Source organism: Litoreibacter halocynthiae (genome assembly GCF_004365635.1).
GTDB classification, from domain to species: domain Bacteria; phylum Pseudomonadota; class Alphaproteobacteria; order Rhodobacterales; family Rhodobacteraceae; genus Litoreibacter; species Litoreibacter halocynthiae.
Window position 1 is genome coordinate 674527 of sequence record NZ_SOBH01000002.1, and the last position, 110704, is coordinate 785230.

A 110704-nucleotide genomic window follows, 5' to 3' on the forward strand; every position below is an offset into this window, starting at 1 on the left:
GGCGGCCTTGCGAGACCTCAGCTAGCGGGCTATCCAAGGCGGCATGGATATTCGCTCCCTCTTCGTGACCCGCCTCTATCAAGCCCGCCTTTCCGATCATGGCAATCCCATTGATCCGGAGGAGTTGGAGGATGAATGCCTTGGCACCGCCGAGGATGACGAGGCCGGTCAGGACTGGTGCGAAGAGAACGCGTTCGCGGGCTATACCAGCTACGCGTCGCTGACGGACCTGCCGTGGCGGTCCCCCATCTTCAAGGAAGTGGTGGAGGCGCTGGATAAACACGTGGCCGAGTTCGCCAAGGATCTTGAGCTCGATCTGGACGGGCGCGAGTTGAAGCTGGAGGACATCTGGATCAACATCCTGCCCCAAGGCGGCATCCACACGTCGCACATCCACCCGCATTCGGTGATTTCCGGCACCACCTATGTGGCCATGCCCGAAGGCGCGTCGGCGTTGAAGTTGGAGGACCCACGGTCCCAAATGATGATGGCCGCCCCTACCCGTCTGAAAGATGCGCGCGAGGAGATGCGGCAGTTCATTTATGTGGCGCCTAAGGTTGGTGACGTGCTGCTATGGGAGAGTTTTCTGAGGCACGAGGTGCCGATGAATATGAGCGAGGAAGATAGGATATCGGTTAGCTTTAATTATGCTTGGGGATGAGTTCTGTTCACCTACCAGTCCATACATCAAACAGCTTCAATCACAGTTAACTCGCACGGAACTTGGATAAAATCATGTCAGATTGGATGAAACATCTAGACCGCTTACCTAAGATATTAGACGCAATACTAGACGAAAGCGAACGAGGGGCTGTCCTTCTCTCCTGCCACATCATTGATGATTTTTTGATGGAAATGATCAAGACACACAAAGCCGAGGGCGTTAGCCAAAAAGTACTCGCCGACACTACCGGCTACGGAGGCGCCTTTGGGAGCCTGTCCATGAAGTCTAAAGCTCTATTTGTACTTGGAATTCTTACTGAGCAATCTTTTTCAGCTATTGAGAAACTGCGAGGTATCCGGAACAAGGCTGCTCATTCGTCACAAGTGTTCCGTATTTCTGACCATCAAGAAAGATTTGACTTAGCAATTAAGTCATTCGGGGATGGGGGCGTCAATAACGTCGCATTGAATATGGCCATGCACAACTTTCTAGAAAAAATGCTCGCCATGGGTCCCGATCTAGAATCGAAAATGGGCAGGAACCCATTTCCAGACCAACAATCTTGCGTGGACTACCTTGCTGGAAACGATGACCTTACCTCCAAGCTGCAAGAGCAAATGCCCAAGTGGCAAGTCGCGATTCTCACGCACCTGATAATCGAGACCATCGCTCTGAATTTCGAAAATTACTACAAATCTCCAAACGCATAGCATTCAGATAGATAGATAAAGCCCCCGCCGATTTCTCAGCGGGGGCTTTTTTATGTCTACCGGGGCGGAACGCGCATTTGCGAGCAAATACGCTGCCTCCGCCTACGTCGCGCTAAAGCGCGACGGGATTACCAGTCCTCGCGGACAACAACCCGTGTTTTGATAGGCAGCTTCATCGCAGCAAGGCGTAGGGCCTCACGGGCGATTGGCTCGGCCACACCGTCGATTTCGAACATCATACGGCCGGGTTTGACCTTACATGCCCAAAAGTCCACGGACCCTTTACCCTTACCCATACGAACTTCGATAGGTTTGGAAGTCACTGGCAGGTCCGGGAAAATACGGATCCAGACACGGCCTTGACGTTTCATGTGACGCGTCATTGCACGACGGGCAGCTTCGATCTGGCGTGCAGTGATACGCTCAGGTTCAGTTGCCTTAAGACCGTAGGTGCCAAAGTTCAGGTCTGTCCCGCCCTTTGCTTCACCGTGGATGCGGCCTTTGTGCATCTTGCGGAATTTAGTACGCTTTGGTTGTAGCATTGTTCACGCCCCCCTTAGCGACGACCGCCAGCACCGCGAGGTGTTGGGCCGTCTTGGAGTTCCTGTTGCTTACGGTCACGCGCTTGTGGATCGTGTTCCATGATCTCGCCTTTGAAGATCCAGGTTTTGATCCCGATGATGCCATAAGCAGTCATCGCTTCAACGTGTGCGTAATCGATGTCGGCACGCAGGGTGTGCAAAGGCACGCGGCCTTCACGGTACCATTCGGTCCGGGCGATCTCGGCGCCACCAAGGCGGCCAGCGAGGTTCACACGAATGCCTAGGGCACCCATACGCATTGCGTTCTGTACCGAGCGCTTCATAGCACGACGGAAAGACACACGACGTTCCAGCTGCTGGGCGATGGACTCGCCAACCAGTGCTGCGTCCAGTTCGGGCTTGCGGACCTCAAGGATGTTGAGGTGCAGCTCGCTGTCGGTGAACGCGGACAGCTTCTTGCGCAGACCTTCAATATCGGCGCCTTTTTTGCCGATGATGACGCCCGGGCGTGCTGTGTGGATCGTAACGCGGCACTTCTTGTGCGGACGCTCGATGATCACACGGCTGATGCCGGCTTGCTTGCACTCGGTCTTGATGAATTCGCGCATCCGGAGGTCTTCCAGAAGCAGATCACCAAAGTCTTTGCTTTCAGCGTACCAGCGGCTGTCCCAGGTGCGGTTGACCTGAAGACGCATGCCGATAGGATTTACTTTGTTACCCATTATGCTTGCTCCTCAACTTGGCGCACCTTGATGGTCAGCTCCGAGAATGGCTTGACGATTTTACCGAACCGGCCACGGGCCCGAGGGCGACCGCGCTTCATGGTCAGGTTCTTGCCGACATAGGCCTCGGCCACGATCAGATCATCCACGTCGAGGTTGTGGTTGTTCTCTGCGTTCGCGATGGCGGATTGCAGGCACTTTTTCACGTCGTCAGAGATACGCTTCTTGGAGAAGGTGAGGTCGGCCAGAGCCTTGTCCACTTTCTTGCCACGGATCAGCTGAGCCACGAGGTTCAGTTTTTGCGGGGAAGTCCGGAGCATGCGCAGTTTTGCCATTGCTTCGTTATCTGCCACGCGGCGGGGGTTCTTATCCTTACCCATGGCTTACTTCCTTTTCGCTTTTTTATCAGCGGCGTGACCGTAATAGGTCCGGGTTGGCGAATACTCACCAAACTTCTGACCGATCATGTCTTCGGTGACGTTCACTGGGATGTGCTTCTTGCCGTTGTAGACACCAAAGGTGAGGCCAACGAACTGAGGCAGAATGGTGGAGCGGCGGGACCAGATCTTGATCACGTCGTTGCGGCTGCTTTCTTTCGCAGCTTCGGCTTTCTTCAACACATAAGCGTCGACGAAGGGGCCTTTCCATACAGAGCGAGACATATTCTAACGTCCCTTCTTCTTGGCGTGACGCGAGCGGATGATCAGCTTTTGCGACGCTTTGTTCTTGTTGCGAGTACGCGCACCCTTGGTTGGCTTGCCCCATGGGGAAACCGGGTGACGACCACCAGAGGTCCGGCCTTCACCACCACCATGCGGGTGGTCGATCGGGTTCATCACGACACCACGAACAGACGGGCGAACGCCCTTGTGGCGCATACGACCGGCTTTACCGTAGTTCTGGTTCGAGTTGTCGGGGTTCGACACGGCACCCACGGTGCACATGCATTCCTGACGGACGAGGCGAAGCTCGCCGGAGCTCAGACGGATCTGAGCGTATCCACCGTCACGACCCACGAACTGAGCGTAGGTACCTGCAGCACGGGCGATCTGGCCGCCTTTGCCTGGCTTCAACTCGATGTTGTGGATGATTGTGCCGATTGGCAGACCGGAGAACGGCATTGCGTTGCCCGGTTTCACGTCGGCCTTGGCCGATGCGATGACGGTGTCACCAACGCCAAGGCGTTGCGGAGCGAGGATATAGGCCTGCTCGCCGTCGGCGTATTTCACCAGTGCGATAAACGCAGTCCGGTTCGGGTCATATTCGATCCGTTCAACCGTAGCAGCGACGTCAAATTTCGTCCGCTTGAAGTCAACGATCCGGTAAAGACGCTTGGCGCCCCCACCCTTGCGACGCATCGTGATCCGTCCGGTGTTGTTCCGTCCGCCATTCTTGGTCAGACCCTCAGTGAGGGCTTTGACCGGGCGGCCTTTCCAGAGTTCCGAACGGTCGATCAGAACCAACCCACGTTGGCCTGGCGTCGTCGGCTTATACGACTTAAGTGCCATGCTTTCTGTCTTCCGTTGTTGCAGCAAACGGGTCGCCCCGCCGCTTGTGTTTATAGGGCCCCGAAGGTCCCCGATTAGATGTCCCATTTGGCATCTGCTAGGCAGAGCCATGAACAACAGCAAAGCCCCAGACGAATCTGGGGCTTGCCGATGTGGGTGTTTAGGAGTGAGGGGGGATGGGGTCAAGGGGGTAGTGACGGCTTGAAGCATGAATGGCGGCTATGCGGACGAAGCGGACATCGGCCCAACGTCCTATATTGAGGATTTGTTATTTAGGTATTTGAGGCCATCCATAATCAACTTGGAATACTCTGACGGGAGCGCCTGATAACTTTTCAAAAATCGTTGGCTGGATCGCGCTTCCATATGGTCGCGCCCACCATCTTCGATATCGTCTAGAAGAAGAAATAAGGTTGCCACTGCAAAAGACTTGTTATCGCCGTTGTCTGGGACAAAAGCTCTTAGCTCGACTGCCTCCATTGGATACCAGTAATGTTTTGACCAGTCTGCTCTGCAATTGTGCCTGCCAATCAAGTCTTTCAGGCCTTTGAAGTGCAACTCTAACGCTTCCTCGTATGTGACGCCGCCGCCGCCATGATTGTCGTATCGCGAAATGTCGCGTAGGACTTCATCGTCAGTAGAAGCAATGAGTGCTGTGATTGACGATGCAATTGAATGCGTTTTTGGGTTTTCAGGCATATTGGTTTTCCAACTTCGTCACTCTTCTGCCCGTGTTTTCACGCCGCTTCGCAGTGTGCTAGACAGATAGGACCTAATTCCAACGGTTTATGCAAGCACGTCATAATCGGCATAGCGGTCCTTCACAGCACCCTGACAAATGAACAGAGTGGGCTCGAAGCAGACATTCAGTCAAACAACCGAGCAGCGCTGGACCGGGGGATGGCGATCCGACCTCCTTGGACACCACTTTATAGCAGCCAAGCACGTCCTCCTTCTCAAGGTAATACCAAAAGGCCACCCAAATCGCCAGCCCGTGGGACGGTCCGGCGATGCACGGCGCCTGCGGCTTGATTCCGAGCGAGAAAAGAAAAAGCCCCAAATACACAAACGGGTTTCTTTGAATTTGATAGGACGGTGGGTTAACACCCTACCATACAAAAAAGTGGACACGCCTATTGTGTTATCTTCCTCTAAGGGAACACACGCCTTCTATGCGTCCTCACAGCGAACGGCTGGCGTGAGATTGTATGGACTTATCTTTTGTGCAACAGTGGCGCTAAACATCCGCGACAATTTCGCCCTTCATCTCGCCAGTCATTCGGGTCTTGTCCTCTGTATGAACTGATCTGCGCACCTCGTCGATTTTCAACTCGGCGGCGTCCCTCGTGGCCTTGTCTGGCCATACGGTTATGGCAGCACTGGTTCGCTCGCTGGTGCGGATTACCGTTATACGGCTCGCCCCAAAACCTTTCAAAGCGGGTAGGCGTTTCTCTTCGATCGCACGCAAGGATATATGGTAATCCACGCCATCTGCGATTTCCCAAGTTGTTATTGTAACGTAGCTCATATTCCCCTCCATCATTTGTTGTTCCATTCTACCACAAAAACAGCCCATTTCTTAGCGCGCTGTCAGGACCTGTAGCGGGAACCAGTCACAGAGGGGCTTTAGCGGGCGTTTAGTGACGCAGAACAAGCGAACGGACGAAGGAATAGAAAAAGCCCCACTTTTCCAAGCGGGGCTTCTTCAATTCTATGCGTCGGGCAGGGATCACCCTGCCGACTATTTACAGACCAGTAGAGACGTCGATTGTGTTACCTTCTTCGAGGGTAACATACGCCTTCTTCACGTCTTTGCGGCGACCAGGCTGGCCCCGGAAGCGCTTGACCTTACCTTTGGTGATGGTGGTGTTAACCGCCTTCACCTTGACGCCGAAGAGTGTTTCCACTGCTTCTTTGATCATCGGCTTGTTGGCGTCGATAGCGACCTCAAACACAACTGCATTCGCCTCGGAGGCCATAGTGGCCTTCTCGGTGATCAGTGGCTTGCGGATCACGTCATAGTGCTCAGACTTCGTGCTCATGACAGGCGAGCCTCCAGTGCTTCGAGACCAGCTTTGGTGATAACCAAAGTGTCACGTTTCAGGATGTCGAAGACGTTGGCGCCCATTGTAGGCAGAACGTCCAGACCAGCGATGTTGCGGGCAGCTTGAACGAAGTCAGCGTTCACGTCGGCACCATCAATGATCAAAGCGCGTTTCCAACCCAGTTCCTTGATCTGTGCGGCCAAGGTCTTGGTTTTCACATCTTTGATGTTGATGCTGTCGATGATGACCAGCTCGCCTGCGACCGCTTTGGCGGACAGGGCGTGCATCAGACCCAGCTTACGAACCTTCTTGGGAAGGTCGTGGCCGTGGCTGCGAGGTGTTGGGCCTTTGTAGACACCACCACCGCGGAAGATCGGAGCCGAGCGAGCGCCGTGGCGAGCGCCACCGGTGCCTTTTTGGCGGTAGATCTTCTTGGTCGAGTAGTTAACTTCCGAACGGGTCTTCACCTTGTGGGTGCCGGCCTGTGCGTTGTTACGCTGCCAGCGAACCACACGGTGCAGGATGTCCGCACGTGGCTCGAGGCCGAAGATGGCGTCAGACAGCTCTACCGAGCCAGCCTTCTTGCCGTCCAGATTGATGGCATCAGCTTTCATCGGACTTGTCTCCTTCAGGTGCATCGCCTTCGGCTTTATCAGCGTCAATGGATGCTTCTGCTTCTTTCATTGCGGCTTCTTCAGCGGCGGCGGCTTCTGCGGCTGCTGCTTCTGCTGCTGCGGTTGCTTCAGCTTCAGCGGCTGCGGCGGCTTCTTCAGCGGCTTTCATCGCTTCACGGGCAGACGAGGCCAGCGCTGCAGGGAAGATCACGTTTTCAGACAGAGGCTTCTTCACCGCGTCTTTAACGGTGACCCAGCCACCTTTGGAGCCGGGAACGGCACCTTTGATCATGATCAGGCCGCGCTCGTTGTCGGTCTTGATCACTTGCAGGTTTTGCGTGGTCACACGGGCAGCACCCATGTGGCCGGCCATTTTCTTGCCTTTGAAAACCTTGCCAGGATCTTGACACTGACCGGTCGAGCCGTGGGAGCGGTGAGAGATGGACACACCGTGAGTAGCGCGCAGGCCCCCAAAGTTGTGACGCTTCATCGCGCCTTGGAAACCTTTACCGATAGACGTACCGGCAACATCCACGAATTGACCCTCAAAGTAGTGGGCCGCGATGATTTCTTCACCAACGGGGATCAGGTTTTCCTCGGCAACGCGGAACTCAGCGATCTTGCGCTTGGGCTCCACCTTTGCAGCGGCAAAGTGGCCGCGCATGGCTTTGGAGGTCCGTTTGGCTTTGGCAGTGCCAGCACCGAGCTGAACAGCTGTGTAGCCGTCCTTCTCCATGGTGCGGTTGGCAACCACTTCCAGCTTGTCGAGTTGAAGAACGGTCACAGGGATCTGCTTGCCGTCTTCCATGAAGAGGCGGGTCATGCCGACCTTCTTCGCAATTACACCAGAGCGCAACATATCAAGAAGCCCTCCTTAAACCGAGATCTGGACGTCAACGCCGGCAGCCAGGTCGAGCTTCATCAGCGCGTCCACGGTCTGCGGGGTCGGGTCAACGATGTCGAGCAGACGCTTGTGCGTGCGGATCTCGAACTGATCGCGGGATTTTTTGTCCACGTGTGGGCCACGCAGAACGGTGAATTTTTCGATCTTGTTGGGCAGAGGGATCGGGCCACGCACGTCAGCGCCGGTGCGCTTTGCGGTGTTTACGATCTCTTGGGTAGATGCATCCAGAACCCGGTAGTCGAACGCCTTCAGGCGGATGCGAATGTTTTGGCTTGCGGCCATGACATTTCCCCTTGGATTGGGGTCTCAACGGATTGGAGGACAGCGGCTCATCCGGCACCCTCGTCGCGTCGTTATGTGCGGAACATAAAGAGGGGCATGCGTGGCATACCCCTGTTCCTTGGGGAGCGTATAGGGGGAGTCGGTGTGACGCGCAACACCTTTTGCTGTGTTTTTGTGGGGTTTAGAGAGAGTATCGCTAGGGCGTCGGATGGCGATGCTACATTGGTCCGAACCACTTAATGGTGGCCAAACACGTTCTTCATCGAAATGGTGGGTGACCACTCCAAATCGCCAGCCCTTGCGGATGGGTAAAGCGCGTCTCGGAAACGGTCTAGTGGACCGTTTCAGCGCTGAGCGGACGGAGCCCCAGACTGGCGATGAACAGCGCCTACGGCTTGATTTCGGGCAGGGAAATTCTTGCCATCCATTAAACCTGTAGGAGACCAGATGCGATTGAGAGGCCCTGAAGAAAAATTGCAATGGCAGTACTTAACGCGGCCTTCCGGTTTTGATCGGATACTTTGAGAGCCCAGTTGTATACGGGATTATCCCCCGGCCTCTCATTACCAATACTAAATCCAGTTCCCAAATTTGGAGGGGGATTAAGTTTAGCACTTGCATACCAAAAATATGCCGAAAAAAATGCCGCAGTAAGTGCCAGAGCCTGAATAGTTAGTTCAATCATCTCTTTTTACCCAGAATGAAAACCCAAAGTTCAAAAAAGGCCGCCTCCTTTCGGAAGCGGCCTTTTGCATTATCTCTACCGAGTGGGTTCTCATTGCTTTGCTTCACAAAGCAACTGCCACCCACGCGGCGGGAGAACCCGCCGTTACTCGGTGATTTTGGACACAACACCAGCACCAACAGTCCGGCCGCCTTCGCGGATCGCAAAACGCAGGCCTTGCTCCATCGCGATGGGCGCGATCAGCTCGACGTCGAACTTCAGGTTGTCGCCTGGCATAACCATTTCCGTGCCTGCTGGCAGGTTCACGGTGCCGGTCACGTCAGTCGTGCGGAAGTAGAACTGCGGACGGTAGTTCGCGAAGAACGGCGTGTGACGGCCACCCTCTTCTTTGGTGAGGATGTAGGCCTCGGCCTCGAACTTGGTGTGTGGTGTCACCGAACCCGGCTTGACCAGAACCTGACCACGCTCAACGCCGTCACGGTCGATGCCGCGCAGCAGGACGCCGACGTTGTCGCCTGCTTCACCGCGATCCAGCAGCTTGCGGAACATCTCGACACCGGTACAGGTGGTTTTTGTGGTGTCACGGATGCCCACGATGGACAGCTCGTCACCAACGTTAACCACACCGCGCTCGATACGGCCGGTCACAACCGTGCCGCGACCGGAGATCGAGAACACGTCCTCGATTGGCAGCAGGAACGGCTGGTCAACAGCGCGCTCTGGTGTCGGGATGTATTCGTCAACAGCGGCCATCAGCTTGCGGATGGAGTCCTCGCCGATTGCTTCGTCGCGGCCTTCCATAGCGGCCAGAGCCGAGCCCGGGATCACTGGAATGTCGTCGCCAGGGTAGTCGTAGGAGGACAGCAGCTCGCGGATTTCCATTTCAACCAGCTCGAGCAGCTCGTCGTCATCCACTTGGTCAACTTTGTTCATGTAAACGACCATCTTCGGGATACCAACCTGGCGGCCCAGCAGGATGTGCTCGCGGGTTTGTGGCATCGGGCCGTCAGCCGCGTTCACAACCAGGATCGCGCCGTCCATTTGGGCAGCACCGGTGATCATGTTTTTGACGTAGTCGGCGTGGCCGGGGCAGTCAACGTGGGCGTAGTGGCGGTTTTCGGTCTCGTACTCGACGTGAGCGGTCGAGATCGTGATGCCACGGGCTTTTTCTTCGGGCGCGCCGTCGATTTGGTCATACGCTTGGAAGTCACCGAAATACTTGGTGATCGCTGCTGTCAGCGTGGTTTTGCCGTGGTCAACGTGGCCGATTGTGCCGATGTTGACGTGTGGTTTAGAGCGTTCAAACTTTTCCTTAGCCATGATGGCCTCCTGATTTTTTGTGTGTTCAGACGGCGGGTCAGACCCGATGCCTTAGAAGTGGGACGATGCGCGCCCGAGGCGCGCATCGGATTTATGCAAACTTGGCCTGAATTTCTTCAGAGATCGCGTGTGGTACTGGCTCGTAGTGATCGAACTGCATGGTGAAGTTCGCACGACCAGACGACATCGACCGCAGCGTATTGATGTAGCCGAACATGTTCGCCAAAGGCACGGTGGCGTCGATAGCAATCGCGTTGCCGCGTGTATCTTGGCCCTGCACCTGACCACGACGCGATGTCAGGTCACCGATGATGCCGCCGGTATATTCTTCCGGTGTCACAACTTCGACCTTCATCACAGGTTCCAGCAGTTTGGCGCCAGCTTTGCGCATCCCTTCACGCATGCACATACGTGCTGCGATCTCGAATGCCAGAATGCTGGAGTCAACATCGTGGAACTTACCGTCGATCAAGGCCACCTTGAAGTCGATCACGGGGAAGCCAGCCAGCGGGCCGCTATCCATAACGGACAAGATACCTTTTTCAACACCTGGGATGTATTCCTTTGGAATAGCACCACCAACGATCTTGCTTTCGAACGAGTAACCTTCGCCCGGCTCTGTCGGGGAAATGATCATTTTCACTTCGCCGAACTGACCAGAACCACCCGACTGTTTCTTGTGGGTGTAGGTGTGCTCGACTTCGTGACCAATGGTCTCGCGGTAAGCAACCTGAGGCGCACCAATGTTGGCTTCAACTTTGAATTCGCGCTTCAAACGGTCAACCAGAATGTCGAGGTGAAGTTCGCCCATGCCCTTCATGATGGTTTGACCGGACTCGATGTCGGTCTCCACGCGGAAGGATGGATCCTCGGCAGCCAGACGTTGCAGACCCAGAGACATTTTCTCTTGGTCGGCTTTTGTCTTCGGCTCGACGGCAATCTCGATCACTGGATCGGGGAATGTCATCGTTTCCAGTACCACCTGCTCTTTTTCGTCCGACAAAGTGTCGCCCGTGGTGGTGTTTTTTAGACCAGCCAGCGCGATGATGTCACCAGCAAACGCTTCGGTGATCTCTTCTTGCTTGTTCGAGTGCATCATAACCATGCGGCCGATACGCTCTTTGTTGCCCTTGGTGGTGTTCATCAGGTTATCACCCTTGGCGAGCTTGCCAGAGTAGATGCGTGTGAACGTCAACGTCCCCATGTAAGGGTCGTTCATGATTTTGAACGCAAGGCCCGAGAATGGCATGTTGTCATCCGCACGGCGCGGAATATCACGTGTTTCTGTCTCGTCGCCCGGTTTGAAGCCCATGTAGTCGACAACGTCCAATGGTGACGGCAGATAGTCGATTACAGCGTTAAGCAGCGGCTGAACACCTTTGTTCTTGAACGCGGAGCCACCCAGAACCGGAACAAACTTCAGCGCCAAGCAACCTTTGCGCAGCAATGCACGCAGAGACTTCACGTCAGGCTCTGTGCCCTCCATGAGGTATGCTTCCATCGCGTCGTCGTCCATTTCGACGGCGGCTTCGACCATTTTTGCACGCCACTCGTCGGCTTGCGCCTTCAGGCCGTCGCGGATTGGAGCTTTGATCCAGGATGCGCCAAGGTCTTCGCCCTGCCACAGCCACTCTTCCATGGTCACGAGGTCAATGAGACCTTCAAGCTCGGTTTCGGCACCGATTGGGATGCCCACAGGAATAGCAGTTGCACCTGTGCGGTCTTCGATCATGCGAACGCAGTTAAAGAAGTCTGCGCCGATTTTGTCCATTTTGTTAACGAACACAATCCGCGGAACTTTGTAGCGGTCGGCCTGGCGCCAAACAGTTTCGGTTTGCGGCTCAACACCTGCGTTACCGTCAAGAACGGTAACTGCACCATCGAGAACCGCCAAGGAACGCTCTACTTCAATTGTGAAGTCAACGTGGCCCGGAGTGTCGATGATATTCATGCGGTGCTTCAGAGAGTCCGGCTCGGTGCCGTTCTCAGTGCGCTCCCAGAAAGTGGTTGTCGCAGCAGAGGTGATCGTGATGCCACGCTCCTGCTCTTGCTCCATCCAGTCCATGGTCGCTGCGCCATCGTGCACTTCGCCGATGTTGTGGGATTTGCCTGTATAGAACAGGATACGCTCGGAGCATGTGGTTTTACCGGCATCAATGTGCGCAATAATACCGAAGTTCCGGTAGCGTTCGAGGGGATAGTCGCGTGCCATATCAGATGCGCTCCCTTACCAGCGGTAGTGGCTGAACGCTTTGTTCGCGTCGGCCATTTTATGGGTGTCTTCGCGTTTCTTGACGGCGGAACCACGGGAGTTCACGGCATCCATCAATTCGCCTGCAAGACGCTCTTCCATGGTGTGCTCGTTGCGCGAACGCGCAGCTTTGATCAACCAACGGATTGCCAGGGCTTCGCGGCGCTCGGGGCGCACTTCGACAGGAACCTGGTAGGTAGCACCACCAACGCGGCGCGAACGCACTTCGACGGAAGGCTTGATCAGCTCGAGAGCTTCGTGGAACACTTCCACAGGAGCTTTCTTCAGCTTTTCTTCAACGCGGTCAAATGCGTTGTATACGATGCGTTCGGCGGCAGATTTTTTGCCGTCGATCATCAGGTTGTTCATAAATTTGCTCAGAACGCGGTCGCCAAATTTGGCGTCCGGCAGAATCTCGCGTTTTTCAGCGGCGTGACGACGTGACATGTAATCTCTTCCTTACTTCGGACGCTTCGCGCCGTATTTCGAACGACGTTGCTTACGATCTTTAACGCCTTGGGTATCCAACACACCGCGCAGGATGTGGTAACGGACACCCGGAAGGTCTTTTACGCGACCGCCGCGGATCAGAACCACAGAGTGCTCCTGAAGGTTGTGGCTCTCACCACCGATGTACGAGATGACCTCGAAACCGTTTGTCAGACGCACTTTGGCGACCTTCCGCATAGCGGAGTTCGGCTTCTTTGGTGTCGTGGTATAAACACGAGTACAAACGCCACGCTTTTGCGGGCATTGCTCGAGGTGCTGAGACTTGGAAGTCTTGCGTTTTGGCTGGCGCGGTTTGCGGATCAGCTGTTGGATCGTTGGCATGGAGGATCGTCCCCTTGGTTTCAACTTCGTTTGGGACACACGCGCGTGCCCCGCTTAATTCTTGGTTGTATTTACGCGTCCGCAAACACAAAGACCCGCAGCGGGTTACCCTACCTGGGATCCGCGCGGTGGGATTACAGAGGATCGAGACGTCTTAAAGTGTCTGGATCGTGACCACTAAATTTTGATTGCAGGCCGAGCGATCCCCGACCTGATTGCGCGCGTGATATGCGGAGTCGCCAATAGTGTCAACAGGTGCAGGCCGGATAAGGCCTCGAATTCCTGCAGCGTTTCATCTTGGTCTAAGCCCAAAATGCTGACGTTTGGCTGTCAGGCGTTCGCGGTAGAGCGTGAACAGCCCGGTCGCGACAACGATCCCGGAGCCGAGCATGGTCAATCTGTCTGGCCATTCGCCAAACAAGAACAGCCCTAAAATCAAAGCAACAACCAGACTTGTGTACCGGAACGGAGCGACGAACCCGATCTCCCCCGAGCGCATGGCCGAGACGGAAAAGACATAGCCACCGATTACGAAGAAGCTCGCGCCTGCCAGCCACATGATCGACGTCACGCTGACCGGTTGCCAAGGTTGCGTGATGCTACCGACAGCGCCAAGCGACATCACCCCGATCGCCGCAGCAAGAGCGATGGTCATGGACGGCACCGCAGCAGAGATGCGGCGTGCGCACAGGTCGCGAACGGTCACGCAGACCACCGCCAGCAGCACATAAATGGAGTAGATGGAAAACCCGCTTCCCTCCCCGAAAAGGAAGGGCGGGCGCAAGATCAACATGACCCCTGCGAAACCGACCAAAATCGCCATCAGGCGTTTCCAACCAACTGCCTCCCCCAGAAACACTGCCCCGGCGAGCGTTACGGTCAATGGCAGGGCTTGAAGAATTGCTGTGACGTCGGCAATTGGCATGTGGAACAGCGCGGAAATGAAGAAATACGCCGCAGCGATTTCCACAACGGTGCGTAGCGCGATCAGCATTTGGTCTTTGCGACTGATACGCGTCCGGAATGTCCCTGCCCGCCAAGCCATAAAGCCAATAAACGCAATCACTGCAATTGATCGCAGGAGCAAAGCCTGAAACAGCGGCAACTCGCCCGAGAGTGACTTCATGCACGCGTCGTTCAAGGTAAAGGCGGTCATTGAGCCCATCATGAAAAGGGCGCCACGTGTGTTGTCTGAAAGGTCCATGGAATCGCAGTTATCACCGATATGCGGAACTGAACAGGACATGTTTGTCTCTGCGCTGGATGCCCCGAACGAACCATACAATCACGCGGAAAAAAAATGGAACCGGACGATCCATCAGACGTTGTCATCTCATAACAGACGCCAACTTGCGTCGTAGAAAATGAATGGAGACACCATGTTTAAGTCACTTGTGCCCGCAGCGGCAGCCCTTCTGATGAGTTCGTCCGCGTTTGCAGAAACTTCGGTCAGCAGCGTTGATGTCACCGTCGATTTGACGGCGATCAAAAACGAGAGTGCCGCGGCTTACTACACCAGCATTGAGGAAGACCTCGAGACTGCGATTGTAGCCAAACTCACGGACCAACTTTCGGACGACGGAGCAAGCGTTGTAGTGGACATCGACGAATTGTCGCTGGCAAACAGCTTCCAGTCGATCCTCGGCCTTGAGGAATCCGAACTGGCGGGGTCGGTCAGTGTCAACAATCTGAACGATAACTCGCAGCATCAAGCCTACGAACTTACAGTTTCGTACCTGCCAGCTCCGATCGTTTTTGATCCCGGTGAAGATATCGTCATCATCCGTCGGGACACCGCGGACTATTACATCCAGATGGTCGACACCTTTGCCGAGCATTTGACCGAAAAACTGAAATAACGTCGGTTTCAGGATAATGAATGCAAAAGCGCCCGCCGAGTTCTCGGCGGGCGCTTTTATCTATCAACGGTAGACTGTGTCTTACTCGTCGCGGCTTTCAGGTGTTTCCACCACGATCGTCTCCATCGGTTCGTCCATCGCGGACTCTTCCGGTGCAGCCAATGCCAGTGCGGCTTCCGCCTCGGCCTTGCGGGCCTCGATCACGACGTTGTCACGCTCTTGCGCGATACGGCGCATCTTCTGCGTCGCACCACCTGTACCTGCCGGGATCAGGCGACCCACGATGACGTTCTCTTTCAGGCCGATCAGCTTGTCACGTTTGCCCATGGTAGAGGCTTCGGTGAGCACGCGGGTCGTCTCCTGGAAGGACGCGGCAGAGATGAACGAACGCGTTTGCAGCGACGCTTTGGTGATACCCAGCAGGATCGGCTCGCCCGTTGCAGGCTCGCCACCTTTCGAGATCGCCTTTTCGTTGGCGGCGTCGAACTCGGCCTTGTCCACATGCTCGCCTTTCAGAAGCGTGGTCATACCAGAACTCTGGATTTCCCACTTCTGCAGCATTTGACGAACGATAACCTCGATGTGTTTATCGTTAATCTTCACGCCTTGCAGACGATACACGTCTTGGACTTCGTCGATCATGTAGTCGGCCAGAGCCTCCACACCCATGATGGCAAGAATATCATGCGGCGCAGGGTTGCCGTCCATGATGTAGTCGCCCTTCTGGACGAAGTCGCCTTCGGCCACAGGGATGTGTTTGCCTTTTGGCACCATGTATTCGACTTTTACTTCTGCATCATCCGAGGACTCAATCGCAATGCGACGCTTGTTTTTGTAGTCCTTGCCGAAGCGAACGTAGCCGTCGATTTCCGCGATGATGGCGTGGTCTTTGGGGCGACGTGCCTCAAAGAGTTCGGCCACACGTGGCAAACCACCGGTGATGTCCTTGGTTTTGGCACCCTCACGAGGAATACGCGCAACCACGTCACCAGCTTTGATGTCCTGACCGTCTTCGATGGACAGAATGGCATCCACAGACATCGGATAGGTGGCTGGGTTGCCATTCTCCAGACGCACAGGTTCGCCGTCCGCACCTTCGATGATCACCTCGGGCTTCAGCTCGTTGCCTTTTGGTGCAGCACGCCAGTCGACCACAATCTTCTGGGTCATGCCGGTCGCATCATCGGTTTCGTCCTTAACGGCAATACCGGAGATGAGATCGACAAAGCGGGCTTTACCGTCTTTCTCGGCGATGATCGGCAAGGTGTACGGATCCCATTCGAACAGCTTGTCGCCGCGAACAACTTTGGCGCCATCTTTGACGTGGATCTTGGAGCCGTAGCCGATCTTGTGACGCGCACGCTCGGTGCCGTTAGCATCGGTGATGGTCAGTTGCATGTTACGGCCCATGACCACTTTATCACCGGACGCATTCTCGAGAATGGACGCGTTTTCAAACGCGACCTTACCCTCTTGCGAGGCCTCGAGGAACGACTGTTGACCACCTTGTGCAACGCCGCCGATGTGGAACGTCCGCATCGTCAGCTGTGTACCGGGCTCACCGATGGACTGCGCAGCGATGATGCCGACAGCTTCACCGGTGTTCACCAGCGTACCACGGGCCAAGTCGCGGCCATAGCACATGGCGCAAACGCCTTCTTCAGCTTCACAGGTCAGAGGTGAGCGCATACGGGCAGCAGGAATGTCTGCCGCGTCGATCGCGTCAGCCTTACGCTCGTCAATCAGCTCGTCACGGGCAACGATGACTTCGTCCGTGCCAGGCATCAAGATGTCTTCCGCAGCCGTACGGCCCAGAAGGCGCTCGCCGATGGATGCCACAACTTCACCGTCATTCACCGCCGAAGAGGCGTTGATGAAGTTGTCGGTGCCACAATCGTGCATGCGCACGATGCAGTCCTGAGCAACATCCACAAGACGACGTGTCAGGTAACCGGAGTTCGCCGTTTTCAAAGCCGTATCCGACAGACCCTTACGGGCACCGTGGGTGGAGTTGAAGTACTCCAACACGGTCAGACCTTCTTTAAAGTTCGAGATGATCGGCGTCTCGATGATCTCGCCATTCGGCTTGGCCATCAGACCACGCATACCGCCCAGCTGTTTCATCTGCGTAACCGAGCCACGCGCACCGGAGTGGGCCATCATGTAAACCGAGTTCGGCTCGTTTTGCGAACCGTCTTCAGCCCGACCGGAGTCGGAAATGTTGGCCATCATGGCGTCGGTAACTTGGTCGTTACACTTCGACCATGCGTCGATCACTTTGTTGTACTTCTCGCCCTGAGTGATCAGGCCGTCCATGTACTGCTGCTCGAACTCTTTTACCTGCTCGCGTGTTCCATCAACGATGGGCCACTTGCTGTCAGGGATGATCATATCGTCCTTACCGAACGAAATGCCTGCCTTGAACGCTTCGCGGAAGCCCATGGTCATGATCTGGTCACAGAAGATCACAGACTCTTTCTGACCACAGTAGCGGTAGACCGTATCGATGACCTGCTGAACTTCCTTCTTACGTAGAAGGCGGTTCACCAGCGAGAACGGCGCTTTCGCGTTCAGCGGCAGCAGCGCGCCCAGACGGATACGGCCAGGAGTGGTCTCGAAGCGCGTCAGCACCTCGTTACCTTCCTCGTCGATCTGCGGCAGGCGGGCTTGGATCTTGGCGTGCAGATGCACTTCGCCGGAATCCAGCGCGTGCTGAACTTCGTCGACATTAGCGAAGATCTTGCCTTCGCCGTGCATGCCTTCGCGCTCCATGGTGATGTAGTAGAGACCAAGGATCATGTCCTGCGATGGCACGATGATTGGTGCACCGTTCGCAGGGGACAGGACGTTGTTCGTCGACATCATCAGAACACGCGCTTCCAGCTGGGCTTCCAGCGAGAGCGGCACGTGAACAGCCATTTGGTCGCCGTCGAAGTCAGCGTTAAAGGCCGAGCAGACCAGCGGGTGAAGCTGGATAGCCTTACCTTCGATTAACACAGGCTCGAACGCTTGGATGCCAAGACGGTGCAAGGTCGGCGCACGGTTCAGCATCACTGGGTGTTCGCGAATAACCTCGTCGAGAATGTCCCAAACTTCGGGACGCTCTTTTTCGACCAGCTTCTTCGCCTGCTTCACGGTTGAGGACAGACCTTTGGCCTCTAGACGCGAATAGATGAACGGCTTGAACAGCTCCAACGCCATCTTCTTCGGCAGACCACATTGGTGCAGTTTCAGTTCCGGACCCGTCACAATCACTGAGCGGCCAGAGAAGTCGACGCGCTTACCCAAAAGGTTCTGACGGAAGCGACCTTGCTTACCTTTCAGCATGTCGGACAAGGACTTCAACGGACGCTTGTTAGCACCCGTAATGGTCCGGCCACGACGACCGTTGTCGAACAACGCATCCACAGACTCTTGAAGCATACGCTTCTCGTTGCGAACGATGATGTCCGGTGCGCGAAGCTCAATCAGGCGCTTCAGGCGGTTATTCCGGTTGATCACGCGGCGATACAAATCGTTCAGGTCGGAGGTCGCAAAACGGCCACCGTCAAGTGGGACCAGCGGGCGCAGCTCTGGCGGGATCACGGGAACCACGGTCAGAACCATCCATTCAGGACGGTTGCCGGACTCGAGGAAGTTCTCGACCAGTTTCAGACGCTTGATGATCTTCTTCGGCTTCAGCTCGCCAGTAGCGACGGCCAATTCCTCGCGAAGCGTGTCAGCTTCGGCTTCCAGATCAATCGCAGCCAGCATTTCGCGGATCGCTTCGGCGCCAATGTTGGCGGTGAAAGCATCCATGCCATAGGCGTCTTGCGCGTCGAGGAATTCTTCCTCGTTCATCAATTGGCCGTAGGTCAGATCGGTCAGACCGGGCTCGATCACAACGTAGTTCTCGAAGTAGAGAATGCGTTCCAGATCGCGCAAAGTCATATCCAGCATCAGGCCGATCCGGGATGGAAGCGACTTGAGGAACCAGATGTGTGCGACCGGTGCAGCCAGCTCGATGTGGCCCATGCGCTCGCGGCGTACTTTTTGAAGCGTAACTTCAACACCACATTTCTCGCAGACAACGCCGCGATACTTCATGCGCTTATATTTTCCGCACAGACATTCATAGTCTTTGACCGGGCCAAAGATGCGTGCACAGAACAGGCCGTCACGCTCTGGTTTGAACGTACGGTAGTTGATGGTTTCCGGCTTTTTGATCTCGCCGTAAGACCAGCTCAGAATCCGCTCGGGCGAGGCCAAGGATACTTTGATTTCGTCAAAGCTTTTCGGCGGCGCGATCGGGTTGAACGGGTTGGTTGTCAGTTCCTGGTTCATTTTGCGTCCTTACAAATTAGGGGATGGGTTGAGTGGGGCGCGAGCGCCCTACTCCTCCTCCGCATCCAGGAGTTCCATGTTGAGGCCGAGGCCCCGCACTTCTTTCACGAGAACGTTGAACGATTCCGGAATACCGGCCTCGAAATTGTCCTCGCCCTTGACGATCGACTCGTAGACTTTCGTCCGGCCTGCCACGTCGTCCGATTTCACCGTCAGCATTTCCTGCAAGGTGTAAGCGGCGCCGTAAGCTTCCAGAGCCCAGACTTCCATCTCCCCGAAACGCTGACCACCGAACTGGGCTTTACCACCCAGCGGCTGTTGCGTGACGAGCGAGTATGGCCCGGTAGAACGTGCGTGGATTTTGTCGTCCACAAGGTGGTGCAGTTTCAGCAGGTATTTCACACCCACGGTCACTTTGCGCGAGAATTGCTCGCCCGTGCGACCGTCGTACAGTACCGACTGGCCCGATGTATCGAAGCCCGCTTTTGTCAGCGCCTCGTTGATGTCCGCTTCTTTCGCACCATCGAAAACCGGCGTCGCGATCGGGACACCGCGGCGCACGGCCTCGGCGGATTCGATCATGTCGGCTTCGATCATGTTGCCGAAAGCGTCATTGTAGGTCTCGGAACCATACGCATGCTCCAGAGCTTCGCGCACCGGCTGGCTGTCGCCAGAGCGTTTGAACTCGTCCAGAGCATCGTCGATTTTCAGACCCAGACCGCGCGCGGCCCAACCCATGTGAGTTTCCAAAATCTGACCGACGTTCATACGCGAAGGCACGCCCAGCGGGTTCAGACAGAAGTCGACCGGAGTACCGTCCGCAAGGAACGGCATGTCCTCCATTGGAACAACCTTGGAGATAACACCTTTGTTGCCGTGACGACCGGCCATCTTGTCGCCCGGTTGCAGCTTGCGCTTCACCGCCACGAACACTTTGACCATCTTCATCACGCCCGGCGGCAAGTCATCACCACGGCGAACCTTCTCGACCTTGTCTTCGAAACGGGCCTGAAGCGCGTTCTTCTGCGCCTCGTACTGGCCGTTCAAGGCCTCAACGGAAGCCGCTTCGGTCTCTTCAGCCAAAGCCAACTGCCACCACTGGCCACGCGACAGGGTTTCCAGCAGTTCAGGGGTGATTTCCGAGTTCGGCTTCACGCCTTTCGGACCCTTCACGGCCTTCTTGCCAAGGAGCATTCCCTGCAAACGCGCGTAGATGTTGCGGTCAAGGATGCCCATTTCGTCGTCGCGGTCACGGGCAAGGCGTTCGATTTCCTCACGCTCGATTTGCAGCGAGCGCTCGTCCTTCTCGATGCCGTGGCGGTTGAACAGACGAACCTCCACAACTGTCCCGAAGTCACCCGGCTTCACACGCAACGAGGTGTCGCGCACGTCGGACGCTTTCTCACCGAAGATGGCGCGCAGAAGTTTTTCTTCCGGCGTCATCGGGCTTTCGCCCTTCGGTGTGATCTTGCCCACCAGAATGTCGCCCGGCTCCACGTCGGCGCCAATGTAGACGATGCCAGCCTCATCGAGGTTGCGCAGCGCTTCTTCACCGACGTTCGGGATGTCGCGGGTGATCTCTTCCGGCCCAAGCTTGGTGTCACGGGCGGCGACTTCGAATTCCTCGATATGGATCGAGGTGAAGACGTCGTCACGCGCAATGCGCTCGGAGATCAGAATGGAGTCCTCATAGTTGTAGCCGTTCCAAGGCATAAACGCGACGAGCACGTTCTTGCCAAGGGCCAGCTCGCCCATGTCAGTGGACGGACCATCGGCGATAACTTCGCCTTTGGACACAACGCCACCCACTTTCACCAGCGGACGCTGGTTGATGCAGGTGTTCTGGTTGGACCGCTGGAACTTGCGCAGACGGTAGATGTCCACGCCGGGATCGCCCGGCTCCAGATCGTCAGTCACGCGGACAACGATACGTGTCGCGTCGACCTGGTCGATGATACCGCCACGATGCGCCTGAATGGCAGCACCGGAGTCAGTTGCAACCACACCTTCAATACCGGTGCCCACATAAGGAGCATCAGCTTGCAGCAATGGCACAGCCTGACGTTGCATGTTCGAACCCATCAAGGCCCGGTTAGCATCGTCATTTTCAAGGAACGGAATCAGCGAGGCCGCAACCGAGACCAACTGCTTTGGTGACACGTCGATCAGGTCAACATTGTCACGCGATTGCAGCATGTAGTCACCGGACTGACGGGTCGACACCAAATCGTTGGAGAAGCCGCCTTCAGCGGTCAGCTGTGCGTTGGCCTGCGCCACGGTGTGGCGCATTTCTTCAGTGGCGGACATGTATTGCACATCATCCGTCACCTTGCCGTCCACAACCTTGCGGTATGGCGTTTCGATGAAGCCGTATTTGTTCACGCGGGCGAAAGTAGCCAGCGAGTTGATCAGACCGATGTTCGGTCCTTCCGGCGTCTCGATCGGACACATACGACCATAGTGGGTCGGGTGAACGTCGCGCACCTCAAAACCGGCACGCTCACGTGTCAGACCACCTGGCCCAAGCGCCGACAGGCGACGCTTGTGCGTCACTTCGGACAGCGGGTTGGTTTGGTCCATGAACTGCGACAGCTGCGAGGAGCCGAAGAATTCACGCACCGCAGCCGCCGCTGGCTTGGCGTTGATCAGATCTTGCGGCATGACCGTGTCGATTTCGACCGAAGACATACGCTCTTTGATCGCGCGCTCCATGCGCAGCAGGCCAACGCGGTACTGGTTTTCCATCAGCTCGCCAACGGAACGAACACGACGGTTGCCCAAGTGGTCAATATCGTCGATATCGCCACGGCCGTCACGCAGGTCGACCAGCGCCTTGATGCAGGCGATGATGTCTTCCTTGCGCAGCGTGCGCACGGTGTCTTCGGCGTCCAGATCAAGACGCATGTTCATCTTCACCCGGCCCACAGCGGACAGGTCATAGCGCTCGCTATCGAAGAACAGCGTCTCAAACAGGGCAGAGGCGGATTCGACGGTGGGTGGCTCACCCGGACGCATAACGCGGTAGATGTCCATCAGCGCAGTTTCACGGCTGAAGTTCTTGTCAACGGCCACTGTGTTGCGGATGTATGGTCCCACATTGATGTTGTCGATATCCAGCGTCGGGATGGTGGTCACGCCGTTATCAACAAGGGTCTTCAGCGTGCCGCCGATGACCTCTTCACCTTTTTTGTCCAGCTCCCAAGTCAGCTCGTCGCCAGCTTCAACCCAGATTTCGCCGGTTTCTTCGTTGATGATGTCACGCGCGACGAAACGGCCAATGATGCCCTCAAACGGCAGCAGGACGTTTTCGACGTTGCCCTCTTCGATCAGTTTCTTGACCGCGCGCGGTGTGACTTTCTTGCCGGCTTCGGCAATGACTTCACCCGTCTTGGCGTCGATGATATCCGAGGTCGGCTTGGTGCCTTTGATCCGCTCCGGGAAGAACTTGGTGGACCAGCCACCTTTCTTCACGGCTTTGAAGTCAACGGTGTCGTAATAGGCATCCATGATGCCTTCCTGATCTAGCCCCAATGCATAGAGCAGGGTCGTCACCGGCAGTTTGCGACGACGGTCGATGCGCGCAAAGACAACGTCTTTGGCGTCAAACTCGAAGTCGAGCCACGAGCCGCGATATGGGATGATGCGGCAAGCGAACAGCAACTTACCCGACGAGTGGGTTTTGCCCTTGTCGTGGTCGAAGAACACGCCCGGGGAGCGGTGCATCTGGGAAACGATAACACGCTCGGTGCCGTTCACAACGAACGTCCCGTTCGGGGTCATCAAAGGCATGTCGCCCATGAAGACGTCTTGTTCTTTGATGTCTTTAACCGATTTTGCACCGGTATCTTCATCGATATCGAACACGATCAGACGAAGGGTCACCTTCAGCGGGGCGCTGTAGGTCATGTCGCGTTGCTGACATTCCTCGACGTCGTATTTCGGCTTCTCCAGCTCGTATTTTACGAACTCAAGAATTGCCGTCTCGTTGAAGTCTTTAATCGGGAAGACCGACTGGAAGACACCTTTGATACCTTCGCCGTCCATCGGTGCCAGCTGGTCGCCGGACTTCAGGAACAGATCATAGGAGGATTTCTGCACTTCAATGAGGTTCGGCATAGCCAGAACTTCATCAATTTTGCCGAAATATTTGCGGATGCGTTTTTGACCAACGTATGTTTGAGCCATGCTCGTCAAAGCCTTTCAATTTCCTCGGATATGTCACCCCGGGGCCGGGCGGCATACCACTTGGACTAAGGACGTCTGGTTCAATACCCGCGCGCCGTCCCAATGGCGCACTCCCGAACCGTTGCCGCTCCTTAGACAGGGCTTTGCTTGAAAGCACTGTCTGAGACGCGGAAAGCTGGACCCGGAATTAACCCGGATCCAGCCATTTTGAGGTCTACGCAGCGAAGCTGCGCAGCAATTACTTGAGCTCGACTTCTGCGCCAGCTGCTTCCAGCTTGGCTTTGATGTCTTCTGCTTCGGCTTTGTCGACGCCTTCTTTGACAGCTTTGCCGCCAGCTTCGACCAAGTCTTTTGCTTCTTTGAGGCCCAGGCCGGTGATGCCGCGGACTTCTTTGATGACGTTGATTTTTGCTGCACCAGCAGAAACCAGGATCACGTTGAATTCGGTCTGCTCTTCAGCAGCCGCGCCGCCAGCGTCGCCGCCAGCAGCCATCATAACTGCGCCACCGGCTGCAGGTTCGATGCCATACTCGTCTTTGAGGATGGTTTTCAGTTCTTGTGCTTCGAGAAGGGTCAGACCAACAATCTCTTCAGCAAGTTTTTTCAGATCAGCCATTATACTGTTTCCGTTCTATTAAGTTGTGTTCCAACGTGCAGGTTTCAACCCCACGAAGGTATCTGCGAAGATCAAGCGGCTGCTTTTTCCTCGATGGTGCTGAGAATGCTTGCCAAGTTCGAAGCAGGTGCGCCAATCGCGCCGGCAATGTTCGAAGCAGGAGCAGCAATGCAACCCACGATGGAAGCAATAAGCTCCTCGCGGCTTGGCATGGCGGCCACGGCTTTAACACCAGCGACATCCAACGCGTTATCGCCCATAGCACCCCCAAGAATAACGAGCTTGTCGTTGTCCTTGGAATAGTCGTTCACCACTTTTGCGGCGGCAACTGGGTCCTCTGAATAGGCGAGAACGGTCATCCCTGTCAGGTGTGTTGCAATGCTTGCGCATGGCTTACCTTCAAGGGCGATTTTGGCGAGCCTGTTCTTGGCGACGCGTACAGACCCACCAGCTTCGCGCATACGCGCACGCAGGTCTTGCATCTCAGCAACCGTGATACCCTCGTAGTGGCTAACCACTACGACGCCAGAGCTTTCAAAGATTTGGCCGAGCTCGTCGACCAGTTTCTCTTTTTGTGCTCTATCCACAGTTTCACTCCAATTGTGGAAGGTTACCCTTCCGGCTCAGTCTACCGGATTACTCCGGCGGTTGGGTCCATCGTACACGGGACGCCCGAACCGCCTGGAGTTTGCACCCACAGTCAATCTGGTCTGATCCCGTCTCAGGCAGGAATTAAAGGGGTTTAAAGCCCCAACCCGCCATCTCGGACGAAACGCAAAAGAGCGCGTGACGAATCGCGCGCTCTAGAGCATGTGGTCAAGTAGTCCCGTCAGGCGGGAATGCCAACCCCAATGTTCAACTTTTCGTAGGAAATTGCAAAATTTCTGCCGCGCCAGGCCTGCAGAAGGGGCTGGGTGTTTTTAGCATGCCGCGAGACCAGTTCACGCATTTGCTTTCCTTTGGGGATCACCCGCGCTGGATCGCTGGCCGAAAACAGCAATTCCGGGAACAATGCCTCGATTTCGTTGAGCGCCTCAGAGCCAATTGCCTTTCGTGCCATCGGTCCGGTCAAAAGCGACTCTGTCGGCGCCCCTTCTGCAAAAATGATTTCATGGCGATCCAGCAGAACATGGTGATAGGTCACGACAATCATATCGTCCGCATAGGCAATGCCCGGCAGCCCCAAAAGCTTCTTGGCGGGGATCAGTACCTCTTGAGCCCCGGCGACCCGTCGCGCAATAGCTGAGCTTACAAGCATCCTGTGCTGCTGCGACACGATGAGGTCACGGATAGGCAACCCCAAACCCAACGCGCCCGCTTCAATGCGGATTGGTGTGTTCTTCCCAAGTGCTGCTCGCTTTGCCTGACCGACCCAACGCACCCGCTGGAATCCGTGGTCACGGGTAAAAAGCAAATCACCCTCTACAATATCTTCAACGTTAACCGATCCGGTTGGCGTCGTGATCTGCACACCGGTGGTGAAGCAAGTCACAAAGTTAAAGGTTTCGCGTGTCCCCGTCAGGCCCGAGTATGAGTTTCCCACAAGGCTGTCCAAGCTAAGCGACCTGATGGCCCCTGCTTCCAACGCCGCCTGATCCGCGTTAGCGGAAAACTCGGGTGCCATATAAGTGTTACCTGCAGTGTCCTGGAATATCACTGCAGTGATGGTTGCGGTCGTTCCATCGATATATGTAATCGTAGCATTGTAAATCGAGGTGCCGTCAAATGTCTGCGCGGCACCACCATTGATCGAGAAGGTTTCATTCGCAGCGGAGTTGTTCATATCATAGGCGGTCGTATTACCGCCCCCGAACCCACTGCCACTCGGCGAAAAGCTTTGAATATTGTTGACGAGCGAGTTACCAGGCCCGCCGATGGTTTGCCCGACAAGAGACGACGCATTTTCAGCAACCGTATTCCCTTCGGTCGGGTCAATGCTCGCAAAGTTCCCCAGCGATATAACGTTAAACGTTGTAGGCATATGTGATGTACCGCGAAACGGCACCCTTCCAAGATTTACTCGACATTCATCTCGACAAGCCTCGGAACACCGAGTCTCTAAAATCTGAATAAAACTGGAATTTGACCGTGATTGGTTCCCAACCGATCAGCATTACGGCAATTTTGGGATTGGCCCACTAAGAAGACGTGTCTGGGTGTTTTGGCGAAAACACGTAAATCATTATTCGTAAAAAGAAAAAGCGGACCCAAAAGGGCCCGCTTTACTCGCCGAATTGTGGCGTCATTTTAGCAGATTAGTTCCCCGTAGCGCTATCCACGGAGATCGTAACGCCTGGACCCATTGTGGAGCTCAGGGCGATTTTCTGCATGTAGCTGCCTTTTGCGCCAGCTGGTTTAGCCTTGGCAACCGCGTCAATGAAGGCGCGCACGTTCTCGACCAGCTTGTCTTCGCTGAAGGAAGCTTTGCCGATACCAGCGTGAACCACGCCAGCTTTTTCAACCTTGAACTGCACTTCGCCGCCTTTAGCAGCTTCAACAGCCGCTTTGACGTCCATGGTCACTGTACCAACTTTAGGGTTTGGCATCAGGTTACGTGGGCCAAGCACTTTACCCAGACGACCAACGATTGGCATCATGTCCGGGGTTGCAATGCAGCGATCGAACTCGATCTTGCCGGATTGCACGATTTCCATCAGGTCCTCTGCACCCACGATATCTGCTCCAGCCGCTTTGGCTTCTTCAGCTTTCGCGTCGCGTGCGAACACGGCAACACGCATGGTTTTGCCGGTGCCGTTTGGCAGAGCAACCACACCGCGAACCATTTGGTCAGCGTGACGTGGGTCGACGCCCAGGTTCATTGCGATCTCGACAGTTTCGTCGAACTTGGCTTTGGCGTTGTTCTTTACCAGAGCAACTGCCTCATCGACAGTGACGTTGCGCTTGCCAGCGAATTGCTCACGAGCAGCAGTAGTGCGTTTTCCGTACTTAGCCATTACTTCACCTCGATGCCCATAGAACGGGCAGAACCCAGGATGATCAGCATCGCGGACTCGATATCGTTCGCGTTCAGATCTTTCATTTTCGCTTCGGCAATCTCGCGCACTTGCTTCGTGGTCACGTGACCAACAACTTCACGCGAAGGTGTTTTGGCGCCAGACTTCAGCTTGGCCGCTTTCTTCAGGAAGTAGGACGCTGGTGGCGTCTTGATGTCCATCGAGAACGACTTGTCCTGATAGTAGGTGATCACGGTCGGGCAAGGCGCACCTGGCTCCAGATCCTGTGTCTTGGCGTTGAACGCCTTACAGAATTCCATGATGTTAATCCCGCGCTGACCCAATGCTGGGCCTACGGGTGGGGATGGGTTGGCTTGACCTGCAGGAACCTGCAGTTTCATCGTGCCAGCGATCTTCTTGGCCATTGGCCTTCTCCTTTATCAACACCCTCGGGTCGCGACCGTCGGGCTGGTGGTTGCCGTGGTCCGGGTCGCAGCACGCGTGCCGCTCGCCTCCCACGTGATGCACATCAGGTCGTCTTGGTGACCTGTGTGAATTCCAATTCGACCGGCGTCGCGCGGCCAAAGATCGAGACCGTCACCTTCAGGCGCTGGTTCTCGTCGTCTACTTCTTCGACCTGCCCCGAGAAGCCCTCGAACGGGCCGTCGGTTACGTTCACGTTCTCGCCAATGTCGAACACAATGGTCGAGCGTGGTGCTTCTGCACCCTCTTCAACGCGGCCAAGGATGGCTTGCACTTCGGCGTCGCGCATCGGCATTGGCTTGCCTTGCGGACCGAGGAAACCAGTCACGCGGTTGATCGAATTAATCATGTGATAGCCGCGATCGGACATCTCCATGCGGACCAGAACGTAGCCAGGCATGAAGCGGCGCTCTGCGGTGACTTTCTTGTTGCGGCGGATTTCGATGACTTCTTCGGTCGGAACCAAAACTTCGTCGATTTCATCCTGCAGGCCATTTTCTTCGACAGCCGCGCGAATTTGCTCCGCGATCCGCTTCTCGAAGTTGGACAGCACTGATACCGAATACCACCGTTTTGCCATCTTGCCTGCGCCTCTATCTTTTCCGACTCTGCCGGTATGTTCCAATATTTTCAGCGGGTTACACCAGCTTCACCAGTGACATTTGCCGAAACGAAAACAGCGCGCATCTCGAATCGATACGCGCCATGGGTTCGTGTTGAGCGCTGAACTACGCCGCAAGCGCCCAAGATTCAAGGGGTTCTCCCGTGATTTAACGCCCTAGGAACCATTCCTGCACGTCTCAGCTCTGGGCGCGCGTCAGGGCCTGCTCAAGATCATAGATCAGATCATCAGCGTCCTCGATGCCGATCGACAGGCGCAGCAAACGCGGATGCACCGGAAAACCCTCTCCCGATACGGTCTTGCGATGCTCGATCAGGCTCTCGACGCCACCCAGCGACGTCGCAGGGTAAAACACCTCGCAAAATCGCGAAACATCAATTGCCGTTTGTTCGGAGCCATTCACGATGATCGACATCATCCCCCCAAACTGGCCGCCGGTTTGGCGCTTGGCAACGTCGTGTCCGGGATCGGAGGGCAGTCCGGGATACAGGACCTTCTCGATATGCGGGTGGCCTTCGAAATGCTTCGCGACGGCCATCGCATTCTGGCAGGACCGCTCCACCCGCAAGAACAGTGTGCGCATTCCCCGGATCAACAACCACGCATCGAAAGAGTGCAGGACGGTACCTTGCAGCTTGCGCACCATGCAGATGTCTTCCCAGAACTGGCCCGTTTGCCGCACGGACAGCACGCCAGCGGTGACGTCTGAATGACCGTTCAAATACTTGGTGGCGGAGTGGAATGAAATGTCTGCCCCGAACTCCAGTGCCCGCGTCAGGTTGGGTGGCGTGCCTGTACAATCCGTCAGCAGCTTCGCCCCTGCCCCATGCGCAATCTCCGCTGCGGCGGCGATGTCGGTGACCTCCCAGTCGGGGTTGTTGGGCGTCTCCACCCAAACCAACGCCGTTTCGTCCGGGCGCACCGCCTCTGCCAGCTCCTCAAGGTTGCCAGCGGCATAGGACGTCAGCTTGATACGGCCATTTGCCTCATATCTCTGAAGCTGCGCCAGAACGCCGTGATACATAACCTTCGGCGCGACGACATGCGCGCCGGTTGGTAAATGCTCGATAACAGCTGTGCAGGCCGACATGCCGGATGCAAAAAGCAGCGACTCGGCCGCACCCTCCAACTCAGCGATGACAGCTTCTGCCTGCGCGGTGGTTTGGCTGCCGTCACGGCGATACCAATACGGCTTACGAACTTCATAATTCTCGTCCCGCGCGTAAGTCGCCGTAGGCTGTATCGAGGGGATGACGGCACCGGTCTCGGCCTCAACAAAGTGCAGCGCTTGCGCCACGCGGGTCGCAAGGGAGGGCGTTCGGTTGCTTTTATTGGTCATTGTGGGCGTCGCCTCTGATAGAAAACTCAGGGGCAATCTGACGCGAAAACACAAGGCGCTGCCAGCGCTTTCTACAAAATACAGCAGAGGCGGTGGTGAAGGTCTAGAACAGGCCGAAGATAGCGTTCAGGCCGGTACGGATGCCAATATCCACGAACGAAAAGAAGATCGCGGTGATTGTTGCCATAATAAACACCATGACGGTCGTCAGCATTACTTCGCGACGGGTCGGCCAAACGATCTTTGAGACCTCGCCGCGGACCTGCTGGATAAACTGTGCTGGATTCGTGCGTGCCATGATCGGACCCTTGGTTGTGTTCAGTGGGTCAGTTACGTCCACTTGACCCGCTTTGCAAGAGGGCTGCCAGTTTTAGTCATCCTCGCGCAGCCGTGCGAACTGGTCGATCACCATCTGCATATAGGGCGTCCCGTCGGGATGCGTGCCATCTAACACTTCGTCGACCTGAGACACATGACCTTTAACTTTGGTGTCAATCAACGTCAGTGGCGCGCCGACTTGTTCCGCACGTGCAGCACCCAACTGAGCATTGCCGATATTAATAATCCTGTCGTTTGGGCCATGAAACATCAGACAGGGTGGCCCATCCGCCTCCAGTCGCCAAGGTTGAACAACCGCAGAGCTTATAGCGACCACAGCATCCGGGCGTGATACCCGCCGCACCCAGGGCATTGGCGGATAGGCCAAAGCCAAGCCGGCGATTCCACCAGCGGAAATTCCCAACACTCCAAGTTTTCGGGACGCGATACCCAGACGTTCGCCTTCGACCCAAAGGTACTCGATCGCGTTGGACATATCTTCCATCGCAGCGATGAATGCCGCCCCGTAGAGGTTGGGCGACATGTCCAGCCCCACCTTTTCGGATCGGGCCACTTGAGCCTGAATATGCTCCACATCCTCATCGGAGAACGCATCCAGATCAGTTCGCAGGCGATAACTCATGGAGGCCATCGCGAAACCCGCATCCGTCAGTTTTTGGGCGAAGTGGCCCGTTTCGACATGCGCGCGGTGTCCACGGCGAAAGCCTCCCCCGTGCGCGTATATCACACAGGCATCAGCGGTCAGGGTATCAGGAAGGTAGAGGTCAAGCTCGAGCTTATGACGAGGATCGTACACAATGTCGGAGACACATTTCATGGTGGCCGACGTGACCTCTTACTCAAAAAATATCAATGGCAGGGGATGAGAGACTCGAACTCACGACCCTCGGTTTTGGAGACCGATGCTCTACCAACTGAGCTAATCCCCTGCACTTAATGGTGAGGTGTTAATAAAGCAGAGGTGGCTTTGCAAGGGATCATCTGCTCCAAAAAGTTAAAATTGAGTTCCTGCCCACCAAACTCGCGAGCGGTCTGGCAGAAAAGCAACGCCTTACTGACGCGGCAGGCCGGACAGTATGGATACCAATGCATCGAGCTGCGCTTCAGACAACGTCTCCAATCCTGTCTGGACGGATTGGTCGGTGGAATCAGCGATTGCGGGGCCAGCAAGAAGGCCAAGCACCACGCCAAAAGACAGTATTACATTTTTCATTGCTTGCAGTCCTTGCGACGATCACTCGAAGCCCTTCGAGCACGGGTCGAACCACACGGGCTCGACACCGCTCTATTTGGCCATTTGAATCGCATTTAACAGACACGAACCTGTCACCGTCGATCACGCCAGCGTGGTTTAGTTGCAAAAGCTACATAAGTATTTGTTTTACTTATTATATTTGAAATCATTCCAATCCGCACAGCTCCTGTGCAGGAAAGCCCGATCCCGCAGGCGCGCTTGATAATGGTCGCCAAACTGCCCGGCCCCGCTCATGACCACGGCGCCGCAAGCCTCAGGGCATCCAGATCTGCTCCGCAAATGGCGGATTCATGGTCTACAATCCGGTCTATGGGCCAGTCCCACCATGCGACCTTCAGCAATTCTGACACTGTCGGAGCATCAAACCGCATCCGGACCAGTCGCGCAGGATTGCCTGCATAGATCGCATAGTCCGGCACCTCGCCCGCCACGACACTCCCCGCGCCGATAATCGCGCCGGAGCCAATACGCGCGCCCGGCAATATCCGCGCACCCTGCCCGATCCAGACGTCATTCCCGACCACCGTATCCGGCCCGGGCGCAGGCATCGAAGGCCGCCCCTCCCTATCGCCTCCGAACACGGCGAACGGAAAGCTGGAGAACCCGTCATGACGGTGGTTGGCGGACGACGTGATAAACATCACCCCATCCGCGATCTGGCAAAACTTTCCGATCACCAGCTTCTCTGGCGAAAAGTCGTAAAGATACGGCGCAAGATGGGCTGCCCAATCGTCAGGCGGCGTGTGGGCGCTGGCGTAGGTGTAGTCGCCCACCATAAAACGCGGGTGCTCCAATACGGGCTTCAGGAACACCGTTCCCGAATGCGCAGAGCCGTCCGGCAAGACAATCGGAAACGGCGTCGAAGGTGCAGGAAATTTGTCGGACATAAAAACGGCCTTTGTGGGTCTGGATTAAACTTTAAACCAGATCGCAGCTCTGCCCGCCACCCTGCCATACGTTTTGCCGACACTTTGCCGACGCCTTGCAGACCGCTATTTTTCGGCCCCTTCAAGGAAAAAGGCCGCCCCCTTCGGAGCGGCCTTTTCTATTCAGTAACACCCGAGTGGGTGACAGATTAATCTGTAATCTTCGACACAACACCAGCGCCAACAGTCCGGCCACCCTCACGGATAGCGAAGCGGAGGCCTTGCTCCATGGCGATCGGCGCGATCAGCTCGACGTCGAACTTCAGGTTGTCGCCTGGCATAACCATTTCCGTGCCTGCTGGCAGGTTAACAGTGCCCGTGACGTCCGTTGTGCGGAAGTAGAACTGCGGACGGTAGTTCGCGAAGAACGGCGTGTGACGGCCACCCTCTTCTTTGGTGAGGATGTAGGCCTCGGCCTCGAACTTGGTGTGTGGTGTCACCGAGCCCGGCTTGACCAGAACCTGACCACGCTCAACGCCGTCACGGTCGATGCCGCGCAGCAGGACGCCGACGTTGTCGCCAGCTTCACCGCGATCCAGCAGTTTGCGGAACATTTCAACACCGGTACAGGTGGTTTTTGTGGTGTCACGGATGCCCACGATGGACAGCTCGTCACCAACGTTAACCACACCGCGCTCGATACGGCCGGTCACAACCGTGCCGCGACCGGAGATCGAGAACACGTCCTCGATTGGCAGCAGGAACGGCTGGTCAACAGCGCGCTCTGGTGTCGGGATGTATTCGTCAACAGCGGCCATCAGCTTGCGGATGGAATCCTCGCCGATTGCTTCGTCGCGGCCTTCCATAGCGGCCAGAGCCGAGCCCGGGATCACTGGAATATCGTCGCCAGGATAGTCGTAGGAAGACAGCAGCTCGCGGATTTCCATTTCAACCAGCTCGAGCAGCTCGTCGTCATCCACTTGGTCAACTTTGTTCATGTAAACGACCATCTTCGGGATACCAACCTGGCGGCCCAGCAGGATGTGCTCGCGGGTTTGTGGCATCGGGCCGTCAGCCGCGTTCACAACCAGGATCGCGCCGTCCATTTGGGCAGCACCGGTGATCATGTTTTTGACGTAGTCGGCGTGGCCGGGGCAGTCAACGTGGGCGTAGTGGCGGTTTTCGGTCTCGTACTCGACGTGAGCGGTCGAGATCGTGATGCCACGGGCTTTTTCTTCGGGCGCGCCGTCGATTTGGTCATACGCTTGGAAATCGCCGAAATACTTCGTGATTGCGGCTGTCAGCGTGGTTTTGCCGTGGTCAACGTGGCCGATTGTGCCGATGTTGACGTGTGGTTTAGAGCGTTCAAACTTTTCCTTAGCCATAGCGTTAGGCGCCTCAAAATTAGGGGGCCCGCCAGGACCCGTTTCACTTCGCGCGCTACCTATGCAGGATCACAAGAAAAATCAAGCGTCAGTTGGCCGAGGGGTCAACAACTGTTGGCGCTGCGGCATCAGGATCAGCCGCGGCATCGGCTTTCGCCTTCTCAGCCAGCGCCGCAAGGTCGTCTTTGGCTGATGCTTCTTTAGCTTTTGCATCCACGTCTTGGCCGAACAAATCTCCATTCGCGACCAGCCACCGCTCAACGGCTTTAGCAAATTGTGCTGCCAGATTTTGCATCTGCTGTTCGGTTGAGTTGAAGAAACCGGATCCGATAAAAGTCTCGCCATCCAGCTGTTCTAAAACGAGAATTTGCTTGGATCTCTCTTCTAGTCGGGTCTTGGTCGCGCTGTCCCAGATATGAACCGTGGCACTCATCGCTGACCGGGGCGCCAAGGCAAGCCGTCCACCCTTTGTGGCCAGAATATATCCGTCGAGGCTGTAGCTGATATGATAGAGCTTCTCGCCTTCGTACCGCCGAAAACGCTTGTCGATGGCGGCTTCCAGCACTTTCTCCCAGTCTTCGGCAGAGGCCGAACGGGACACACCCATCTTACTGGCCTTGTCGGTTACCGCGACATTCAGGTCCAACTTGAAGTCGCCAAGTGGGGGCTGGTCCTCGGTATCAGGGTTCGGCACCGCACAGGCAGCCAAAACGAATACAGCGGTCAAAGCAGGAAGAATGGCGCGCATGGATCGGGTTTCCTTCAAGTCTTGTTCAGCTTGGATACCTGAGCTGCCCCAAGGGTGCAATCATACGCCGCGTTGCCGTGGCGCGAAGACCGCATATATTGTGAGGTATGAAAGACAACACCAGCACTTATCCGCCCCGCGTGAAGCTTGTCACTGAAAAGTGGGGCATTCTACAATCCCTACGCGCAGCACAACGCAACCTGATCGAAATCATCCCCGAAATCGCGCTGCATCAGCCGATTGTGACGGGCAAGATGGGCAAACCATGGCACATGGTGATGGATCCTGACGCCATTCGCCAGATATTGCGCGACCGGCTTGATGACTACCCCAAATCCGATGTCACCAAAAACATCCTGCGCCCCGCAATTGGCGACAGTCTATTCGTTGCCGAGGGGGCCCATTGGCGCTGGCAGCGACGTGCTGCGGCTCCGGTTTTCTCGCATCGTAACGTCGCCAACCTTGCCCCGATCATGAGTGCTGCGGCGGACCGGTCCTGCGCACGCATTGATGCCCATGTGGGTCGAGCCGCCGATATGTACGCAGAGATGGTGACTTCAACATTCGAAGTGATCTCGGATGTGACGTTCTCTGGTGATGAAGGTTTTGACCGCGCGGCCATCCACAAGGCAATCGACGGATACATTGACAGCACTGCAAAGGTTTCACTGTTTGACGTACTGGGCCTGCCCACATGGGTTCCGCGCCCTGGTCGCTTGATGTCCTCGGGCGGCATGAAGACGATGAAATCCATGGCCGATGGCGTGATCAGCAACCGCAAGGCCAAGCCAGATGGAGAAGTGCCCGACCTTTTGGATTTGCTCATGGCGGGCGAAGATCCTGAGACCAAACGGTCGATGAACACCTCCGAGTTACGCGACAATCTTCTGACATTCATCGTCGCGGGGCACGAAACAACGGCGCTGACCTTGGCTTGGGCGCTTTACCTCTGCGCCTTCGACGAAAGTGTTCAGGATCGGGCGCGGGACGATGCGCAATCAGTTCTGCAAGGGCGCACAGCAACGGAAGGTGACCTTAAAGACCTGCCTTACATACGGCAAATCATAGATGAAACGCTGCGGCTCTACCCGCCCGCTGCCTTCCTGTCTCGCACCGCGCAGGTGCAGGACGAACTGTGCGGGCGGCCAATCGCACCGGGTGATACGGTGATGCTGCCCGTTTATGCACTGCACAGGTCGCGGATGCTTTGGGATGATCCGGATGCCTTTGATCCGGAGCGGTTCGCCAAGGGCAAGAAGGTCGACCGCTTCGCCTATCTGCCATTTGGCGACGGGCCACGCATCTGCATCGGAATGAGCTTTGCGGTACAAGAAGCGGTCATAATACTGGCCACAATCCTGTCGCGGTTCAAATTCACACGGGTGAAGGGCAAAGACCCCTACCCCGTTTTGATTCTGACATTGCGACCTGAAGGCGGGGTATGGCTGAACGTCGAACGTGCCGATTAGGCCGCTGAAATCGCGTCAGTCAAACTTGTAGCTTTTCGGGAACCCGTAAGGGGGGCGCTTGCCGACACCGGCACGCTTGCCAAGCCACTCCGTCATGTCGGGCTCATGGCGAATTTTGCCGCCTCCCATGCCCCATGTCAGCCCATCGTCCCACGCGAAGGTCGTGAGGTCGGACAAACCGCCGTCAAGCTCGAGTGAGCCTTGCTTGCCACGAGCCATGTTGTATTTTTGAAGCCGCACGCCTTTGCCACGGCCCATTTCAGGAAGCTCGGACGTTGGGAAGACCAAAAACTTGCCGTTCTGGCTGACGATGGCGACGTGATCACCGGTTACAGGTCGACAAACGACGGCGTGGGCATCCTTGACATTAAGCACCTGCTTGCCGCTGCGGGTCTGTGCAACAACGTCGTCTTCCGGCACCACAAAGCCATTGCCCTCAGAAGACGCGACCAGCAATTTGCGACCCGGCGCGTGGATGAACATATCGACAATTTCGGCTTCGTTGGGCAAGTCGACCATCAGACGCAACGGCTCGCCCATGCCACGCCCGCCAGGCAGATTGGCAGCGGACACGGTATAAAAACGACCGTTTGATCCGAAGACCAACAGCTTGTCGGTGGTTTCCGCGTGGAAAACAAAACGCCCCTCATCGCCATCCTTGAACTTCAGTTCACGGGTCAGATCGATATGGCCGGTCATTGCGCGGACCCAGCCCATCTTGGAGCAGACCACAGTGATCGGCTCGCGGTCGATCATGGCTTCCAACGGCACGTCTGCGATCTCGGTGGCTTCAGCGAATTGCGTACGCCGCGCGCCACCTTCGCTATCCTTGCCAAACAGCTTGCGCACGTCACGCAATTGCTCGGTGATCTTCTTCCACTGCAAATCGTCGCTATCGAGCAGGTCTTCTAGACCAGCGCGCTCGATCATCAATTCATCACGCTCGCGCTTCAACTCCATCTCTTCGAGACGGCGCAAGCTACGCAGACGCATGTTGAGGATCGCGTCGGCTTGAACTTCGGTCAGCGACGGCTCGCCGGTGCGAGAGCTCGGGCCGACATAATCTTTCTCGTCCATCGCACGCGGATGGTCTTTGCCCCAATCCTCGAACATCAGTCCGGATTTGGGATCATCGTCATAACGGATGATATCAATCACACGATCAAGGTTGAGGAAGGCGAGGATGAAGCCTTCCAAGACCTCTAAACGGTGGTCGATTTTTTCCAACCGGTGCTGCGAGCGGCGCTGCAACACTTCGCGGCGGTGGTCGAGGAAGGCGCGCAGCACCTCTTTCAAAGAACATACCTTGGGCGTGCGCCCGTCGATCAACACGTTCATATTCAGCGAGAACCGCACTTCCAGATCGGAGTTGCGGAACATCATGCCCATCAGAACTTCAGGGTCGACATTCTTGGAGCGCGGTTCCAGCACAACGCGGATATCTTCGGCACTTTCGTCGCGGATATCGGCAAGGATCGGGACCTTCTTGGTCTGGATCACTTCAGCGATTTTCTCGATCAGCTTTGATTTTTGAACCTGATAGGGAATCTCGGTGACCACAATTTGCCAAAGACCACGGCCCAGATCCTCAACCTCCCACTTGGAGCGCAGACGGAAGGAGCCCCGCCCTGTGCGGTAGGCCTCAAGGATATTCTCGCGCGGCTCGACGATCGTGCCACCTGTCGGGAAGTCTGGCCCCGGCACATGTTCCAGCAAAGTCTCATCGCGGGCGTTCGGAGCTTTGATCAGGTGAATACACCCGTTGATCAGCTCATCGATATTGTGGGGCGGAATATTGGTCGCCATGCCCACCGCGATCCCGCTGGAACCATTGGCGAGCAGGTTGGGGAAGGTCGCGGGCAAAACGGCAGGCTCTTCAAGCGTGCCATCGTAGTTGGGGCGATAATCAACCGCATCCTCGTTGAGGCCTTCGAGCAGGGCCTCAGCGGCAGCGGTCATGCGGGCTTCGGTATAGCGGGCTGCAGCGGGGTTATCACCGTCGATATTACCGAAGTTGCCTTGGCCGTCGACCAGCGGGTACCGGACGTTAAATTCCTGCGCCAGGCGGGCCATTGCATCATAAATCGCAGCATCGCCGTGGGGGTGGTAGTTCCCCATCACGTCGCCGGAAATCTTTGCCGATTTACGGAAGCCACCATTGGAGGCGAGTTTGAGTTCACGCATCGCATACAGAATGCGGCGGTGTACCGGCTTCAATCCATCCCGCGCATCGGGCAGCGCGCGGTGCATAATCGTCGACAACGCATAGGTCAGATAGCGGTCGCCAATCGCTTTGAGCAGCGGTTCGGCCAGTTCGGACGGCTCAATCTGGGGGGTGTCGGCATTGTCAGACATAGATGCTGTGTAGCGTCACTGATCGGGAGCGTAAAGCGGCGAGATTTGCAATCAGGGGAGTAATTCTTCCGGTTTCCCCGTGGTCGTTTCGTGATAAGATGACACAAGGGCTCGAATACGCCTTGGGGGATTGTTTTATGTTAAAATGGGTCGTCGGCTTGTGCGCCGCATTGTACTTGGTCTTGATCACGATGGGGGAACCCACGAGTGAGGAGCTGGCATCGCGAAAAGCGCGGGCAGAGCAACAAGTTACCAGAACTGTATCGACCACTTTGGAAGCTCCCGCCATTCAGGTTTCCAACGCTGTGGCGGAACCCGAAACAACCGCCATTCCAGCCGCTTTGACGACACTGGAAGAGATCGAATCCCCCGCGCTTGTGTCCGCATCGACAGAAACGACCACGCCCGCCGCGGCTGAGCCAGTGGCAACGCAACAACTTGCAACCACCCCGGAGGTTGCTACCACGACGATCCGCCGTGTGACCGGCAAACGCGTCAACTTGCGCGCGGGTCCGTCCACCACCGCAAAAATTGTCGGTCGTGCCGTGCGCAACGACAGCGCAGAATTGGTTGAGATGCTGCCCAGCGGTTGGGCCAAGGTCTATATTCTGGAAACCGGCATCGAAGCCTACATTTCTGCTCAGTTTCTATCAGACGCGGGCTAGTCGCCGTAGCACGGTTGCGATAGCGATAGCCACATGACACGCAAATCCATTCTTATCACCGGCTGTTCCTCGGGTATCGGCTACGACGCGGCACATGCGCTGCACAAGCGCGGCTGGAGAGTCTTTGCCACCTGCCGGAAACAAGACGACTGCGACCGGTTGATCCGCGAGGGGCTTGAAAGCTTCGTGCTGGATCAAAGCGACACCGCCTCCATGTCTGCGGCAATTGAAGAGGTGCTGACCCGTACCAGTGGCACTCTAGACGCGCTGTTCAACAACGCGGCCTTTGGCTTTCCGGCGGCGGTGGAAGACGTGCCGACAGACGCATTGCGCTCGATCTTCGAGACCAACCTGTTTGGCTATCACGAGCTAACCCGCCAAGTGATCCCGATCATGCGAGCGCAGGGGCATGGGCGGATATTGAACTGCTCTTCAGTGTTGGGGTTCGTCGCGCTGAAACTGCGCGGGGCGTATAACAGCACCAAGTTCGCCATGGAAGGATTGACGGACACGCTTCGCGTCGAGATGCGTGGCAGCGGGATTGACGTGATCCTGATTCAGCCGGGTCCGATTACGTCAAAATTGCGCCAGAACTCGATCCCGCATTTCGAGAAATGGATCGACTGGCGTTCCTCGGCCCGCAAGGCTGAGTATGAGGAGAAGGTGCTAACACGGCTGTATGAGGATCGCGGTCCAGACACGTTCGAGCTGCCAGCCTCCGCTGTCAGTGACAAGGTGTGGCGGGCGCTGACAGATGCGAACCCTAAGGCCCGTTATAAGATCACCACGCCGACCTATCTGATGGCTTTTCTGAAGCGCCTTCTTCCGACTCGTCTGGTCGATTGGCTAATTGACCGCATGTGATTCAGGTTCGCTTTTTGCATATGCTCCGCTAGATGCAATTCAAACACATGCAACCTACGGGGGCTGAAACATGGCCGACGACCCACTTTTCATTGTAGTCGCAGTCGCGTGCATTGCGGTGCTGATCATCCTTCTGATTGGTATTGGCGGCTTCGCCAAAGGCGGCGATTTCAACCGCAAACACGCCAACCGCATCATGCGCTACCGCATCGCGGCGCAGTTCATAGCGGTAATCCTTATCCTCATCTTTGTCTTTTTCCGGCGCATGGGAGGCGCGTAAGCACATGGTCGTTCTGAATAAAATCTATACGAAAACCGGCGATGCTGGTGAAACGGCATTGGGCAACGGATCGCGCGTGGCCAAGCATTCATCCCGCGTAAATGCCTACGGCACTGTGGACGAGACGAACGCAACCGTAGGACTGGCACGCCAGCACGCGAGCGGCGAAATAGACGCGCAACTGGCGATGATCCAGAACGATCTGTTCGATCTTGGCGCGGATCTGTGCCGCCCAGATATGGAGAAAGACGCGGATGCCGAGTACCAGCCTCTGCGTGTGGCGGCGGCGCAAGTGTCACGTCTGGAAAACGAGATCGACGCGATGAATGCGGCACTGGAGCCGCTGCGGTCCTTCATCCTGCCCGGTGGCTCGGCACTGGCAGCGCAACTGCATCTATGCCGCACGGTATCGCGTCGCGCGGAGCGACTGACCGTGGAACTGGCGGCAATGGAATCAGTGAACGCGGACGCGGTGAAATATCTCAATCGTCTGTCGGACTGGTTCTTCGTGGCGTCCCGTATTGCCAATAATGACGGCAAAGACGACGTACTTTGGGTTCCGGGCGCCAATCGCTAGCGCAAACATCTTGCGTTTGTGAAATTTTTCGTCATTTTTTCACAAACGCGGCGTCACAGACCAGTGTGGCGTCGATTTTAACCTGTTTTCCGCAGACTGCCTCCGGTATCTCGGAAAGTGGAATTATAATGTGTCCACTCCGGATGCTGAACTAGGGAGATACCGCAGATGAAGGTCCTCGTACCCGTCAAACGCGTGATCGACTATAACGTGAAAGTCCGTGTCAAAGCGGACGGGAGCGGCGTCGATCTTGCTAACGTCAAAATGTCCATGAACCCGTTCGACGAAATTGCTGTCGAACAGGCCATCCGCCTGAAAGAGGCCGGAAAGGTCGATGAGGTTGTGGCAGTTTCCATTGGTGTGAAGCAAAGCCAGGAAACTTTGCGCACGGCGCTGGCAATGGGTGCGGACCGCGCGATCCTGATCGTGGCAGCTGATGACGTGCATAATGATATCGAACCTCTTGCCGTTGCCAAATTGCTCAAAGCAGTTGTTGACGAAGAGCAGCCCGGCCTTGTGCTGTGCGGCAAGCAAGCGATCGACAATGACATGAATGCCACCGGCCAAATGCTGTCGGCGCTTTTGGGTTGGTCCCAAGCGACCTTCGCCTCCGAGTTGGAAATCGACGGTGACAAGGCTGTTGTGACCCGCGAAGTCGATGGTGGTCTGCAAACCATCAAGGTCAACATGCCAACCGTTGTGACCGTAGACCTGCGCCTGAACGAGCCACGCTATGCGTCGCTTCCAAACATCATGAAGGCCAAGAAAAAGCCTTTGGATGAAAAAACCGCTGCCGACTACGGCGTGGACGTGGGCAACCGCCTCGAAATTGTGAAAACGGCAGAGCCTGAGACCCGCAAGGCGGGCATCAAAGTCGCTTCGGTCGAAGAACTTGTGGCAAAACTTAAAGACGAAGCAGGAGTACTCTGATGGCTGTTTTACTTCTTGCAGAAATCACCGATGGCCAGTTGGCCATGGACGCCACCGCGAAAACCGTGACGGCATCAAAGCCCTTGGGCGACATCACCGTGCTGTGCGTTGGTGCCACTTGTGCCGCCGCAGCGAAGGAGGCCGCGACGATCGAGGGTGTTTCCAAAGTGTTGTGCGCAGAGCATGATCTTTACGGTCACCGCCTCGCAGAGCCTGCCGCCGATTTGGTGGTCAGCCTTGCAGGGGATTACTCGCACATCGTCGCGCCTGCGACGACCGACGCAAAGAACCTCATGCCGCGCATTGCAGCATTGCTGGACGTGATGGTGATCTCTGACATCACTGCCGTGATCGATGCCGACACGTTCGAGCGTCCGATCTACGCAGGCAACGCCTTGCAAACGGTCAAATCCGCTGACGCGACCAAGGTTATCTCGGTGCGTGGATCAGTCTTTGACGCGGCGGCCACGGGTGGCTCGGCTTCGGTCGAAAACATTGGTGCGGCGGGCGACCCCGGCCTTTCGGCATGGGTCGAAGACAAGGTCGCAGAATCTGATCGACCAGAGCTGACCTCCGCTGGTGTCGTTGTATCCGGCGGTCGTGGCGTTGGTTCGGAAGATGACTTCGCCTTGATCGAGAAACTGGCAGACAAGCTTGGGGCCGCCGTTGGCGCATCCCGTGCAGCAGTCGACAGTGGTTATGCCCCGAACGACTGGCAGGTTGGCCAGACGGGCAAGGTTGTGGCACCGGATCTGTATATCGCAATCGGGATTTCCGGCGCGATCCAGCACTTGGCTGGGATGAAGGATTCCAAAGTCATCGTTGCAATCAACAAAGATGAGGAAGCTCCAATCTTCCAAGTGGCCGACTACGGCTTGGTCGCCGATCTGTTTGATGCAGTTCCAAAGTTGATCGACGCGCTGTAAATCATCAAAATTTTATGAAAGAGGCCCGCCGATAGCGGGCCTTTTTTATGACTACAGAACTTTAAGCAGCCGATCCGCAATTTTTCGATGGGTCGCGGGGCCGATCATTTGCTGCGCCACGGGCGCTTCCATGGCGCTGTAGACCATCCCGTCCAAAACTCCGCGTTCATGTGCGATATCGACCTCCACGATCTCATCCACCATACCCTGCAAGCGCCCCACAAGCGGAGCGTCCAGAAACAGCGGATCCGGTCCCAAATCAGCCGCGGAGAATATTTCCGACTGCGGTTCCCGCAGCCAAAGCAAGATGCAGCGTCCATTAATCTGTCGCAGCATAAGCTCCATCCGAGCAAGCCACGCTGACCGCAACTCCATCTCGATCGCTGCAAACCGTTGCGGAGAAACGGCCTTCAATGTCGTGAGAAGGTGCCGTGTAAATGAAAACTCACTGAAATCCACCTCCCGATAGATCGACCGAAGAAGCGTCGACGCCTTCAGAAACCGGTCATTTCGGCGCGCATGAACCGAATAAAACCGGTTCGACATGTTCTGAGCACCCATCACCTGAATGACCGTCGTTTTCGATCGGTTGAACAGGCTCAAAAGGGACGGGTCATGGACGAAAGCGTCGACGCCCGCATTCATCGCACTGAAATTCGCGCATGGAATGCCAATGGCCTCTTCGACCAATTCTACGAACGGCATTTTAACAAACTTCCCATACGTCTCGCTGCTACCAACAAACGAAATGTAATCGCTTTTCAGACTGCGCCTTGGCCCGCGAAACAAAAGCTTCGATTGGCCATAACGGCATTGATTGTAATTTAAAGGACTCGCGTCCACTCTTTCAAAGGCCATTGCCCCACCTCTATTTCGACTCACCCAAAGCCAGTTTTGCAGCCTCAGATTGCCAAAATGCTAAAGAGTTAATTTCTGATAACTTTTAGGTTTCTTGCGCCCCTTGCACCCTGCCCGTACCGCGGCCTATCTTGGCAGCAACCCGATGGAGTATGCGGCTATGGAAATCTCGAAAATTGGTGTCGTTGGCGCAGGCCAAATGGGAAATGGCATCGCTCACGTATTGGCGCTTGCGGGCTACCAAGTGCTCATGAACGACATTTCCCAAGACAGTCTCGATAAGGCGGTCGAAATTATCCAAGGCAATCTGGACCGCCAAGTCAGCCGCGAAAAGATCACCCCTGAAGAGCGCGACGCAGCAATGGCCAATATATCGACCACGCTGACCTTGACCGATCTTGGCCCGTCAGACCTGATCATCGAAGCCGCCACCGAGCGTGAAACAGTCAAGGCCGCCATTTTTGAAGATTTGTTGCCGCATTTGTTGCCGCATACAATCCTGACGTCGAACACATCCTCGATCTCCATCACGCGACTGGCGTCGCGCACGGACCGGCCCGAAAAGTTCATGGGCTTCCATTTCATGAACCCAGTGCCGATTATGCAATTGGTCGAACTCATCCGCGGGATCGCGACCGATAAGGAAACCTATAACGCATGCTTGGCAGTCGTCGACAAGCTAGGCAAAACTGCAGCCAGCGCCGAGGATTTCCCCGCCTTCATCGTCAACCGCATCCTGATGCCGATGATCAACGAGGCTGTTTACACGCTCTATGAAGGTGTCGGATCGGTCAAATCCATCGACGAGTCTCTAAAGCTAGGTGCCAACCATCCCATGGGGCCGCTCGAGTTGGCGGATTTCATTGGGCTCGACACCTGTTTGGCGATTATGAACGTGCTGCATGACGGGTTGGCGGATACCAAATATCGCCCCTGCCCGCTGTTGACGAAATATGTGGAAGCCGGATGGCTTGGCCGCAAATCGGATCGTGGATTCTACGACTACCGCCAAGACCCACCAGTCCCGACACGCTAGCACTTACTTTTTCGCTTGCGGCTTCAACGCCAGTGTTTTCTCGCGCAACCAAGCGACAAAGCCGCGCGGATTACTGGCCCATTTCTTGATGTCTTCAGGGTCGACAGGCTCGCCCACGATTGGGGCTTGTGGTTTATAAAGCGCATGGCGCACTTCATAAATCAGGAGACCCTGCCTTAGCGTGGCCGAAATCCGGTTCGCGATTTGGTAGGCGCGCGAATTTTGGCCTTGAAAGTAAATAGGCACGACTTTGGCACCAGAGCGGTGGATCATCTTAGCAGTAAACGGGTTCCATTCCGCCTCAATCGCAGGGCCAAATGCGGTCTCCGAGGTCGCCACAACACCGGAAGGGAACAACACAATCGCGCCGCCCTCTTTCAAATGCTCCATTGCCTTCCGGCGCATCTCCAGATTTTTCTGAAGCGCGTCTTCTTCATGCGGGAACGGTACAGGGATCATGAACATGTCGATGGCGTTTACGCCCGTCAGCAGCGATCGGGTCAGGATTTTGTAGTCCGTACGCACCCGCCCGATCAGTTCCGCCAGCACCATACCATCCACAAGTCCATGTGGGTGGTTGGCGACAAAAATCACCGGGCCGTCCTTGGGAATATTGTTGATCTGCTCCTGCGGAGTTTGCAGCTCTATGCCCATCACATCCAGCGCATCACGCCAGAAGCCTTGGCCAAACTTTACGCCACCACGCTCAAATTTCCGGATAAGAAAGAGCAGGTGAAGCTTGCCCGTAAACAGCTCCATGATGCGAATGGTCCAGGACTTCCACGGGTTGGTAAAGGTGTTGGCATAGGACAAGTTGCGCTTGTCGTAGGCCACGTATTCGGGATGGTCGTAGGGAAGATCCTCGGTTCGAGGCGGATCCTGCGGTGCGTCATTCATATCTCGCTCCGCGGTCACATATCTTCGCCGAACTTATCCGCCACCAAAGCAGCCAGAGCGTCCATCGCGGTATCGGCATCTTTGCCATCGGTCCGCACATCAATCGAAGTTCCACGCGACGCGGCAAGCATGAGCAAACCCATGATGCTGTCGCCGGATACATCCATGCCATCTTTGCACACTGTGACCCGCGCATCAAACTGCTCCGCCACTTCGACAAATTTGGCGCTCGCGCGCGCGTGAAGGCCCTTTTCGTTGATGATGTTCAGAGTGCGTTCGCCCATCGTTATACCGGCCCGTCAAAACTGTTTATATATTTGCGACCCGCTTCCATTGCGAGATCTACGGCGATCCCTACGCTTTGACCACGTGACTTAGCAAGCTTGATAAGCATCGGCAGATTGGCACCATAAAGTATCCGGCGATTGTCAGGGCTGCATGCCAAAAGCGACAGATTTGACGGGGAGCCACCAAACATATCAGTGACAACAACCACGCCATCGCCCTGATCCACACTGTCAGCGGCCGCGCATATCTCGTTCTGTTTGTCTGTACGGTCGTGATTTTCTTCAATGGTGATCGCACGGATTCCGGTTTGCGTACCGACAACGTGCTCAACCGCTGACAGGTACTCCCTTGCCAGACCGCCATGTGCGACGATGACTATTCCGATCACCCGACAAACACCCCGTTTACGTATCCCCAGAGCCAGGTTTCGCCTGACGCTCCAATTCCCGATGCCTTATAGACACTTGCCACCCCTTATTTGCAAGGGTCTTGCCCATCATTTCCGCCACGGCAACCGACCTATGCTTTCCGCCAGTACACCCGAGGCCGATTGTGAGATAGGATTTCCCTTCATCGTGAAACGCCGGAAGCAACAAATCCGTCAGGTCGTTGATCTTCTCGAAGAAGGCGTCAAAGCGATCATCTGCCGTGACATAGTTCTCCACTCTCTGATCTTTGCCAGTCAAACTGCGCAAGTCAGGTTCCCAGTGCGGGTTCCGCAAAAATCGGCAGTCATACACCATATCGACACCGTGCGGGACGCCGCGCTTATAAGAGAATGAATTCAAAAGCACCGACATTGTTGCTCCGTCCGATGCAGCAAACAGCATCGTCAGTTCGTCGCGCAATTCATGCGGGGACAGGTCCGAGGTCTCAATGACCACATCACTTCGCGATTGTATCGCACCAAGCAACTCACGCTCCCGGCGGATGCCTTCTTGCAGGCTCTCATTCGGGGCCATCGGGTGCGGACGACGTGTCTCAGAATAACGGCGGATCAGCACGTCTTCGCGGGCGTTTAGGTAGAGCAGGCTAACCTCTGCATCCGTTTGTGCAGGTAGCGCATCCACAAGCTGCATCAGAGCTTTGGTGGTGAAATCACGGTTTCGCACATCTACCCCAAGAGCGACCGAACGGGTCAGCGGCGGGCCGTCAAGAAGTCTTGGAATAAGCGACAACGGCAAGTTGTCTATCGCTTCGAATCCCAAATCTTCCAGCGCGTTAATCGCCGTACTGCGCCCCGCTCCAGAAGGACCGGTGACAATTACTATTTGATGCGGATTGGCCTTAGGACGGTCTGTGCTCATGCGCCCATAGAACCGTGAAATCCATGCTTTAGAAAGTGGAAAAGAGCGGCTGGCATATGTGGCGCGTCGAAACTAGAGAGCCGCCTCACCAAATGGTCGCCAAGTTGGACCTCGCTCGACGAAGGCAAGCGGCTCTGCACTGTGCAATCCAGATCAACTATCGCTGCAATCATCACAGGTCCCCTACACGGGGCGGATAACACTCCCATGCCGCGCGCTTCAATGGCTTCTGGCAATTTATCCGGGCGACGGGCCATGACACCCAGAGAGCTGTCCGACAGTTCGCACCTGTCATCCGCCACCAACTCCGCCCCGAACGCCATCAGTTGTAAGGCAAGCGCAGATTTCCCGGCACCGGAGTGACCGACGATCAATAACCCACTTTCATCTACGGCAACACAGGTTGCGTGGATTTGGCAGGGTAATGCAGGGCAGGAAAACGTCATAGCAGGAAACTAAAGAGGAATATCTCTATCGCCCAGCCCTATTCAGAAAATTGCTTGGATCAGGTCGGAAGACCAACCACAAAACGTGCGCCAAGCGGTTCGGATGTGATGTCAGCGTCGGTCGGGCGAATGTTTTCGGCCCAGATCACACCACCATGAGCTTCGATGATCTGCTTTGAAATTGCCAATCCGAGACCGGAATGATTACCGAACTGGCGCTCAGGGCGCTCTGAGTAGAAACGGTTGAACACTTTGTTCAATGCCTGCTCGGGGATACCAGGGCCGGTGTCTTCGACAACGACCAGAACGCGGTTGTCGCGACGGCGCGCCCAGATACGCACTGCATCACCCTCTTCGCAGAAGGATGTCGCGTTGGTGATCAGGTTCACGAAGACTTGCGCCAGACGCGCCTCTAAACCGTGAATGACAATCGGCTCGTTAGGGACATCTTTGATAAATTCGACCCCGTTCTCGGCAGCTTGCTGGCCCAAATATTCGGTCAGGTTGTTCAACATCCGCATCAGGTCGAACGGCTCTTCGTCTTCCTTCACCAGCTCGCTATCAAGACGCGAAGCGTTGGAGATATCACTGACAAGTCTGTCCAAGCGACGCACGTCATGCTCGATAACATCCAGCAAACGACTACGCTGCTCGTCGGTTTTTGCCACATGCAATGTGCCGACAGCAGAGCGCAACGACGCCAACGGATTTTTGATTTCGTGGGCCACATCAGCGGCAAACTGTTCGTTAGCATCAATGCGTTCATACAACGCCGAGACCATCCCCCGCATTGCACCAGACAATCGCCCGATCTCGTCAGGGCGCGCGGTAAGGTCCGGTATGCGAACTCGGCTCGGGCTAACTTTACGGGCGTTCTTGTCCTGCCCCAACTCTGCGGCGGCGGCGAGATCGGACAACGGATTGGCGATGGTGGATGCCAGCACAAGGCTAAGGCCGATCGAGACCAGTATCGCGATGACAAACATCTGCAATACCTGCTCGCGTTCGCTGCGGACCAATTGATCAATTTGTCCTGCGACAGTCGACAAGGCTATGACCCCAAGCACCTGACCATTGCGTTCGATTGGCGTTGCTACGGAGAATATACTGCCACCAGCGCCATCCAGACCAGTTCGACTTTCAGTTTGCCCGCTAGCCGCTTGTGCAAACAGTTTCCTTGCCTCGTCCTCTCCGCTAACGTTTGGAACCTGTTTTTGGTTGGACCCGAATGCGCTGGAAATCGTTTCCCATACGCTGTTTAGAAATCCAGTGATGACTGTGCCATTCCGGTCGCTCTGAAGTCCTTCGGTTCCCGCAAGTTCTGGGCGATCAGCCCCCATCGTGCTGGCCAACAATGCTTCGTTTGAAGAAAACACATAGACTTCAACACCAGGAGCGATGTCCAAAGCGCTGAGTGTTGCCGATGGATTTTCCAGAGTGGCATCCTCACCGGACACCGCGAGTTGGGCTTCAAACACATCCGCGATCAGCTGTGCTTCGGAGACCAGTGCGACTTCTCGCTGCGCAACAAGGCTGTCCCGAAATGGGTTGAGGAACAAAACACCCGCAACCATGAGGAGCAATGCCAGCAGGTTGAAGGTAATGATTTTACGCGCCAAGGGGGAACGGTTCAGCGAAATAAGATTTCGCTTCTCCCGTTTGGATCTAAGCTCTTGCTCGACACCGTCACCTGACTGCGTCCAGTCTTCGCCCATAACCAATTCTGCGTTTCTTGCTGGCTTGGAGCTCGCCACAGAAAACCTCGACACTAAAGACATAGCTACTCTTCGTTGTATCTGTAACCGATGCCGTAGAGGGTCTCAATCGCCGAGAACTCATCATCGGCTGTGCGCATCTTCTTGCGCAGGCGCTTGATGTGGCTGTCGATCGTGCGGTCGTCGACGTAGACCTGATCGTCATAAGCCACGTCCATCAGCTGGTCGCGCGATTTCACGAAACCCGGACGCTGCGCCAATGCCTGCAAGAGCAGGAATTCGGTCACCGTCAGAGACACATCATTGCCCTTCCACGTCACTGTGTGACGCAGGGGATCCATCGTCAGATCGCCGCGCACCATGGTTTGGGCGACTTCGCCTTCACCGGCATCATCTTTGGCAATCGCTTCTTTGCGGCGCAAGATTGCGCGGATACGTTCGACCAGCAGGCGTTGCGAGAAAGGTTTGCGCACATAGTCGTCCGCCCCCATACGCAGACCAAGAACCTCGTCGATCTCATCATCTTTTGAAGTCAGGAAGATCACAGGAACTTCGGATTTTTGACGCAAACGCTGCAACAAATCCATGCCGTCCATACGCGGCATCTTAATGTCGAGAACTGCCATGTCCGGCATTTTGCGGGTGAAAGCGTCCAGTGCGCTTTGACCATCATTATATGTTTCTACCTCAAAGCCTTCGGCCTCAAGAGTCATTTGAACGGACGTCAGGATGTTCCTGTCGTCGTCCACCAACGCGATTTTTGACATTGGGTGGCCCCTTTTTACTGCTCGTTGCTCTTATTTTTTTCTTACCATCGGCCCTTGGCCCTGCGGAATCAATGAAATTGTGGCGAATCAAGGCCTGTCCACCCTCATTTAGGCAATTCCCCCCTAATGTTTGACTAATATGCCGCACCTTATACCAATGATAACGCTATCACGTCGCGCCCGACCGGTTTCCTCCCAAAACCGACGTGGTATACGGAGATTGATCACCTCGTCGGGGTGATGCCGACGGATACAGGACCCGTTCGGACGTAAAGATGCGCGGGATTTTCCCGCTACAGGAGCAAGCTCATGATCACAGGACGCGTCAATCCAGCTCAAATGTTGGACCAACAGGGTATTTCCGGCCTTGGGAGCGTCTTCTATAACTATCTGGAACCTGCTTTGGTTGAAGAAGCCCTCAAACGCAACGAGGGCACCTTGGGTAAAGGTGGCTCGTTTCTGGTGACCACCGGCAAACACACCGGTCGCTCTCCGAAAGATAAGTTTGTTGTGCGGACCCCGTCGGTTGAGAACACCATCTGGTGGGAAAATAATGCCCCGATGGAGCCGGAAGCCTTTGATGTGCTGTATGCCGACATGGTCGAGCATATGAAAGGTGGCGACTATTTCGTGCAGGATTTGTTTGGTGGGGCCGACCCGCTTCACCGCCTCGACGTTCGCGTCGTTACCGAGTTGGCATGGCACGGCCTATTCATCCGCCACTTGCTGCGACGCCCCGAAGCAGAAGAACTGGCGACCTTCGTCCCCGAGTTCACTGTCATCAACTGCCCGAGCTTTCAGGCTGATCCAGGACGCCACGGGTGCCGTTCGGAGACGGTTATTGCGATGAACTTTGATAAGAAGTTGATCCTGATCGGTGGCACAGCCTACGCAGGCGAAAACAAAAAGTCCGTCTTCTCACTGCTCAACTACCTGTTGCCCGAGAAAAACATCATGCCGATGCACTGCTCGGCCAACCATGCCCACAGCAACCCTGCTGATGCGGCTGTGTTCTTCGGGCTTTCAGGCACAGGTAAGACCACGCTGTCAGCCGATCCCTCCCGCACGCTGATCGGCGATGACGAGCACGGCTGGTCTGATCGCGGCATCTTCAACTTTGAAGGTGGTTGCTATGCCAAGACGATCTCCTTGTCTGCAGAGGCTGAGCCGGAGATCTACGCCACAACCGAGAAATTCGGCACCGTGATCGAGAACATGGTATTCGACAAAGACACCAAAGAGTTGGACTTTGAAGACGACAGTCTGACCGCGAACATGCGTTGCGCCTATCCGCTGCCCTATATCTCCAACGCCTCCGACACGGCCCTTGGTGGCAACCCCAAGAACATCATCATGCTGACCTGCGATGCATTTGGTGTGCTACCACCCATCGCGCGACTGACGCCAGCGCAGGCAATGTATCACTTCCTGTCTGGTTTCACCTCCAAGGTCGCCGGCACCGAGCGCGGCGTGACCGAGCCGGAGCCCACATTCTCCACCTGCTTCGGTGCGCCCTTTATGCCCCGCCGCCCAGAAGTCTACGGCAACCTGTTGCGCGAAAAAATCGCTCAGCACGGCGCATCTTGCTGGCTTGTAAACACAGGCTGGACCGGTGGCGCGTATGGCACTGGCTCGCGCATGCCAATCCGCGCAACCCGCGCTCTGCTCACGGCAGCCCTGAACGGTTCCTTGAACGAAGGTGAGTTCCGTAAAGACCCGAATTTTGGCTTTGAGGTTCCCGTCACCTGCGATGGCGTCGACAACCGGCTCCTTGATCCTCGCAGCACATGGGGCAAAGAGTCTGAGTATGACGCTCAAGCCGCGAAGCTGGTGGAAATGTTTGCCGAAAACTTCGGTCAATACGTCCCGTTTATTGATGACGACGTGAAAGACGCCGCAATCGGATGATCCGCACCTTGCTCAAAGCGGTCGTAACGATCAGCCTTCTGAGCCTGAATACACCGGCACAGGCGCAGCACTTGGACAGTGTTGCGCCTGACCTGATTTTTGATGAGCGCATCTTGTCCAGAATTGACTATGGACTGGTTTGCCCTTCAGGCACCGCTAAGAAGCTCGCGGCTCCGGACACGCATTTGGGCTTCATCACCCAACGCGACCAAAGACAACGGATCGAGCACACAACCCAGGTCGTTCCACTCTCCAAGGGCATTGGATTTGGTGTAGATGTGCAGTTGCCGGAAGGCACCGAACTACGGAATGTGGAAATCTCTGTTTTTCATCCCCCCTATGTCGGCACCGATGTGACCGAGGAAAGCTGGCAAAGCGATTTGCTACCGCACGCCTCAAACCTGAACTTCTTCATGTTCGAGTTCCCGTTCGAAATGGTGGCAGGGGACTGGGCACTGCAGGCCAGTCACCAAGGCACCCTACTCTACTCGGTCAATTTCAAGGTCGTCGACCCGTCTCGTATTCCGAACTTGTCCAGCTACTGTTCGGGCGCATTGCTATCCTAACCCATCAACCCGCGCCGGATCAGGTTGAGCCCGGCCAAAAGCAAAACCCACGACGTCACTTTGCGAAACGTGGCTTGATCAATTCGGTCCTGCACCTTGAACCCCAGCCAGATGCCAACAAGAGCGGGCGGGATCAAAATGGCCGAGAACGGCAGCGTTTCCGCACGCAAAACTCCTGACTGTAAATGCGCTGCCAAAAGCATGACCGCGCCAAGCCCAAATACCACACCCTGAACGCGCATTTGCTCCTGCTTGGGTGTGTTGACCGCCGTTAGATATAAAACAGTCGGCGGCCCCCAGATACCTGACAGCCCCGCAACAAATCCGGCGAAGGCGCCAACGGCTGCCTCAATCCCGCCGTTGCGACGGGCCAAAGTCGGGTTCCAACCCAACAATTGCACTGCGGTAAAGCCGGCCACCGGCAAGCCGATGGCAAGATAGAGGATATTCGATGGGATCATCGTCACCAATTGAGCGCTGAGAACCAGCATGACCGCGCCAACACCCAAAAACAGTTTGTAATGGGTAAGAGATGTCCATGCCGCCCGCGCGCCCTGCCGCAAGGCCTGAATGCCATTGGTCGCCACCGTAGGCAGGATCAGCCCCGCCAAGGCCAATTCTGGTGACAAGAAGGTACTTAGGCCCGAGATGAATATTGTCGGCATGGCAAAACCCACGACACCCTTCACGAAACCGGAAAGCACGCCAATAAGCATGGCCAGTATCAATAATTCCGGCGAAATGATTGAGGAAAACATATCCATGAGCGTTGGTAGCCTGCCAACTTTCCAAACGCATCAAATAAATCTTTGCGACATTTTCGTACTCTAACCTACATTTTTGCGCATCAAAGTTGCGCTGCACCTGCAAAAGGATTATTTCAGTGAAAAGCTTTATAAAGGATTCGAGACATGGCCCATGATGGACAGGATATGACCCTCGCTACCCCAACCCAAACGGTACTGCCGGATCTGCTAACACTGACTGCAGCCGCCCTTGCCCCAATCAGCGAACTGCTCAATAAGGCGAAAGAAGCGGTGCGGGCGCAAGTTACTGATAACGGGCGTATTTCAGCGGTTTTGCTAGAGCAAAATCAAACCGCTGCCCATGGGCTTGCATGGCTCGCCACTTATGTGCAGTCCCTGACCCAGATGCAAAAATGGGCTGAAAAACTAATCGCCGAGGGCAAATTTTCCGAGGTTGAGCAGCTGATTCACCAGATCGCATTTGGCGAGTATCTTGGTCAAATCCAAGGTGGCATTCCCATGTCACAGGGTGAAATTCTGCGACTGCAAGATATTGGTCTGTCGCAAGACGACCAGAACAGCGCCATCACGGTCGAGATCACAACCCTCACCCGCACGGCTAATACCCAGGCCGCACGCACGCGGCTTGTGGAACTGATGCAGGAACGCTCCGCGGAAATCATCACAGGCGCTTCTGGCCTTGATGACGAACTGGAAATGATCCGCGAACAGTTTCGCCGCTTTTCAGTGGAAAAGGTCGAGCCCTTTGCACATGACTGGCACCTCAAAGATGAGCTGATCCCGATGGAGATTATCGAGGAACTGGCAGAAATGGGTGTCTTCGGCCTGACCATCCCCGAAGAATACGGCGGGTTCGGGCTATCCAAAGCCTCTATGGTTGTTGTCTCCGAAGAATTGTCGCGCGGCTATATTGGCGTGGGCAGCTTGGGAACGCGGTCCGAGATCGCAGCCGAGTTGATCCTATGCGGTGGCACTGATGCGCAGAAAGAAAAGTGGCTGCCCAAACTGGCCTCCGCCGAAACCCTGCCAACAGCCGTGTTTACAGAGCCGAACACAGGCTCCGACCTAGGTGCGCTGCGAACCCGCGCAGTCAAGGATGGCGATGACTACAAGGTCACCGGCAACAAGACATGGATTACCCACGCGGCGCGCACCCATTTCATGACGCTGCTCGCGCGCACGGACCCCGACACGACCAACTATAAGGGTCTGTCCATGTTCATCGCCGAAAAGACCCCCGGCGACGATGCCGACCCCTTCCCGACCGACGGCATGACTGGCGGCGAGATCGAGGTGCTGGGCTATCGCGGCATGAAGGAATACGAACTCGCCTTCGACAATTTCCACGTCAAGGGTGAGAACCTGCTCGGCGGCACGGAAGGTCAGGGCTTCAAGCAATTGATGCAAACCTTCGAGAGCGCGCGCATCCAGACCGCCGCCCGCGCGATTGGCGTCGCGCAGTCAGCCATCGACGTCGCCATGCAATACGCCAACGACCGCAAGCAGTTTGGCAAATCCCTGATCGACTTCCCCCGCGTGTCCGGCAAAATCGCCATGATGGCGGTGGAAACCATGGTTGCGCGCCAGCTGACTTACTTCTCGGCCGACGAAAAAGACCACGACCGCCGCTGCGACCTAGAGGCTGGCATGGCTAAACTTCTGGGTGCCCGCGTCGCTTGGGCCAGCGCCGACAACGCGCTGCAAATCCATGGCGGCAACGGCTTCGCGCTAGAATACAAGATCAGCCGTATCCTGTGCGATGCCCGTATCCTCAACATCTTTGAAGGTGCTGCGGAAATTCAGGCGCAAGTCATTGCCCGTCGCCTGCTGGACTAAGAAACGTGACTAAACATATGGGGCGTGGCCTGTTAAACCGTGCCCCATGAAACAATTCGCACTCATCGCTTTGATTTTACTTGCCGCTTGTAAGGACGAAACCATTTCCGGCTACGCAGAAGACGGTGCAGTTTGGCAGCTCGAGTCGATTAACGGTGCCGCGTTCAAGGCCCGCGCCAGGCTCACCTTTCCACAGCCCGGAAAAATCGCGGGCTCCGGTCCTTGCAACCGCTATTTCGGCAAGCAAACCGCGCCCTATCCGTGGTTTTCTGTCGACGGCGTCGCCAGCACAAAGCGCGCTTGCCCCGATATGCGAGCCGAAAGTGTCTTCTTTGAAGCTCTAAGAAAGATGACCTTGTCCGAGGCAACGGGTGCAACACTCATCCTATCGAACGAAACGGGTGATCAGATGATCTTTAAGGCGTCCGAGTAGCCCCCAGCGCCTCGACCAACCGATCCCGCGCTGGCGGCAAAGGTTTATTACCCAATTGCGGGGCCATCCACGTCGTTAGGAAGTATCCGGTCGTCGCCAACGCATCCGGCACACCTTCAAGCGATCCATCACCGACGCCTCGCAAACAGTTCGGCAAGTTCAGTAGTCGCGAAGCCCATTCGCCTGCTCCTTGTCGTGACACCGCGCGGCCAGTTCGGGGCGAGACATAAATCAACTCCTGCATCGACCCCGTCACAGCGCATGATGACAGGTCCAGGCCGAAGCCCAGTTCTTCCAACAACGCCAATTCCCACTGCACATAGGCGAGCGGCCAAGCATCGCTTTCTCCCAGAAGGTCGAACACCAACAAAGTTCGATCGTAGAGTTCTGGGTGCGGATCACGTTCAGCGAGTGCGAATTGCAGTAACCCACAGAGCGCATTTAAACCCGCCAATGCTTTACGGTCGCCCATAACAGCCGCCGCACGGGATTTAACCGGCTCAACCGTGAACGCCCCCAAATGACCTTCAAGGCGCGCGCGCCACGAGACATCCAACTGCGCTCCGGGTTGCAATATCGGGGCCATTTTACGCCCCGCGCCTCCGCGCACGACACCTGCATGCCGGCCATAGTCGGGGGTAAAGACATCAATGATGGCTGCGTGCTCGCCGTGGCGGCGCGCTGATAGCAAGACCCCTTGGCTCCGCCAATCCATCATTCACTCTCCGTTAAGTCAGGCCTTCTTGGTCCAAAAGATGCCGGCCCGATTTGTCCTCGACTTCGATTACCCATAGATCAGGGTCGAAACTCAGTTGCATTGTAATGGCCTCGTCGACCTTTCGCTCGTCATCTTCGCTCAAGACGATCCAAGCCCTCTCACCGCTCATCAGATCAAAAGACCGCTGATAGGCCACCGCCTGCCCGTCCAACGTGTTCAACTTGACCATAACGACACCCGCTGTCGGATCACCCTTGGAAGTCACAAAGGCCGGAATATTCGCCAGCCGCAGGCGGTTCAGGTAAGCAGAAACCCAGAAGTCAGTTGTCAGGCGACTACTCATTACCGTCTTTGAAATCCAAGCCCATCTCGGAGTAGCGTTCGCTTTCCTCAAGCCAGCCGGGTCGCACCTTCACCTGTAAAAACAGGTGAACCTTGCGGCCTAGAAACTCAACCAATTCCTCGCGAGCGGCTTTGCCCACCGCTTTAATTGTCTCGCCCTTGGCACCCAGAACGATGCCCTTGTGGCCATCTCTGATCACGTAGATGAGTTGCTCGATACGGGCAGAGCCGTCCTTTTGCTCCTCCCAGTTTTCGGTCTCGACAGTCATCTGGTAAGGCAGTTCCTGATGCAGTCGCAGTGTCAGTTTCTCGCGGGTAATCTCGGCGGCGATCTGGCGCATCGGCGCATCGGCCAATTGGTCTTCGGGGTACAGCCACGGACCTTCCGGCACTTTACCTGCAAGCCACTGCCGCAACGCATCGACCCCATGGCCCTTCTCGGCCGAGATCATGAACGTCTCTTCAAACGCGAAACGGTCATTCAACTCCTTGGTCAACCCAAGCAGCACGTCCGATTTCACGCGGTCGATCTTGTTGATTGCTAGAACCACCGGCGCGCCAGCGGTGCGCTCTGCCAAACCGTCCATAATGGCGCTGACACCTTCAGTAATGCCACGATGTGCTTCGACAAGCAGCACTACGATGTCTGCGTCCGATGCCCCGGACCATGCGGCAGCAACCATCGCGCGATCCAAGCGGCGACGCGGGCGAAACAAGCCAGGCGTGTCCACAAACACCAGTTGCGCCTGCCCTTCCATCGCCACCCCGCGAATACGCGCGCGCGTGGTTTGAACCTTATGCGTGACGATCGACACTTTCGCGCCCACCATCCGGTTGAGCAGCGTCGATTTGCCGGCGTTCGGCTCTCCGATCAGCGCGATGAAGCCCGCGCGGGTTGCCTCGGTCATGTGTCCAGCCTTTCTAAAAGCGCTTTGGCCGCAGCCTGTTCCGCTTGCCTCTTGGCCCCTGCTTTCGCTTCCGCACGCTCGCCCGAGGCAAGCGTCACCGCGATGGTGAATTCCGGCGCGTGGTCGGGGCCTTCGCGCTTGATGATCTCATATATAGGCGTGGTCTCGCCGCGCGCTTGCACGAATTCCTGCAAGGCTGTTTTTGGGTCGCGGGCATCTTCTTCGACCTCGTGAACCCGTTGACCCCAAAGTCTAAGTATCAGGTCGCGGGCCGCGGTGAACCCACCGTCACGGTATACAGCCGCGATCAGCGCTTCCATCCCGTCGCCCAGCAACGCCTCTTTGCGGCGCCCACCCGATACCATTTCCGACTTACCCAATTTCAGCACTGCGCCAAGTTCAATGTCTCGCGCGACGGCGGCACAGGTCTCTTTACGCACCAACGCGTTGTAACGCGGGGCTAAAACCCCCTCGGTTGCTTCTGTGTCAGCGTCCAGCAAAGCCTCGGCCATCACAAGGCCAAGCACGCGGTCGCCCAAGAACTCTAACCGCTGATTGTCGGGACGCGTGGTCGACGAAATCGAGCCATGCGTCAATGCGCGCACCAGAAGTTCCGGCTGATGAAACCGATATCCGATCCGGTCACAAAAAGCCGAAAGCTCTGCCGACAGTTTCATCGCGGGCCTACTCAATCGCTTTGAAGAACCGGTCGCCGCGCCAGGTCCAAAAATACAGCATGCGGGAGCCCGCTGACGAGAAGATCACCCGGTCCGCGCGGCCCAGAAGGTTGGCAAACGGCACCATGCCGACGCCGCCGCCGGTCTGGGCGAACCGCGAGTCGATGGAATTGTCGCGGTTGTCCCCCATGAAGAAGAAATGCCCCTCAGGCACGTTGAACACCGGCGTGTTGTCCGCGCCCATGCCGTCACGGATGTTCAGGATGGCATGTGTGACACCACCTTCCAGTGTCTCCATCGCACGCTCTTTCTCGCATTCGCCACCGATACCGACCGCACCATTGCTGCACGCCGGGAAGCCCCCAACCGAACCTTGAGCGTCATAGGTTTCGACAAACGGATCAGTTGGCACCTGCTTTTGGGCTTGTCCGTTCAAGAACAGTACCCCGTTCTTCACCTGAACCTTGTCACCCGGCAGGCCGATCAGCCGCTTGATATAGTCCTGACCGCTGACGGGGTGGCGGAAGACCACGACGTCGCCGCGCTCCGGCTCGTCACCAAACAGGCGGTCGGGGATCGGGCAGACGCCGAATGGGCAGCTATACTTGGAGTAGCCATAGGCCATCTTGTTGACGAACAGAAAGTCACCGACCAGCAAAGTGTCCTTCATGGATCCGGACGGGATCCAGAACGGCTGGAAAAACAACGTGCGGAATACGGCTGCAATCGCCAATGCGTAGACCACAGTCTTAACGGTTTCCATGATGCCTTCCGGCTCTTTGTCACTGCTGCGTGCCATCAATATTCTCTTATTTTCAAGGTTGGGTGCTACATGCGACCAGCGGGGGTCGGAGTCAAGCCGCCGCCACTGCAATGGGTCGCGCTTCGATCACGACGAAGGCCTGCGCCCAAGGGTGATCGTCGGTCAATGTGACATGAATTACAGCCTCGTGTCCTTCAGGCGTCATGTCACGCAAGCGTTCCGCTGCCCATCCGGTAACCTCCATCACAGGTTGCCCTGTGCGAAGATTGCTCACCGCCATGTCCTTCCACGAAATTCCCATGCGCAGTCCCGTGCCCAATGCCTTGGAACACGCTTCTTTTGCGGCCCACCGTTTAGCATAGGTTCCGGCCACGTCCTTGCGTCGCTCGGCTTTTCGTTGCTCAATGTCCGTGAAAACGCGATTGCGAAACCTGTCGCCGAACCGCGCCAGCGTGCCTTCGATCCGTTCGATATTCGCCAAATCCGTCCCGATCCCAAGGATCATCAGAACCCCGCCGTGATTGCGCCAGTGGACTGGTTCAGCGTCACATTCAAAACCTTGTCATCGAACCCACCAGTGCTCGCGTTGTAGGTCTTCACCTTAACGCCCCATGTGAGTCCTTTGGCGGGATCGTAGCTACTGTCCATTCCCTCCAACGTCATACCGCCAAAACCCAAGCTACCGCTACTGCCGACCATCATGCACTGACGCCCACCCACTTCATCAAAAGGCGGAGAGAGGACAAGCAGTTGAAACGCCGCCGCTGCCGGCTCCAACGTGTCGATCACAACAAGCCGAACACGGTTGCCGGCGAAGGTTTGTGTATGGGCTGCCCAAGGTTCGCCAATGGCATCTACACCGGCCAACTCGTCACAAGGACGAACCTCTTGGGCGAAAGCCGGAAGAGTGACCAACGCGAATAGCCACGCACTCAGTATTCGTTTCATGTCAGCCTCGCTGTTAGAATTTTCAAACCTGCAAGTCCAAACATAAGACCAAAGCTGATCTCAAACCATCTCCGCATCTTCTGGTAGCCTCGGATAAACGCCGCCGTTGAAAAAAGCAGCGCATAGCCGAAGAAAACAAGGTTGGACACGATGAACAACGCGCCGAAAGTTTCCCATACAGCCCGAGGGTCTGATCCCGGCGGCACTGCGATGGCAAAGATTGCCCCCCAGCCAAAGATCGCCTTAGGATTGGTAAGATGTAGTAACAGCCCCTTCAAATAGACCGAGTGCAGACCGCCGCGCTTGGCTTGAACCTTCGCCAGCGGTTTATCGGAAAGACCCGATCGCAAAGCCTTGAAGCCCAAATACATCAAATAGGCGGCGCCAACGTAACGCAGCACTTCCACCAGCCATGCATTCGCAAGCATCAATGCGCTCATCCCCAATGCAGCCGCAACGCCCCAAGACGCGGAGCCGCAAACGATACCTGCAGCAACTGCCAATCCCGCTGCTCGGCCGCGTTCCATAGAAGTGCCCGCAATTGCCAGCGTTGCTGGCCCCGGAGAAGCCCCGCCAATTGCCCACGCCAAAAGCAGCAAGGCAAACTCGATACCCGTCACGCGCGCGCCTCGTCCATCAGACGCCGCATTTCCTTGATTGCGGGGGCCAGCCCCGTGAATATCGCCTCTCCAATCAGGAAATGCCCGATATTCAGCTCCACAATTTCCGGCAAAGCCGCAACCGGTTTCACGCTGTCAAAGGTGAAGCCGTGCCCTGCATGAACTTCAAGGCCTAACGAATGCGCGAGCGTGGCCATGTCGCGCAAGCGCACGAATTCCGCGTCCCGCGCGTCAAAACGACCTTCGGCATGGGCGTCGCAATAGCTGCCCGCGTGCAGCTCGATTATGTCTGCGCCAATTCGTGCCGCGGCGCGGACCTGCCGCTCGTCGGCCCCGATAAACAGGGACACCCGGATACCCGCATTCTTGAAGGGAGAGATATAAGCTGCCAGCCGATTGTCGTCGCCCGCAACGTCCAGACCACCTTCCGTTGTCCTCTCTTCGCGCCGTTCCGGCACAAGGCAAACCGCATGCGGCTTGGTCGCCAACGCGAGCTTCTGCATCTCGTCCGTAGCCGCCATCTCGAAATTCAGTGGAACAGAAATCGCGTCTTTGATTGCACCCATGTCCGCATCGCGGATGTGGCGGCGATCTTCCCGCAAATGCGCAGTGATCCCGTCCGCCCCTGCCCCTTGCGCCATGAGTGCAGCACGAACCGGATCAGGATTATCGCCACCACGGGCATTTCGAACTGTTGCAACGTGGTCGATATTCACGCCAAGGCGTAGCTGGTTGGTCATCGGTGCAGTCCTTTGGAGATGGCTCTTCACATCAGATCATAGGACAACGCGCGGCAAGCTCAACATCGCTTATTGCGAGCGACTGTCTTCGGCTTTCTTGGCCGCCTTGCGGAGCCTAATTTCTTCCAGCTTTGCCTTGATCCGTCCCTTGCGGCGGTTCTGATACGCCGCAATCACCGGAGAGCTTAGATAATAAGCAATGGTTCCCGCCACCACCCCGGGAATGAGACCACCTACCATATAAGGAAGGAACACCTCGTCATAAAAGCCGGCCAGTCGATCCCAATGGGCCACGTCATCGGTAAACATCGCCCAAAAGTTATCTTTCAGGTCACGCCAGGCACCCGCGAAACGTCGTGCGAGGTTCATGTCGGGCTCAAACTCGGTGCCAAGCAAGAAGTGGCCTGTCTTTAGCGACACGACGCCAATCGGCAAGTATGTGAGCGGGTTGCCAAAAAAAGTCGCCATCAACGCGGCCAGAATGTTGCCACGCATGACTTTTGCGATGAAGGCCGCGATGAAAAAATGAAAGCCGTAAAATGGGGTGAAAGTTGTAAACACACCCGCAAAAATGCCCCGCGAAATACGATGAGGCGCATCAGGCAAGCGACGAACGCGGTGCTTAACATACCCGAACGCCCGCCCCCAGCCACCTTGCGGCCAGATCAAATGCCACGCCCACAGGGCCCAGCTTTTTGGCGTTCGGCGTTTGAACACGTCTGGTCTTTCACCTCTCCGCCCCATTGTCTCGGGGCCACTCGTTACGGTTTGCGGCTCAAATCTCGGTGCCGTTCCAACCCAGCCACATCACTATCCGCTTCGATAGCTGTCATCACCCCGTGCAAATGCTCGGAATCTCTGACGTCGACATCCATCAATAACTGGAAATAGTCCGGTTTGCGGTCGATAAAATGCATGTCCGAAATATTCGCCTTCTGCTCCCCGATCAATGTGCAAATACGTCCCAGCACCCCAAAGCTGTTGCCGATGGTTAACGCCAGAGTAACCGTATTGGTTGCGGCGTGTCGTCCAGAATGCCAGCGAATATCAAGCCAGCGCTCTGGCTGGTCCTCCAACTCGACGAGCGCGTCGCAGGCGATGGCGTGAACAAACACCCCCTCGCCCTTGTACTTGATCCCGACAATCCGCTCGCCCGGCACCGCCTGGCAACAGGCAGCGCGCTTGACCTGCACACCCTCGGGCAGACCGACAACGGGCCGTTCATTGTCCGCAGGCTCCATATCCGCCTTGCTGGCAAGCTCTGGGTACAGCGCGGTCACAACTTCGCGTGCCGACAACTCGGTCGAGCCAACATATTCCAGCAGCTGTGAAGCATCGGTCAAGCTCAACTCCTTCGCCGCAGTCTCTAACGCCTTGTCCGATGCCTTCTTACCGACATGTTCAAACGCCACGCGGGTCAGCTCCCGCCCCAGTTTGATATAGCGGTCACGGTGCTCTTCACGTAGGGATTTACGGATTGCCGATTTCGCCCGCCCCGTGACCGCGATATCGATCCATGTCGGCTGCGGCTTTTGCCCTTCGGCGGTGATGATTTCCACCGATTGGCCGTTGCGCAACCGCGTCCAAAGCGGCACCCGCAATCCATCAACCTTCGCCCCGACGCAGCTATGCCCGATCCGAGTGTGGATCGCGTAGGCATAGTCTAGCGGTGTGGCACCCCGCGGCAGCTTGATCACCTCGCCTTTCGGGGTGAAACAGAACACTTGGTCCGAATACATCTCCAACTTCACATGCTCGAGAAAATCGTCATGGTCGTCGGCTTGATCGAACCGCTCTGTCATCGAAGACACCCAAGTAGACGGGTCAACGGCAAACGGGTTTTCGACCCGCTCTCCGTCACGATACGCCCAATGTGCGGCGACACCGGCTTCGGCAACATCATGCATTTGGCGGGTTCGTATCTGGATTTCTACGCGCTTGCCGTCGCGCCCCGATACGGTCGTGTGGATCGAACGGTAACCATTGGTCTTTGGCTGGCTGATATAGTCCTTGAAGCGACCGGGCACGGAGCGCCAACGGCGGTGCAACACCCCCAAGGCACGGTAGCAATCATCCTCGGAATTGGCGATCACGCGGAAGCCATAGATGTCGGATAGACGCGAGAAGCTTTGCTTCTTCTCCTCCATCTTGCGCCAGATCGAATAGGGCTTCTTGGCGCGTCCAAATACCTTGCCTTCAATATTCGCGCGGGCCAATTCGGTGCGGATGTCTTCGGTGATTTTCGGGACAACATCGCCCGTCTCTTTTTGTAGTGTGATGAAGCGCCGGATGATTGACGCCCGCGCATCCGGGTTCAGGACGCGAAATGCCAGGTCCTCCAACTCTTCACGCATCCAGTGCATCCCCATGCGCCCCGCTAAGGGCGCGTAGATATCCATTGTTTCGCGGGCCTTCTGAATCTGCTTGTCTGGGCGCATGTGTTTGATCGTGCGCATATTATGCAGTCGGTCCGCCAGTTTGACCAAAATGACCCGAAGGTCCTTGGACATCGCCATAAACAGCTTGCGAAAGTTTTCCGCCTGCTTGGTCTCGGTCGAGTTCAGTTCCAGATTGGTCAGTTTGGTGACGCCATCCACCAGTTCCGCGATCTCCGAGCCAAAGCGGCGTTCCACCTCGGAATAGGTCGACCCCGTGTCTTCAATCGTGTCATGCAGCAATGCTGTGACAATCGTCGCATCATCCAGCCAACGCTCGGTCAGCAGGGCGGCAACTTCAACAGGATGGGAGAAATATGGCTCGCCGGAATGCCGTGTCTGCCCTTCGTGCATTTTCGCACCGTAGGCATAAGCATCCCGGATCAGGGCTTCGTTGGTGTTCGGATTGTAGGCGCGGACCATTGCGATCAGGTCGCTGTCAGAAATCATCCGTTTGGTCCGCCGCCAATTTTGTAGAGCCTTACTTTGGCCCTTGTGCTTCCATCAAGGCCCGCAACAGCTTCTCTTCGGACATGTCGTCATCGGCAGGTTTGTCCTGCTCAACACCCATGAGAAGCGCCATGGCGTCTTCTTCAGGCTCGTCCACTTCGATCTGTGTCTGGTTGCTTTCGATCATGCGCTCGCGCAACTCGTCAGCAGTCTGGGTCTCTTCCGCAATCTCGCGCAGCGATACGACAGGGTTCTTGTCGTTATCACGATCAATGGTGAGCGCGCCGCCGGACGCAATCTCACGGGCACGATGGGACGCAAGCATAACCAGTTCAAAGCGGTTAGGTACTTTGTCTACGCAATCTTCAACCGTCACGCGGGCCATGGGGGACTCCAGTCATTCACAGGGGATGTCAGACGGCACAATTAGGACCGTTACAGGACGAATACAACCTCAAAACCCGCAAATTTGGCCTTCACAGAGGGCAAATCGTGCCTTTTTCCGCATCCGGCAAGGCTGATAACATATCTGCAAGGCTACGACCGCTTAAAGGATGCACCCAATCAGGCGCAATATCAGCCATTGGAATCAATACAAATGCGCGGTCCTGAATCCTAGGATGCGGCAAAATCAGATGGTCCGGCGCTTCCTTCATCTGACGCTCCAACGGCAGATCAACCCAATGCGTCACTGTCTCGGCATCCGGGAGTATCCTGCCTCCATAATCCAGCAGATCCAGATCGAGCGTACGAGCAGCCCAGCGCGTCTCTCGCACCCGTCCGAAATCAGCCTCAACACGGTGTAAATGCACCAAAAGAGCGTCTGCTGGCAGGCTGGTCTCAAGCGCTATAGCGGCGTTCACGTAGTCCGGCCCGCTGCCTGGCGGAAACGCGGGACTTCGGAAAAAGCGGCTTTCCGCCAGCACGTTAATCGAGTCGCAAGAAATTGCTTGTTTCACGTCGCGCAGGGTGAATTCCGGTGATCCAGAGCTTGACGTCGCGTTACTACCCAGCGCAACATGGGCTATTATCAGCCCTTTGTGACCCCCCGTGGGTTGCGGCATAAGCTTTTTTCCTTATGTTTGCTGAAGCGCGTACGCCTGCGCCCTTCACTCGGGGACTATTAAACAGGCTGAGCGATTATCGGAAGGACATTTGATGTTTTATAAAGACGAAAGGCTGGCACTGTTTATAGACGGGTCGAATCTATATGCCGCAGCCAAGTCTTTGGGGTTTGACATTGACTACAAGCTCCTAAGACACGAGTTCATGCGCCGCGGCAAAATGTTGCGCGCATTCTACTATACAGCCCTGCTCGAGAATGACGATTATTCGCCCATTCGTCCGCTTGTGGACTGGCTGCATTACAACGGCTTTACCATGGTCACCAAACCGGCCAAGGAATACACCGACCGTGAAGGTCGTCGTAAGGTCAAAGGCAACATGGATATCGAACTTGCTGTCGATGCTATGGAACTCGCCCCACATGTCGATCACATCGTGATCTTCTCGGGCGACGGCGACTTCCGCCCCTTGATCGAAGCAATCCAGCGCAAAGGCGTGCGTGTGTCGGTCGTGTCGACGATCCGCTCCAACCCGCCAATGATCTCTGATGAACTGCGCCGCCAGGCCGACAATTTCATCGAGCTCGACGAGCTGCGCGAAGTGATAGGCCGCCCGCCACGGGAAGGGGACATGAGCTTCACCCGCGAACGGGAACGCGAAGTCACAGAATAAGAGAGAACGCCGGGGCATCGCTCCGGCGTTTTCGTTTCAGACTGTTTCGCCGTCAACATCCAGATCATACGTCACCCAACCGGTACGCGTCGCCAGTTGGTCGTACAATCCGCGTGCACGGTAATTGTCATCCGCGGTGATCCAGCGAACGACGCCCCAACCTCGATTGCGACCCTCAGCCTGCACGGCGGAAATCAGCGCCTCGCCCACCTTCAGGCCTCGCGCGTCAGGATTCACAAACAAATCATCCAGAAACCCGCCCGTTCCCGCTGCCAGCGGTCGCGCAAAAGGCCGGTAATGGGCCAACCCTACAAGCGCGCCATCCACCTCAGCGACAAATCCGTTGACCTCATGGTCGGTGTCCATCAACCATTCCCAGACTCTGTCACGCATGTCGTCAGTCTGCGCGACCCCGTAGAACGCGGCATACCCTTTGTAAAGTGCGCCCCAAGACTTCCGGTCACTTGCAGCAACCGCTCGTATCTTTATCGACATAGTAAAGTCTCCAATCCAGTGGACCCTAGCCGATGCCGTAATTGCAATGCCACCCCTAGCGGCTCATCGCGCTATGGCGTTCTTGGATATCCTCAGGCCATGTACTCTTGATATAAGCGAGGGCCGCCTTGATCTGGGCATCCGTCAATTCATCCTCAAACCCGCGCATATCACTTTTGTAGTCCCCGCCAACAAGCGCCTCCGTCCCGTACTTTGTGATCGCGAACAGTTGCTCGTCTGCGTGGTGCCACGTGTGGCCCGTGATGTCATGCGGTGGCGCAGGCAGCCGTCCATTGGCACCGCGTTGCCGCCAGTTAGGTTGTCCTTCCAGATCGCCTCCGTGGCACGAGGCGCAGGCCCCATCGTAAATCAGCTTGCCCTCGGCGATGACCTCCGGATTGGCATAAGGTGCGGTCTGAGCACTTACGTTGGACACCTGAACGGTTGCCAAAATCGCCACAAGAATAGCGCCGTAGGGAATGAGAATTTGCCTGATCATGGTGTTAGATGCTCCTTTTATGAAAAGCTCTTATCCGGCTTCCAGCAGGTGGAGGGTCAAGCGCCCAAAACACACATTTCCGCGAGGCCCCACTGGACCCCGCCCACTCAAGCCCTTAATTCATGCCCCAAGCAGGAGCGCATAACATGACCAAGCCCCCCCTCACCCTCTACCTAGCAGCCCCGCGCGGGTTCTGCGCAGGCGTGGACCGCGCCATCAAAATCGTGGAGATGGCGTTGGAGAAATGGGGCGCACCCGTTTATGTCCGCCACGAGATCGTGCACAACAAATACGTGGTCGACGCGCTGCGCGATAAGGGCGCCGTATTCGTCGAGGAGCTTGAAGAATGCCCCGATGATCGACCAGTGATCTTCTCCGCTCATGGCGTGCCAAAGGCCGTACCCGCCGCCGCAGCCAAGCGCGAAATGGTCTATGTCGATGCCACCTGCCCGCTGGTCTCCAAGGTTCATATCGAGGCGGAACGTCACCATTCCAACGGATTGCAAATGGTCATGATCGGCCATGCCGGCCACCCCGAAACCGTCGGGACGATGGGCCAGTTGCCCGAGGGCGAGGTGATCCTCGTAGAGACCCCCGAAGACGTCGCCACCATCACCCCGCGCGACCCTAAAAAGCTGGCCTTCATCACCCAGACCACCCTGTCCGTCGATGATACCGCCGACGTGGTCACCGCATTGCAGACCCGCTTCCCCGCGATCATCGGGCCGCACAAGGAAGACATCTGCTACGCCACCACCAACCGCCAAGAGGCTGTGAAGGCCATGGCCACCAAGACCAGCGCCATGCTGGTCATCGGCGCGCCGAATTCGTCCAACTCCAGACGACTGGTCGAGGTCGGGGCCAAGGCGGGCTGCACCTACGCGCAACTGGTGCAACGCGCCGCCGATATCGACTGGCGCGCGCTGGACGGCATCGACAGCATCGGCATCACCGCAGGCGCTTCCGCCCCCGAGGTGCTGATCAACGAGGTCATCGACGCCTTCAAGTCCCGTTATGACGTGACTGAGGAAATCGTGGAAACCGCCGTCGAGAACGTCGAGTTCAAAGTCCCCCGCGTGCTGAGAGAGCCGGCATGAGCCTGCGCGCGCTACTGATTGGTGCTATGCTGCTCACTACGCCCGTGGCCGCACAAGATGATCGCCAAGCCGCCATCGTTACCGCGTTCGAGGCATGGATGTCCGACCACAGCATCACCGAAGCCTCCATCGCCGTGCTCGCAGGCGATGCCCGCGCACCGACGCTGACGAAGGGCTACGGCCGCGATGCCGCCGCGCCTGTCACATTGGCCAGCCTGTCGAAAGCCATCACCGGCGCTTGCATCGCGGTGTTCCAGCAAGAAGGTGTCTTCGACCTCGACGCGCAGATTTCAACGCTGATTGACGCCCCCGAAGGCACGGGCAGTTTGCCCGATTTTCTGTCCCAGACCTCCGGCTTTGACGAAGACTTGACTCAAGGCAAGCCGTGGCATCTGGAAGCCGTCCGCACGCCGCGCCATAAGCTCGCGACCAAACTGGCGCTGGAAGCCCCCCGGGCAGATGCATCCTTCCGCTACAACAACGCCAACTACGCCGTACTGGGCGCCGTGATCGACGCCCATGCGCAACAAGACTACGAGGCCGACTGCCGGTCGCTGGTTCTCGATCCTCTGGGCATCACCACCGCAGCGCTCGACCCTGTCTGGGGCCCGCTGGGAGCGTGGGGCGGCTGGTCCATGTCCGTTGGCGATTACGCCCGGTTTGCAAAGGAGTGGTTCGGCAGCACCCGCAACATCGGGCGCGCGCCGCTTGACTGGCCCCATGCCGAGCTTGGGCGCGGTGCGAAATATGTGATGGGGTCATTCTATCGTAATATAAAAGGGCACAACCTCTTCTGGCACGCGGGATTGCTGTGCTGGGACGACGATGGCGACGGCTCCTATTTTGCCAGCTACGGCGGCGAAATGGTCGTGGTGGTCAGCTACGCCGCCTGTCTGGAGGACGGCGCGCTTGGCGATCTGGACACGTTCTTGTTCAAGGCGGCGCTGCGTTAGTAGGGTGCCGCGCAAGGGCGTGACATCTTCGCCTGCCATGATATCCCTGTATCACGCAACCGGAGCACCCTGCCCATGATCACCACCCAATTCCTGCTGACGGCCCTCGTCGTCGTCCTCGCCCCCGGCACCGGCGTTATCTACACGCTGGCGATGGGCCTCGGCCAAGGCCGCCGCGCGGCACTTTGGGCCGCGTTGGGGTGCACCTTCGGCATCGTCCCCCACCTCGCCGCCGCCACGCTGGGACTTGCCGCCGTGCTGCACACCTCCGCCCTGCTGTTCCAGATCGTCAAATTCGCGGGCGTCGCCTACCTGCTTTACCTTGCGTGGCAGATGCTCAAATCCGGCGGCACCCTGTCGGTCAACGGCACGCAAACAGCGCAAAACGGTTGGCGCACCGCCCGTCGGGGCGCATTGATCAACATCCTGAACCCCAAGCTGTCGATCTTCTTTCTCGCCCTGCTGCCTCCGTTCCTGTCCGGCAACCCCGCGACAGTCACGATTGAGATGACCCTGCTCGGCACGATCTTCATGGCTCTCACCTTCGCGGTCTTCGTCCTCTACGGCCTCTTCGCCGCCCGCGCCCGCGATGCGATCCTAGGCTCCGAGCGGGTGCTAAAATTGCTCAACCGCTCCTTCGCGGCAATCTTCGCGGGCCTTGCCGGAAAACTGGCGCTGGAACGCGCATGATCCCCCGCCCCGCCCTTACCCTTGGCCTTGCGGGCCTGCTTCCGTTTCTGTGGGGGGCGCTCGGCATATTGATCCCCTCCATCGACGACCAGACCACGGCCCTGCTGGGCCAGCGGTTCGGCGCGTCCCATATCCTGATCTTCTACGGCACCGTGATCCTGTGCTTCATGTCCGGTGTGCTTTGGGGCTTCGCCACCAAAACCAACGCCGCCATAGCCTACGCGCTGAGCACCCTGCCCGCCCTCTGGGCGTTCTTCACCATCGGTGGCGGTGGCACGCGCGCCACCACCGCCGTGCTGATCGGCTTTCTGCTGGTCTTCGCCTGCGATGTGCAATTCGCCCGCTGGGGCCTCACGCCCGCATGGTGGCTCAAGCTCCGCGCGCTTCTGACGGTCATCGTTTGCACCTGCCTCCTCATAGGAATTTACGCATGAGCGACAAGGAAACCATCGACGTCTACAACGCCCGGGCCGCCGCCTACGCGGACACGTTCGCGCGCAACAAGCCCGACGCCGACCTACTGGCTTTCATGGAGGCGGTCACGCCAAACGGGCACATACTCGACCTCGGCTGCGGCCCAGGCAATTCTGCCGCAATGATGCAGGCGGCGGGCTTCACACTCAAAGCCACCGACGCCTCCCCCGAGATGATCCGCATCGCTCGCGACCAGCACAAGGTCGACGCCCGCCTCGCAACCTTCGACGACATATCAGGCATCGACCGCTACGATGGCATCTGGGCCAATTTCTCGCTGCTCCACGCGCCGAAAGCCGACATGCCCCGCCACCTGTCCGCCCTGCGCGAGGCCTTGAAACCCAGCGGCATATTCCATATCGGCCTCAAGATCGGGGACGACGCCAACCGCGACAAGATCGGGCGGCTCTACAGCTACTATCAGGAAGACGAATTGAAACACCTCCTTACAAACGCAGGCTTCACCCCGCGCAGCACCCGCCTCGGCGCGGAGCCGGGGCTTGACGGCACCGTCGCCCCTTTCATCATCGTGCTGTCCGATGGCTGAGCTGTTCGCCTACACGGACGGCGCATGTTCCGGCAATCCTGGTCCCGGCGGCTGGGGCGCCATCCTCATCGCGCGTGAAGGCGACACGGTCGTCAAGGAACGCGAGCTGAAAGGCGGCGAGGCCAACACCACCAACAACCGCATGGAAATGCTGGCCGCGATCAACGTGCTGGAAACCCTCAGCCGCGCCTCCAAGCTGACGATCGTGACCGACAGTTCCTACGTCAAGGACGGCATCACCAAATGGATTCACGGCTGGAAGGCCAAGGGTTGGAAAAAGAAGGGCGGCGAGATCAAGAATATCGACCTCTGGAAGCGCCTTGACGAGGCCCAGTCCCGCCATGACGTCACATGGGAATGGGTCAAGGGCCATGCAGGCCACCCCGAAAACGAGCGGGCGGACGAGTTGGCACGCGCTGGTATGGCCCCGTTCAAGCCATGACATCGCTGGTCTATCTCGACTACGCGTCGGTTTTCGTCTTCGCCCTCACCGGCGCGCTGGTCGCCAGCCGCGCCCAGCTTGATATCGTGGGCTTCATCTTCATCGCCTGCCTCACGGCTGTCGGCGGCGGCACCGTGCGCGATGTACTGCTGGCCCGCCCCGTGTTCTGGATGGAGGAGCCGACATTCATCATGGTCGCCTCCGTCGCTGCCTTCATCGTGTTCTTCACCGCGCATCTGCTGGAATCCCGCTACCGCTCGATCCTCTGGATCGACGCGCTGGCGCTGGCCGTAGCCGTCCCCGCAGGGGTCGCGGCGGCGGTCTCCATGGAATCCACATGGCCTATCGTGCTGATCATGGGCGTCTCGACCGGCTGCTTTGGCGGCCTGATGCGCGACGTAGTGTGCAACGAAGTGCCACTGGTCCTCAAACAGGGCGAGCTTTACGTGACCTGCGCCTTCACAGGAGCCGGTGCAGCGGTCGGCCTGCTCGCCCTAGGCCAGCCCCTATCGATCGCGCTGCTCGGCTGTGCAGTGGTCACGCTGGCCTTACGCACAGGTTCCATCGCCTTTAGTTGGAGCCTGCCCGTCTACAAAAGCCGCCCGCCGCGCGTCTAGGAAAAGCGCTGCGGCGGGGTCCAGCCTTGCGTCACAACCGCCACATCACCAGCCTTCTTGCCCGCCCGTTGCAGCGTCAGGATTGAAACGGCCTCGTCGCCACTGCCTACGTGCAATTCTCCCGCCAAGACCCGAACGTCTCCGGCAGGAATATCCTGCAAGGTCACTGCGGCTCGCAAGCATTTGATCCGCTCACCATCCGCCTCTGTCCAAGCCCCCGGAAAAGGCGAAAGCCCGTTAATCTGGCGTACAATCTCGGCAGAACCACGCGTCCAGTCGATGCGCGCCTCCGCCTTATCGATTTTGGAGGCGTAGGTCACACCGTCCTCGTGCTGTGGCTCCGGCACCAGTTCGTCTAAACGCGCAAGCGCTTCCACAATCATCTTTGCTCCGATGGCACTCAGCCAGTCATGCAACTCACCCGTTGTCTCTGTCGCGCCAATCTCCGTCGCCTGACGCAGCAATACTGGGCCTGTGTCCAGCCCTGCCTCCATTTGCATGATGCAAACGCCAGTCTCAGTATCGCCCGCCATTATAGCACGATGGATCGGCGCAGCCCCGCGCCAGCGCGGCAACAGCGAGGCGTGAATGTTCAAGCACCCGTGCTCCGGCGCGTCCAGCACCGCTTGCGGCAATATCAGCCCGTAGGCCACGACCACGGCCACATCTGCGCCCAGCGCGGCAAATTCGTCTTGCTCCGGCGTGCCCTTCAGCGACACCGGATGGCGCACGGGCAGGCCCAGTTCCTCGGCCCGCGCCTGCACAGGCGACGGTCGGTCCTTCTTTCCCCGCCCCGCAGGGCGCGGCGGTTGCGAATACACAGCAACGACCTCGTGACCCGCCTCGACCAGAGCCTCCAGAACCGGAACGGAAAAGTCCGGCGTGCCCATAAAAACGATTTTCATCGCACCAGCTTCCTTGCCTTTTTCACCAGCATTTCCCGCTTGGTGCGACTAAGGTGGTCAAAATACATCTTGCCCTGTAAGTGGTCGATCTGGTGCTGCGCCGACGTCGCCCAAAGCCCGACAAAGTCGCGCTCCTCAACCTCGCCCGCTGCGTTCATAAACCGAACCGTCACGGCGCGCGGCCGTGAGATCACCGCCGAAACACCCGGCAAATTCGGCGACGCTTCCTCATGCTCCCGCATCTGTCCGCTGGCATGCAATACCTCGGGGTTCACCATCAGCACAGCCTGTCCCCGCATGTCCGAGGCATCCACAACAGCCAGCCGTTGCATCACCCCGATCTGCACCGCAGCCAGGCCCACACCGGGCGTCGCGTCCATGGTCTCGACCATGTCCGCCCAAATCGCACGGGTCTCGTCGGTGATCTCGGACACATCCTCCGCCACCGTCCGCAAACGCTTGTCCGGCCACATCACAAACGGTCGCTTCATGCCGTCACCTCATAGTCCAAAATCAGCACGCCATCGAGGTGATCTATCTCGTGCTGCACGCAGGCCGCCGCAATCCCCTCAAAAGCGCCGCGCCGCTGCGCGCCGGTCTGGTCCATCCACATCGCTTCGATCCGCTCGGGCCGCTCCACCCACACAGGATGATCCGCAATCGACAGGCAGCCTTCGTCGTTGCGTTGCATCTCTACAGATCGCGACAATATTTCGGGGTTAATCATCACGACAGGGCTGCGCTCCCCCTCTTTCCAGCTGCAATCCATCACGAACAGCCGGATCTGTCGCCCCACCTGAGGCGCGGCCAGCCCGCGCCCGGGCGCGTCATACATCGTCTCGAACATATCGGTAATCAGCCCGCCAAGCGCTGCCACGTCAAAGACCGGCTGACATAGCTGACGCAGCACGGGATCCGGATGCTGCACAATCGGCAGGATCATCCCGTGCGGGCCATTTCACGCTTCAGCTTGACCATCTTGCGAGTAATCATCTGCCGTTTGAGAGGGCGCAAATAGTCAATGAACAGCTTGCCATCCAAATGATCAATCTCGTGCTGCACGCATGTGGCCCACAGACCATCAAAGGTTTCTTCCTGCTCGGCTCCGTCGCGGTCCATCCAACGCACCGTAACGTCTGCAGGGCGGGTGACATCGGCATACTGCTCAGGGATCGACAGGCAGCCTTCCTCATAGGTGTTTTCCTCTTCCGAACAGGCGATAACCTCAGGGTTGAACATCACCAGCGGGCGGGGGCTTTCACCTTCTTTCTTGATGCAGTCCAGCACGATCAGACGGTCCATCACGCCGACCTGCGGCGCGGCCAAGCCGATGCCCGGCGCGTCATACATGGTCTCAAGCATGTCGTCCGCCAGCTCCCGCAGCGCGTCCGAGACGTCAACAACAGGTTTCGCCAGTTTCTTCAGGCGCGGGTCGGGATGGATCAAGATCGAGCGTTTCATGCCGCCCAGATAGACGTTCCTGCCATGCGGAACAAGTCCTAGGGGCGGAACTCCACCCGTCCAGACTGCCGCCGCGCAGGCTGTGCTAATTTTCGCTCTTGCAGCCCCACAGGAATCCCGCGACCTTGCGCGCGATATTAAGGAGAGCTGATCCATGAGTTTCGACACCCCAATCGACCGCCGCGGCACACATTCGTCCAAGTGGGACAAGATGGAGACCCTCTACGGCGTCTCGCCCAAGGACGGCATCGCAATGTGGGTGGCGGACATGGACTTCCACCCGCCGCAATGCGTGCAGGATGCGGTCAAGGCGATGCATGATCACGGCGTTTACGGCTATTACGGTGACGAAACCGAATATCGCGCGGCCATCCAATGGTGGATGAAAACCCGACACGGTTGGACACTGAATCCCGATCACATCTTCACCACCCACGGGCTGGTGAACGGAACCGCCATGTGCCTCGATGCCTTCACCGCTCCCGGCGACGGCGTCGTGCTGTTCACGCCCGTCTACCACGCCTTCGCCCGCGTCATCAAAGCCGCTGGCCGCGAGGTGGTCGAGTGCCAGTTGGTCAACACCAATGGCCGCTACGAGATGGATTTCGACGCTTACGACGCGCAGATGACGGGCAAGGAGACCATGCTCATCCTGTGCTCGCCACATAACCCCAGCGGGCGTGTCTGGACCAAAGGAGAGCTGCAAGCCGTTGCCGCTTTCGCAAAACGCCATGACCTCATTCTGGTCTCGGACGAAATCCACCACGACCTCGTCTTCAACGGTCACACGCATATCACCATGGCAAACCTGCCGGGGATCGAGGACCGGCTGGTGATGATGACCGCTACGACCAAGACCTTCAACATCGCGGGTTCTCACGTTGGCAATGTCATTATCGCAGATCCGGATTTACGCGCCCGATTTGCTGCCCGCATGGCCGCGAAGGGACTAAGCCCGAACAGCTTTGGCTTGTTCATGGCCACCGCCGCCTATTCGCCCGAAGGCGCAACGTGGGTCGATGAGCTTGTCGAATATCTCGACAAAAACCGCAAAACCTTCGACGCAGGGATTAACGCCATTCCGGGTCTTTCCTCGATGCCCATGGAAGCAACCTATCTGGCATGGGTCGACTTCTCTGGCACCGGCATGAGTCGCGAAGAGTTCACCAAGCGCACCCATGACACCGCCAAGATCGCGGCGAGCCACGGCCTGACTTTTGGCACTGGTGGCGAAGAATTCATGCGCTTCAACATCGGCGCACCGCATGCTGTCATTAAAGATGCGGTCGCCCGTATGCAGGCCGCGTTCGCGGACCTGCAATAGCGTCACTCGCGGGCGCGCAAAACCTGCGCTGGTCGCGTTGCCAACGGTCGCCATGCAAACATGAGCCCTGTTGCCAACGTGGCCAGTATGCCCCCCGCGATGATCGCTACGGCAGAGCCGACAGCGATCTGGAAATCCGACTCCATTACGAAAGCCATAACCCCCCATCCCGCGGCAATCCCGGTCACCAGTGCGATCCCACCAGCCGTCAGGCCCAACAGCGCCGAACGTAGCGCGAAGTTGCCCAGCACTGCAGCGCGTGATGCACCCAGCGTCTTCAGCACCGCGCCTTCATAGACCCGCGCCTTTTCCCCCGCCGCTGCCGTACCGATCAACACGATGCCCCCCGTCACCAACGTCGCCAACGCGCCGTAGGTGATCGCCGCCGCGATGCCTTGCAGAACCTCGCTGACACGGTCGATTGCGTCGCGCACGCGGATCGCGGTGATATTCGGATAGGTCTTCGCCATGTCGCGCAAAATCGCGCCTTCATCGGCTTCCTCGGCGTAGATCGTTGCGATATGCGTGTGCGGAGCCCCCCGAAGCGCCGCCGCATTCATCGACAGTACGAACCCAAGTCCTCCGGTCGAGAAGTTAACCTCGCGAAAGCTGGTGATCGTAGCGGTGATGTCGCGCCCCAGCACGTTGACCGTCAGGGTGTCGCCCAGATGCAAACCAAGCTCCTCCGCTTCCTCGGCGGCAAAGCTGATCTGTGGGTCGCCTTCGTATCCGGCACCCCACCATGTGCCTGCCGTAATGTCTGTCCCCGCTGGCAGCGCATCCGCATAGGTCACGCCACGATCACCACGCACGACCCAGTGGTCTGGCGCCACCTCCATCGCAGGTTTGTCGTTAATCTTGGTAATCACACCGCGCAGCATCGGTGCGCTTTCGATCTTCGACACGCTCGGGCGCGCGCTCAAAGATGCCACCAGCGGCTCCAATTGGTCGGGCTGCACATCCACGATAAAGTAGCTTGGTGCAATCTCGGGCAAATCCCCCGCAATGGCGTTGCGCAGGTTCCAGTCGATCTGTCCCACTGCCGCCAGCACCGACAGCCCCAGCCCCAGCGAGACCACCACCGCCTGCGCCTCGCGCCCCGGTCCGCCAACAGCGCCCAGCGCAAAACGCAGCGTCTTGAACCCGCGTAAGCGCCGCGCCAGCCACCGCGCCAGTACCCGCACGCCCATTGCAGCCAGCACCAGCAACACAAACGCTGCCATGATGCCACCCGCCGCCCAAAGCGTCAGCATGACCAAACCTGAAAGCCACGCCGCAGAGCCTACCAGTGCCGCTAAAATCAACCCGCATACGACGATCCAGATCGGCCTCGGCCAGCCTCTGACACCGCTTTGCGCATCCCGAAACAACGCCGCCGCGCGGATATGCTCCGACTGGCCCAACGGCCACAGCGTAAACAGTGCCGCCGCCAGCGCCCCGTAAAGTGCGGCTTCCGCCAAGGGACGCAGGCGCAACGCCAAATCCACCGGCACGGGCAAGCTCGCCTTGATCAACGGGCCGAACGCCAACGGCAACAGTCCGCCCAGAACCAGCCCCATGGCTATGCCCAACACCGCGAGGACACCCACCTGCAATAGGTAGACCCTAAACACCAAGTCCCCCGACGCGCCCAGACTGCGCAAAGTGGCGATCACTTCCGTCTTGCCCGCCAGATAGGCCCTGACCGCCGCGGAAACGCCAACGCCGCCCACAGCCAATCCCGTCAGCCCCACCAGCACCAGAAACGCCGACAACCGCTCCACGAACCTCGATATCCCCGGCGCGCCGTTGCGCCGGTCCCGCCAGCGAAATCCTGTACCCTCCAGCGCTGCCTCGGCCTGCGCTTTGGCGGCCTCCAGATCCAAGGCCTCGGGCGTCCTGATCCGGTATTCGGTCTCGAACAAGGTTCCCGGCGTCAAAAGCCCCGCGTCCTGCAAGGCCGCACTTGCCACCAATGTCGGCGGCCCCAGCGAGAAGCCCGCCCCCGCGCTATCCGGCATCCGCTCCAACGCGGCCATAACGATGAACTCTTTGACCCCCAGCTTCACGCGGTCGCCCACGTCCAAGCCCAACCGCGCCAACAGCACCGGATCAACCGCCGCCCCTGCAAAGCCGTCGCGCCCCGCCAGAGCCTCGGCCAAAGGTATATCAGGCGTCAGTTGAACCGCGCCATAAAGCGGATACATGTCGTCAACGCCTTTTACCTGCGTCAGGGCGCGTTCCTCCCCCGTCACCAGCATGGAGCGGAAATCGACAAGCTCCGACACATCCCCCAAACTCTCGAAAAACGCGCGCTCTTCAGGTTCAGCAAACCGGTAGGTCAGTTGCACTTCCGCGTCGCCGCCAAGGATCACCGCACCTTGTTCTGTCAGCCCCGCCTCGATCGCGCCGCGCACGGTGCCGATCGCGGCAATCGCGGCCACGCCCAGCGCCAGACACGCCAGAAACACCCAGAACCCCCGCAAGCCGCCCCGCAACTCGCGCCGCGCAATCCGCCACGCAAGGCTCATTGCGCGGCCATCGCAAGGCTGTCACTGATGATCTGCCCGTCGCGCAGCTGCACCACGCGGTCACACCGCGCAGCCAGTTCAGGCGCGTGGGTCACAAGGATCAGGGTCGCGCCATGGCGGTCGCGCAAGTCAAACAGTAGGTCCATCACCATCTCGCCGGTTGCCGCGTCCAGATTGCCCGTCGGCTCGTCCGCCAGCAAAATCTGCGGTCGCCCCACAACGGCCCGCGCCAGCGCCACGCGCTGCTGCTCCCCGCCCGACATCTGCGACGGATAATGCCCGCCCCGCGACGCCAGCCCGACAGCGGCCAGTTCCGCCTCTGCCCGCGCAAACGCATCGTTGGCGCCCGCCAATTCCAACGGTAGCGCGACATTCTCCAAGGCGGTCATCGTCGGAATTAAGTGGAATGATTGGAAAACCACCCCCATATGGTCCCTACGGAAACGGGCCAGCCCGTCCTCGCCCATCGGCGTGAGGTCTTGACCCAATACCGACACAAGCCCCGATGTGGCGCGCTCCAGCCCGCCCATCACCATCAGGAGAGACGATTTGCCAGAGCCCGACGCCCCCGTAAGCCCCAAGGTTTCCCCTGCGCTCACCTCCATAGAAATACCTTTCAGGATCTCGACCACGCCGGCATTGCCGTCCAGTGACAGGGTCAAATCTTTCAGGCGCATCACGGGGTCGGTCATCACTTGGTCCTTGGGCTTGGGGCGTGGACTTCTAGATAGACCCTTCCGCACGCTTCGCAACCTTGCACTTGCATCCGTCTTGGCAAGCCCCGCAATGGCAGAGCCGGTGACGATTGCCGCACTCGGCGACAGCCTGACCCAAGGCTACGGCCTGCCCGCCGAAGACGGCTTCGTGCCGCAGCTTCAGGCGTGGCTGACCGCCCAAGGCGCGGACGTCACCTTGGTCAATGCAGGCGTCTCGGGCGATACCACCGCAGGCGGCCTGTCGCGCATCGACTGGACCCTGACGCCAGAGGTCGACGCCGTGATTGTCGCCTTGGGCGGCAACGACGTCTTGCGCGGCCTGCCGCCGGAGCAGGCGAAATCCAATCTCGACGCGATCCTGGCCAAGATCGAGGAGCGCGGCCTGCCCGTACTGCTCGCCGGAATTGACGCCCCGTCCAATTACGGCCCCGACTACGAGGCCGAATTCGAGGCGATCTACACTGACCTCGCCGCCAAACACGACGCACTGCTAATCCCGAATTTCCTCGAAAGTCTGACCCGCATCGACGACCGCGCCATGGTCATGCGCGAGCACATGCAAAGCGACGGCATCCACCCCGACGCCTCCGGCGTAGCGCTGATCGTCGAGGCCATCGGCCCGGTGGTTCTGGACCTCATCACCCGCGCCAGCCCCTGAATTTGTACAAACTGACAGAAACGACGTACACGGCGTACTTGGTGTACAAAACCGGGCTCGCCGCAGCGCAGCGCTTGCGGATCGTCGCGCAATATCCTATCTCTGACTGCAGCAAAGACGAAACATCCTTACGCGAGAGAAATGCCCATGAGCTTCCGCCTGCAACCCGCCACTCCTGCCCGTCCAAACCGTTGCCAGCTCTTCGGCCCCGGCTCCCGTCCCGCGCTGTTTGAGAAGATGGCGGCCTCCGCCGCCGACGTCATCAACCTTGATCTCGAAGACTCTGTCGCGCCCTCCGACAAGGACGCCGCCCGCGAAAACGTCATCAATGCGACGCATGAAGTCGATTGGGGCAACAAATATCTGTCCGTGCGCATCAACGGCTTGGACACCCCCTACTGGTATCGTGATGTCGTTGATTTGCTTGAGAAATCATCCGATCGCCTTGACCAGATCATGATCCCCAAAGTCGGCTGCGCCGCTGATATTTACGCCGTCGACGCGCTTGTGACCTCCATCGAGGCCGCCAAGGGCCGCAGCAAGAAGATCAGTTTCGAGGTCATCATCGAAAGCGCCGCAGGCATCGCCCATGCCGAAGAAATCGCTGCATCCTCGCCGCGCCTGCAAGCCATGTCGCTGGGCGCGGCCGACTTCGCCGCGTCCATGGGGATGCAAACCACCGGCATCGGTGGCACGCAGGACAACTACTACATGCTGCAAGGCGGCAACCAGTACTGGTCCGATCCATGGCACTGGGCACAGGCCAAAATCGTAGCAGCAGCAAGGACTTATGGCGTCCTGCCCGTAGACGGCCCGTTTGGAGACTTCTCCGACGACGAAGGCTTCCGCGCCCAAGCCCGCCGCTCCGCCGTGCTGGGCATGGCAGGCAAATGGGCCATCCACCCCAAGCAAATTGCCCTTGCAAACGAGGTGTTTACCCCCTCCGAGGAGCAGGTCACCGAGGCCCGCGAAATTCTTGAGGCCATGGAAACTGCCAAGGCCAATGGCGAGGGTGCCACCGTCTACAAGGGCCGCCTGGTCGACATCGCCTCGATCAAACAGGCCGAGGTTATCGTCAAGCAATTCGAGATGATAAACAGCTAAAAACAGCGCTGCCCCAATGTTTCAGGGGCAGCGCGCCACCTCACTTCAGTGGCAGATATATCTCTGTCACCAACTCTTCGGGTGCCGTATCCGTCGGGTCGTTCAGGTAAACCTCCATCGCAGGCGCATCCCCCGGCTCCTCGCCACTTTCAGGCAACCAGACCCCATACAGATAGTCATAAGCGGCTTTCAGCCCTGAATACGGACCGGTATGGGTCAGCACAGCAACTTTGCCCGCGGGGATTTTCATGTCCTCCATATCGTCGGGCATCTCGAATTTCTCGCCGACCAATATCCCCGCATAGCTGCGCAACTCCGCCTCCGGCACCTCGTTTGGATCGTCATAGTAGACACCCGCCATCCCCCGCGCCGAGGGCCACAGCCCGCGGGAGGAAAACATCGAAGCGATGGATTCAAACTTCTTACCGATCTCGAGATAGGGACCCTTGTGGGCCAAGGCCGCCATTCGACCCTTAGAACGTTTTTTGATTTCAACAGGATACATGGAAAATTCTCCTCTGTGTGTTTCGGGGCTCGGAGACGCCAGAGCCCCACGTTTGCGAAACGCTGCCGGAGTCAGATCGAATGCCTCGCGAAATATCCGCGTGAAGCTGGCCACATTGTCATAGCCGCACCGCTCCGCCACTTCCGCCACGGACCAGTCCTTCTGCACCAGCCAGCAGGCCGCCCGATGCATCCGTATCCGCCGCACCGCGGCGGCGCAGGTCTCGCCGGTCATCCCGTGAAACACCCGATGCCAGTGAAACCGGCTCATCGCAGCGACGTCCGCCAGCGCGTCCAATGACAGGTCGCCCGCAGGGTTGTCGTGGATATACTCCTTCACGCGCAGCAGCCGTGCCTCATAAGGATTGGTCATAGATCGCTCCGTCTCGTCTCGCCTTTGGTTCTAGCTTAGCCCCATTTCACAAATCTTGCTGAGTTGCATCTGCCGCGAAGCATGGTCATATATCCCCCACGCAATCGGGAGTCCCAAATGACTAATTACCTTGAGTTCGAAAAGCCTCTGGCCGAAATCGAAGGCAAAGCCGAAGAACTGCGCGCCATGGCGCGTCAGAACGAGGAAATGGACGTTGAGAAAGAAGCCTTGGCTTTGGACAAAAAGGCCGCCGACCTGCTGAAAGAGATGTATAAAGACCTGACGCCATGGCGCAAATGCTTGGTCGCGCGGCACCCCAATCGCCCGCATTGCAAAGACTACATCGAAGCGCTGTTCGATGAATATACCCCGCTTGCCGGTGACCGGAATTTTGCCGATGATCACGCCGTTATGGGCGGCTTGGCGCGGCTTGGTGACCGTTCTGTCGTAGTGATTGGCCACGAAAAAGGTCACGACACCAAAACCCGCATTGAGCGTAATTTCGGCATGGCCCGTCCTGAAGGGTACCGCAAAGCCATTCGCCTGATGGACCTTGCCCATCGCTTCGGCCTGCCCGTCATCACAATCGTCGACACCCCCGGCGCGTATCCCGGCAAGGGCGCAGAAGAACGCGGTCAATCCGAAGCCATTGCCCGGGCGACACAAAAATGTCTGGAGATTGGAGTGCCACTGGTCTCTGTCATTATTGGCGAAGGGGGATCGGGCGGTGCAGTCGCCTTCGCGACGGCCAATCGCGTGGCCATGCTGGAGCATTCGATATACTCCGTTATCAGCCCAGAGGGATGCGCTTCAATTCTGTGGAAAGACGCCGAAAAGATGCGCGAAGCAGCAGAAGCGCTGAGGCTCACCGCACAGGATTTGAACCAGTTGGGCGTTTGCGATCGCATCATTCCAGAGCCCGTCGGCGGTGCGCAACGCGACGCCAAGGCGACAATTTCCGCTGTCGGTCAAGCCTTGGGCGAGATGATTGACGACCTGTCCAAGATGGACAGCGACGCGCTCATCAAAGACCGTCGCAGCAAATACTTGAAATTGGGCTCGAAAGGGTTGGCGGCTTAGCTGAACCGGCTTGGCGGATCACCACATGGTGTCCTTCGCCCGATCACCCCATTCTGCATCATAGGTCTTGCCATCAAAGCCAGCCTTGAGTTCGGCGAGCATGTCTCCGACTGACGGCAAATCGGCGTCAGCAGTCTGCCCCCGCCACAAATCAGCTCGCATCAGCGCCCGTGCGCATTGAGCATACACCTCGGCAATCTTGATGACGATGACGGATCTGGGCTTGCGCCCTTTGTCGCTAAAGCGCCCTCGCAATTCATCGTCGAAGGTCAACTTAGCCTCTCCGTTGACGCGGATCACAGTATCACTGCCCGGAACCATGAACATTAAAGCGATACGCGGGTCGCGCACGATGTTGCGCAAGCTGTCCATCCGGTTGTTGCCGCGCCAATCAGGCAGCGCCAAGGTCTGCGCGTCGAGTTCCAATACGACAGGCCCATCATCCCCACGAGGTGAACCATCCACGCCTTCCGGACCAACGGTAGAGAGCACGCAAAAGCGCGATGCCATGATCCATTTCCGGTAGGCAGGTGTTAGCTGCTTGGCTACTTTCATCAGCGACGCCTCACCCGGCTTGCCGTAGCAGTCTTCAAGTTTCGAAATGTCGGAAACGAATTCCACTCAAACTTCCTTGGGAACGAACCCGGCTTCTACCAGCAGGCGATCAGAGGCCGCTTCGACCTCGGCCTCTAGTTTGGCAAGAAACTGTTCTTTTGGCAGCCCTGGCGGGATTGGCTCAAGAAATTCAACTACAGCCACACCCGGCTTGCGGTAAACACCGCGGCGTGGCCAAAAAACACCCGCATTGGTCGCCACCGGATAACAGGTCTGGTTCATTTGCTCATATAAAACAGCGGTACCAACCTTGTAGGGACGTTTCACTCCAGGCGCGAGGCGGGTGCCTTGAGAATAGATCACCAATTGCCCCGGCAACTTGTCACCCTTTTCCACATCCGCCAACATCTTCGCAATTGCAGCCCCACGTTTTCCTCGGTTCACAGGGATACAGCCGATGCGGTAGGCATATTGACCCAAAATAGGCGCATAGAGCAGGATCGCCTTCATAATGAATTTGCCATGCGGGATCGCATCGAAAATCATCAAGATATCAAGGAAAGACTGGTGTTTTGCGGCAACCAGTGCCTCTTCAGTCGGAGGCGTGCCGCGTACTTCACTTTTCAACCCGACCATCCAGCCCGCCGTCCAGATCACATAACGTGCATAGGCATGACAGGCCGCCACCGCACCATACGGGCTGAACATGGCCCAAGGCAGGTAGACGATCGCAAGGACCGGCATCGCCGCATACATTGACAAGTTGAACACCAAGGATCTGGCCCATTGAATGGCATATTTCATGATCACGTCACCTCGTTCAATGTGCGCAGGGCGGCACTTCGCGTAGCCCAGAACGCCACCAAAGCGGCCAGCGGCGGAATGGTCAACGGCCAAAGCCAGTGCCACCCCTGAAAACCAAGACCCGTGAGGAAGGCACCCTCATCAGCCGCACTGGGCAGCAGGGCCACCGCAATACTGCCCGCTATCGTGCCAACAGCAGCGCCAAGCAATGCGCGGATCGTGAAGCGTCGAACGAAAGCGCGGGCGATATAGACATCGCGTGCACCCACCAAACGCGTTACGCGAATAACCTGAGCGTTTGCGGCAAGAGCAGCACGCGCGGCGAGCGTAATCATGGCCGCTGTCGACAAGCCAATCAGGGCGATCGCGATCCAACCCAATCCACGTAACCGTTTTGCGGCATCGACCAGTGGGCGTCGCCAGCGGGTATGATCGTCCAGAAACGCTCCCGGAGCTTCACCGGCCAAACGCAGACGCAAACCGGCGGCGTCATACCCGTTTTCCTCCTCGACCACTTCGATAAGTCTCGGAATGGGAAGATCTTCCAGCGGCAGGTCGGGTCCGAACCATGGCTCAAGAAGCAGCATCTGCTCCTCTTCGGACATGATCCGCGAGCGGGCGACACCGGGTGTGGTGCGTAAAACTTCTTGTGCAGCAAGAGTCTGCGCCTCAATTTCCTCCAGCGGGGCCGAAATCCGGACAGTTGAGGTTTGTGCCAATTCGCTTGCCCAACGTTCAGCCAAACGGCCGGTCGCCAAGGACAGAGCTAAGGCGAATACTGCCAGAAAGGCCATCGATCCGGCCGTGAAAGTCGTCAACGTTGCGGTGAATCCAGTTGGTGGCACCACACGGTCGGCCGCGCGGTCACCCCCGGCAATCTCTGTTATCGTAGTCAAAATCGAACGCAATTTATCCAAAATACTCACAGGTCTGCCCCCGCAAGTTGTAACCGTTTGTCCTTGATCCGAAGCACGCGTGCCGCAACCTGCGCCTTGGTGTTCCTGATCAAATTGAGATCGTGGGTCGCTACCAGTACCGACTTGCCCATCTTGTTGAGCTCAATCAGCAGCGACATAAGGCGTTGCGACATTTCCCAGTCAACATTCCCGGTAGGCTCGTCTGCCAGAATAACGTCAGGCCCCATGATCACCGCACGAGCCAAGGCAGCGCGCTGGCGCTCACCACCCGACAGTTCAGGGGGCAACTGGTCTTGCTGCTTGGTCAAACCAACCCACCCAATCAAATCCTCTAGATTTTGTCGTTCAGCCTCAACGTCACGACCGGACACCGTTAACGGCAAGGCGATGTTTTCTGCAACGGATAGATGGTCAAGAAACTGGCACTCTTGATGAACAACCCCGATCCGCCGCCTCGCCAAAGCAATTTGATCACGGCCCAGTGCTGCCACATCCTGATCAAATACCTGCACCAACCCTTTGGATGCGGCCAATTCCATATAGCATAGCTTGAGGAACGTGGATTTTCCCGCGCCCGACGGGCCGGTCAGAAAGTGGAACGATCCTGCTTGAAGCCTTAGCGAAATGTCAGTCAGCAAGTCGCCACCGCCATAGCTATAGGCTACGTTTTCCAGTTCTATCACAGGGCCTGCTCCAAGTTTGATTGCGCAACAATTACGCCATAGGCAGCAACAGTTGCAATCAATTGGAAACAACAATGCTTGGAATACACATTTCCACAGGCTAAGACTTGAGTAGATGTGAGGCGCGCCAAGGCTTTAGCGCGAAAAAGCGGGGATTTCATGCGGCTGGTTTGCCCAAATTGCGATGCGGAGTACGAGGTTGATGACGGCCTTATTCCGCCCGAGGGGCGCGATGTCCAATGCTCCAACTGTACAACAACCTGGTTTCAAGCTGCATCGAAAGCCGCCAGTACGGATGTGCCACCAGAAGAAGCCGAGCACGAGCCGCAAGCCGAGGAACTGGATGATGATCCCGATCTGGCAGCGATAGCGGCTGCGACAGCTGCCGCAGCGGGACTTACGCCTCGCAAACCTGCTGTCGATCAAGCAGCGATGGATGTCATTCACGAGGAAGTTGAGCGTGAAACAGCAGCACGCAAAGCAGAACTCGGCGGGATCGAGACACAACCGGATTTGGGCCTCGACGACTCAGATTCTGAAGTCCGCGCTTCTGCTGCCCGCGACCGGATGGCGCGGCGTCGTGGTCTGGATCCACAGGCCGCGGCAATCGAGGATGATGATCAGGCGTTGACCGCGGCACCAAAACGCGAAGAAGCGGCGACGAAAAAAGAGCTGTTCCCCGATATCGAAGAAATCAACTCGACGCTGTCTCCGGAAGCCGCAGAAGCCGAGGCCGAAGCAGCAAGGATTGCTGCCGAAGGCGGAGATGTCAGCCAAGTTCAAAAGAGAAGCGGTTTCCGGCTGGGCTTTGGCTTGATGCTTCTGCTCGCTGTCGGATTGTTGATCCTATATGTCTACGCACCGCAAATCTCGCAACGGATGCCCGCTTTGTCTGGCGCGTTAGATAGCTACGTTGCATCAATCGATAACCTGCGCGTCTGGCTCGACACGGCCGCTCAAGGACTTGTTGAAAAGATCGGCGTTACGCTGGACGACCAACCTTAGACCTAGAACTGATCCAGCAACCTTTTCAGGTAATCTCGCTCGATTTCGGGACGGTTTTGTTCGCCAGACCGGCGGCGGATTTCGTCTAGAAGCTCACGCGACCGACGTTGTGCATTCTCGCCTTGCAGCATATTTTCTTCCGACCCAATCATTCCGTCAGAGCCTTGCTCGCGCCCTAGCGGATCCTTGTTCTGGCGCGACGCACGTCCTTGGTTCTGACCTTCGTTGCCCTGACCGTCCCGCTGTTCTTGCGCCATGGCATCACTTAGATTGCGCATACCTTCACGCAAAGCTTCCATCGCATCCGATTGAGCTCCCAGCGCCTCTGCCGTTTGATCATCTCGCAATGCCTCTTCCGCGCGATCCATAGCTTCGCCGGCACGGTCAAGCGCCTCGCGTGCAGCGTCTCCTTCCGGAGTGCCTCGGCCCGGCAAATTGCGTTGTTGGCGGTTCAGCTCGTCACGCAACGCTTGCTGGCGATCCGCCAATGACCGCTCGCTGCCTTCACCAGGCTGCTGGCCTTCAGATTGCTGGCTCCCTTGGCCTTGCTCGCCTTCCTGTTCGCCTTGCCGACCACCTTGGCCATCATGGCTCTGCCCGCGGCCCTGCCCGCCATTGCGGCCCTCATTGCCTTCGCTTTCGCCGGCCTGCGCACCGGGGTTGAACTGCTCCTGCAGGTCGCGAAACGCCTCATCGCTTAGGCCTTGCTGTTCACGTAGCGTGTCTTGAAGACCCTCCATCGCCTGTTGGCCCGGACCTTGCTGACCTTCGCCACCCTGACCTTCTGCAACCTGCATATTCTTCATCATTTCCATCAACTGGTCGAGCAAGGCCTGCGCCTCGGCCATTTTGCCTTCTTCCATCAGGCGCTGAATTTCGTCGAGCATCTCTTGGAGTTGATCATCCGTAACTTCCTGCGACTCGCCTTGCGCTTGTTGCTGGGGCTCACCATCCTGCCCCTCTTGCGCCAGCTGCTCCATATATTGCTGCATGGCCTCACTGAGTTCTTGCATCAGCTCGGCGATTTCCTCGCTTGTCGCACCGTCCTTCATCGCATCGGAAAGCCGTTCTTGCGCGCGTTGCAGGCGTTCTAAGGCGTCGGAAAGCCGCCCGTCTTCAAGCAGCGTGGCAGCTTGCCATAACATATCAGCGATTTCGGTCTGCTTCTCGTCGGTGATCCCGAACTCTGTCGCCAGTTCCAACCGCGTGATCGCCATGCGAACGGTCAGATATGCGACCTCGCTGGGGAAAAAACCGTCTGGGTCGTAGGTAATCGTTCTAAGAAGCTGGCTAATGCGCCCAGCATTCTCGCGGGACCAGAGAAGGTCACGACGTTGCTCTACCAATGCTTTGGCAATGGGTTGGAAAAAGCGCCGCCTCGGAAGTTCTGCCTTGACGGACGCCGGTGCGCTGGATTGCTCCGACGCATCTATAACGGACAAATCAATCTTAACCGGTAAATTGGCCCATGGATGCTCTGACAGGTTCTCGATCAGTGTTTCATCGAAGTTTTCTCTGCCGCCGGAATACGGCATCGGCAAATCAAGAACGATTGCTTCTTGCGGCTCAGGGTCGACGACCAATCCGTAACGGCGATCAACTTCGACCAAATCCAGCGTTATCGTCGCGGTTCCGCGCTCCACGCCATAGTCATCGGATGCGGTAAAGGGCAATTCCATCTCACCATTAATCTGGCGAGAGACCTCAGCCCCTGCTTCAACAATCGGTGGCTCGTCCGTCTGGGCCGTAATTGTCCATTCTGCTTCGTCGCCGCCTTCGATACGGATGATACCGTCGTTCTGAATAACTCTGCTGAACGCGGACTTTTGCTCTTCTGTTTCCGGCTGCTCAACACCTGATACAGTCTCGGAAAGCGTCAAACTTCCGACCTGTCCGTACAACCGCACCGTCAGGTCACTGCCCTTTGGCACCGTCAAACTGGAGACCTTAACGTCGTTCAAGTAAAGGCTGGGCTTTCCGGTATAGCTTGGCGGCTCGATCCAAACTTCCCAGGCTGGACCTGCAGCCACAGCCTTCCCAAAACCGCCCGGCGTCAGATCATCCAGCGAACCCGATCGCAAAAGACTTCCGAACCCGAGTGTTGTCACCAGCAACAACAACGCCACATAGCGCATTGCGTACGGGTCTTGCGCGGACACGCGCAGATCCGGTGATACGGCCTCTGCTTCAGCCAATCGGGCCTGCATTCTTGCCTTGTGTGCCTGCCAAATTGCCTGCGACGCGGCATCGCTGCCGCCAAGTGCTTGTGTATCAAGAGCCGCAGTAACAGGTCGTCCCGGCATCGTGCGGTCGATCCGGTTCAGTGCGTCCGCCCATGTTGGAACCCGAAATTTTTTCCATGCATAGTAGAGCGAAGCTCCAAAACCGAACGTCGCTGTCAGGGCAAGCGTCCACAACGCCCACATTGGCAGGGATGCACCGCCTACAAATATTAGTACCACGACACCAAAAAACAGAACGGTCCAAAGCGGCCAGAACGCGTGCGTGACCCGTTCAGCCCAAAGACCCACAAGAGTAAACCGTGTTGGCCACGTCAGTGCAGTAAGGTCTAGCTTGGTGTCAGGCTTGTTCATCAAGTCATCCCGTTGGGTAGACGCACCATAGCGTCAAAGCCACGAAGGAATGGTATCTCGATTTATCATCTCGTCAAAGGTCGGACGCTCCCGAATGACGGCGAATTGATCTTCATGGACCAAAACCTCGGGGATAAGCGGCCTAGAGTTGTACTCGGATGCCATAACGGCGCCATAAGCACCTGCCGACCGGAAGGCCACCAAATCACCTGCCACAACAGGCGGCATCATGCGTTGCTTGGCGAACGTATCGCCGCTTTCACAAATCGGCCCGACGATATCGTATTTTACCTGCTCGACACCCGCTGCTGGCTCAACCACAGGAACGATATCATGATACGCACCGTACATGGCAGGCCGGATCAGATCGTTCATCGCCGCGTCAATAATCATGAACTGACGGTCTGCGCCTTCTTTGACGTAAATAACCTCCGACACCAGAAGACCCGCATTTCCGGCAATCAAGCGCCCCGGCTCAATCTCGATTTCGCACCCCAAATGACCGACTTTATCACGAGCAAGCTGCCCGAATTCCTGCGGCAATGGCGGTGCATCGTTGGAGCGCTCATAGGGGATGCCCAATCCGCCACCCAGATCAAGACGCCGAATATCGTGACCTTCAGCACGCAAGAGTTTTGTTAGCTCGGCAACTTTTTCGAACGCCTGACCAAACGGCTCCAACTGGGTAAGCTGGCTGCCAATATGCACGTCAATTCCAATCACTTCCAAGCCCGGCAAGGCAGCAGCCGCAGCGTAGACTTCTTTGGCCCGCGAAATCGGGATGCCGAACTTGTTTTCTGATTTTCCTGTCGCAATTTTTTCGTGGGTTTTCGCGTCCACATCAGGGTTTACCCGAATTGTGACCGGCACGGTGACCTCCATCGAAGAGGCAACTTCTGACAGCGCCTGCATCTCTGGTTCGCTTTCGATATTGAACTGTCGAATGCCACCCTCAAGCGCCAGACGCATTTCTGCACGCGTTTTGCCGACCCCTGAAAACACGATGCGCTCACCCGGAATACCAGCGGCCTTGGCCCGCATGTATTCTCCGCCTGAGACAACATCCATGCCTGCACCGAGGTCGCCCAAAAGCTTCAAAACAGCCTGATTGGAGTTCGCTTTCATCGCGTAGCAGACCAGATGGTCAGCCCAATCCAGTGCTTCGTCAAACAAACGGAAATGGCGCGTCAGTGTCGCACTGGAATAAACGTAGAACGGCGCGCCTACTTGGGCGGCGATATCGGCAATGGCGACGTCTTCGGCATGCAGTTTGCCGTCGCGGTAAAGAAAATGGTCCATCAGTCGAGCGGCCTTGTGCGTAGAAATAAATAGAGCGGCAAGCCGCAGGACACACCGATACAGAATGTCGCCGGGATCGCAACCAAGGTAAACCAATTCCGGCGAACAGACACCTCGGCGATAATCCAGACAGTCAGCGCTATCGCTGCTATCGTGAGGTCCCAAACCAAGCCAGACGATGCGGCATTTGCATGCCAAGCTTCAACCATCAGTCCCAACGAAAAACCGTGTTCGGAAAACCACTGCACAAAGTAATACATCGGGTGGACCGCCCCCCAAATTGCAAGGGCAAGATAGATCATTCGCAACACAGACATCGCGGTAGCTCCTGTACCAGTTGTGCGGCGATGTAGCTCATTACCCTATCGTCGGAAAGGTCCGAGGCCCCCCGATAACCCTGCATTTTCCTTATTTTTGCCCAATGAGCACGGCAAATTGCCTCAAAGGGCTTAGGGGGCCTACGGTATGATGCGACATTATTTACTGTTTTCATTGGCATATTTTGCCTGCGCTGTGGCGTTGGTTTTTGCTATGCGTGAACAGCCTGCCGCGCTGCTTTTAGGTGCGGTTCGCACATCGTTCTATCTGTTAAAGTCATTCGCCGAATGGTTACCAATCTTGGGCGTCTTCCTTGCAGGGTCGCTCTATCTGACCCGAAAGTATGGTGTCCGCGCACGAATAGTTCCAACAATCTATGCGCTGCTTGGATGCCTGGTCTTTTCTATGGCCTTTTCACTGGTCAAAACCTCCATCCCTTCCATTCAGCCGTTCTACGCAGATCCGTTTTTTGCCGATCTAGACGCAGCGCTGCATTTTGGCGTCGACCCTTGGCGGATTGCGCACTCGGTTGCGGCGTTTGTGCCGCCTTCAGTGATCGTTGTCCTGTATTTTATGGTCTGGTTTCTGCCTGCCGTCTTTCTGCCTGTCTTTATCGCGCTTACGGATACCGACACAGATCGGTCCAAACGCTTCATGATCCTCTATGTCGTATCTTGGGTTGGACTAGGGAACGTGATGGCGATGCTGGGCAGTTCCGCAGGGCCAGTTTACTATGACCGCCTTATCGGTGGCACGCGCTTTGCAGATTTGACCGCAGCGCTCGAGAGCAGCGGAATAGCCGCCTCCGCCTTGGGGCGCGTGCAGGACAACCTTTGGCAATTTTATTCTGATGGGGGCCAAAGTGTCGGATCCGGCATCTCCGCTTTCCCGTCAGTCCATGTCGGGCTGGCAGCCGTCACGCTGCTGTATCTGTGGGAAAGGTCGCGCGCTTTGGCACCTTTCGGCGTTCTCTTTGCCGCAATGATCATGTTCGCATCGGTCTATCACGGATGGCACTATGCTGTTGACGGATATGTCTCGATTGTTGCCGTAACCGCACTCTGGGCCGTGCTACGGCGACGCAACGTCGCAATTGCCACTTACATTCCTGCTTGATTGAAGGTTTAAAGCTAACAAAGTTGCGAACCCGTCCCGCAGGGGCGTTGCGAGAGGAATTGACACATGGCCGAGATTGAACGCGAAAGCATGGAATACGATGTGGTAATCGTCGGGGCCGGTCCTGCCGGTCTTAGCGCTGCTATCCGCCTGAAACAGCTGGACGCCGACCTCAATGTCGTTGTCTTGGAAAAAGGCTCCGAGGTCGGTGCGCATATCCTATCGGGTGCGGTTTTGGACCCGTCCGGTCTTGATGCGCTGCTGCCAGACTGGCGCAATATGGATGCCCCGATCAACGTACCTGTGACATCGGACAATTTCTACATGCTTGGCGAAGCCGGTCAGGTCCGCATCCCCAACTTCGTGATGCCCCCACTGATGAGCAATCACGGTACCTACATTGTCTCCATGGCCAATGTTTGCCGTTGGATGGCCGAACAGGCCGAAGGCATGGGCGTCGAAATCTTCCCGGGTATGGCGTGTTCCGACATCGTCTATGGTGAGAATGGCGAAGTTAAGGGCGTGGTGGCTGGCGTCTTCGGACTGGAAGCCGATGGCTCTTATGGCGAAAACACCGAGCCGGGCATGGAATTGCATGGCAAGTACGTCTTCCTGTCGGAAGGTGTCCGCGGTTCTCTGTCCAAGCAGGTAATCGAGAAGTTCGATTTGGCCAAAGACGCGAGCCCCCAAAAATATGGCCTCGGCATGAAAGAGATTTGGGAGATCGACCCAGCCAAACACAAAGAAGGCACCGTAACCCACACGATGGGCTGGCCTTTGGGCAAGAATGCGGGCGGCGGTTCGTTCATCTACCACCTCGACAAAAACCAAGTTTACGTGGGCTTCGTGGTGCACCTGAACTACGAAAACCCGCACCTGTTCCCTTACATGGAGTTCCAACGGTTCAAACATCATCCCATGGTGGCCGAGCTACTCGAGGGCGGCAAACGGGTGGCTTATGGCGCACGCGCAATCACCGAAGGCGGCTGGCAGTCCTTGCCCAAAACCGCGTTCCCGGGTGGCGCGTTGCTGGGCTGCTCCGCTGGTATGGTCAACGTGCCGCGGATCAAGGGCAACCACAATGCGATGTTGTCTGGAAAAGCCGCAGCTGAAGCGGCATTTGAAGCCATCGGCGCAGGCCGTTCGGGTGACACGTTGGACGGTTACGACACCGAAGTGCGAACCGGCGCAATTGGCAAAGACCTCAAGCGCGTACGGAACGTGAAGCCGTTGTGGTCGAACTACGGCCTGACCGCATCGTTGACTATTGGCGGGGCGGATATGTGGTGCAACAACATCTTCGGCACCTCACCGCTGAACTTAAAGCACGGAAAATCTGACGCCGAAGCCACTGGCAAAGCGGCCGATTTCAAGCCAATCGACTATCCCAAACCTGACGGCAAGCTGTCCTTTGACCGGCTGACCAACGTGGCATTCTCGTTCACCAACCACGAAGAGAGCCAACCCGCGCATCTGAAATTGATTGATGACAGCATCCCTATCTCGGTAAACCTGCCGCAATATGCCGAGCCCGCACAGCGCTACTGCCCGGCAGGTGTGTATGAGGTGGTCGACAACAATTTCGTCATCAACTTCCAGAACTGCGTTCACTGCAAGACTTGCGACATCAAAGACCCGTCGCAGAACATTGTGTGGACCACGCCGCAAGGTGGTGACGGGCCAAACTATCCGAACATGTGACGGTCTAATGGCGCGGCGAAGGAACACCCCGCGCCATTGTTACCAAACGCGTCATGGACAACCCCCCTTCGCGCACCTATTTCTCTAGAAAACGCAAGAAGAATTGGGCCCGACCGATATGATCAAGACTCGTGTACAACGCCGCATAGCGGGGCTTTTACTTTCCCTTGCCGTAAGCTCTGCACCAGCCATTGCAGTCGAGCATGGTCTGGCTGGACCATATCTTGCTGCACGTCAGGCGACGATCTCCTTCGACTACGGCGAGGCTGCGCGCTATTACCGCCGCGCTGTCGCGGCTGAACCACACAACCTCCTGCTTAAGGAAAGTGCCATCATCGCGATGATCGGCCAGGGTGATATAAGCGGCGCGACAGAAATCGCTTTGGAACACGAAGAGGCGGGTGGGCGGAACCAAATTGTCGATCTAGTTCTGGACACTGTCGCCGTCGCGAATGGCGATTTCGACCGCGCATCCGAAGAAAGCCCAGAGACCACGGGCCTTGCACCGCTTTTGGGCGGTCTGACACGAGCATGGGCTTTGCTCGGGCAAGGCAAAATGTCAGACGCGACAGATGCCTTTGCAAAAGTAGCTGAAACCGAAGACTTCGCCTCATTTTCCCACTACCACAACGCCTTGGCGCTCGCATCCGTGGGTGATTTTGAAGGTGCAGACAACATCCTGTCAGGCAAAGAATTTGGACCTCTAGTTCTTAGCCCACGCGGGATTGAAGCGCACGCCCAGATACTTGCTCAGCTAGAACGTCGAAGCGATGCGATCGAACTATTGAACGTCACGACCGCGAACGGCTTTAGCGCCGAGCTGGAATCGCTGAAAGAACGCCTCAAAGCTGACGAAGTGGTTAACTATGACTTTGTGAGCAATGCGAGCGAAGGTATCGCGGAAGTCTACTTCAACTTGTCTGCGGTGCTCGACGGCCGCGCAGCTCCAGAGCATGTTTTACTTTATGTACGGATGGCGCAACACATCCGCCCTGATCATGCTCCGGCAGTTCTGATGGCTGCTGAAATTCTGGAGGGGATGGGGCAGTTCGACCTCGCAACGGAAGCCTATGCCTCTTTGGACACGAGTTCCCCAGCCTATGTGCTGGCCGAAATCGGCCGCGCCAATGCGCTTTATTCTGATGACCGCAAAGACGCGGCAGTCGAAGTACTGACGGCGTTGTCCAAATCACATGGCGACATTGCTATGGTCCATTCAACGCTTGGCGACATCCTTAGCAGGACGGAACAAAACGAAGGGTCTGTGGCTGCATACTCACGCGCGTTGGACCTCAATGGCATCGGAAACCGCAGCAACTGGCGTATCATGTATGCCCGCGGGATCGTAAAAGAACGTATGGGTGATTTGGTCGGAATGGAGCGTGATTTCCGCACGGCTCTGGAGCTATCCCCGAACCAGCCTGACATTCTGAACTATCTTGGCTACTCGCTGGTCGAGCAACGCATCAAGCTTGATGAAGCACTTCAAATGATCCAGACGGCCGTGAAAGAAAGCCCCGATAGCGGCTACATCACCGACAGCCTTGGATGGATATTCTACAGACTTGGCCGTTTTGAGGAAGCCGTGGCTCCGATGGAGCGCGCAGTTGAGCTGCTGCCCGTTGATCCAATCGTCAATGACCATCTGGGCGACGTCTATTGGAAGGTTGGCCGCGAACGTGAGGCGGAATTCCAGTGGAAACGCGCCTTGTCCTTTAAGCCGGAAGAAGCAGAAGCCGAGCGTATTCGCGAGAAACTATCCCGCGGGCTGACAGCTGTTCTGGAAGACGAAGCCAAAGCCGGAACGACGCAAACCGCGAACGACTGATGCTAGAGCAGTTCGCACCAGCAAAGGTGAACCTGACGCTTCACGTCACTGGGCAAAGCGCGAACGGGTACCATTTGCTAGACAGTTTGGTGATGTTTGCCTCGGCGGGTGATCACCTGACGTTTGAGCCCGCTGATGAGTTGTCTCTAAGTGTTGATGGGCCCGAAAGCGGCGCGGTCCCCACCGACGGCAATTCCGTCCTGTCTGCCGCTCACTTAATCGATCCGCAAAAGTCTGCGCATATTCACCTAACGAAAGTTCTACCGGTCGCCTCTGGTATCGGAGGTGGAACGGCGGATGCCGCTGCTGCCTACCGTGGGCTGTTAAAGCTATGGGGGCTCCCGGATGCTGTCCCAAACGCCGAAACCTTCGCGCATATCGCAAAACTAGGGGCAGATGTCCCAATTTGCCTATTTTCACAAACCGCGCGAATGTCTGGTATCGGCGAAAAGATTGAGTTCATGCCAGAATTGCCTGCGCTGGATGCGGTACTAATAAATCCCCGCGTTGAAGTGTCTACGCCCGCAGTTTTCAAATCCATTTCGTCCAAAAACAACGCCTCAATGGGAACTATTCCTTCCAACTTCATCGATCAGGTAGAGTTCATCACTTGGTTGCAACACCAACGAAATGACATGCAGGACGCAGCTGTTTCCATTGCTCCGGTGATTGAGCATGTCTTGGCAGCGCTCTCAGCGACCCAGAATTGTCAGTTAGCTCGGATGTCCGGTTCCGGAGCAACTTGTTTTGGAGTATTCCCAAGCGCTGAAACCGCTCGGAACGCCGCATTACAAATCAGTCGAGATTATCCGCACTGGTGGGTAAAATCCTGCACGCTCGGAGCGTGACGGACCTAGTTGAGACGTGACACCACGTAGTCGGCCAAATCACGAAGCATGTCCGTCAAATCCCCCTGCGGAACCGCATCGAGGGCCGTCTTTGCCTTAACAGACCAAGCCAGAGCGTCTTCACGTGCCGCGTCCAATGCCCCGTGCTTCTCGAAAAGCGTCAGCACGTGATCAAGATCGCCGTCTTGTTGCTTTCCCTTTTCAATCGTGCGGACCCAGAAATCGCGATCTGCATCGCCACCGGATGCAATCAATTTGATAAGAGGCAAAGTTAGTTTCCGCTCGCGAAAATCGTCGCCAACATTCTTGCCTGTCTTCGCCGTGTCACCGGCAAAATCCAAAATATCATCGGCAATTTGGAAGCTGATACCCAGCGCATCACCATATGTATACAAGGCCTGAACGACCTCAACTGGGGCGTCGGCGATCATCCCGCCAACCTGTGTTGCGGCCGAGAAGAGCGCAGCGGTTTTGCCTCGCACCACTTGCAGGTAAATATCTTCGGTCGTTGCCAAGTTTTGGGCGGCAGTCAACTGAAGCACTTCGCCTTCTGCAATCACAGCCGACGCATTAGAAAGCACTTTCAAGACGTCCAACCTGCCCGCTTCCGTCATCAGTTGAAACGATCGCGCGAACAGGTAATCCCCGACCAGAACCGAAGATTTGTTATCCCAAAGCAGATTAGCCGCAGGGCGCCCACGGCGTTGCTCACTGCCATCAACAACGTCGTCATGCAGAAGCGTCGCGGTGTGAATGAACTCCACCGTTGCGGCAAGATGAACGTGATAAGGACCGTCGTAACCACACAACCGGGCTGCTGCCAGTGTGAGCATCGGCCGGACGCGCTTGCCGCCAGCATCGACCAGATGCGCTGTAACTTCTGGGATTCGCGGGGCGTGCTCTGACGCCATGCGTGTGCGGATCAACTCCCCCACGGCGTCGAGATCATTTGCCAAGGCGCCCTTAAGGCGGTCATGGGGCTTCACAGAGGGGGTATCCAAACTCATTATCTCGTTCTGCCTCGTCTCTCGACAAACGTGCTGGCCTGTCGTTAACTCTATCTCATGAAAGAGCTTTTGCGCAGCAACGATCCCACAATCATAGCCTTCTCTAAAGCCCTTTTGTCAGGGGAAGATATAGGCGTGTTCGAAATGGACGTCCACATGAGTGTTCTTGAAGGCTCCGTTGGCATTTTGCCGCGCCGTTTGATGGTTCGGGAGCAGGACCTGTTCATGGCCGGTGCCATCCTGCGTGACAATGACATTCATCTGAGCGACTGACGACCTATGGGATTTGCTTTTGACGAGCTTACGCATGATGCTTTTCTGGGTGGCAAATTGCATTTATGGCAGCCGCGCAAAGGATACCGCGCCGCCACTGATCCCGTGCTTCTTGCCGCGTCCTGCCCTGCGAAACCCGGGCAAACCGTGCTGGAGCTGGGGTGCGGTGTAGGCACCGCCTCCATCTGCTTGCGTACGCGGGTTGAAGCCCGACTAAGTGGCATCGAGTTGCAGCCCGCATATGCCGAATTAGCCCGCCGTAACGCCACCGAAGCCGGCTTCGAAATGGAGGTCGTCGACGCTGACCTTGCCCAACTCCCGGCTGATCTTCGCAACCGCAGCTTCGATCATGTCATCCTGAACCCCCCTTATTACGGCCCGGGTACAGCTTCGCCAGATGAAGGCCGAGACACTGCTTTGCGTGAACACACGCCGCTCTCTGTATGGGTCGACACGGCCCTGCGACGGGCAGGCCCGAAGGGGTGCGTCAGCGTCATTCATCTTATCGACCGGCTTGGAGACCTAATCGAGATGCTCAATTCTCGGGCAGGTCTCATCGAGATCAAGCCAATTGTTGCGCGAGCGGGAAAGCCTGCCGGGCGGGTTTTGCTGCGGGCGCAAAAAGGGCGTGCCGCAAGGACAATACTCCATAACCCGTTGGTTCTGCACGATGGGTTGCAGCATAATCAGGATGGGGATGATTACTCGCAAGCTGCCACTGATATTTTACGCAACGGATGCTCACTAAAATTTTAGAAGCAATCGCTGCAACGCCGCGACGCATTTGCGTGACTTGGGCTTTTTAATGTGATGCAATGCAGGTCTAAACCACACAAAAAGGAGTTATGCCCATGACGATCAGTTCTCACGTTTCTGAGCTGAAGCGCAAACACGATGCATTGTCCCAACGAGTGGAAGAAGCACAAAGAAGCCCAGGCTCAGACGACCTGACTGTCGTTGAACTGAAAAAGCAAAAGCTGCGGTTGAAAGAGGAAATTTCGAAATTCGCTGATTAGGATTTTCGTGACCCAAGCGCGGCAAGCCCTGCTCCGGCCGTAATCAGTCCGGCCGCCAGCAATAAAACTGCCGTCGCTTGGGCATATCCTGCTACGATCAAGGTACAAGTAGACAACAGCGGCGCGGCATAGGATGCAGTGCCGAGCAATTGGATGTCGCCCTGCTTGACGCCAACATCCCACAAGTAAAACGCCAACCCAACGGGACCCAATCCGAGCCCTGCGATCGACAGCCATGTGATGGCACCGCTCGGCAAAACTGTTTGCTCGAACATCAAATGTGCAAGACCCGAAAGAATTGCAGTGGCTAGGCAAAAGAATGTGACAACTTCAGTCGGCACTGCACGAAAACGCCGTGATACAACTGAATAGCCCGACCAAGTTAAGGCGCACAAAACCGCCAGCAAATACCCGGGCACGTAGGCCCACTGAAACCCCGCCCCGCCCCGCGCCACAATAAGTGCCGCTCCGGCGAAGGAAACGATCGCTCCCAATACATGCAGCGGTTTCAGCTTTTCATCCGGGAGCAGGCCAGAGAAAAGTACAATCAACAGCGGCCAGAGATACGCGATAAGCCCTGCTTCAGCGGCTGGAGCCAGCCTTAGAGCCGAAAAGTACAATGCGTGGTAACCAAAGAGCCCGCCAATCCCAAGTACCCAAGCCAAAACCGGAACGGACCTGAGTATCCGAAAGAGATGTCCGCGCTTAAGTGAAAACCCAAGACCGACCAGCCCGCCTATCAAGAAAGCCATAGCGCTAAGCTGAAAGGGAGGTATCGGGTCCGATCCCACAGTCAGCAATGCCAGCAAGGACCAAAGCAACACGGCCCCAAATCCAATCGTCGTCGCCAAGGATTTACTCATCAGGTTTCCTGAGCAAAAACCGAGCGTCCTGCGCAACCGTGTTCATTCCTGCAATCTCTCGTACAACCCACTCAATGAAGCGTGCCACCTGCGGCCGTGTTTCGTGTCCTTTAGGGCAAACAATTCGGTAACTCGCGCCGGTAGGCAACCGATGACGGATTGGCATGACCAACCGACCATCCCCCAAATACGTCGCCGCCAAAGACAGCCTACCCAACACAACGCCACCACCAGCCAACGCTGCATCCACGGCATGGTCCGCCTGAGAAAAGCGTGGTCCGTGCTCCTCAATATAAGGAACCTGTGCAGCGGCAAAATATGCGCGCCAATTCGCAGGTGGCTTGAGGAAATCAATGTCTTCCTGATGAAGCAATGTCATCTTTTGCAAGTCGGCCACCTCGGTCACGTTCTTGGCAAGTTCCGGCGACATCATTGGCGCCATCCACTCGTCAATAAGCGTTCTAGAGTACAGCTGCGGATCAAATTCCTGACCAAAGCGAATGGCGACGTCCACGTCACCACGGGCAAAATCAATCAATCCGAGCCCAGCAGAGAACCGAAGCTCAATGTCAGGATTCTCTTTGGCGAAGCTGAACAGCTTCGGGGCAAGCCATTTTGCAGTGAAGGCTGGTCCGGCGGTCACTGTCAGGGTTGCACTGTTTAACCTTCGCTTCACAGCGCGCCACGCAGATTGCAATGCATCAAAACCATCGGACACACCGGGGGCGAGCAACTGCCCCTCCTCGGTGAGCTCTACCGCGCGGTTTAACCTGCGGAAGACTGGCGCTCCAAGATGCTCTTCAAGCGACTTGATTTGAAAACTAAGCGCTGCAGGGGTCACGTTCAACTCATCCGCCGCACGCGAAAAACTCATATGTCGCGCAGCTGCCTCAAAGGCGCGCAATGCAGTTAGCGGGGGGAGCCTGTCGTTCATTTCACTTAAGTAATACTAAACTGAATGAATAGAAAGTCTAGTTTGCGGCCTTAACCTCAAGAAAGCATAAGAGTTTCAGTTAAGTTATTCAGATTAGAACTGGAACAGCCCATGATCGAGACACACTTAAGCCAGCACATCATCGCCGCTCACAAACGCGCCCACAAAGAACGCGCAGACGCGTTTGCGAGGTTCTTTCATACTATTCCGCGTTTTGTATCTAACCTGCGGGCGCGAAGCTAAGGCTAAGCGATCAAAAAAAGGGCCAGCGCATAATGCACTGGCCCTCCGGTTGATCAACTAGCGCGGATCAAGCCATGTACTGGCCACCATTGGCAGAAACTGTCGAGCCAGTAATGAAACCTGCATCATCAGACGCAAGGAAGACCACAGTGCGCGCAATTTCTTCAGGTTCGCCCAAACGGCCAACAGGAATTTGCGGCAAGATCACTTCATTCATCACCTTTTCAGGGATCGTACTCATCATCTCGGTATTGATATAACCCGGACAGATCACGTTCACGGTGATGCCAGCGCGGGCACCTTCCTGAGCGAGAGCCTTTGTGAAACCGATATCACCAGCCTTCGCAGCGGCATAGTTAGCCTGAGCGAATTGCCCCTTCTGGCCATTGATCGAGCTAATAGTGATAATCCGCCCAAACTTACGTTCGCGCATGCCAGGCCAGACAGGGTGGCTCATGTTGAACACGCCCGAAAGGTTGGTGTTCATCACTTCTGACCATTGCTGTGGCGTCATCTTGTGAAAGGGCGCATCGCGGGTGATGCCGGCGTTGTTCACCAAAACCTCTACTGGGCCTAAGTCAGCTTCGACTTGTGCAATTCCAGCGGCGCAGGCTTCGTAATCAGCCACGTCCCATTTGTAAGTCTTGATGCCAGTTTCGGCAGTGAATGCCGCGGCCTTCTCGTCATTGCCAGCGTAAGTCGCGGCTACGGAGTAGCCAGCCGCTTTTAGAGCCTTGGAGATTGCCGCGCCGATTCCGCGCGATCCTCCGGTAACAAGTGCAACACGGGACATGGTGATTCCTCCTAAATCAGGTAATAATATTATGTCTAAATCAGAATAGGTTGCGCAATTTTCGTGCGCAACCCTGTTTTCTGTATCAGTCGCGTTCGACGCAGACCGCGACACCCATGCCGCCGCCGATGCACAAAGTTGCGAGGCCTTTTTTAGCGTCGCGGCGCTGCATCTCGAACAGCAAAGTGTTCATTACACGACAACCAGAGGCACCAATTGGGTGGCCAATAGCGATAGCGCCGCCGTTGACGTTCACAATCGCCGGATCCCAGCCCATGTCCTTATTCACCGCGCAAGCTTGCGCCGCGAAAGCTTCGTTCGCCTCAACGAGATCAAGCTCTGAAGCTTTCCAGCCCGCTTTCTCGAGAGCCTTGCGGGAGGCATAAATCGGCCCGACACCCATGATAGACGGATCCAGCCCAGCAGTCGCATAGCTGGCAATACGTGCCAACGGCTGCAAACCGCGCTTCTCGGCGTTTTCGGCACTCATGAGGAGTGTCGCTGCGGCACCATCATTCAGACCCGATGCGTTTGCAGCTGTGACCGAACCATCTTTAGTGAACGCAGGGCGCAATTTCGCCATCGCTTCCATTGTTGCGCCATGGCGGATGTATTCATCCTGATCGACAGTCACATCCCCCTTGCGGGTTTTAATTGTAAACGCGGCAATCTCGTCGGCAAACTTACCAGCCTTCTGCGCAGCCTCGGCTTTGTTCTGGGAGGCAACAGCAAATTCATCCTGCATCTCGCGGCTGATTTGCCATTGGTTGGCAACGTTTTCGGCGGTTTGGCCCATGTGATAGCCGTTGAAAGCGTCCCAAAGACCATCACGGATCATGCTATCGATATATTGCATATCCCCCATCTTCTGGCCTTGGCGCAGGTTCGCGACATGGCCGCTCATGGACATGTTCTCTTGGCCACCAGCAACGACGATCGAGGCATCACCCAACATGATGTGCTGCGCGCCAAGTGCCACGGCACGAAGGCCGGAGCCACACACTTGGTTGATCCCCCAAGCAGAGCTTTCTTGCGGAAGACCTGCGTTAATATGAGCCTGGCGGGCAGGGTTTTGCCCTTGGCCTGCGGTGAGAACCTGGCCCAGAATGGTTTCTGAGACTTCCCCTTTATCGACGCCGGCCCGTTCTACAACGGCTTCGATAACGGCGGTTCCCAGATCATGGGCCGGAGTATTGGCAAACGAGCCTAGGAAGCTACCTACAGCGGTGCGGGCTGCAGAGGCGATTACGACATTGGTCATGGACATTCCTTTCCTGCGATCGGCGTGTCTCTGCTGCCCAGAGCACTGGATATAACCGACCGTGTATGGCGAAGCATTAACTGGCTTACGTAGGGTATACGATTAGACAGGGTGTCTCACATTGCGGCGAGAAACAAGGTCTTGCTCCAACAGATTGCCGATCATCGCGCACTATCTTAACAGTGCGCGCCTCTCGACACTTGCCTGCTTTTCCCAGGGCTTGGACACTGATGGAACACCAAACAGGTAACCTTGAAGGCAATCAATTCCGATTTCCCTAAGATATTCAGCCTCTTGAGGGCGCTCTATACCTTCTGCGACCGTGAACATGTCAAACTGTTGGGCAATCGACACCAAGGCCTGCATCAATACCTGATTGTCGGTATCAACATCTATGTTTCGTGCGAAGGACGTGTCGATCTTGACCAGATCGAAATAGAAATCCTTGAAATGCCGGAACGCAGTATAGCCTGCACCAAAATCGTCTAGGGCGAAGGAAATTCCCCGTCGCTGCATACGCATCATAAAATCCGAGACCAGATCGGGCATCAACAGAGCAGATGATTCGGTGATCTCTATGATAAGCCGCTCGCCAATGGTTGGATCGCGCAGTAAGCCACGCTCCAACGCAGTTTCCCATTGAGGGTGTCCGATAGATCTTGGCGACATGTTGATTGAGAGCCTGAGCCGCGGCTCTTTGACCAGACTTTCCACGCCCAATTCCACCGCCAAACAGTCAATGAGCCGACCTTCTTCCCGAGCCTCAATTGTTTCGATGAACTCTTTTGCAGGAATGATCCGCCCTGTTTCATCCAGTACCCGGATTAAACCTTCGTAAAATGCGATCCTGTTCGTATCTGCTCCTTGAACCACCGGCTGGTAAGCGAGCAAGACATCCCTTTTGCGTAATGCGGTTCGGACCATATCCAGAACATGTACATCACGTTGTGAAATCGCGGCAGACAATGGGCTGTCTTCTGGACTTGGATCAAATGTCATAGCGCGTTCTACAGTGATTTCCGGTTTGATCTATCTAGGAGCTACGGCCTTAAACGCGGGTTAATGTTCCAATTTTGTTCCAATTAGAGTAAACAACGATTCAATCTTGGAAACCCTTGGAATACAGGTGAAAATTATGAATGACCGTTGCGGCTGGTGTGGCACAGAAGAAATCTATGTCGATTACCATGACACAGAATGGGGCGTACCGGAGTATGACAGTCGCGCGCTGTGGGAAAAACTGATTCTAGACGGGTTTCAAGCCGGGCTAAGCTGGATCACCATTCTGAAAAAACGCGATGCCTTTCGGGATGCGTTTGAGGGCTTTGATCCAAATATCATCGCAGGATGGGGCGATGCCGATGTGAAACGCTTGCTGCAAAACACAGGGATCGTACGTCATCGGGGAAAAATCGAAGCCACCATCGGAAATGCACGAGCATGGCAAAAGATTGAACAGCGCGAGGGTTTCGACACATTTCTGTGGAAATATTTCGACGGCAAGCCGCTGCAAAACGATTTCCGCAGCCTGAGTGACGTGCCTGGTTTCACGCCACTTAGCACCCAAATCTCAAAAGACTTGAAAAAAGAAGGTTTCAAGTTTTGCGGCCCGACAATCGTCTACGCGTTCGCGCAGGCTTGCGGTCTAATCAACGACCATCTCGTAACCTGCCCGCGCCATGACGAGGTAAAAAAGCTCGCTCTCTAGGAGCCCCAAGGGCCGTGATGCGCCCCCTCCTTGTCGACACGCTCGAAACTATGCGCTCCGAAGAAATCACGCTGCGCCTGAATCATATTGGCTGTCGAGCGACCGGTACGCATCGCGTCGTAATAGCTGAGCCCTGCCGCCAAGGCGGGTACTTGCAACCCATGCGACACAGCAGTTGCCACAACCCTGCGTAGCGCTGGTGCGCTGTCGTCGATCAATTTGGCAAAGAATGGTGCGAACATCAGGTTATCTTGTGGTGCGCCGGTCAATGCCTCGGCCATATCATTGAGCATCGTCGAGCGGATGATACAGCCCTCGCGCCAAACGCGCGCGATTTCCGGCATGGGCAAGTCCCACTCGAACTCTGCGCTTGCGGAGTTCAGCAAATGGAAGCCCTGAGCATAGCACATGATCTTTCCGGCGATCAGCGCCTGCTCCAGATCGTCACGTCCAAGCGCACCAGTGGGAAGCGGCACAGGGGCGGCGCCGAAGGTCGCCTCCCCGCGTTCGCGCTCCGATTTCATTGCGGACAGGTTGCGCGCAGCAACCGCAGCTTCAATCACTGGTATCGGCGCACCCAGATGTTGCGCTTCAATCACCGTCCAGCGACCGGTACCTTTTTGCCCGGCACGGTCCAGAATGATGTCGAGCACCGCGTTTCCAGTCTCGGCATCTCTGGCAGCAGCAACCTTGCCCGAAATCTCGATTAGGTAGGATTGCAAGGGCCCCTTGTTCCACGTCTCAAACGCCTCGGCACAAGTTGCAGCGTCTGCCCCCTGCCCGTCACGCATTATCCCGTAGATCTCCGCGATCATTTGCATATCTGCATATTCGATGCCGTTGTGAACTGCCTTTACAAAGTGACCCGCGCCGCCCTGCCCCATCCACGTGGCGCAAGCGGTACCTTCGTAATCGGCGGCAATCGCGGTGAGGATATGGGAGACCTGATCCCAAGCCTTCTTACGCCCACCACCCATGATGGACGGGCCATGGCGTGCACCTTCTTCACCACCGGACACCCCAATGCCAAGGAAAGGGACGCCATCAGCCTCGGCTTGGGCCGCGCGTGCCTCTGTATCGCGGAAGTTGGCGTTTCCTGCGTCTATGATCAAATCATCCTTGCCCAGCAATGGGCGAAGTGCCGCTATCTGTTCATCCACGGCCCCGCCGGCAGGGACCATCAATATGATCGCGCGCGGCTCTGCAATGGATGCCACCAAGTCCTCGAGGGTGTCGCAAGGTGTTATCTGTTCGGCAAGTTCACCCGCTTCGGCGTGGAATTCTGAGGTGCGGGATGTCGTTCGGTTGAACACCGAAATAGCGAACCCCTTCTCCGCAATATTGAGGGACAGCATTGCCCCCATCGTACCAAGTCCGATCAGGCCAATTTCAGATTTCGACATTGCAAAGTTCTCCCCAGTCTGCCTTCATCTGTTATCGCTAACGACCTGAAGGGTCAAACTCATCTCTGATATGCGGGTCAGGACAAGCAGGAGCTTTCATGCGCGACATTGACCTGACAGAAGGCTCCATCGCGAGCCATTTCAAAACGCTAGCAGTGCCCGCCGCCTTGGGCATGTTGTTCAGTACCCTCTACAATGTCGTCGACGTCTACTTCGCTGGCCAGATATCAACACAGGCGCAGGCTGGGTTGGCGATCGGATTTCAGGCGTTTTTCATAACCATGTCGGTGGGTTTTGGCCTTGGCTCGGCCATGAGCGCCCTTGTTGGAAATGCCAGAGGCAAAAAGGACGACAATGCGGCGCGGAAACTGGCGTCCCAAGGCATTAGCTTCGGCATAATTGCGGTAGTTCTGTTGATGATCGGGGCTGTTTTTGCCGGACCGAGCGTCATCGCACTGGTCTCGGAGCCAGGAGAATACCGCGACGCGGCCACCAGCTACTTCCTGTGGCTTATTCTCGCGCTCCCCGGTTTCCTGCTCGCATACGGAGCGAACGGTATTTTGCAAGCACATGGCGACACCGTGTCCATGCAGCGCGCCATGATGGTGGCGTTTCTGGCCAATATCGGCCTTAACCCTTTGTTGATCTATGGCATCCCCGGCATCATTCCCGGGATGGGGCTAAGCGGCATCGCTGTAGCCACGATCATAAGCCAGACGGGGGTAATGGTCTGGATTTTCTATCAGGTATTGGGCCGCCGGATCATGGAAGGGTTTCAGCTCAACTGGCTCAAACCAAATCTGGCAAGCTATCGCGAGATCACCGAACAGATGTTACCCACAACCACCGCCATCATGGTCATGTTCGTCTCCGGCTTTGTTGTGCAATTCGCGCTGAAAGGCTTCGGCGCTGAAGCAATCGCCGCTTACGGTGTCGCACTTAGGGTAGAGCAAATACTACTTTTGCCTGTTTTGGGCATGACGGGGGCGCTTTTGCCAATTGCTGCGCAGAACTACGGAGCGGAGCAATTCGACCGCGTGCGGGAAGCGCTCTTCTTCTGCTGGAAGCTGGGGTTCGTGATGACCTTTGCCGCCTTTCCCATCCTCTGGTTCGCATCCCCATATGTCGTGGCATTGTTCAACGATGATCCGGAGGTCGTGCGTATCGGTGTAAGCTACCTACGGATCGACGGGTTTATCTTCCCGATCTACATGATGCTCTTTGCCATCAACTCGTTTCTCCAAGCCCTTAAACGTCCGGTTTGGACACTATGGATCAGCGTGTACCGCCAAGGCTTTGGCGTGGCCTTCTTCATCTGGGTCTATGTCGGGTTGGTCGGCATGGACGTTTGGGGCGTCTGGATTGGCATAGCCACTGCGGTGGTGACTGGTTGGATCATCGCACTAGTCGTCACAAAGCGTATCGCGGACCATAAGATCGGTGGCCTTACGAGTTAGGCTCGTCCTCATCGTCAAACAGGATGCGCGCGGCATCGCCCTCGATATCCTCGTACTGATTGTGTCTCACAGTCCAAAGAAACGCGACGATACCCATCCCGCCAAGGATCAGCGACACAGGTATAAGGATCACAAGCACATTCATGCTCGAACCCTTAACGCGTTTAGGATTACGAGGATAGATGAACTCGACATCGCCAACGCCGCCATCAAGGGGCTGGCATAGCCCAGAACGGCAAGCGGGACGGCCACAGAGTTGTAGCAAATCGCAATCCCGAAGTTCTCGCGAATACGTGCGCGGGCACTTCGGGACACTTTGAGTGCGTCCATCACTGGTGCAAGAGAACGGCCAAGCAGAACAATATCGGAAGAAGCCCGCGTAGCGTCAACGCCGGACGCTGGCGAGATCGACACGAATGCCTGCGCCATCGCTCCCATATCATTCAGCCCGTCTCCTACCATCAAAACACGCTTTCCGTGTTCTTGAAGCGCTGCGAGATGTGCGATCTTGTCCGCGGGCAACATAGCACCTCTAGAGTCTTTCAAGCCCAAACGGGCACCAAGCTTGGTTGCCGCGAATTCAGTGTCACCAGACAAAAGCTCTACGTCCAAACCTTGTGATTGCAGCTTAGCAACCAACTCTTGCGCTCCCGGGCGAAGGGCTTCGTCGATGCGCAAAGTCTGCTCTGGGCCTTTGCCACGTTGGAAGACCGTCCCGCCCGAAGCTGTTCTTGATTTCCCTAGCCGAACACGCACCTCACCATCCAGACCTTCGACGCCGTCACCCGCAACCTCATGGATTTCTTCCAAAACCGACGGAGTTGTTTGCATACCCTCCAATGCGGACGCCAGAAGACGCGAAACAGGGTGGTCCGAAGATTGGCTCAACGCCAAAGCGGCAGCGCGGTCTTCGACCGAAAGGCTTTGCAAGTCTTCGAGGATAGGCGTGCCGTCGGTTAGCGTTCCGGTTTTGTCGAAAACAACCGCGTCGACTTCCGCGAGACGTTCCAACGCAGTCGCGGATTTGATTAGCAAGCCTTTGCGAAACAAGCTTCCCGACGCCGCAGTGGTCACCGCAGGAACGGCCAGCCCCAAAGCACAGGGGCAAGTTATGATCAACGTCGCAATCGCGATATTGAGGGAATAACGCACGTCACCAGTTGCAATAAACCAGCCAATAAATGCCAACGCAGCCACCCCGTGCACCAGCGGCGCATAAAGTTGTGCTGCACGATCAGCCAAAGGCGTATAATGTGAGCGTCCACTCTCGGCCACAGCGACCATCTCGGCCATGCGGCGCAGCGTGGTGTCCTGACCCACGGCTGTTGCACGGATGATTAGCGGATTAGACAAGTTTACTTCACCAGAAACGACTTTAGCGCCAACCTGCGCTGCGACCGGTAGGCTTTCGCCCGTCAACAAAGAGCGGTCCATTTGGGAACGACCGGTGTCAATCACACCATCGACCGGTACGCGTCCACCTGCGGGCACCTGAACAAGGTCTCCGACCACGATTTCGGCAGCTTTGACACGTACCGGTTGCCCCTCGCGAATGCAGGTGGCCGAGGGCACTTCCAGTGCCGCAAGTTCCTGTGCGGCTGATCGTGCCGCCGCACGCGTGCGGTGATCCAGATAACGCCCGATCAGCAAGAAGAAAGTCAGCGACAAAGCCGCATCAAAATAAGCGTTCTCACCCCCCGCCATCGTCTCATAAAGCGACAGCCCGCTGGCAAGTAGGATCGCGAGGGAAATCGGGACTTCCATATTGACCCGACCAACCCGCAACACAGACAAGGCCGAAACAAAAAACGGTCGCGCGGCATAAGCCACAGCAGGCAGGGCGATGACCGCGGAAATCCAGTGGAATAGCTGCCGCGTCGCGTCAGTAGCGCCCGCCCAAACCGCCACCGACAGGATCATGACGTTCATCATGGCAAAGCCTGCAACTGCCAAGCGCAGCAGTAGCGCACGACCGGTTGGGTCACCTTCACCCGCACGCAAAGTATCACTGTCTAGCGGGAGCGCTTCGAAGCCCAAGGCCAGCAAGGCACCAATCAGATGGTCTTCGTCTGCATCCCCACGCGTCAGAACAGTCACGCGTTTCAAGCTCAGGTTTACGCGGGCATCAAGCACGTCAGGAAGTTTTGCCAGGCCGCGTTCCACACCGGAAACGCAAGCGGCGCAATGAATCCCAGGCAACGACAGCGATATCGTATCGCCTGCTGCGGACGCCGGAGATCTACGCGCGGTCTCTTCCGCGAGCGGAGCACCCGCGCAACCTGGGCAACTCATTACGCTCATTCAGCGACCAGAAATGGGACCCGTTGCTCGAACACGGTTCCATCCCTTGCAATTGCCTTCATGCGCAGGTTCCAGTTTCCCGGTGCCAGTTCGGCAGCCGCCAGATGCGCCTCTCCGTCAAAACGGAACGCAGGCGTTTGATCCTGACTTACATTGGTAGCGCGGCCAAGCGTAGCGTCGATCAACGAGGGGTCGACGGGACCACGAGCATCTTTGATCTCAAGGCGTAGTATTCCGTCAGCGTACCCTGCCTTTACGTCCCACCCCAAAGCAAGCTGGGCGGCACGACGCGCGTCGAAACTCTGACTCGCCACATAAGAGTTTTTCGTTTCAAGCCCCGGAAAAGTCCGAATGGCTTGCGTCGCAAGGGTCAAGTTCACACCAATAATGATGCTGAACCCGACCGCAAACATTGCGAATACGTGAATACCTTTGATCTCGCGGCTCATTGGTCGGCTGCCTTCCCGTTAAACACAGTATTGGTGTGCGCACGCTCTCCGGAGACTACGTCTTCAACCCAAAAACGCAAATCGGTGCGTGCTGCAGTCGCGCTAGGGTCGCCACGACGCGCGGTAACATATACCCGCTGCAGCTTTGTCTCGTTTGCTGGAACCACAACATTAACCAAATCGGTCCCTTCCAGGTCGATAATCAAAACTTCTTCCGACGTCAGAGACATATGGAACTCGCGGTCATCGCCATGTTTGTTGCGCAAACGAATGTCATAGGCGTTGCGGATCGAACCATCAGACATCGTCACATATGTCGGGTTCCGGACTGGCGAGACTGTCATGTCGATCTCGGCGCGAATAAATAGCGCAAAAAGCAGGCCCAAGCCGATCGTAGACCACAAGAAAGTGTAGACCAATGTGCGCGGACGCAAGATGTGCTTCCAAACGGGTTTAGCCTTGCCGCCACCGCGCTCAAGCGGCTCATCCGAGAGCGCAAGGTAATCAATCAGGCCACGCTCCTTGCCGATTTTATTCATGATGTCATCGCAGGCATCGATACACAGCGCACAGGTGATGCACTCCATCTGCTGGCCGTCGCGAATGTCGATCCCCATCGGGCAGACGTTCACGCAGGCCATACAGTCGATACAGTCGCCGGTTGTGCCTTCGTGCTTTTTGCCACGTGGCTCACCACGCCACTCGCGATAACCGACTGTAATCGTATCTTCGTCCATCATCGCGCCCTGAATGCGCGGCCACGGACACATGTAAATGCAAACCTGCTCACGCATGAACCCGCCAAAAACGAAGGTTGTCGCAGTCAATGCACCGATAGTTGCATAAGCCACTGGGTGGGCGTTGAGGGTGACCAGATCGACGGCCAATTGCGGCGCGTCAGTAAAATAAAACACCCAAGCACCACCTGTCGCGATCGCAATCAATAGCCAAACCAGCCATTTGGTGATCCGCAAGCGCCACTTATGCGCGTCCCACTTCGCACGCCAGAGGCGCACACGCGCGTTCCGATCACCTTCTATCCAGCGTTCAACAAGAATAAACAGATCAGTCCAGACGGTCTGTGGGCAGGTGTAGCCACACCAAACACGCCCCAAGGCTGACGTGAACAAGAACAGGCCAAGGCCCGCCATGATGAGGAGACCTGCGACGAAGTAAAACTCGTGCGGCCAAATCTCGATCCAGAAGAAATAAAAGCGACGGCCTGCCAGATCGATCAACACGGCTTGGTCTGGCAAATTCGGGCCACGGTCCCAACGAATCCAGGGCGTCAGATAGTAAATGCCCAAGGTAACAGCCATAATCCACCACTTGAATGTGCGGAAAAAGCCCGAAACTTTGCGCGGGAAAATCGGCTCCTGCGCTGCATAGAGTGAAGGAGGGTTTTCGGCATTATTCATAGTAGACTCGTCCGGAATTTTGACTCTGTTCGCAGTGTGTATGTGCAAGCATAGCACTTATAGGTCCTTGACCCAGATCAATCAGCAAACTGCGACATCAACGGCAGCTAGATCGAAGATCGCAATCGTGATAAACAAGCCCATCAACATGGAGATTTTATGTCCCGTTAAAGTGGGGAGC

At 56.7% G+C, this 110704-nt stretch carries 119 protein-coding genes and 1 tRNA gene (1 of these 120 cut by a window edge); 38 read left to right on the forward strand and 82 right to left on the reverse strand.

The window, feature by feature from the left end; all coding sequences use genetic code 11:
- From BDE40_RS10650 to BDE40_RS10660, 3 genes are all read left to right on the forward strand, one after another.
- Positions 1-25, forward strand: partial view of a hypothetical protein gene (locus tag BDE40_RS10650; protein ID WP_134014521.1) — the final stretch only. The gene continues 740 nt to the left of window position 1, outside the view; the window shows 25 of its 765 coding nt (coding positions 741-765); the start codon falls outside the window, past its left edge; the stop codon is at positions 23-25.
- A gap of 18 nt (positions 26-43) precedes the next feature.
- The gene (locus tag BDE40_RS10655; RefSeq protein WP_134014522.1) at positions 44-661 is read left to right on the forward strand and encodes a 2OG-Fe(II) oxygenase family protein; all 618 of its coding nucleotides are present in this window, start codon (positions 44-46) and stop codon (positions 659-661) included.
- A 74-nt stretch (positions 662-735) separates the two neighbouring features.
- Positions 736-1374, forward strand: a complete 639-nt coding sequence (locus BDE40_RS10660) for a hypothetical protein (protein ID WP_162848072.1) — start codon at positions 736-738, stop codon at positions 1372-1374.
- 128 nt (positions 1375-1502) lie between these two features.
- Here the strand turns inward: BDE40_RS10660 and rplP are convergent, their stop codons facing one another.
- From rplP to BDE40_RS10740, 16 genes are all read right to left on the reverse strand, one after another.
- Positions 1503-1916: a 50S ribosomal protein L16 gene (gene rplP, locus BDE40_RS10665; RefSeq protein ID WP_073142224.1), complete on the reverse strand. Its 414-nt coding sequence runs from the start codon at positions 1914-1916 to the stop codon at positions 1503-1505.
- Between the two features lie 14 nt (positions 1917-1930).
- Complete coding sequence (gene rpsC / locus BDE40_RS10670; protein ID WP_073142222.1) at positions 1931-2638, reverse strand: 30S ribosomal protein S3; 708 nt, start codon at positions 2636-2638, stop codon at positions 1931-1933.
- Positions 2638-3018 (reverse strand): 50S ribosomal protein L22, encoded by a 381-nt coding sequence (rplV, locus tag BDE40_RS10675; protein ID WP_021101961.1) that lies wholly within the window; start codon positions 3016-3018, stop codon positions 2638-2640. Before rplV ends, rpsC begins: the two co-directional genes overlap by 1 nt.
- 3 nt (positions 3019-3021) lie before the next feature.
- Positions 3022-3300, reverse strand: a complete 279-nt coding sequence (gene rpsS, locus BDE40_RS10680; RefSeq protein ID WP_073142217.1) for a 30S ribosomal protein S19 — start codon at positions 3298-3300, stop codon at positions 3022-3024.
- A 3-nt stretch (positions 3301-3303) separates the two neighbouring features.
- Positions 3304-4146 (reverse strand): 50S ribosomal protein L2, encoded by an 843-nt coding sequence (rplB, locus tag BDE40_RS10685; RefSeq protein ID WP_134014524.1) that lies wholly within the window; start codon positions 4144-4146, stop codon positions 3304-3306.
- A gap of 252 nt (positions 4147-4398) precedes the next feature.
- Positions 4399-4845, reverse strand: a complete 447-nt coding sequence (locus BDE40_RS10690; protein WP_134014525.1) for a hypothetical protein — start codon at positions 4843-4845, stop codon at positions 4399-4401.
- A 538-nt stretch (positions 4846-5383) separates the two neighbouring features.
- Positions 5384-5674, reverse strand: coding sequence for a hypothetical protein (locus BDE40_RS10695; protein WP_134014526.1), 291 nt, complete (start codon positions 5672-5674; stop codon positions 5384-5386).
- 217 nt (positions 5675-5891) lie between these two features.
- Positions 5892-6188: a 50S ribosomal protein L23 gene (locus BDE40_RS10700; protein WP_134014527.1), complete on the reverse strand. Its 297-nt coding sequence runs from the start codon at positions 6186-6188 to the stop codon at positions 5892-5894.
- Positions 6185-6805, reverse strand: coding sequence for a 50S ribosomal protein L4 (gene rplD, locus BDE40_RS10705; RefSeq protein WP_134014528.1), 621 nt, complete (start codon positions 6803-6805; stop codon positions 6185-6187). The genes BDE40_RS10700 and rplD overlap by 4 nt, the downstream gene beginning before the upstream one ends.
- A complete protein-coding gene (rplC, locus tag BDE40_RS10710; RefSeq protein WP_134014529.1) occupies positions 6795-7664 on the reverse strand; it encodes a 50S ribosomal protein L3 in 870 nt (289 codons plus the stop codon). Before rplC ends, rplD begins: the two co-directional genes overlap by 11 nt.
- 15 nt (positions 7665-7679) lie before the next feature.
- Positions 7680-7991, reverse strand: a complete 312-nt coding sequence (rpsJ, locus tag BDE40_RS10715) for a 30S ribosomal protein S10 (RefSeq protein ID WP_021101968.1) — start codon at positions 7989-7991, stop codon at positions 7680-7682.
- Positions 7992-8820: 829 nt separating this feature from the next.
- The gene (gene tuf / locus BDE40_RS10720) at positions 8821-9996 is read right to left on the reverse strand and encodes an elongation factor Tu (RefSeq protein ID WP_134014530.1); all 1176 of its coding nucleotides are present in this window, start codon (positions 9994-9996) and stop codon (positions 8821-8823) included.
- 91 nt (positions 9997-10087) lie between these two features.
- Positions 10088-12208: an elongation factor G gene (gene fusA / locus BDE40_RS10725; RefSeq protein ID WP_134014531.1), complete on the reverse strand. Its 2121-nt coding sequence runs from the start codon at positions 12206-12208 to the stop codon at positions 10088-10090.
- A gap of 15 nt (positions 12209-12223) precedes the next feature.
- On the reverse strand, positions 12224-12694 hold the full coding sequence (gene rpsG / locus BDE40_RS10730) for a 30S ribosomal protein S7 (protein ID WP_121026847.1): 471 nt from the start codon (positions 12692-12694) through the stop codon (positions 12224-12226).
- 12 nt (positions 12695-12706) lie between these two features.
- Positions 12707-13078 (reverse strand): 30S ribosomal protein S12, encoded by a 372-nt coding sequence (gene rpsL, locus BDE40_RS10735; RefSeq protein WP_073142194.1) that lies wholly within the window; start codon positions 13076-13078, stop codon positions 12707-12709.
- Between the two features lie 292 nt (positions 13079-13370).
- Positions 13371-14324, reverse strand: a complete 954-nt coding sequence (locus BDE40_RS10740; protein ID WP_342775011.1) for a DMT family transporter — start codon at positions 14322-14324, stop codon at positions 13371-13373.
- Between the two features lie 133 nt (positions 14325-14457).
- Here BDE40_RS10740 and BDE40_RS10745 point away from each other — a divergent pair, with 133 nt between their 5' ends.
- The gene (locus BDE40_RS10745) at positions 14458-14937 is read left to right on the forward strand and encodes a hypothetical protein (RefSeq protein WP_134014533.1); all 480 of its coding nucleotides are present in this window, start codon (positions 14458-14460) and stop codon (positions 14935-14937) included.
- Positions 14938-15018: 81 nt separating this feature from the next.
- Here BDE40_RS10745 and rpoC read toward each other — a convergent pair whose 3' ends face one another.
- From rpoC to BDE40_RS10820, 16 genes are all read right to left on the reverse strand, one after another.
- Positions 15019-19260 carry a DNA-directed RNA polymerase subunit beta' gene (gene rpoC, locus BDE40_RS10750; protein WP_134014534.1) on the reverse strand — a complete coding sequence of 1414 codons (4242 nt, stop codon included), beginning with the start codon at positions 19258-19260 and terminating at the stop codon, positions 15019-15021.
- Between the two features lie 48 nt (positions 19261-19308).
- Positions 19309-23445: a DNA-directed RNA polymerase subunit beta gene (rpoB, locus tag BDE40_RS10755; RefSeq protein WP_134014535.1), complete on the reverse strand. Its 4137-nt coding sequence runs from the start codon at positions 23443-23445 to the stop codon at positions 19309-19311.
- A gap of 238 nt (positions 23446-23683) precedes the next feature.
- Positions 23684-24061 (reverse strand): 50S ribosomal protein L7/L12, encoded by a 378-nt coding sequence (rplL, locus tag BDE40_RS10760; protein WP_073142181.1) that lies wholly within the window; start codon positions 24059-24061, stop codon positions 23684-23686.
- 71 nt (positions 24062-24132) lie between these two features.
- Positions 24133-24648 carry a 50S ribosomal protein L10 gene (rplJ, locus tag BDE40_RS10765; protein ID WP_073142178.1) on the reverse strand — a complete coding sequence of 172 codons (516 nt, stop codon included), beginning with the start codon at positions 24646-24648 and terminating at the stop codon, positions 24133-24135.
- Between the two features lie 242 nt (positions 24649-24890).
- Positions 24891-26042, reverse strand: a complete 1152-nt coding sequence (locus BDE40_RS10770) for a Hint domain-containing protein (protein ID WP_134014536.1) — start codon at positions 26040-26042, stop codon at positions 24891-24893.
- Between the two features lie 274 nt (positions 26043-26316).
- A complete protein-coding gene (rplA, locus tag BDE40_RS10775) occupies positions 26317-27015 on the reverse strand; it encodes a 50S ribosomal protein L1 (protein ID WP_134014537.1) in 699 nt (232 codons plus the stop codon).
- Entirely contained in the window at positions 27015-27440 is a 426-nt protein-coding gene (gene rplK, locus BDE40_RS10780; protein WP_073142172.1) for a 50S ribosomal protein L11, read from the reverse strand. The genes rplA and rplK overlap by 1 nt, the downstream gene beginning before the upstream one ends.
- 104 nt (positions 27441-27544) lie before the next feature.
- Positions 27545-28078, reverse strand: a complete 534-nt coding sequence (nusG, locus tag BDE40_RS10785; protein ID WP_134014538.1) for a transcription termination/antitermination protein NusG — start codon at positions 28076-28078, stop codon at positions 27545-27547.
- Between the two features lie 220 nt (positions 28079-28298).
- Complete coding sequence (locus BDE40_RS10790; RefSeq protein WP_134014539.1) at positions 28299-29459, reverse strand: trans-sulfuration enzyme family protein; 1161 nt, start codon at positions 29457-29459, stop codon at positions 28299-28301.
- 103 nt (positions 29460-29562) lie between these two features.
- Positions 29563-29757 (reverse strand): preprotein translocase subunit SecE, encoded by a 195-nt coding sequence (gene secE / locus BDE40_RS10795; protein WP_073142938.1) that lies wholly within the window; start codon positions 29755-29757, stop codon positions 29563-29565.
- Between the two features lie 72 nt (positions 29758-29829).
- The gene (locus tag BDE40_RS10800) at positions 29830-30615 is read right to left on the reverse strand and encodes an alpha/beta hydrolase (RefSeq protein WP_134014540.1); all 786 of its coding nucleotides are present in this window, start codon (positions 30613-30615) and stop codon (positions 29830-29832) included.
- A 36-nt stretch (positions 30616-30651) separates the two neighbouring features.
- A tRNA-Trp gene (locus BDE40_RS10805) sits at positions 30652-30727 on the reverse strand.
- Between the two features lie 122 nt (positions 30728-30849).
- Positions 30850-31011, reverse strand: a complete 162-nt coding sequence (locus BDE40_RS18225) for a hypothetical protein (RefSeq protein WP_162848073.1) — start codon at positions 31009-31011, stop codon at positions 30850-30852.
- Positions 31012-31283: 272 nt separating this feature from the next.
- Positions 31284-31940, reverse strand: a complete 657-nt coding sequence (locus BDE40_RS10810; protein ID WP_134014541.1) for a CatB-related O-acetyltransferase — start codon at positions 31938-31940, stop codon at positions 31284-31286.
- A 188-nt stretch (positions 31941-32128) separates the two neighbouring features.
- The gene (gene tuf, locus BDE40_RS10815) at positions 32129-33304 is read right to left on the reverse strand and encodes an elongation factor Tu (protein WP_134014542.1); all 1176 of its coding nucleotides are present in this window, start codon (positions 33302-33304) and stop codon (positions 32129-32131) included.
- 88 nt (positions 33305-33392) lie between these two features.
- Complete coding sequence (locus BDE40_RS10820; protein WP_134014543.1) at positions 33393-34052, reverse strand: hypothetical protein; 660 nt, start codon at positions 34050-34052, stop codon at positions 33393-33395.
- A gap of 107 nt (positions 34053-34159) precedes the next feature.
- Between BDE40_RS10820 and BDE40_RS10825 the strand changes: the two genes are divergently transcribed.
- On the forward strand, positions 34160-35521 hold the full coding sequence (locus BDE40_RS10825) for a cytochrome P450 (protein ID WP_134014544.1): 1362 nt from the start codon (positions 34160-34162) through the stop codon (positions 35519-35521).
- Between the two features lie 15 nt (positions 35522-35536).
- Here the strand turns inward: BDE40_RS10825 and BDE40_RS10830 are convergent, their stop codons facing one another.
- Positions 35537-37876: a DNA topoisomerase IV subunit A gene (locus tag BDE40_RS10830; RefSeq protein ID WP_134014545.1), complete on the reverse strand. Its 2340-nt coding sequence runs from the start codon at positions 37874-37876 to the stop codon at positions 35537-35539.
- A gap of 137 nt (positions 37877-38013) precedes the next feature.
- Between BDE40_RS10830 and BDE40_RS10835 the strand changes: the two genes are divergently transcribed.
- From BDE40_RS10835 to BDE40_RS10860, 6 genes are all read left to right on the forward strand, one after another.
- On the forward strand, positions 38014-38541 hold the full coding sequence (locus BDE40_RS10835; protein WP_162848074.1) for an SH3 domain-containing protein: 528 nt from the start codon (positions 38014-38016) through the stop codon (positions 38539-38541).
- A 33-nt stretch (positions 38542-38574) separates the two neighbouring features.
- Complete coding sequence (locus tag BDE40_RS10840) at positions 38575-39405, forward strand: SDR family NAD(P)-dependent oxidoreductase (RefSeq protein ID WP_073142150.1); 831 nt, start codon at positions 38575-38577, stop codon at positions 39403-39405.
- 70 nt (positions 39406-39475) lie between these two features.
- Positions 39476-39685, forward strand: a complete 210-nt coding sequence (locus BDE40_RS10845) for a twin transmembrane helix small protein (protein ID WP_073142147.1) — start codon at positions 39476-39478, stop codon at positions 39683-39685.
- Between the two features lie 4 nt (positions 39686-39689).
- On the forward strand, positions 39690-40262 hold the full coding sequence (locus tag BDE40_RS10850; RefSeq protein WP_134014547.1) for a cob(I)yrinic acid a,c-diamide adenosyltransferase: 573 nt from the start codon (positions 39690-39692) through the stop codon (positions 40260-40262).
- 168 nt (positions 40263-40430) lie between these two features.
- Entirely contained in the window at positions 40431-41192 is a 762-nt protein-coding gene (locus BDE40_RS10855) for an electron transfer flavoprotein subunit beta/FixA family protein (protein ID WP_073142142.1), read from the forward strand.
- Entirely contained in the window at positions 41192-42118 is a 927-nt protein-coding gene (locus BDE40_RS10860) for an electron transfer flavoprotein subunit alpha/FixB family protein (RefSeq protein WP_134014548.1), read from the forward strand. The genes BDE40_RS10855 and BDE40_RS10860 overlap by 1 nt, the downstream gene beginning before the upstream one ends.
- Before the next feature lie 51 nt (positions 42119-42169).
- On the opposite strand, the gene BDE40_RS10865 is transcribed toward BDE40_RS10860, so the two are convergent.
- Positions 42170-42976: a DUF6473 family protein gene (locus tag BDE40_RS10865; RefSeq protein WP_134014549.1), complete on the reverse strand. Its 807-nt coding sequence runs from the start codon at positions 42974-42976 to the stop codon at positions 42170-42172.
- Between the two features lie 160 nt (positions 42977-43136).
- Between BDE40_RS10865 and BDE40_RS10870 the strand changes: the two genes are divergently transcribed.
- Positions 43137-44012: a 3-hydroxybutyryl-CoA dehydrogenase gene (locus BDE40_RS10870; protein WP_134014550.1), complete on the forward strand. Its 876-nt coding sequence runs from the start codon at positions 43137-43139 to the stop codon at positions 44010-44012.
- 3 nt (positions 44013-44015) lie between these two features.
- Here BDE40_RS10870 and BDE40_RS10875 read toward each other — a convergent pair whose 3' ends face one another.
- The 7 genes from BDE40_RS10875 to BDE40_RS10905 are packed head-to-tail and all read right to left on the reverse strand — an operon-like array spanning position 44016 to position 49432.
- Entirely contained in the window at positions 44016-44909 is an 894-nt protein-coding gene (locus tag BDE40_RS10875) for a lysophospholipid acyltransferase family protein (protein WP_134014551.1), read from the reverse strand.
- A gap of 14 nt (positions 44910-44923) precedes the next feature.
- Positions 44924-45193: an HPr family phosphocarrier protein gene (locus BDE40_RS10880; protein WP_134014552.1), complete on the reverse strand. Its 270-nt coding sequence runs from the start codon at positions 45191-45193 to the stop codon at positions 44924-44926.
- A 2-nt stretch (positions 45194-45195) separates the two neighbouring features.
- On the reverse strand, positions 45196-45585 hold the full coding sequence (locus BDE40_RS10885; RefSeq protein ID WP_134014553.1) for a PTS sugar transporter subunit IIA: 390 nt from the start codon (positions 45583-45585) through the stop codon (positions 45196-45198).
- Between the two features lie 16 nt (positions 45586-45601).
- Complete coding sequence (gene rapZ, locus BDE40_RS10890; protein ID WP_134014554.1) at positions 45602-46504, reverse strand: RNase adapter RapZ; 903 nt, start codon at positions 46502-46504, stop codon at positions 45602-45604.
- Positions 46501-46950, reverse strand: coding sequence for an HPr kinase/phosphorylase (locus BDE40_RS18565; protein WP_134014555.1), 450 nt, complete (start codon positions 46948-46950; stop codon positions 46501-46503). Before BDE40_RS18565 ends, rapZ begins: the two co-directional genes overlap by 4 nt.
- A gap of 59 nt (positions 46951-47009) precedes the next feature.
- Positions 47010-48728, reverse strand: coding sequence for a sensor histidine kinase (locus BDE40_RS10900; protein ID WP_134014556.1), 1719 nt, complete (start codon positions 48726-48728; stop codon positions 47010-47012).
- Between the two features lie 2 nt (positions 48729-48730).
- Positions 48731-49432: a response regulator transcription factor gene (locus tag BDE40_RS10905; protein WP_073142117.1), complete on the reverse strand. Its 702-nt coding sequence runs from the start codon at positions 49430-49432 to the stop codon at positions 48731-48733.
- A gap of 309 nt (positions 49433-49741) precedes the next feature.
- Between BDE40_RS10905 and BDE40_RS10910 the strand changes: the two genes are divergently transcribed.
- Together BDE40_RS10910 and BDE40_RS10915 are read left to right on the forward strand one after the other, a co-directional pair.
- Complete coding sequence (locus tag BDE40_RS10910) at positions 49742-51340, forward strand: phosphoenolpyruvate carboxykinase (RefSeq protein ID WP_134014557.1); 1599 nt, start codon at positions 49742-49744, stop codon at positions 51338-51340.
- Positions 51337-51906: a DUF3859 domain-containing protein gene (locus BDE40_RS10915; protein ID WP_134014558.1), complete on the forward strand. Its 570-nt coding sequence runs from the start codon at positions 51337-51339 to the stop codon at positions 51904-51906. Before BDE40_RS10910 ends, BDE40_RS10915 begins: the two co-directional genes overlap by 4 nt.
- On the opposite strand, the gene BDE40_RS10920 is transcribed toward BDE40_RS10915, so the two are convergent.
- Positions 51903-52664, reverse strand: coding sequence for a sulfite exporter TauE/SafE family protein (locus BDE40_RS10920; protein ID WP_342775013.1), 762 nt, complete (start codon positions 52662-52664; stop codon positions 51903-51905). The genes BDE40_RS10915 and BDE40_RS10920 overlap by 4 nt on opposite strands.
- A gap of 153 nt (positions 52665-52817) precedes the next feature.
- Here BDE40_RS10920 and BDE40_RS10925 point away from each other — a divergent pair, with 153 nt between their 5' ends.
- Positions 52818-54509, forward strand: a complete 1692-nt coding sequence (locus BDE40_RS10925; protein ID WP_134014560.1) for an acyl-CoA dehydrogenase family protein — start codon at positions 52818-52820, stop codon at positions 54507-54509.
- Between the two features lie 46 nt (positions 54510-54555).
- Complete coding sequence (locus BDE40_RS10930) at positions 54556-54942, forward strand: META domain-containing protein (RefSeq protein ID WP_134014561.1); 387 nt, start codon at positions 54556-54558, stop codon at positions 54940-54942.
- On the opposite strand, the gene recO is transcribed toward BDE40_RS10930, so the two are convergent.
- From recO to folK, 13 genes are all read right to left on the reverse strand, one after another.
- Positions 54926-55657, reverse strand: a complete 732-nt coding sequence (recO, locus tag BDE40_RS10935; RefSeq protein ID WP_134014740.1) for a DNA repair protein RecO — start codon at positions 55655-55657, stop codon at positions 54926-54928. The two genes, BDE40_RS10930 and recO, sit on opposite strands and share 17 nt — an antisense overlap.
- Positions 55658-55670: 13 nt before the next feature.
- A complete protein-coding gene (locus tag BDE40_RS10940; RefSeq protein WP_134014562.1) occupies positions 55671-56003 on the reverse strand; it encodes a DUF1491 family protein in 333 nt (110 codons plus the stop codon).
- Positions 55996-56910: a GTPase Era gene (era, locus tag BDE40_RS10945; protein ID WP_134014563.1), complete on the reverse strand. Its 915-nt coding sequence runs from the start codon at positions 56908-56910 to the stop codon at positions 55996-55998. Before era ends, BDE40_RS10940 begins: the two co-directional genes overlap by 8 nt.
- Positions 56907-57587, reverse strand: coding sequence for a ribonuclease III (gene rnc, locus BDE40_RS10950; RefSeq protein ID WP_134014741.1), 681 nt, complete (start codon positions 57585-57587; stop codon positions 56907-56909). Before rnc ends, era begins: the two co-directional genes overlap by 4 nt.
- A 7-nt stretch (positions 57588-57594) precedes the next feature.
- Complete coding sequence (gene lepB / locus BDE40_RS10955; RefSeq protein WP_134014564.1) at positions 57595-58386, reverse strand: signal peptidase I; 792 nt, start codon at positions 58384-58386, stop codon at positions 57595-57597.
- Between the two features lie 55 nt (positions 58387-58441).
- On the reverse strand, positions 58442-58855 hold the full coding sequence (acpS, locus tag BDE40_RS10960; RefSeq protein WP_134014565.1) for a holo-ACP synthase: 414 nt from the start codon (positions 58853-58855) through the stop codon (positions 58442-58444).
- Positions 58855-59298, reverse strand: coding sequence for a hypothetical protein (locus tag BDE40_RS10965; RefSeq protein WP_134014566.1), 444 nt, complete (start codon positions 59296-59298; stop codon positions 58855-58857). Before BDE40_RS10965 ends, acpS begins: the two co-directional genes overlap by 1 nt.
- The gene (locus BDE40_RS10970) at positions 59295-59918 is read right to left on the reverse strand and encodes a LysE family translocator (protein WP_134014567.1); all 624 of its coding nucleotides are present in this window, start codon (positions 59916-59918) and stop codon (positions 59295-59297) included. The genes BDE40_RS10965 and BDE40_RS10970 overlap by 4 nt, the downstream gene beginning before the upstream one ends.
- The gene (locus BDE40_RS10975) at positions 59915-60658 is read right to left on the reverse strand and encodes a pyridoxine 5'-phosphate synthase (RefSeq protein ID WP_134014568.1); all 744 of its coding nucleotides are present in this window, start codon (positions 60656-60658) and stop codon (positions 59915-59917) included. The genes BDE40_RS10970 and BDE40_RS10975 overlap by 4 nt, the downstream gene beginning before the upstream one ends.
- Positions 60659-60727: 69 nt before the next feature.
- The gene (locus tag BDE40_RS10980; RefSeq protein WP_134014569.1) at positions 60728-61402 is read right to left on the reverse strand and encodes a DUF2062 domain-containing protein; all 675 of its coding nucleotides are present in this window, start codon (positions 61400-61402) and stop codon (positions 60728-60730) included.
- Positions 61403-61419: 17 nt separating this feature from the next.
- Positions 61420-63543 (reverse strand): RelA/SpoT family protein, encoded by a 2124-nt coding sequence (locus BDE40_RS10985; RefSeq protein ID WP_073142083.1) that lies wholly within the window; start codon positions 63541-63543, stop codon positions 61420-61422.
- A 31-nt stretch (positions 63544-63574) separates the two neighbouring features.
- Positions 63575-63928: a DNA-directed RNA polymerase subunit omega gene (gene rpoZ / locus BDE40_RS10990; protein ID WP_134014570.1), complete on the reverse strand. Its 354-nt coding sequence runs from the start codon at positions 63926-63928 to the stop codon at positions 63575-63577.
- Positions 63929-64019: 91 nt separating this feature from the next.
- Positions 64020-64607, reverse strand: a complete 588-nt coding sequence (gene folK / locus BDE40_RS10995) for a 2-amino-4-hydroxy-6-hydroxymethyldihydropteridine diphosphokinase (protein ID WP_134014571.1) — start codon at positions 64605-64607, stop codon at positions 64020-64022.
- A 94-nt stretch (positions 64608-64701) separates the two neighbouring features.
- Here folK and BDE40_RS11000 point away from each other — a divergent pair, with 94 nt between their 5' ends.
- Positions 64702-65280 (forward strand): LabA-like NYN domain-containing protein, encoded by a 579-nt coding sequence (locus BDE40_RS11000; protein ID WP_073142076.1) that lies wholly within the window; start codon positions 64702-64704, stop codon positions 65278-65280.
- Positions 65281-65316: 36 nt separating this feature from the next.
- On the opposite strand, the gene BDE40_RS11005 is transcribed toward BDE40_RS11000, so the two are convergent.
- Positions 65317-65775: a GNAT family N-acetyltransferase gene (locus BDE40_RS11005; RefSeq protein ID WP_134014572.1), complete on the reverse strand. Its 459-nt coding sequence runs from the start codon at positions 65773-65775 to the stop codon at positions 65317-65319.
- Between the two features lie 55 nt (positions 65776-65830).
- Positions 65831-66274, reverse strand: a complete 444-nt coding sequence (locus tag BDE40_RS11010; protein ID WP_134014573.1) for a c-type cytochrome — start codon at positions 66272-66274, stop codon at positions 65831-65833.
- 146 nt (positions 66275-66420) lie between these two features.
- On the opposite strand from BDE40_RS11010, the gene ispH reads away from it, so the two are divergent.
- From ispH to BDE40_RS11045, 7 genes are all read left to right on the forward strand, one after another.
- Positions 66421-67371 carry a 4-hydroxy-3-methylbut-2-enyl diphosphate reductase gene (ispH, locus tag BDE40_RS11015; protein ID WP_134014574.1) on the forward strand — a complete coding sequence of 317 codons (951 nt, stop codon included), beginning with the start codon at positions 66421-66423 and terminating at the stop codon, positions 67369-67371.
- Complete coding sequence (locus BDE40_RS11020) at positions 67368-68324, forward strand: serine hydrolase domain-containing protein (protein ID WP_134014575.1); 957 nt, start codon at positions 67368-67370, stop codon at positions 68322-68324. The genes ispH and BDE40_RS11020 overlap by 4 nt, the downstream gene beginning before the upstream one ends.
- Positions 68325-68399: 75 nt before the next feature.
- A complete protein-coding gene (locus BDE40_RS11025) occupies positions 68400-69014 on the forward strand; it encodes a LysE family translocator (protein WP_134014576.1) in 615 nt (204 codons plus the stop codon).
- Positions 69011-69448, forward strand: coding sequence for a DUF3429 domain-containing protein (locus tag BDE40_RS11030; protein ID WP_134014577.1), 438 nt, complete (start codon positions 69011-69013; stop codon positions 69446-69448). Before BDE40_RS11025 ends, BDE40_RS11030 begins: the two co-directional genes overlap by 4 nt.
- Entirely contained in the window at positions 69445-70035 is a 591-nt protein-coding gene (locus BDE40_RS11035; protein WP_134014578.1) for a class I SAM-dependent DNA methyltransferase, read from the forward strand. Before BDE40_RS11030 ends, BDE40_RS11035 begins: the two co-directional genes overlap by 4 nt.
- Positions 70028-70477, forward strand: a complete 450-nt coding sequence (rnhA, locus tag BDE40_RS11040) for a ribonuclease HI (RefSeq protein WP_134014579.1) — start codon at positions 70028-70030, stop codon at positions 70475-70477. Before BDE40_RS11035 ends, rnhA begins: the two co-directional genes overlap by 8 nt.
- On the forward strand, positions 70474-71094 hold the full coding sequence (locus tag BDE40_RS11045) for a trimeric intracellular cation channel family protein (protein WP_134014742.1): 621 nt from the start codon (positions 70474-70476) through the stop codon (positions 71092-71094). The genes rnhA and BDE40_RS11045 overlap by 4 nt, the downstream gene beginning before the upstream one ends.
- Here BDE40_RS11045 and fmt read toward each other — a convergent pair.
- The 4 genes from fmt to def (BDE40_RS11065) are packed head-to-tail and all read right to left on the reverse strand — an operon-like array spanning position 71091 to position 73460.
- Positions 71091-71999 carry a methionyl-tRNA formyltransferase gene (gene fmt, locus BDE40_RS11050; protein ID WP_134014580.1) on the reverse strand — a complete coding sequence of 303 codons (909 nt, stop codon included), beginning with the start codon at positions 71997-71999 and terminating at the stop codon, positions 71091-71093. The two genes, BDE40_RS11045 and fmt, sit on opposite strands and share 4 nt — an antisense overlap.
- Positions 71996-72490 (reverse strand): peptide deformylase, encoded by a 495-nt coding sequence (gene def, locus BDE40_RS11055; RefSeq protein WP_134014581.1) that lies wholly within the window; start codon positions 72488-72490, stop codon positions 71996-71998. The genes fmt and def (BDE40_RS11055) overlap by 4 nt, the downstream gene beginning before the upstream one ends.
- Positions 72487-72942: a peptide deformylase gene (gene def / locus BDE40_RS11060; RefSeq protein ID WP_134014582.1), complete on the reverse strand. Its 456-nt coding sequence runs from the start codon at positions 72940-72942 to the stop codon at positions 72487-72489. The genes def (BDE40_RS11055) and def (BDE40_RS11060) overlap by 4 nt, the downstream gene beginning before the upstream one ends.
- Positions 72939-73460, reverse strand: coding sequence for a peptide deformylase (gene def / locus BDE40_RS11065; RefSeq protein ID WP_134014583.1), 522 nt, complete (start codon positions 73458-73460; stop codon positions 72939-72941). Before def (BDE40_RS11065) ends, def (BDE40_RS11060) begins: the two co-directional genes overlap by 4 nt.
- 154 nt (positions 73461-73614) lie before the next feature.
- Here def (BDE40_RS11065) and BDE40_RS11070 point away from each other — a divergent pair, with 154 nt between their 5' ends.
- Complete coding sequence (locus BDE40_RS11070) at positions 73615-74784, forward strand: MalY/PatB family protein (protein WP_134014584.1); 1170 nt, start codon at positions 73615-73617, stop codon at positions 74782-74784.
- A 2-nt stretch (positions 74785-74786) separates the two neighbouring features.
- Here the strand turns inward: BDE40_RS11070 and BDE40_RS11075 are convergent, their stop codons facing one another.
- Together BDE40_RS11075 and BDE40_RS11080 are read right to left on the reverse strand one after the other, a co-directional pair.
- A complete protein-coding gene (locus BDE40_RS11075) occupies positions 74787-77294 on the reverse strand; it encodes an ABC transporter permease (RefSeq protein WP_134014585.1) in 2508 nt (835 codons plus the stop codon).
- The gene (locus BDE40_RS11080; RefSeq protein ID WP_134014586.1) at positions 77291-77986 is read right to left on the reverse strand and encodes an ABC transporter ATP-binding protein; all 696 of its coding nucleotides are present in this window, start codon (positions 77984-77986) and stop codon (positions 77291-77293) included. Before BDE40_RS11080 ends, BDE40_RS11075 begins: the two co-directional genes overlap by 4 nt.
- Positions 77987-78080: 94 nt before the next feature.
- Here BDE40_RS11080 and BDE40_RS11085 point away from each other — a divergent pair, with 94 nt between their 5' ends.
- Positions 78081-78668: an arylesterase gene (locus tag BDE40_RS11085; protein WP_134014587.1), complete on the forward strand. Its 588-nt coding sequence runs from the start codon at positions 78081-78083 to the stop codon at positions 78666-78668.
- Positions 78669-78815: 147 nt separating this feature from the next.
- Complete coding sequence (locus BDE40_RS11090; RefSeq protein ID WP_134014588.1) at positions 78816-79772, forward strand: L-malyl-CoA/beta-methylmalyl-CoA lyase; 957 nt, start codon at positions 78816-78818, stop codon at positions 79770-79772.
- 40 nt (positions 79773-79812) lie between these two features.
- Here BDE40_RS11090 and BDE40_RS11095 read toward each other — a convergent pair whose 3' ends face one another.
- Positions 79813-80649, reverse strand: coding sequence for an AraC family transcriptional regulator (locus BDE40_RS11095; protein ID WP_134014589.1), 837 nt, complete (start codon positions 80647-80649; stop codon positions 79813-79815).
- A 117-nt stretch (positions 80650-80766) separates the two neighbouring features.
- Here BDE40_RS11095 and BDE40_RS11100 point away from each other — a divergent pair, with 117 nt between their 5' ends.
- A complete protein-coding gene (locus BDE40_RS11100) occupies positions 80767-81729 on the forward strand; it encodes an acetyl-CoA carboxylase carboxyltransferase subunit alpha (protein WP_134014590.1) in 963 nt (320 codons plus the stop codon).
- 18 nt (positions 81730-81747) lie between these two features.
- Here BDE40_RS11100 and BDE40_RS11105 read toward each other — a convergent pair whose 3' ends face one another.
- The 4 genes from BDE40_RS11105 to BDE40_RS11120 are packed head-to-tail and all read right to left on the reverse strand — an operon-like array spanning position 81748 to position 84688.
- Positions 81748-82350 (reverse strand): pyridoxamine 5'-phosphate oxidase family protein, encoded by a 603-nt coding sequence (locus tag BDE40_RS11105; RefSeq protein ID WP_134014591.1) that lies wholly within the window; start codon positions 82348-82350, stop codon positions 81748-81750.
- The gene (locus tag BDE40_RS11110) at positions 82351-83088 is read right to left on the reverse strand and encodes a lysophospholipid acyltransferase family protein (RefSeq protein WP_134014592.1); all 738 of its coding nucleotides are present in this window, start codon (positions 83086-83088) and stop codon (positions 82351-82353) included.
- Positions 83089-83090: 2 nt separating this feature from the next.
- Positions 83091-83984 carry a cell division protein FtsX gene (locus tag BDE40_RS11115; RefSeq protein WP_246030421.1) on the reverse strand — a complete coding sequence of 298 codons (894 nt, stop codon included), beginning with the start codon at positions 83982-83984 and terminating at the stop codon, positions 83091-83093.
- 26 nt (positions 83985-84010) lie between these two features.
- Positions 84011-84688 (reverse strand): cell division ATP-binding protein FtsE, encoded by a 678-nt coding sequence (locus BDE40_RS11120; RefSeq protein ID WP_134014593.1) that lies wholly within the window; start codon positions 84686-84688, stop codon positions 84011-84013.
- 159 nt (positions 84689-84847) lie between these two features.
- Here BDE40_RS11120 and BDE40_RS11125 point away from each other — a divergent pair, with 159 nt between their 5' ends.
- Positions 84848-85693 carry a zinc-ribbon domain-containing protein gene (locus BDE40_RS11125; protein ID WP_134014594.1) on the forward strand — a complete coding sequence of 282 codons (846 nt, stop codon included), beginning with the start codon at positions 84848-84850 and terminating at the stop codon, positions 85691-85693.
- Between the two features lie 2 nt (positions 85694-85695).
- Here BDE40_RS11125 and BDE40_RS11130 read toward each other — a convergent pair whose 3' ends face one another.
- The 3 genes from BDE40_RS11130 to BDE40_RS11140 are packed head-to-tail and all read right to left on the reverse strand — an operon-like array spanning position 85696 to position 89903.
- Complete coding sequence (locus BDE40_RS11130; protein ID WP_134014595.1) at positions 85696-88287, reverse strand: TIGR02302 family protein; 2592 nt, start codon at positions 88285-88287, stop codon at positions 85696-85698.
- Positions 88288-88320: 33 nt separating this feature from the next.
- Positions 88321-89586 (reverse strand): diaminopimelate decarboxylase, encoded by a 1266-nt coding sequence (gene lysA / locus BDE40_RS11135; RefSeq protein WP_134014596.1) that lies wholly within the window; start codon positions 89584-89586, stop codon positions 88321-88323.
- Complete coding sequence (locus tag BDE40_RS11140) at positions 89586-89903, reverse strand: DUF2834 domain-containing protein (protein ID WP_134014597.1); 318 nt, start codon at positions 89901-89903, stop codon at positions 89586-89588. Before BDE40_RS11140 ends, lysA begins: the two co-directional genes overlap by 1 nt.
- A gap of 214 nt (positions 89904-90117) precedes the next feature.
- Here BDE40_RS11140 and BDE40_RS11145 point away from each other — a divergent pair, with 214 nt between their 5' ends.
- The 4 genes from BDE40_RS11145 (at position 90118) to BDE40_RS11160 (ending at position 95397) form a co-directional block, all read left to right on the forward strand.
- Positions 90118-91020: a phosphatase PAP2 family protein gene (locus BDE40_RS11145; protein WP_162848075.1), complete on the forward strand. Its 903-nt coding sequence runs from the start codon at positions 90118-90120 to the stop codon at positions 91018-91020.
- Positions 91021-91086: 66 nt separating this feature from the next.
- Positions 91087-92721, forward strand: a complete 1635-nt coding sequence (locus tag BDE40_RS11150; RefSeq protein ID WP_134014599.1) for an electron transfer flavoprotein-ubiquinone oxidoreductase — start codon at positions 91087-91089, stop codon at positions 92719-92721.
- Between the two features lie 118 nt (positions 92722-92839).
- Complete coding sequence (locus tag BDE40_RS11155; RefSeq protein ID WP_134014600.1) at positions 92840-94549, forward strand: tetratricopeptide repeat protein; 1710 nt, start codon at positions 92840-92842, stop codon at positions 94547-94549.
- Positions 94549-95397 carry a 4-(cytidine 5'-diphospho)-2-C-methyl-D-erythritol kinase gene (locus BDE40_RS11160; protein ID WP_134014601.1) on the forward strand — a complete coding sequence of 283 codons (849 nt, stop codon included), beginning with the start codon at positions 94549-94551 and terminating at the stop codon, positions 95395-95397. The genes BDE40_RS11155 and BDE40_RS11160 overlap by 1 nt, the downstream gene beginning before the upstream one ends.
- A gap of 5 nt (positions 95398-95402) precedes the next feature.
- On the opposite strand, the gene BDE40_RS11165 is transcribed toward BDE40_RS11160, so the two are convergent.
- Positions 95403-96404: a polyprenyl synthetase family protein gene (locus BDE40_RS11165; RefSeq protein WP_134014602.1), complete on the reverse strand. Its 1002-nt coding sequence runs from the start codon at positions 96402-96404 to the stop codon at positions 95403-95405.
- 57 nt (positions 96405-96461) lie between these two features.
- On the opposite strand from BDE40_RS11165, the gene BDE40_RS11170 reads away from it, so the two are divergent.
- The 3 genes from BDE40_RS11170 to BDE40_RS11180 all read left to right on the forward strand — a co-directional run bounded on the left by BDE40_RS11170 (position 96462) and on the right by BDE40_RS11180 (position 97693).
- Complete coding sequence (locus BDE40_RS11170; protein WP_134014603.1) at positions 96462-96677, forward strand: putative signal transducing protein; 216 nt, start codon at positions 96462-96464, stop codon at positions 96675-96677.
- Positions 96678-96683: 6 nt separating this feature from the next.
- On the forward strand, positions 96684-97433 hold the full coding sequence (locus BDE40_RS11175) for a tRNA1(Val) (adenine(37)-N6)-methyltransferase (protein ID WP_134014604.1): 750 nt from the start codon (positions 96684-96686) through the stop codon (positions 97431-97433).
- A gap of 95 nt (positions 97434-97528) precedes the next feature.
- Positions 97529-97693, forward strand: a complete 165-nt coding sequence (locus tag BDE40_RS11180) for a YdcH family protein (RefSeq protein WP_073141997.1) — start codon at positions 97529-97531, stop codon at positions 97691-97693.
- On the opposite strand, the gene yddG is transcribed toward BDE40_RS11180, so the two are convergent.
- From yddG to BDE40_RS11205, 5 genes are all read right to left on the reverse strand, one after another.
- Positions 97690-98556: an aromatic amino acid exporter YddG gene (gene yddG / locus BDE40_RS11185; protein WP_134014605.1), complete on the reverse strand. Its 867-nt coding sequence runs from the start codon at positions 98554-98556 to the stop codon at positions 97690-97692. The two genes, BDE40_RS11180 and yddG, sit on opposite strands and share 4 nt — an antisense overlap.
- On the reverse strand, positions 98549-99490 hold the full coding sequence (locus BDE40_RS11190; RefSeq protein ID WP_134014606.1) for a transcriptional regulator GcvA: 942 nt from the start codon (positions 99488-99490) through the stop codon (positions 98549-98551). The genes yddG and BDE40_RS11190 overlap by 8 nt, the downstream gene beginning before the upstream one ends.
- A 310-nt stretch (positions 99491-99800) precedes the next feature.
- Positions 99801-100526 (reverse strand): acetoacetyl-CoA reductase, encoded by a 726-nt coding sequence (gene phbB / locus BDE40_RS11195; protein ID WP_134014607.1) that lies wholly within the window; start codon positions 100524-100526, stop codon positions 99801-99803.
- 85 nt (positions 100527-100611) lie between these two features.
- Positions 100612-101787: an acetyl-CoA C-acetyltransferase gene (locus tag BDE40_RS11200; protein WP_134014608.1), complete on the reverse strand. Its 1176-nt coding sequence runs from the start codon at positions 101785-101787 to the stop codon at positions 100612-100614.
- 171 nt (positions 101788-101958) lie between these two features.
- Positions 101959-102786 (reverse strand): EAL domain-containing protein, encoded by an 828-nt coding sequence (locus BDE40_RS11205; RefSeq protein ID WP_134014609.1) that lies wholly within the window; start codon positions 102784-102786, stop codon positions 101959-101961.
- Positions 102787-102922: 136 nt separating this feature from the next.
- On the opposite strand from BDE40_RS11205, the gene BDE40_RS11210 reads away from it, so the two are divergent.
- The gene (locus BDE40_RS11210) at positions 102923-103495 is read left to right on the forward strand and encodes a DNA-3-methyladenine glycosylase I (RefSeq protein WP_134014610.1); all 573 of its coding nucleotides are present in this window, start codon (positions 102923-102925) and stop codon (positions 103493-103495) included.
- Here the strand turns inward: BDE40_RS11210 and gndA are convergent.
- Complete coding sequence (gene gndA, locus BDE40_RS11215; protein ID WP_134014611.1) at positions 103492-104898, reverse strand: NADP-dependent phosphogluconate dehydrogenase; 1407 nt, start codon at positions 104896-104898, stop codon at positions 103492-103494. The two genes, BDE40_RS11210 and gndA, sit on opposite strands and share 4 nt — an antisense overlap.
- 98 nt (positions 104899-104996) lie before the next feature.
- Here gndA and BDE40_RS11220 point away from each other — a divergent pair, with 98 nt between their 5' ends.
- Entirely contained in the window at positions 104997-106355 is a 1359-nt protein-coding gene (locus tag BDE40_RS11220; RefSeq protein WP_134014612.1) for an MATE family efflux transporter, read from the forward strand.
- Here BDE40_RS11220 and ccoS read toward each other — a convergent pair.
- The 4 genes from ccoS to ccoG are packed head-to-tail and all read right to left on the reverse strand — an operon-like array spanning position 106345 to position 110523.
- Entirely contained in the window at positions 106345-106500 is a 156-nt protein-coding gene (ccoS, locus tag BDE40_RS11225; protein ID WP_073141975.1) for a cbb3-type cytochrome oxidase assembly protein CcoS, read from the reverse strand. The two genes, BDE40_RS11220 and ccoS, sit on opposite strands and share 11 nt — an antisense overlap.
- On the reverse strand, positions 106497-108656 hold the full coding sequence (locus tag BDE40_RS11230; RefSeq protein WP_134014613.1) for a heavy metal translocating P-type ATPase: 2160 nt from the start codon (positions 108654-108656) through the stop codon (positions 106497-106499). Before BDE40_RS11230 ends, ccoS begins: the two co-directional genes overlap by 4 nt.
- On the reverse strand, positions 108653-109105 hold the full coding sequence (locus tag BDE40_RS11235) for a FixH family protein (RefSeq protein ID WP_134014614.1): 453 nt from the start codon (positions 109103-109105) through the stop codon (positions 108653-108655). The genes BDE40_RS11230 and BDE40_RS11235 overlap by 4 nt, the downstream gene beginning before the upstream one ends.
- A complete protein-coding gene (ccoG, locus tag BDE40_RS11240; RefSeq protein ID WP_134014615.1) occupies positions 109102-110523 on the reverse strand; it encodes a cytochrome c oxidase accessory protein CcoG in 1422 nt (473 codons plus the stop codon). Before ccoG ends, BDE40_RS11235 begins: the two co-directional genes overlap by 4 nt.
- Between the last annotated feature and the right edge of the window lie 181 nt (positions 110524-110704).

What these genes read in the sequence shown, in the direction of transcription:
- BDE40_RS10965 (WP_134014566.1), bottom strand. Translation starts at nt 59,298, where the DNA reads ATGAAACGAATACTGAGTGCGTGGCTATTCGCGTTGGTCACTCTTCCG.
- BDE40_RS11025 (WP_134014576.1), top strand. Translation starts at nt 68,400, where the DNA reads ATGATCACCACCCAATTCCTGCTGACGGCCCTCGTCGTCGTCCTCGCC.
- BDE40_RS11020 (WP_134014575.1), top strand. Translation starts at nt 67,368, where the DNA reads ATGAGCCTGCGCGCGCTACTGATTGGTGCTATGCTGCTCACTACGCCC.
- rpsJ (WP_021101968.1), bottom strand. Translation starts at nt 7,991, where the DNA reads ATGGCCGCAAGCCAAAACATTCGCATCCGCCTGAAGGCGTTCGACTAC.
- BDE40_RS11170 (WP_134014603.1), top strand. Translation starts at nt 96,462, where the DNA reads ATGAAAGAGCTTTTGCGCAGCAACGATCCCACAATCATAGCCTTCTCT.
- BDE40_RS11235 (WP_134014614.1), bottom strand. Translation starts at nt 109,105, where the DNA reads ATGAGCCGCGAGATCAAAGGTATTCACGTATTCGCAATGTTTGCGGTC.
- BDE40_RS11030 (WP_134014577.1), top strand. Translation starts at nt 69,011, where the DNA reads ATGATCCCCCGCCCCGCCCTTACCCTTGGCCTTGCGGGCCTGCTTCCG.
- BDE40_RS10820 (WP_134014543.1), bottom strand. Translation starts at nt 34,052, where the DNA reads ATGCGCGCCATTCTTCCTGCTTTGACCGCTGTATTCGTTTTGGCTGCC.
- BDE40_RS11045 (WP_134014742.1), top strand. Translation starts at nt 70,474, where the DNA reads ATGACATCGCTGGTCTATCTCGACTACGCGTCGGTTTTCGTCTTCGCC.
- ccoG (WP_134014615.1), bottom strand. Translation starts at nt 110,523, where the DNA reads ATGAATAATGCCGAAAACCCTCCTTCACTCTATGCAGCGCAGGAGCCG.
- BDE40_RS10925 (WP_134014560.1), top strand. Translation starts at nt 52,818, where the DNA reads ATGGCCCATGATGGACAGGATATGACCCTCGCTACCCCAACCCAAACG.
- BDE40_RS11080 (WP_134014586.1), bottom strand. Translation starts at nt 77,986, where the DNA reads ATGACCGACCCCGTGATGCGCCTGAAAGATTTGACCCTGTCACTGGAC.
- BDE40_RS11220 (WP_134014612.1), top strand. Translation starts at nt 104,997, where the DNA reads ATGCGCGACATTGACCTGACAGAAGGCTCCATCGCGAGCCATTTCAAA.
- tuf (WP_134014530.1), bottom strand. Translation starts at nt 9,996, where the DNA reads ATGGCTAAGGAAAAGTTTGAACGCTCTAAACCACACGTCAACATCGGC.
- BDE40_RS11090 (WP_134014588.1), top strand. Translation starts at nt 78,816, where the DNA reads ATGAGCTTCCGCCTGCAACCCGCCACTCCTGCCCGTCCAAACCGTTGC.
- BDE40_RS11100 (WP_134014590.1), top strand. Translation starts at nt 80,767, where the DNA reads ATGACTAATTACCTTGAGTTCGAAAAGCCTCTGGCCGAAATCGAAGGC.
- BDE40_RS10860 (WP_134014548.1), top strand. Translation starts at nt 41,192, where the DNA reads ATGGCTGTTTTACTTCTTGCAGAAATCACCGATGGCCAGTTGGCCATG.
- BDE40_RS11085 (WP_134014587.1), top strand. Translation starts at nt 78,081, where the DNA reads ATGGCAGAGCCGGTGACGATTGCCGCACTCGGCGACAGCCTGACCCAA.
- BDE40_RS10655 (WP_134014522.1), top strand. Translation starts at nt 44, where the DNA reads ATGGATATTCGCTCCCTCTTCGTGACCCGCCTCTATCAAGCCCGCCTT.
- nusG (WP_134014538.1), bottom strand. Translation starts at nt 28,078, where the DNA reads ATGGCAAAACGGTGGTATTCGGTATCAGTGCTGTCCAACTTCGAGAAG.
- rpsL (WP_073142194.1), bottom strand. Translation starts at nt 13,078, where the DNA reads ATGCCAACGATCCAACAGCTGATCCGCAAACCGCGCCAGCCAAAACGC.
- BDE40_RS11010 (WP_134014573.1), bottom strand. Translation starts at nt 66,274, where the DNA reads ATGATCAGGCAAATTCTCATTCCCTACGGCGCTATTCTTGTGGCGATT.
- BDE40_RS11095 (WP_134014589.1), bottom strand. Translation starts at nt 80,649, where the DNA reads ATGACCAATCCTTATGAGGCACGGCTGCTGCGCGTGAAGGAGTATATC.
- rplB (WP_134014524.1), bottom strand. Translation starts at nt 4,146, where the DNA reads ATGGCACTTAAGTCGTATAAGCCGACGACGCCAGGCCAACGTGGGTTG.
- BDE40_RS11200 (WP_134014608.1), bottom strand. Translation starts at nt 101,787, where the DNA reads ATGACCAATGTCGTAATCGCCTCTGCAGCCCGCACCGCTGTAGGTAGC.
- BDE40_RS11205 (WP_134014609.1), bottom strand. Translation starts at nt 102,786, where the DNA reads ATGACATTTGATCCAAGTCCAGAAGACAGCCCATTGTCTGCCGCGATT.
- BDE40_RS10910 (WP_134014557.1), top strand. Translation starts at nt 49,742, where the DNA reads ATGATCACAGGACGCGTCAATCCAGCTCAAATGTTGGACCAACAGGGT.
- BDE40_RS10740 (WP_342775011.1), bottom strand. Translation starts at nt 14,324, where the DNA reads ATGTCCTGTTCAGTTCCGCATATCGGTGATAACTGCGATTCCATGGAC.
- secE (WP_073142938.1), bottom strand. Translation starts at nt 29,757, where the DNA reads ATGGCACGCACGAATCCAGCACAGTTTATCCAGCAGGTCCGCGGCGAG.
- BDE40_RS10835 (WP_162848074.1), top strand. Translation starts at nt 38,014, where the DNA reads ATGTTAAAATGGGTCGTCGGCTTGTGCGCCGCATTGTACTTGGTCTTG.
- def (WP_134014582.1), bottom strand. Translation starts at nt 72,942, where the DNA reads ATGATCCTGCCGATTGTGCAGCATCCGGATCCCGTGCTGCGTCAGCTA.
- rpoB (WP_134014535.1), bottom strand. Translation starts at nt 23,445, where the DNA reads ATGGCTCAAACATACGTTGGTCAAAAACGCATCCGCAAATATTTCGGC.
- BDE40_RS11070 (WP_134014584.1), top strand. Translation starts at nt 73,615, where the DNA reads ATGAGTTTCGACACCCCAATCGACCGCCGCGGCACACATTCGTCCAAG.
- BDE40_RS10660 (WP_162848072.1), top strand. Translation starts at nt 736, where the DNA reads ATGTCAGATTGGATGAAACATCTAGACCGCTTACCTAAGATATTAGAC.
- def (WP_134014583.1), bottom strand. Translation starts at nt 73,460, where the DNA reads ATGAAACGCTCGATCTTGATCCATCCCGACCCGCGCCTGAAGAAACTG.
- BDE40_RS11155 (WP_134014600.1), top strand. Translation starts at nt 92,840, where the DNA reads ATGATCAAGACTCGTGTACAACGCCGCATAGCGGGGCTTTTACTTTCC.
- rplA (WP_134014537.1), bottom strand. Translation starts at nt 27,015, where the DNA reads ATGGCTAAGTACGGAAAACGCACTACTGCTGCTCGTGAGCAATTCGCT.
- BDE40_RS11210 (WP_134014610.1), top strand. Translation starts at nt 102,923, where the DNA reads ATGAATGACCGTTGCGGCTGGTGTGGCACAGAAGAAATCTATGTCGAT.
- BDE40_RS10810 (WP_134014541.1), bottom strand. Translation starts at nt 31,940, where the DNA reads ATGTCCGACAAATTTCCTGCACCTTCGACGCCGTTTCCGATTGTCTTG.
- rnhA (WP_134014579.1), top strand. Translation starts at nt 70,028, where the DNA reads ATGGCTGAGCTGTTCGCCTACACGGACGGCGCATGTTCCGGCAATCCT.
- BDE40_RS11190 (WP_134014606.1), bottom strand. Translation starts at nt 99,490, where the DNA reads ATGAACGACAGGCTCCCCCCGCTAACTGCATTGCGCGCCTTTGAGGCA.
- BDE40_RS10915 (WP_134014558.1), top strand. Translation starts at nt 51,337, where the DNA reads ATGATCCGCACCTTGCTCAAAGCGGTCGTAACGATCAGCCTTCTGAGC.
- BDE40_RS10770 (WP_134014536.1), bottom strand. Translation starts at nt 26,042, where the DNA reads ATGCCTACAACGTTTAACGTTATATCGCTGGGGAACTTTGCGAGCATT.
- BDE40_RS11075 (WP_134014585.1), bottom strand. Translation starts at nt 77,294, where the DNA reads ATGAGCCTTGCGTGGCGGATTGCGCGGCGCGAGTTGCGGGGCGGCTTG.
- BDE40_RS11130 (WP_134014595.1), bottom strand. Translation starts at nt 88,287, where the DNA reads ATGAACAAGCCTGACACCAAGCTAGACCTTACTGCACTGACGTGGCCA.
- BDE40_RS10840 (WP_073142150.1), top strand. Translation starts at nt 38,575, where the DNA reads ATGACACGCAAATCCATTCTTATCACCGGCTGTTCCTCGGGTATCGGC.
- BDE40_RS10930 (WP_134014561.1), top strand. Translation starts at nt 54,556, where the DNA reads ATGAAACAATTCGCACTCATCGCTTTGATTTTACTTGCCGCTTGTAAG.
- rpsS (WP_073142217.1), bottom strand. Translation starts at nt 3,300, where the DNA reads ATGTCTCGCTCTGTATGGAAAGGCCCCTTCGTCGACGCTTATGTGTTG.
- BDE40_RS10700 (WP_134014527.1), bottom strand. Translation starts at nt 6,188, where the DNA reads ATGAGCACGAAGTCTGAGCACTATGACGTGATCCGCAAGCCACTGATC.
- BDE40_RS11180 (WP_073141997.1), top strand. Translation starts at nt 97,529, where the DNA reads ATGACGATCAGTTCTCACGTTTCTGAGCTGAAGCGCAAACACGATGCA.
- BDE40_RS18225 (WP_162848073.1), bottom strand. Translation starts at nt 31,011, where the DNA reads ATGAAAAATGTAATACTGTCTTTTGGCGTGGTGCTTGGCCTTCTTGCT.
- BDE40_RS10905 (WP_073142117.1), bottom strand. Translation starts at nt 49,432, where the DNA reads ATGTCAAAAATCGCGTTGGTGGACGACGACAGGAACATCCTGACGTCC.
- rpsG (WP_121026847.1), bottom strand. Translation starts at nt 12,694, where the DNA reads ATGTCACGTCGTCACGCCGCTGAAAAACGCGAGATTCTGCCGGACGCC.
- rplC (WP_134014529.1), bottom strand. Translation starts at nt 7,664, where the DNA reads ATGTTGCGCTCTGGTGTAATTGCGAAGAAGGTCGGCATGACCCGCCTC.
- rpoZ (WP_134014570.1), bottom strand. Translation starts at nt 63,928, where the DNA reads ATGGCCCGCGTGACGGTTGAAGATTGCGTAGACAAAGTACCTAACCGC.
- BDE40_RS10695 (WP_134014526.1), bottom strand. Translation starts at nt 5,674, where the DNA reads ATGAGCTACGTTACAATAACAACTTGGGAAATCGCAGATGGCGTGGAT.
- lysA (WP_134014596.1), bottom strand. Translation starts at nt 89,586, where the DNA reads ATGGACCATTTTCTTTACCGCGACGGCAAACTGCATGCCGAAGACGTC.
- rpoC (WP_134014534.1), bottom strand. Translation starts at nt 19,260, where the DNA reads ATGAACCAGGAACTGACAACCAACCCGTTCAACCCGATCGCGCCGCCG.
- BDE40_RS11110 (WP_134014592.1), bottom strand. Translation starts at nt 83,088, where the DNA reads ATGAAATATGCCATTCAATGGGCCAGATCCTTGGTGTTCAACTTGTCA.
- BDE40_RS10880 (WP_134014552.1), bottom strand. Translation starts at nt 45,193, where the DNA reads ATGGGCGAACGCACTCTGAACATCATCAACGAAAAGGGCCTTCACGCG.
- BDE40_RS10850 (WP_134014547.1), top strand. Translation starts at nt 39,690, where the DNA reads ATGGTCGTTCTGAATAAAATCTATACGAAAACCGGCGATGCTGGTGAA.
- BDE40_RS11035 (WP_134014578.1), top strand. Translation starts at nt 69,445, where the DNA reads ATGAGCGACAAGGAAACCATCGACGTCTACAACGCCCGGGCCGCCGCC.
- BDE40_RS10690 (WP_134014525.1), bottom strand. Translation starts at nt 4,845, where the DNA reads ATGCCTGAAAACCCAAAAACGCATTCAATTGCATCGTCAATCACAGCA.
- BDE40_RS10975 (WP_134014568.1), bottom strand. Translation starts at nt 60,658, where the DNA reads ATGACCAACCAGCTACGCCTTGGCGTGAATATCGACCACGTTGCAACA.
- BDE40_RS10875 (WP_134014551.1), bottom strand. Translation starts at nt 44,909, where the DNA reads ATGAATGACGCACCGCAGGATCCGCCTCGAACCGAGGATCTTCCCTAC.
- rpsC (WP_073142222.1), bottom strand. Translation starts at nt 2,638, where the DNA reads ATGGGTAACAAAGTAAATCCTATCGGCATGCGTCTTCAGGTCAACCGC.
- BDE40_RS10980 (WP_134014569.1), bottom strand. Translation starts at nt 61,402, where the DNA reads ATGGGGCGGAGAGGTGAAAGACCAGACGTGTTCAAACGCCGAACGCCA.
- BDE40_RS10790 (WP_134014539.1), bottom strand. Translation starts at nt 29,459, where the DNA reads ATGACCAATAAAAGCAACCGAACGCCCTCCCTTGCGACCCGCGTGGCG.
- rplV (WP_021101961.1), bottom strand. Translation starts at nt 3,018, where the DNA reads ATGGGTAAGGATAAGAACCCCCGCCGCGTGGCAGATAACGAAGCAATG.
- acpS (WP_134014565.1), bottom strand. Translation starts at nt 58,855, where the DNA reads ATGATCCTTGGGATCGGGACGGATTTGGCGAATATCGAACGGATCGAA.
- BDE40_RS10745 (WP_134014533.1), top strand. Translation starts at nt 14,458, where the DNA reads ATGTTTAAGTCACTTGTGCCCGCAGCGGCAGCCCTTCTGATGAGTTCG.
- era (WP_134014563.1), bottom strand. Translation starts at nt 56,910, where the DNA reads ATGACCGAGGCAACCCGCGCGGGCTTCATCGCGCTGATCGGAGAGCCG.
- BDE40_RS10825 (WP_134014544.1), top strand. Translation starts at nt 34,160, where the DNA reads ATGAAAGACAACACCAGCACTTATCCGCCCCGCGTGAAGCTTGTCACT.
- rplK (WP_073142172.1), bottom strand. Translation starts at nt 27,440, where the DNA reads ATGGCCAAGAAGATCGCTGGCACGATGAAACTGCAGGTTCCTGCAGGT.
- recO (WP_134014740.1), bottom strand. Translation starts at nt 55,657, where the DNA reads ATGGATTGGCGGAGCCAAGGGGTCTTGCTATCAGCGCGCCGCCACGGC.
- phbB (WP_134014607.1), bottom strand. Translation starts at nt 100,526, where the DNA reads ATGTCCCGTGTTGCACTTGTTACCGGAGGATCGCGCGGAATCGGCGCG.
- BDE40_RS11175 (WP_134014604.1), top strand. Translation starts at nt 96,684, where the DNA reads ATGGGATTTGCTTTTGACGAGCTTACGCATGATGCTTTTCTGGGTGGC.
- BDE40_RS11125 (WP_134014594.1), top strand. Translation starts at nt 84,848, where the DNA reads ATGCGGCTGGTTTGCCCAAATTGCGATGCGGAGTACGAGGTTGATGAC.
- lepB (WP_134014564.1), bottom strand. Translation starts at nt 58,386, where the DNA reads ATGGCACGCAGCAGTGACAAAGAGCCGGAAGGCATCATGGAAACCGTT.
- fusA (WP_134014531.1), bottom strand. Translation starts at nt 12,208, where the DNA reads ATGGCACGCGACTATCCCCTCGAACGCTACCGGAACTTCGGTATTATT.
- ispH (WP_134014574.1), top strand. Translation starts at nt 66,421, where the DNA reads ATGACCAAGCCCCCCCTCACCCTCTACCTAGCAGCCCCGCGCGGGTTC.
- BDE40_RS11165 (WP_134014602.1), bottom strand. Translation starts at nt 96,404, where the DNA reads ATGAGTTTGGATACCCCCTCTGTGAAGCCCCATGACCGCCTTAAGGGC.
- BDE40_RS10900 (WP_134014556.1), bottom strand. Translation starts at nt 48,728, where the DNA reads ATGTCTTTAGTGTCGAGGTTTTCTGTGGCGAGCTCCAAGCCAGCAAGA.
- fmt (WP_134014580.1), bottom strand. Translation starts at nt 71,999, where the DNA reads ATGAAAATCGTTTTTATGGGCACGCCGGACTTTTCCGTTCCGGTTCTG.
- BDE40_RS10845 (WP_073142147.1), top strand. Translation starts at nt 39,476, where the DNA reads ATGGCCGACGACCCACTTTTCATTGTAGTCGCAGTCGCGTGCATTGCG.
- BDE40_RS10940 (WP_134014562.1), bottom strand. Translation starts at nt 56,003, where the DNA reads ATGAGTAGTCGCCTGACAACTGACTTCTGGGTTTCTGCTTACCTGAAC.
- BDE40_RS11000 (WP_073142076.1), top strand. Translation starts at nt 64,702, where the DNA reads ATGTTTTATAAAGACGAAAGGCTGGCACTGTTTATAGACGGGTCGAAT.
- rapZ (WP_134014554.1), bottom strand. Translation starts at nt 46,504, where the DNA reads ATGAGCACAGACCGTCCTAAGGCCAATCCGCATCAAATAGTAATTGTC.
- BDE40_RS11145 (WP_162848075.1), top strand. Translation starts at nt 90,118, where the DNA reads ATGCGTGAACAGCCTGCCGCGCTGCTTTTAGGTGCGGTTCGCACATCG.
- BDE40_RS11005 (WP_134014572.1), bottom strand. Translation starts at nt 65,775, where the DNA reads ATGTCGATAAAGATACGAGCGGTTGCTGCAAGTGACCGGAAGTCTTGG.
- BDE40_RS11140 (WP_134014597.1), bottom strand. Translation starts at nt 89,903, where the DNA reads ATGTCTGTGTTGCGAATGATCTATCTTGCCCTTGCAATTTGGGGGGCG.
- BDE40_RS11230 (WP_134014613.1), bottom strand. Translation starts at nt 108,656, where the DNA reads ATGAGCGTAATGAGTTGCCCAGGTTGCGCGGGTGCTCCGCTCGCGGAA.
- rplL (WP_073142181.1), bottom strand. Translation starts at nt 24,061, where the DNA reads ATGGCTGATCTGAAAAAACTTGCTGAAGAGATTGTTGGTCTGACCCTT.
- tuf (WP_134014542.1), bottom strand. Translation starts at nt 33,304, where the DNA reads ATGGCTAAGGAAAAGTTTGAACGCTCTAAACCACACGTCAACATCGGC.
- def (WP_134014581.1), bottom strand. Translation starts at nt 72,490, where the DNA reads ATGAAGCGACCGTTTGTGATGTGGCCGGACAAGCGTTTGCGGACGGTG.
- BDE40_RS11150 (WP_134014599.1), top strand. Translation starts at nt 91,087, where the DNA reads ATGGCCGAGATTGAACGCGAAAGCATGGAATACGATGTGGTAATCGTC.
- BDE40_RS10800 (WP_134014540.1), bottom strand. Translation starts at nt 30,615, where the DNA reads ATGAAATGTGTCTCCGACATTGTGTACGATCCTCGTCATAAGCTCGAG.
- BDE40_RS10855 (WP_073142142.1), top strand. Translation starts at nt 40,431, where the DNA reads ATGAAGGTCCTCGTACCCGTCAAACGCGTGATCGACTATAACGTGAAA.
- BDE40_RS10830 (WP_134014545.1), bottom strand. Translation starts at nt 37,876, where the DNA reads ATGTCTGACAATGCCGACACCCCCCAGATTGAGCCGTCCGAACTGGCC.
- BDE40_RS10865 (WP_134014549.1), bottom strand. Translation starts at nt 42,976, where the DNA reads ATGGCCTTTGAAAGAGTGGACGCGAGTCCTTTAAATTACAATCAATGC.
- folK (WP_134014571.1), bottom strand. Translation starts at nt 64,607, where the DNA reads ATGCCGCAACCCACGGGGGGTCACAAAGGGCTGATAATAGCCCATGTT.
- BDE40_RS10985 (WP_073142083.1), bottom strand. Translation starts at nt 63,543, where the DNA reads ATGATTTCTGACAGCGACCTGATCGCAATGGTCCGCGCCTACAATCCG.
- rnc (WP_134014741.1), bottom strand. Translation starts at nt 57,587, where the DNA reads ATGAAACTGTCGGCAGAGCTTTCGGCTTTTTGTGACCGGATCGGATAT.
- ccoS (WP_073141975.1), bottom strand. Translation starts at nt 106,500, where the DNA reads ATGAATGTGCTTGTGATCCTTATACCTGTGTCGCTGATCCTTGGCGGG.
- rplD (WP_134014528.1), bottom strand. Translation starts at nt 6,805, where the DNA reads ATGAAAGCTGATGCCATCAATCTGGACGGCAAGAAGGCTGGCTCGGTA.
- yddG (WP_134014605.1), bottom strand. Translation starts at nt 98,556, where the DNA reads ATGAGTAAATCCTTGGCGACGACGATTGGATTTGGGGCCGTGTTGCTT.
- BDE40_RS18565 (WP_134014555.1), bottom strand. Translation starts at nt 46,950, where the DNA reads ATGACGTTTTCCTGCCCTGCATTACCCTGCCAAATCCACGCAACCTGT.
- BDE40_RS11160 (WP_134014601.1), top strand. Translation starts at nt 94,549, where the DNA reads ATGCTAGAGCAGTTCGCACCAGCAAAGGTGAACCTGACGCTTCACGTC.
- BDE40_RS10870 (WP_134014550.1), top strand. Translation starts at nt 43,137, where the DNA reads ATGGAAATCTCGAAAATTGGTGTCGTTGGCGCAGGCCAAATGGGAAAT.
- gndA (WP_134014611.1), bottom strand. Translation starts at nt 104,898, where the DNA reads ATGTCGAAATCTGAAATTGGCCTGATCGGACTTGGTACGATGGGGGCA.
- rplP (WP_073142224.1), bottom strand. Translation starts at nt 1,916, where the DNA reads ATGCTACAACCAAAGCGTACTAAATTCCGCAAGATGCACAAAGGCCGC.
- BDE40_RS10920 (WP_342775013.1), bottom strand. Translation starts at nt 52,664, where the DNA reads ATGTTTTCCTCAATCATTTCGCCGGAATTATTGATACTGGCCATGCTT.